A 115,343-nucleotide genomic window follows, 5' to 3' on the forward strand; every position below is an offset into this window, starting at 1 on the left:
GTAGTGTGGGGTCTCCCCATGCGAGAGTAGGGAACTGCCAGGCATCAAACGAGTGAAGAAGCCCCGCACGAAAGTGCGGGGCTTTTTTACGTCTGCGATTTGCCACTTTAAGCTGAAACATTTTCATTTTCTGCATGAAACCTCGACATTACAGGACCACCAGGCTAATGTTGGGCATCCAGATGTCTAAACGTTTATATGGTTATAAGAGGTGAGCAGGCTATGCCAATCAGGGTTCCCGACGAATTACCGGCAGTGAATTTTTTGCGTAACGAAAACGTCTTTGTGATGACCTCGTCACGCGCCAGTGTTCAGGAGATCCGTCCGCTTAAAGTGTTGGTACTGAATCTGATGCCGAAAAAGATCGAAACGGAAAATCAGTTCCTGCGCCTGCTCTCAAATTCACCGTTACAGATCGATATTCAGCTGTTACGCATCGACAGCCGGGAGTCACGTAACACGCCGACTGAGCATCTCAATAACTTCTACTGCAATTTTGAAGATATCCAGCACGACAACTTTGATGGCTTAATCGTGACAGGTGCTCCGCTGGGACTGGTCGACTTTAATGATGTGGCGTATTGGCCACAGATCCAGCGCGTGCTGCACTGGGCCAAAGAGCATGTTACCTCAACGCTGTTTGTCTGTTGGGCAGTGCAGGCGGCGCTTAATATTTTGTATGGCATTCCAAAGCAGACCAGGCATAACAAGCTGTCAGGTGTCTTTGAGCATCAGATATTGCATCCGCATGCCTTACTGACCCGCGGATTTGATGATAATTTCCTGGCGCCGCATTCACGTTATGCTGATTTCCCGACGCAGTTGATTACCGATTATACCGATCTGGAATTATTTGCTGAATCGGAACAAACCGGTGCCTACCTGATGGCGAGTAAAGACAAACGACTGGTGTTTGTTACCGGTCATCCTGAATACGATGCGTTGACCTTATCGGGTGAATATCACCGTGATTATGAAGCCGGCCTTAATCCTGAGGTGCCTTATAACTACTTCCCACAGGATAATCCGGCACTGCCACCGCGTGCCGCCTGGCGTAGCCATGGTAATCTGCTGTTCTCTAACTGGCTTAACTACTACGTCTATCAGATTACACCGTTTGATTTACGCCGCATGAATCCGACTCTTGAATAGCGCCGGGATATCCTCAACTGAACCGTGTTAGCCGCTGGCGACACGGTTTTTTTTGCCTGAAATTGACGGTGAAAATTGTTCCCTTAAAAAATAAAAGTTTAACTACTTTAAAAACAATCGGATGGATAATTTATGTCAATAAAATGGAAATAGTTTTTGATTTAGAAAATTAAATGAATATGCTCTGATCCTGTAGTTCACAAAACAGTCGATCCGGGGATACGCGTTATTCGATCCTCTGAATACAGGAGAGCGCCAGCATGACAGATTCTGTGATCAGCCATACCCTGACCTTCAGCCAGCCCTTTAACCATGCCGAACAGCAGTTGCTGACTGCCGAGGCGATTCTGTTTTTAGATGCGCTGGTTACGCGCTTTGCCTCACAGCGTGACGCGTTACTGACGGCCCGCCAGCTGCGACAGCAACAGTACGATCAGGGTTATCTGCCCGACTTTGATATGGAAACAGCTTCCATTCGCGCTAGTGAGTGGGCAATCCGTTCGATTCCGGAAGATTTGAAGGATCGTCGGGTCGAAATTACCGGTCCGCCGGATCGCAAAATGGTGATTAACGCCCTGAATGCGAATGTAAAAGTGTTTATGGCAGATTTTGAGGACTCGCTGTCACCGGAGTGGAATAAGCTGATGGAGGGGCAGTTGACCCTGCGTGAAGCGGTACAGGGCACCCTGAGCTATACCAGCGATGCCGGCAAAATTTACCAGCTGCGCGCCGATTCAGCCGTGCTGATGTGTCGGGTGCGCGGCCTGCATCTATCGGAAAAGCATGTCAGCTGGCAGGGCAATCCGATTCCCGCCGGGCTGTTTGATTTCGCGCTCTATTTCTTTCACAACGTTCACCCGTTGCTGGCGAAAGGCAGCGGTCCCTATTTCTATCTGCCCAAAACCGAAAGCTGGCAGGAGGTCGCCTGGTGGCGTGAGATCTTCAGCTTCAGTGAGGATCGTTTCGATCTGCCGCGCGGCACCATCAAAGCCACGGTACTGATAGAAACTCTGCCGGCGGTCTTCCAGATGGATGAGATCCTGTGGAATCTGCGCGATCACATCGTTGGCCTTAACTGTGGGCGCTGGGACTACATCTTCAGCTATATCAAAACGCTGAAACAGCATGCGGATCGGGTACTGCCGGATCGCCAGTCCGTCACCATGTCTCAGCCTTTTCTGGACGCCTATTCACGCCTGCTGATCAAAACCTGTCATCGGCGCGGCGCGTTTGCGATGGGCGGCATGTCAGCGCTGATCCCGAGTAAAGATCCGGCGCGTAATGCCTGGGTGCTGCAACGCGTTACGGAAGATAAGCAGCGCGAAGCGAACAACGGTCATGATGGCACCTGGATCGCCCATCCCGGTCTGGCGAACACCGCGATGGCGGTATTTGATGCGGTGCTGGGCAACCGGCTTAACCAGCTATCGGTCACACGGGAAGAGGATGCGCCGATCGACGCGACCACGCTGCTGGCGCCCTGTTCCGGTGAACGCACTGAAGCGGGTATGCGCGCCAATATTCGCGTAGCGCTGCAATACCTTGAAGCCTGGATCAGCGGCAACGGCTGTGTGCCGATTGATGGCCTGATGGAGGATGCCGCCACGGCAGAGATTGCCCGCACCTCAATCTGGCAATGGATACGTCATCAGCAAACCCTGAGCAGTGGTCAGCAGGTCACCGCTGAACTGTTCCTGCGCTGGCTGAACGAAGAACTCCATCTGTTGCAGCAGAGCCTGGGCGAAACCCGGTTCAGTGCCGGTCGCTATGGCGAAGCGGCACAGCTGATGGCGCAAATCACCACCGAACGCGAGCTGGTCTCATTCCTTACTCTGCCGGGCTACCGCCTGATCCCCTGACTCTCGGAGACATTGCCATGACACGTACTCAACAAATTCAGCAACTCGAGCAGCACTGGCAGCACCCGCGCTGGGAAGGCATCACCCGTCCTTACAGTGCGGCAGAGGTGGTAAATTTGCGCGGCTCGGTACAGCCCGCCTGCACTCTGGCCCAGCGCGGTGCGGAAAAACTGTGGGCGCTGCTTAACGGAGACGCGAAGAAGGGTTACATCAATAGTCTGGGCGCGTTAAGCGGTGGGCAGGCATTACAGCAGGCAAAGGCCGGTATAGAGGCGATCTATCTCTCTGGCTGGCAGGTGGCTGCCGATGCCAACGTGGCGGGACAGATGTACCCGGATCAGTCGCTCTATCCGGTTAACTCGGTACCTGAAGTGGTGACGCGCATCAATCAGACCTTTCAGCGCGCCGACCAGATTCAGTGGTCCAGCGGGATTGAAGCGGGTGACAGTCGCTATACCGACTTCTTTCTGCCGATCGTTGCCGATGCCGAAGCGGGATTCGGCGGCGTGCTGAATGCGTTTGAGCTGATGAAAGCGATGATTCAGGCGGGAGCGGCGGCCGTTCACTTTGAAGATCAGCTGGCGGCGGTGAAAAAATGCGGTCATATGGGCGGTAAAGTGCTGGTACCGACGCAGGAAGCGATACAAAAACTGGTGGCTGCCCGGCTGGCGGCCGATGTCATGGGCGTGCCCACGCTGCTGCTGGCGCGTACCGATGCCGATGCAGCCGATTTGATTACCTCAGACTGCGATGAATACGATCGTCCTTTCATCAGTGGCGACCGCACTGCAGAGGGGTTCTTCCGCACCAATGCCGGTATCGAGCAGGCGATCAGCCGCGGTCTGGCTTATGCCCCTTACGCTGACATTCTGTGGTGTGAAACCTCGACGCCCGATCTGGCTATGGCGCAGCGTTTTGCCGATGCCATCCACGCCCGCTATCCCGGTAAATTGCTGGCCTATAACTGTTCGCCATCGTTCAACTGGAAAAAAAATCTCGACGATCGCACCATCGCACAGTTTCAGCAGGCGCTCAGCGAGATGGGCTATCGCTTCCAGTTCATCACGCTGGCCGGGATTCACAGCATGTGGTTCAACATGTTTGACCTGGCTCACGCCTATGCGCAGGGCGAGGGCATGCGCCACTATGTTGAGAAAGTGCAGCAGCCTGAATTTGCCGCGCGCGATCGCGGTTACAGCTTCTCATCGCATCAGCAGGAAGTGGGCACCGGCTATTTTGATCGGGTCACCACCACCATCCAGGGCGGTAAATCGTCGGTGACGGCGCTGACCGGTTCGACTGAAGAGCACCAGTTCTGAGTAAATCCCTGCCAGTCTCCTGCCCGGCTGTTCGCGGGCGGGCTTTTATCGAAGCTGATTATGCCGCCACGCGAATCGCTGATTGCGCACACCATCCTGCAGGGCTTCGACGCACAATATGGCCGCTTTCTCGACATCACGGCCGGAGCCCAGCAGCGCTTTGAACAGGCTGAATGGCAGGCGGTGCAACAGGCCATGAAAGCAAGAATCCATCTCTACGATCATCATGTCGGGCTGGTCGCCGATCAGCTGCGGGTGCTGAACGGTGCAGCCTGCTGGGATAAGGCGTTCTGGCGACGGGTAAAGGGCCAGTATGAAAGCTTATTGCCTGGCTATCCGCGCTATGAAATTGCAGAGAGTTTCTTTAATTCGGTCTACTGCCGGCTGCACGGTCATGCCGATTTGCAGCCAGAACGGCTATTTATCTTCAGTTCTCAATCACCGTCAGCACAGATAAGTCCGTCGCGGCCGCTGGCGCGCGGCTATCAGCCACAGCAGGGCTGGCAGGCGTTGATCGGACAGGTGCTGCGTGATTTACCGTTAACCTTGCCATGGCAGCATCGCGAACGTGATATCGGCTGGATTGTGCGCCACCTGCAGACGCAGTTTCCGCAGCTGGAGCAGGGCTGGCTTGAGGTCAGTTGCGAACTGTTTTATCGCAATAAAACTGCATGGCTGGTGGCGCGTCTGCACCTGCCGGATGCCATCCATCCCTGTCTGTTGCCGATTCAGCGCAGCGCGACGGGCGAACTGTGGATCGATACCTGTCTGACCGATGTGGATGACGCCAGTATTGTGTTTGGTTTCGCCCGCGCGTATTTCATGGTTTATGCGCCGATGCCCGCAGCGCTGGTGGCGTGGCTGCAGCCGATTCTGCCAGGCAAAACGCTGGCCGAACGTTATATGGCGATTGGCTGCCAGAAGCATGGCAAGACCGAAAGTTACCGCGAATACCTGCAGGCGCTGGAACAGAGTGAAGCTGAATTTGAGATCGCACCTGGCATTCGCGGCATGGTGATGCTGGTCTTCACGCTGCCTGGCTTTGATCGGGTGTTTAAAGTGATTAAAGATCGCTTCGCGCCGCAAAAAGAGGTAACGGAGGCCCAGGTGCGCGCCTGCTATCAGCAGGTTAAAGAGCACGATCGCGTCGGACGAATGGCGGATACTCAGGAGTTTGAGCAGTTCGCGCTGCCGCTGGCGCGTATCTCGCCTGAACTGCTGGCCGAACTTAACGCCTGCGCGGCGGAGAAGCTGAAGATTGAAGGCGACCGGCTGATCATTCGGCACCTGTGGCTCGAACGCCGCATGCAGCCGCTTAACCTCTATCTGGCGCAGGCCAGTGCCGAACAACGGCGTCAGGCGATTGAGGAGTATGGCAATGCTATCCGGCAGCTGGCGGCGGCGAATATCTTCCCGGGCGACATGCTGTTTAAAAACTTCGGCATAACCCGCCATGGCCGGGTGGTGTTTTACGACTACGATGAGCTCCGACCGATGCAGGAACTGCACTTCCGTGAGGTGCCGGCCGCGCGCTATGAAGAGGATGAACTCAGCGCCGAACCCTGGTACAGCGTCGGGCCGGACGATGTATTTCCGGAAACCTTCCGTTATGCCCTATGCAGCGACGCTGCCATCGGTGCTTTGCTGCTGGAACTGCATCCGGAGATTTTTGAGGCCCGCTGGTGGCGGGCCCAGCAACAACGCATTGCCGGGGGACACGTGGAAGAGGTGATTGCCTGGCGGCAGGCGCAGCGCTTCTGCGTGCGCTACGCGACGGAGGCAGTCAGCGACCACTGTACGCCAGCGTGACCTGACGCGCTTCACGGATCACCAGCGCACCCAGTTCGGTAATGCGATCGTCGGTCATCCTGGCGATCGGACCGGAGATGGAGAGGGCCGCAAACGGCTCGCCGTGTTCGTCATAGATCGGTGCTGCAACACAGCGCAGTCCAAGCGCATGCTCTTCATCATCAAACGAGAAGCCCGCTTTACGCACCTGCGCCAGATTCTCTTTCAGGCTCTGCGGCGACATCAGGGTCTTCGGCGTGTAGTAATGCAACCCTTTCTGATGCAGCAGCGTCGTGACCTGCTCATCGCTGAGATGGGCCAGAAACGCTTTGCCGGCTCCCGACGCGTGCATGGGCAGCTTGCCGCCAATCGGTGCGGACATGCGCATCAGCTGGGTACACTGCACCTGATCGATGATCACCGCCTGATGATCGCTGAGATCCAGCACCGCCAGATTAACCGTCTCGCCCGAGGCGTCCATCAGGCTGCGCAGTACCGGATGCACCAGCGCCAGCAGATTGCGACTCTGCAAGAAGCTGCTGCCCACCACGAAGGCATGTGCTCCGATAGTCCACAACCCCAGATCGCCCACCTGGCGGACAAACCCCTGCTGCTGCATGGTGCTGAGCAGGCGATGAGTCGTGGAGTTCGGCAAACCTGCCTGCTGTGCCAGTTCGGTCAGCGCCACGCTGCCGTGGGAATCGGCAATCAGCTCCAGCAGTGTCAGGCCGCGGGTCAGGGATTGCACCTGGCCACCCGCGGGTGCGGCAGTGGCGGCAGTGCCGCGAGGTTTTTTGCCGCGCTTAACGGGAACAGGCGTCGCCATGATCAAATCTCCTTAGGAATGTGGAAATCATTTTCGTTTTAATCACGCGCTTTGCAAATGCTGGTTTTCTGGTCAGACCTGTTCATGGCCGACCTGAAAATGTCTCAGCTAAGGTTGCTTTGTTGGTTAACCCGCTTATGACAGAATGACTAACAGCTATTTCAGCCAGCAGATTGACGTGGGTGGGCCATCAGTGAGCAATAAAATCGAAGCGCTACATCAGCAGCTCGCACAACGCATTATGGTGTTGGACGGCGGTATGGGTACCATGATCCAGAGCTATAAGCTGGATGAGCAGGATTTTCGCGGCAGCCGTTTTGCCGACTGGCCCTGCGATCTTCAGGGCAATAACGATCTGCTGGTATTGACTAAACCAGCGGTGATCCGCGAGATCCACGACGCCTATCTGGCTGCCGGTGCCGATATTCTCGAAACCAATACCTTTAACGCCACCACCATTGCGATGGCGGATTACCAGATGGAAGCGTTATCGGCCGAGATCAACTACGAGGCCGCCCGTCTGGCGCGCGTCTGCGCCGATGAATGGACGGCAAAAACGCCGGATCGCCCACGCTACGTCGCGGGCGTGCTGGGGCCGACAAACCGTACCTGCTCGATCTCGCCCGATGTTAACGATCCCGCCTACCGTAACGTCACTTTTAATCAGCTGGTGGACGCCTACCGCGAATCGACCCGTGCGCTGGTGGAAGGCGGCTGTGACATCATCATGATCGAAACGGTGTTCGATACCCTGAATGCCAAAGCGGCGATCTATGCGGTCCAGACCGAGATGGAAGCGCTCGGCGTGACGCTGCCGCTGATGATTTCAGGCACCATCACCGATGCCTCCGGCCGGACACTCTCCGGCCAGACCACCGAGGCCTTTTACAACTCCCTGCGGCACGCTGAACCACTCTCCTTTGGCCTTAACTGCGCCCTCGGACCGGACGAGCTGCGTCAGTATGTGGCGGAGCTGTCGCGCATCGCCGAGGGTTACGTCACTGCGCACCCGAACGCTGGTTTACCCAATGCTTTTGGCGAATACGATCTGGATGCGGAGCTGATGGCGCAGCAGATTGGCGAATGGGCGACTTCGGGTTTTCTGAATATTATCGGTGGCTGTTGCGGGACCACACCGCAGCATATCGCCGCCATGGTGGCGGCCGTTGAGGGCGTTGCTCCGCGTAAGCTGCCGACGATCCCGGTTGCCTGCCGTCTGGCCGGTCTTGAGCCGCTCAACATTACCGCAGAATCGCTGTTTGTTAACGTCGGCGAACGGACCAACGTTACCGGTTCAGCCAAATTCAAACGGCTGATTAAAGAAGAGAAATATAACGAAGCGCTGGAAGTAGCGCTGCAGCAGGTTGAAAGCGGTGCTCAGATCATCGACATCAACATGGATGAAGGAATGCTCGACGCCGAAGCGGCGATGGTGCGCTTCCTGAATCTGATTGCTGGTGAGCCGGATATTGCCCGCGTCCCGATCATGATCGACTCCTCAAAGTGGGAGGTGATTGAAAAAGGGCTGCAGTGCATTCAGGGTAAAGGCATCGTTAACTCCATTTCGATGAAAGAGGGTGAAGCGGCCTTTATTCATCATGCGCGCCAGGTCCGCCGCTACGGTGCGGCGATGGTAGTGATGGCATTTGATGAGGTGGGCCAGGCGGATACCCGCGCCCGTAAGATTGAGATTTGTCGCCGCGCCTATCGCATCCTGACGGAGCAGGTCGGTTTCCCGCCGGAAGATATCATCTTCGACCCCAACATTTTTGCGGTGGCGACCGGCATTGAAGAACATAACAACTACGCGATGGATTTCATCGGCGCCTGTGAGGATATCAAGCGCGAGCTGCCACATGCGATGATCTCCGGTGGCGTCTCCAACGTGTCGTTTTCATTCCGCGGCAACGATCCGGTGCGCGAAGCGATACACGCGGTATTTCTCTACTACGCCATCCGCAAAGGCATGGATATGGGCATCGTCAACGCCGGCCAGCTGGCGATTTATGACGATCTGCCGGCGGAGCTGCGCGATGCGGTAGAAGATGTGATCCTCAATCGCCGTGATGACGGGACCGAGCGGTTGCTGGATCTGGCGGAAAAATATCGTGGCGGCAAAAGTGACGGTGCTCAGGAAAAACAGCTGGCCGAGTGGCGCAGCTGGGACGTGGTGAAGCGGCTGGAATATTCGCTGGTCAAAGGCATCACCGAATTCATTGAGCAGGATACCGAAGAGGCGCGCCAGCAGGTGCCGCGTCCGATAGAGGTGATCGAAGGCCCGCTGATGTCCGGCATGAACGTGGTTGGCGATCTGTTTGGCGAAGGCAAGATGTTCCTGCCGCAGGTGGTGAAATCGGCGCGGGTAATGAAGCAGGCGGTGGCTTATCTGGAGCCCTTTATCGAAGCCAGCAAAGAGGCGGGGCGCAGCAACGGTAAAATCGTGCTGGCCACGGTCAAAGGCGACGTTCACGACATTGGAAAAAACATCGTTGGCGTAGTGCTGCAGTGCAACAACTACGAAATTATTGACCTCGGCGTGATGGTGCCGGGCGAGAAGATCCTGAAAACGGCGCGTGAAGTGAATGCTGACATCATTGGCCTGTCGGGCCTGATTACGCCGTCGCTGGATGAGATGGTCAATATGGCGAAAGAGATGGAGCGTCAGGGCTTCACTCTACCGCTGCTGATCGGCGGCGCGACCACCTCTAAAGCGCATACGGCGGTCAAAATTGAGCAGAACTACAGCGGTCCGACGGTCTACGTGCAGAACGCCTCACGTACCGTAGGCGTGGTCTCTTCACTGCTTTCCGCCACGCTGAAAGAGGATTTTGTGGCGCGGACCCGTAAAGAGTACGAAACCGTGCGTATTCAGCATGCGCGCAAAAAACCGCGCACCCCGCCGGTATCGTTGCAGGTGGCCCGCGACAACGCCACCTCGATTGACTGGCAGAGCTATACGCCGCCGGTGCCGCATCGTCTCGGGGTCAGTCAGGTCGAGGCCAGTATTGAAACGCTGCGCAACTACATTGACTGGACGCCGTTCTTCATGACCTGGTCGCTGGCTGGCAAGTATCCGCGCATCCTGGAAGATGAGGTGGTCGGAGAAGAGGCACAGCGCCTGTTCGCCGATGCGAATGCGATGCTGGACCAGCTAAGCCAGCAGGCACTGTTGAAACCGCGCGGCGTGGTCGGTATTTTTCCGGCTAACCGGGTCGGCGATGACATCGAGATCTATCGCGATGAGCGCCGCAGTGAGTTACTGGTAGTGAGTCATCACTTACGTCAGCAGACCGAAAAAACCGACTTCGCCAACTACTGTCTGGCGGACTTTGTCGCACCTAAATCAAGCGGTAAAGCGGACTATCTCGGTGCCTTCGCGGTGACCGGCGGACTGGAAGAGGATGCGCTGGCGGAGGCGTACGATCGTCAGCATGACGACTACAACAAGATCATGGTGAAAGCGCTGGCTGACCGCCTGGCTGAAGCCTTTGCGGAATATCTGCATGAACGCGTGCGTAAAGTGATCTGGGGATTTGCGCCCAACGAAAACCTGAGTAATGAAGAGCTGATTCGCGAAAATTATCAGGGCATACGGCCAGCGCCAGGCTATCCGGCCTGTCCAGAGCATACTGAGAAAGCGGCGATCTGGACCTTGCTGGATGTGGAAAAGCAGACCGGCATGCAGCTGACCGAATCCTTTGCCATGTGGCCAGGCGCGGCAGTCTCAGGCTGGTATTTCAGCCATCCTGACAGTCGCTACTTCGCTGTGGCGCAGATTCAGCGCGATCAGGTGGAGGATTATGCGGCGCGTAAAGGGATGTCAGTGACCGAGGTCGAGCGCTGGCTGGCACCAAATCTCGGCTACGACGCAGACTAAACAAAAAAGCGGCCTGATGGCCGCCTGAGGTTGTTGCACAGTCTGGCCCGGTCAGCAGTGAAATCGAGCCAGCGCAGGATACACGGTCAGATCGGAAAGGCGCTAAAGCCAGTCCCTGGCCGCTCGGCCCGCACGATACGCACCTCATCCCTGAATTGCGCCCGTAGCCGGGTCAACGCTTTGCATTGTTCAAAAACGCTCCCGGCGTTTTTATCCGGGCAGCGGGACGCTTTCCTCTTCTGACCGCGTTCCCTGCGCATTGAGCTTAGGTGCTGCAGCCAGCTTCACCCTGATTCGGCTTTTCAGCGTCTGAAGCGTTCAGAGGGCCGTCTGAAATGTGTACCGAAGTCAACGCGATGGGAGTATACGCCCGGAGTAAAGCATCGCGGGCCAGGGATGGCCCGCGCTGAGCATGCCATGGATGGCATTTTTTGCGTCTTTACGCAGGGCGTATGCTCCCTGAGCCCGCTTTCTATCAACAGCATGAAGCGGCCCGGAGGCCGCCTCTGTTTAGTTAAAGCGAGCGTCGCGATCCGACGTCAAATCATACAGCTGGTACTTACGGCCCAGCATCTGACCACCGTCACGCGTCAGCGGCACCCAGTTGACCTGCGCCCGACCACGGGTTGGGGTGACGGTGAACAGATCCATCGGAATCGAGATGTAGAACCCTTTGGTGAAGTCACCTTCGCCATACTCTTCAGACGACACGTTGGTTTTAGTGGCATAAACACCCACCATTACGCCGCTGTCAAAGCGCTTCGACACGTCTACCGTCACACCTTTATCTTTCGCCAGATACTGACCGACGCTGGTTTTGACCAACACATCCTGCATAAACCACGGACGCCAGTAGGCGGTCAGGTTGCCGGTTGAGGCTTTGTAACGGGTAAACTGCATCATATTGTCCCAGTCACGCTGCCGGACATAGTTGGCATCAACGCCCACGGCCCAGTTGGCATCGACCGGACGATAGAGCAGCTCGCCGCCCACGCCGCCATACATGGTTTCGAGATAACCGCCATACAGCTGACCATAGAAGCCATTGCCGAGGTGGCCCATATAGTTAGCCTGCAGATCGTTAACGTAGACGTTGTTCTCAACGTAGTCGCGGATATGGGTCCGCACGCGGGGCAGGCTGGAGTCCGCTGGCGCGCCGTTGTAGTTGAACTTGTCATAGTTGTTAGCGAGGTTGCCGAACAGGCTACCGCCCACCAGCAGGTGATCGGTCAGCCAGTAATCGACGTTACCCATCACGCCAACCTGATACATGTAGAAGCTTTCCGGGCCGCCCACTGACTGATTGAGCACCGGTGACAGGCTGTAGTTCAGGCGATCTTTACGGATAAACATTCCCTGCTCAGTCTGACCCGGATCCACCGGATTTTCACGCGTCTGCTGCAGCGGCTGCTCGTGGCCCAGCGGATAGCCCGCCAGCGTATTGTGCAGGCTGGCGACCGGCGTCACGGTGGTGACCTGCGGCATATTGAAGCGGGACTCGGTGACGCTGATGGTATCAATGTCCGCCGGCAGGTGGTTCATGACGATGCGGTTAGCGCGATCGACCCCTTCCTGGGTGTCGCGATATTTGGTCTGCTCGCCCGACACATACAGCGTGTGGCCTTTGGTCTGAATGCGTGGACCGTCGAGTCCGGCATTGTACTTCAGGTCAGTTAGCTGATTACCGACCACGGTCGGCTCCAGCAGCTTCGGCTGAGGCTGCGGGTTATACGCCGGTTTCTCGCTGTCGATGTGCGCCTGATGCAGATCGTTAAAGTTGGTGCGGATGGTCACACCAAACATAAAGGTGTTGCCGCGCTCGTAGCTGGCATTAATATCTGCCCAGTCGGTCACGCGATAGATGGCACCGACGTTAACTTTGCTGCTCTGCGTCAGCCGGCCGGCGAAATCATCCTGATAATCGTTGCCTTCATATTCCATCTTAAGCCGCAGCGGCTGCCACGGTGTCTGATACTCGACGCCGCCAAACAGGGCCGTTGGACCATGGAACATCTGTGAGCCATTGATCGAGCCCGCTTCGCCGACCCGTGGACGCTGACAGTAGCTGTCGCTGTAGGAGCAGAACGGGTTTTTAACCGTGCCGCTGTTGCCGAGATAGCCCCAGCCAAGGCCGAGCGTGAAGTCAAACGGACCCCAGGCTTTGCTGGCGACCAGATATTCGCTGTCGAACAGCCCGGTACCGCCAAGATCGCGGGTACCCAGCGCCACTTCCGGCAGCCAGAAACCTTCCTGCCACAAACGCAGTTTCAGATCGAAGGCTTTATCTTTGTAGCTCTGATTGCCACTGAAGTCTGACACGGCGCTGTAGCGGCGGGTACGTACATCGGTATAGCGAACGGTGGTTTCCAGCCACGGGAACAGCTGCAGCGACGCGGAGTAATAGCGGTACTGATCGTTGTCGCGCGCGTTAAGGCTGAACTCGCCCTCTCTGGCCATGCGCGCCGTCGGCACCTGCATCAGGCCAACACCACCGAAATCGGATTGTGAAGGGCCCACCGGCGCGGGCCAGGTTTCAGCCTGCGCCTGACAGGCTGTCGCCACAGAAACAGCCAACAGGCTGAAGAGATAATGTTTTTTCATCAGTCTGGTATCCGGTGAGTCAGAACGGAAAGGATGCGATTATTCAGATCGTCATAGGCGCCTGGCAGGCTCCATGATGAGAAGCCCAGCCAGATAATGCTGCCCGGTTCCACTTCGACGTGACGGTGGTTCCAGTAAGCAATCGGCACCTGCTGCGTGGCACCTGAGGGGGCGATAACCGTTGCAAAGTTTCGTTCCGCGCCGGAAAGGCGTGCATGATCGGCCAGGTATTCGCGCACTGAGCGGCCCGGTTGCCAGCTGACCTTACCTGCGCCGCTCAGCGCGCCGAGCAGTAACACCGAATCAGACCGGGTTTGCAGATAGAGATCGTAGCTGCCTTCAAGGCGGCGATTGTCGGCCGGATGCAGGCGCACCCAGTCCGGATCGAGCGAGGTGAACTGCCGGCCGGTGACCTTAATCGCGCTTAGCTGGCGGATCACCTCATCAATCGCGGCGGCACGATCGCCACTGCTGTCGGCTCGCCAGGCACGTAGCTGGCCCAGCGTCTGCTGATACTGCTGCTGTGCCACGGCGCTGGCGCCGCGTTCGGCAATGACGCTGCTGCGCCAGTCGATCGATTGCTGAAGGGCGGGCTGGCTGACCAGTTGTGCCAGATCGGGCACCTGGCTCAGTTCTGCCTGTGCTCCATTGTGCGGCGCATGGACCGTAACCTGCGCAGCAGCCTGCGCGCCTGGGGTGCTGAGCAGACTCAATCCGGCCAGCAGGAAAGTGATTTTTTTCATGATTTCGCCGGCTTCAGAATGGTGGTGTCTACGGGGAAGGCGTCAGCCGCCAGCATCTGATGGGCCTGCACCACATCGCCGCTGCTGTTATCGATCCAGAACGTGTTTTCCCACTCGCGGTTGCTGCTGTCGAGGCTCACCTGCTCATGCCAGACGCGACAGGCGATACGGTTGCCCGCCACGGTCAGCACTTCATCGGTGCCGCGCTGGAAGGTGGACCGAACCGTCCCCGCGCGGATGTTGCCCTGCTCGGTCCACTGCACGATGCGGGTCCAGCTGGCACCGTTGCTGAGATGCAGGCTATCCGCCAGCGGATCCTGCTGCAGATTACTCACGCTAATCAGGTTATCGGGTAATCCCAGCGTTTTAACCAGCCGGCCGTGCTGTGTCACCAGCATCGCCTGATCCTGCGTCACCCATTTCTGCTGGCCGGCTTCGTTGTAGCCAAGCACCACGAAGATTCGCGGGCCTTCATTGAGGCGGGCATAGAGGCTGGCGTAGGGTAATGCGTTGACCTGCTGGTCGGTGACGGTGACGTCATCCGGACCGTTAACGGCCAGCATAAGGGTCTGTTCAAGGCCTTTTTGCGTTTGTGTGCAGGCCTGCAGCAGCAGGCAAGCGAGCAGCAGAGGAAGTTGGCGCACTGTGTGTCCCTGATAAGTCATGCCAAAGTAAAAATAACCACACAGGCGTGTGGTTATGTTTAAAGGTCCTATACCCGCAGGGTTCACGTGTCGGTACAGCAAGACTGCGTTGCCCGGCAGATCACTCACCGTGGTCAGCGATCCCGCCGTTGCCCGTTTGCCGCTGTCTGGCACCTGAACACCTGCTGGGTATCCATCAACGAGTGGTGCTCGTCGTGGTCGTGGTTGTTGTACCGGTATTTGCGCCGTCACCACCGCCAGAAGCAGCAATGCCGAGCCCGACTAACGCGCCAAGTGCGCCGATACCTACAGCGGTCGACGTGCCAGCGGAGATTGCTCCCGCCTGCGCGCCAGCTGCGGCACCTGCGTCTTCCGGGGCTGCAAAAGCACTGGAAGAGACAGCAACGAAAATCAGGGCTGCACCGGCAACCATGGTTTTTTTCATAACAACGTTTCCTGCATTGAGTGAATGAAGGATGTCTGATCCGCCACATTCACCGCGCAGATAACTACGCAGCAAAGGCGACGGACAGTCCCATTGCGGGCGCGTTCAGTATAGGGCAACAAAATACCAGAGTTCAGCACCGGAAAAAGCAGGCGATCGGGCGGGGTAAAACGGCGGGATATTAAGTCAGTTTGGTTTTAACACCCTTTTATATCGGAATATTTCCGGTTAATGCCGCATATTTCACTGGTCATAAAACAGATGCAAAGCGTATTGTTCTTTTTTAGTTATATTTGGTACGGAATAAGAATAATCAGAATTTACTCAGGATTGCCTTATTTTAATACCATTAAGAATCAAAGAGTAACTGCTATCATGCACTGATTTCAGGTCCAGTTTTAACTGGATTAAGACGTAGTTAATCACGGCATGTTCAGAATTATCTTAGGTGCTTTTAAGAATTATCCAACCGGAGCGGCGGTAGCGCAGTGAATAAATTGTCCGATCCGGGCAAAAAAAGGGCGGCAATCATGCCGCCCGGATATTTTATCGCCGATTAACGCCAGGATTTATAGCGGTTAATTAAGGCATTGGTGGAACTGTCATGACTGGTAATTTTTTCGTCATTTTCCAGTTCTGGCAAAATACGGTTTGCCAGCTGCTTACCTAATTCCACGCCCCACTGATCGAAGGTGAAGATATTCAGAATCGCGCCCTGGGTGAAGATCTTGTGCTCATACAGGGCAATCAGCGCGCCGAGGCTGTACGGCGTAATTTCACGCAGCAGGATGGAGTTGGTCGGACGATTACCTTCAAAGACCTTGAACGGCACGATGTGGGCGACCGATTCGGCCGATTTACCGGCATCGGTAAACTCTTTCTCGACCACTTCGCGTGATTTACCAAACGCCAGCGCTTCGGTCTGTGCAAAGAAGTTAGACAGCAGTTTTGGATGGTGATCCGCCAGCGCATTGTGGGTGATAGCCGGTGCGATAAAGTCACACGGTACCAGCTTGGTGCCCTGATGGATCAGCTGGTAAAACGCGTGCTGGCCGTTAGTCCCCGGTTCGCCCCAGATGATCGGGCCGGTCTGGTAATCCACCGGATTACCGTCACGATCGACATACTTGCCGTTCGATTCCATATTTCCCTGCTGGAAATAGGCGGCAAAGCGGTGCATGTACTGGTCATACGGCAGAATCGCTTCGGTTTCCGCACCGAAGAAATTGTTATACCAGATGCCAATCAGCGCCAGCAGGACCGGCAGGTTCTGTTCGGCCGGGGTAGAGGCGAAGTGCTGGTCCATCGCATGCGCGCCGCTCAGCAGCTGCTCGAAGTTATCGAAGCCGATAGAGAGAATAATCGACAGGCCAATCGCTGACCACAGCGAGTAGCGACCGCCAACCCAGTCCCAGAATTCGAACATGTTGTTGGTGTCGATACCAAATTCGCCGACCGCTTTGGCGTTGGTCGAGAGTGCCGCAAAGTGTTTCGCTACGTGCTGCTGGTCACCGGCCGTTTTCAGGAACCAGTCACGCGCGCTGTGCGCATTGGTCATGGTTTCCTGGGTGGTGAAGGTTTTTGACGCCACCAGGAACAGAGTGGTTTCCGGGCTGAGGTCTTTCAGCGTTTCAGCGATATGGGTGCCGTCAACGTTGGAGACAAAGTGCATGTTCAGGTGGTTTTTGTAAGGACGCAGCGCTTCGGTCACCATGAAAGGACCCAGGTCAGACCCGCCGATACCGATGTTCACCACGTCGGTGATCGGTTTACCGGTATAGCCTTTCCATTCGCCGCTGATGATGCGCTCTGAAAAGCCCTTCATCTTGTCCAGCACCGCATTGACCTCAGGCATCACATCTTTGCCATCGACCAGAATCGGTGTGTTGCTGCGGTTACGCAGCGCAACGTGCAGCACCGCACGGTCTTCGGTACGGTTAATTTTCTCACCAGAGAACATAGACTTAATCGCGCCGCTTAAATCGGTCTCTTTCGCCAGCGCCTGTAATTTGTCGAGGGTTTCCTGGGTGATGCGGTTTTTGGAGAAATCCACCAGCATCTGATCATCAAAGGTGGCAGAGAATTTGGCAAAACGATCGGCATCCTGGGCAAACAGGTCGGCAATTTCTACCGATTTCATCTGCTCAAAATGCTGTTGCAGCGCTTTCCAGGCTGCGGTTTGTGTCGGATTGATATTTTTCATGGCAACACTCTTGTTGATATTAAGAACCGTCATTCCATCGGGGGCACATCGTACCCGGTTAGCGTTTCAGTATGACCACAGTTGCTACTGAAAGGAAAAATTTTGTCATCCGGCTGCGGGTAAGCCGGGCGCAGTCGCCGGCCTGCCTGCGCCGGATCGCCAGCATTGGCTGGTGCGAATGGCCTGCAGACGGCGACGAGATCGCGCGGCGAAAGTGTGGCGTGAACGCGGCGATAAATCCTTGTGCCGCATCAGAGATTGCTGCACTGGCTGAAGCCATTTAGCACTCTAGTCGCTGTAAGGCAGGTAAATTTGTTTTACGGTGCGCCGCAAAGCAAAAATCTGCCTGCCTCTGAGATTGACAGCAGAGCCAGAAACCGATAAATGTATGCGGCTACTTGCGCACCCGTGCGCAAGCCAGAAGAGGCGCGTCGCCCAGGCAGTGTGTTGGAGGAACCGTATCCGGTGAAGACACATGATGGGGAGCGACGCCGAGGTGGGTCAACACGCGGTGTGTTGCCTGTCGGCTACAGGGGCTGAATCCTCTGGGTTGTCACCAGAAACGTCCACAGTCGGACGTTTCGCAAGGTGGGGCGCTTCTGGGTGACTCGTCTACCCGATCTGGTCTGCCCGTTTCTGCTCTTCCCTTGTGCCTGGCTGAAAGAATGTTTCCCGACCGCATTATCGCCGGCGAGAACAAGATAACCTGACACGAGGTCATACATGTCTCAAACTCTGATTGTGGCAAAATTCGGCGGCACCAGCGTAGCCGATTTTGATGCGATGAACCGCAGCGCCGACGTGGTGCTGAAAGATGCCAGTACGCGTCTGGTGGTGCTATCCGCTTCGGCGGGCATTACCAATCTGCTGGTGGCTCTGGCCGAAGGCCAGCCGCTCACCGAGCGCGCCATCCTGCTGGATGATATCCGCCGTATCCAATATGCCATTATCGATCGCTTACAGCGTCCGGACGTGATCCGCGACGAAATCGATCGGATGATTGACAACATTGCTATGCTGTCTGAAGCCGCCTCGCTGGCGACGTCGCATGCGCTGACTGATGAGCTGGTCAGCCATGGCGAACTGATGTCGTCGCTGCTGTTTGTCGAAATTCTGCGTGAACGCCAGGTGAATGCCGAGTGGTTTGACGTGCGTAAAGTGATGCGCACCGATGACCGTTTTGGCCGTGCCGAGCCGGACGTGAAGTTGCTGGCGGAGCAGGCGATTGCCCAGTTGCAGCCGCGCGTTGAGCAGGCGCTGGTCATCACTCAGGGCTTTATCGGCAGCGAAAGCAAAGGCCGCACCACCACCTTAGGCCGTGGCGGCAGTGATTACACGGCGGCGCTGCTGGGTGAAGCGCTGAAAGCGGCGCGGGTCGATATCTGGACTGACGTGCCGGGCATCTACACCACCGATCCGCGTGTGGTACCGACCGCCAAGCGCATCGACGAAATTACCTTTGAAGAAGCCGCTGAAATGGCGACCTTTGGCGCCAAAGTGCTGCACCCGGCCACACTGCTGCCGGCGGTACGCTGTGATATTCCGGTGTTTGTCGGCTCCAGCAAAGATCCGGCCGCGGGCGGAACGCGTGTCTGTAATGAAACCCGTAATCCACCGCTGTTCCGCGCGCTGGCATTACGTCGCAAGCAGACGCTGCTAACGCTGCACAGCCTTAACATGCTGCATACGCCTGGCTTCCTCGCCGAACTGTTTAATATTCTGGCCCGCCACAATATTTCCGTGGACCTGATTACCACCTCTGAAGTGAGCGTGGCGCTGACGCTCGACACCACCGGTTCTACCTCAACCGGCGACAGCCTGCTGACGCAGGCGCTGCTGACTGAGCTGTCGTCACTGTGTCGGGTCGAAGTAGAAGAAGATCTGGCGTTGGTGGCGATTATTGGCAACCAGTTGTCAAAAGCCTGTGGCGTCGGCAAAGAGGTGTTTGGCGTGCTTGAGCCGTTTAACCTGCGGATGATTTGCTACGGTGCCAGCAGCTATAACCTCTGCTTCCTGGTCCCCGGCACGGACGCGGAAAGCGTGGTCCGTACGCTGCATCACAATCTGTTCGAATAGACGCCAGCGCGTCGATCAGGCCGCGTGCGCGCGGCCTGAAAATCATCCCCATCCCGCTCTGTCCCTCTTCCTGATTTAAGCCTTATTCTACAAGACGTTAGATTCCTTCATTGCCAAATGAAATCCACTTTATTCAGGGATTTCAGTCACTTTCGTTGCGCTGCTGCTGCGCAGTTTTATAATCCCGCCGCTAAATCAATACACACATTTTAGGAAATAATATGAAAAGGTTAGTGGCAGAGGCGCTGGGCACCTTCGTGCTGGTACTGGGCGGTTGCGGGAGTGCGGTATTGTCAGCCGCGTTCCCCGGTCTGGGTATCGGTTTTATGGGCGTGGCGCTGGCATTCGGGCTAAGCGTGCTGGTAATGGCCTGTGCGGTCGGTCCTATCTCCGGTGGCCATTTTAATCCGGCGGTAACGCTGGGCCTGCTGGCGGGCGGGCGCTTTCCTGCTTCAAAGGTGATCCCTTACATTATCGCTCAACTGGCAGGCGGCATTGCGGCAGGCGCGGTGCTGTACCTGATTGCCAGCGGCCAGAGCGACTTTAACGCCGCCGCCAGCGGATTTGCGGCGAACGGCTATGGTGAGCACTCACCCGGTGGCTTTAGCCTGCAGGCTGGCATGATCGCCGAAGGGGTGCTGACGGCGATCTTCCTGATCGTTATCATGGGCGCCACCAGCCCGCGCGCGCCCAAAGGCTTTGCACCAATCGCCATCGGTCTGGCGCTGACGCTGATCCATCTGATCAGCATTCCGGTCACCAACACCTCGGTCAATCCGGCGCGCAGTACCGCCGTCGCGCTGTTCCAGGGCGACTGGGCGCTGTCCCAGCTGTGGATGTTCTGGCTGATGCCGGTCATCGGGGCGATGATTGGTGGTGCGATCTACCGCGGTTTAGGCGAAAAAGCAGCGTAATTTCGTCAACGATCGGCGGATCGGCAGCAGTCGATCCGCATTTTCCGCTCTGACCCCATCTGCGCCTTACGCCGTGATAACGAAATGTTATGATCCCGCCTTCGCCTGCGCAGTCGTTCCTGTCGGGCGTATCTCTATGGCAAACCTGCATAAATCATTACATTCTTATAAGGAAGTCTGGCCATGCTCGCCACCGTCACCCGCCTGTTCCCGCTGTGGGCCGTGCTGTTATCTGTCGCCGCCTATTATTCTCCCGCCACTTTCCTCGGCATCGGTCCGTGGGTGAGTTACCTGCTGATGCTGATCATGTTTGGGATGGGCGTGACCTTAAATATCGGCGATTTTAAACGGGTACTGACCCGGCCTGCGCCGGTGATTGCCGGCACTTTTCTGCACTATCTGGTGATGCCGTTAGCGGCGTGGGGATTAGCGAAACTGTTTCATATGCCGCCGGATCTATCCGCCGGGATGATCCTGGTCGGCAGCGTCGCCAGCGGCACGGCCAGTAACGTAATGATCTATCTGGCTAAGGGCGATGTCGCCCTGTCGGTGACCATTTCGTCGGTATCGGCGCTGGTGGGCGTGTTCGCCACGCCGCTGTTAACGCGTTTGTATGTCGATACCCATATTCAGGTGGATGTGGTTGGCATGCTGCTGAGCATCGTAAAGATCGTGGTGATCCCGATCGGCCTCGGCCTGATCATTCATCACAGCATGAACAGCGTGGTGCGTCGGGTCGAACCCTGGCTGCCGGCATTTTCTATGGTCTGCATTCTGTTGATCATCAGCGCGGTGGTGGCGGGTAGCCAGGGCTTTATCGGATCGGTTGGATTAATGGTGATCGCAGTGGTGATACTGCATAACGCGATTGGCCTGCTGGGCGGTTACTGGGGCGGTAAGCTGTTTGGCTTCGATGAGTCAACCTGCCGGACGCTGGCGCTGGAAGTCGGGATGCAGAACTCCGGTCTGGCGGCAACGCTGGGCAAGCTCTACTTCTCACCGCTGGCGGCATTGCCTGGCGCACTGTTCTCGGTCTGGCACAACCTTTCCGGTTCGTTGCTGGCCGGTTACTGGTCCGGTAAGCCGATCACCAAGGGATCAACGCGGCACGGCGAGTAACACTGCACCGCAATCTGCTTGCGCCGGGCACGTTTCGCCCGGCGCTGTAGGTTACGCCCATTCGCTGTTACTCGTAATCACGCTCATCATCCGGCTGCTCCAGCACGGTATAGGCGACGCTGCAAAACAGCGAGTTCAGACGCTTCATATCGCCCAGCAGACCCAGATGCAGTGAACTGGTCTCTATGCTCTGTACGTTCTGCTGATGCAGGCGATCGACGTGCGCATGAGAATAGCGGCGAATCATCAGGCGGAAGCGATGTTTGGCGCGGCGCAGCCGTTTGGCGCTGGTGACGTCGTGCGACAGAAACACCGACAGACTCATGCGCAGATTGGCGATCAACAGCTCCTGCAGCGCCTCCAGTTCCTTTAATCCCTCAGCGGAGAACGCGCGGCCTGCAGCCAGCGACTTATCCGCGACATCGCCGCTCATCCGCTCAATGATGTCACCGGCCTGCTCCAGGTTAAGCGACATCTCAATAATTTCACCCCAGCGGCGCGAATCTTCCGCCGGCAGATCCTCTTTCGGCATCCGCGCCAGATAGAGCTTGATGGCGGTATAAAGCACGTCAACGTCATCATCGAGCCGCCGCACTGTGCGCTCTTCACGCGGTTCGCCATGCACCACTTTGTTGAACGCTTCCAGCATCTGTTCCAGCACATCACCCATACGTAACGCCTCACGGGCGGCATTGACCAGCGCCAGCGCCGGCGTATCCAGCGCGCTGCGGTCCAGATGTTTCGGCTTCAGATGCAGATCATTTTCCACGTCATCAGAGATCAGCCGGCGGCACAGACGTGCCATCAGATCGGCAAACGGCACCATCGCCACACAGCGGATCAGGTTGTAAAAAACATGGAAAAAGATCACCAGCTCTTCGTCGTTGACCGGCAGCTTATCCAGCCAGTCCGCCACCAGATTAACGAACGGCAGGATCACCACGCAGCCAATCAGCTTAAACAGCAGGCTGCCGAGAGCGACGCGCTTGCCCGCCGCGTTGGCCGCGCTGGCATTGATCATCGCCAGCAAACCGCTACCCAGGTTGGCACCAATGACCAGGCAGAGCGCCACCTTGAATGAGATGACGCCGGTGGCGGTCAGCGTCGCGGTAATCAGCACGGCCGCCAGGCTGGAGTAACTGATGATGGCGAAGACGGCGCCAATCAGCGCATCCAGCATGATGTCGCCGGTCAGGCTGGAGAACAGCACCTGTACCCCGGCGGCCTGGGTAATCGGGCGGGCTGCTTCGACAATCAGCTGCAGCGCCAGCAGAATCAGCCCAAGGCCGATACTGGCCCGGCCGAGCTGACCGGCCCGGGTCTGCTTACGGCTGAGAAAAAACACCACGCCAAAGAAGATGAACAGCGGCGATAGCCAGGAGAGGTCAAAGGTCAGGATACGCGCCATGATGGCGGTCCCGACATCAGCACCCAGAATCACCACCAGCGCCGGCGTCAGGCTGACAAGGTTCTGCGCCACGAAAGAGGTCACCAGCAGCGTGGTGGCATTACTGCTCTGCACCAGCGTCGTCACGCCAATGCCGGCCAGAAACGCCATCGGCTTTTTCTCCACGCTGCGGCTCAGTACCCGCCGCAGATCGGCACCATACACCCGCATAATGCCGGTCCGCACAATATGGGTTCCCCACACCAGCAGGGCGACAGCAGAGAGTAAATTAAGCAGGGTTAACACGTCGCGATGCTCCTCGACCATCAGGCTTTAAGCAGCACAGACTGCCAGCCTGACGGAGAGAGCAATCTGTGAAGGGGATTGCCGGACTTTGCGTAAATTTTTCCTGTGTTTTAAGCCACCTGGCGCAAAGTCGACATCTCTAACTGTAGACCAATCTGCTGTCCGGCGGGGTGTAATTCCGCGGCGGATCGGTTCAGGACATCGACAGAAAGCTCCACTCCCTGCGCCCGGATGCGGTAGCGAATCACGTTGCCCAGCAAGCTGTGACTGAGGATTTCGGCCGGAATGCCGAGCCCTGGCGCGGTGAACTGCATCGACTCGGGGCGAATGGCCACCTGACTGTGGAAAGGCTGGCCGGTTAGCTGCGTTGCCTGTTCGGCGCTCAGCAGGTTGTAGTTGCCAATAAAACCGGCGGCAAACAGATCGACCGGCTGGGTATAGAGCGCTTCGGCGTCGCCATTCTGCACAATTTTGCCGCGGTTCATCAGCACGATGCGATCTGACAGCGTCAGCGCCTCTTCCTGATCGTGGGTAACGAACAGGGTGGTGAGATTCAGCTCGCGCTGGATACGACGGATCTGGTCGCGCAGATGACGACGGATGCGCGCATCCAGCGCCGACAGCGGCTCATCCAGCAGCAACAGGCGCGGGCGGGTGACCAGAGAACGGGCCAGCGCCACCCGTTGACACTGTCCTCCCGACAGCTGATGCGGATAGCGGCGCGCATAGTCGGTGAGTTCGACCAGCTCCAGAACTTCCTGCACCCGCTGACGAATTTGCGTCTCCGGCAGCTTCTGCATCTTCAGGCCAAAGGCGACGTTTTTCTCCACCGTCATATTGGGAAACAGCGCATAGCTCTGAAACACCATGCCAATGGCGCGCTTCTGCGGGGCCAGCGGCACGATATCCTTGTCCTGTATCACGATCTCGCCGCTGTCGACCTCGGTTAAACCGGCCAGACAGCGCAGCAGCGTCGATTTGCCGCAGCCGCTCGGGCCGAGCAGCGTCACAAATTCCCCTTCGGCGGCGCTGAAATTGATCTGTTCGAATATCGTCGTTGGCCCATAGCGCTTATTCAGTTGTCTGACCTCAAGGTAGCTCATACTCAGCCTCGTTCTGGATTCAGGGCATTGGCCAGCCAGGTGACCAGCAGCACCACAAAAAAGTAGGAGATCACCAGCGCGCTGGTGAAGTGACCACTGCCGTTACGCATGTTGTAGAGGTAAACCTGCAGCGTTTCATAGCGGTTGCCGACCAGCAGGTTAGCGAATACAAACTCACCGATCAGAAAAGAGAAAGAGAGCAGGACGGCAACCAGCATCCCTTTACGCAGGTTAGGCAGCACTACCCACAGCGCCGCCTGCCAGGTACTGGCACCGAGTAACTGGGCAGCATCGATCAGCTCTTTCAGGTTGATCGCCTGCATATTGTTGGCCAGCGCGCGGTAAATAAACGGCAGCGCGATGGTGAAGTAGCAGCCGATCAGGATCCACGGCGTACCGGTCAGCATCAGCGGTGACGAGGAGTAGAGCTGCAGCAATCCGACCGAGGACACGACCGGCGGCACGGCGAAGGGCATCAGGATCAGGATGTTCATTACCGCATCCAGCCGTGGATAGTAGTAAGCGATTACAAACATCGCAGGCAGCACCAGTACTAGCGAGAACAGCAGGGCGCCGAAGCAAATCAGCAAAGAATGGCCCAGCGCGGTCAGAAAACGCCCATCGCTCCAGAGCTGGATAAACCATTTCAGGCTGTAGCCCTGCGGCAGAATGGTATTACTCCAGTCAGATGACAGCGCGTACAGCAGCGTCGCCACCAGCGGCAGCGCCAGCAGAATAAACAGTAACCAGACCATCACCCGATGATAGAGATGTTCGGCGCGCGACATGACGGCTCCTTTCATGGTTGTCTGGCGTTGAGGTAGCTACGGCGCACCAGATACTGCTGTATCAGGGTGATCAGCGCCATAATCGCCACCAGCAGCATCGCCAGTGCGCTGCCGGTGTTGGGATCGAGCGAGATATCACCGGACACCAGCGCGGCGATACGGACCGGCACCACGTTAAAGTTGCCGGTGGTCAGGGCATAAATGGTGGCATAGGCCCCGAGCGCATTGGCCAGCAGAATGACAAAAGTCCCCAGCAGCGCCGGAAACAGAATCGGCAGGCCGATATGCCACCAGTAGCGCCAGCGGCTGGCACCCAGCAGGGCGGCGGATTCCTGCCACTCGCGCTTCAGCCCATCAAAAGCGGGATAGAGCAGCAGCACGCCCAGCGGGATCTGAAACCAGGTGTAGACCAGCACCATACCGTTACGTGAAAACAGCCTGAACGCGTCAATGACTCCATAATGACGCAGCAGCAGCGTCAGAAAACCGTTCAGCCCCAGCAGGATCACAAAGGCGAACGCCAGTGGCACGCCGGCAAAGTTGCTGGTCATGTTGGTGAACGAAATCAGGAAGCGCTGCAGGCGACCGCCGCCAAGCTGATGCAGCGAATAGCCGGTCAGCAGCGCAATCAGTAAGCCATACACGCTTGACCAGAAAGAGATATCCAGCGAAAAACGAAATGCCTGCTGATAAAACGGCGAACTCAGAATGTCGACATAGTTGTCCCAGCCCCAGCGCGTGTTCATCTCGCTCCAGAAGCTATTGATAGTGATCCACAGCAGCGGGGCGAGCTGAAAGGCAATCCAGAACAGGGCAAACGGCAGCAGCAGAAACAGCGCTAACACTTTTCCCTTCATGCACGCTGCTCCGCCAGCAGCCCGCGACAGAGCGGCTTATCGTGGGGCACCCCAAGCAGCTCACACAGGGTGCCGCACAGGTCGGTCTGCTGTGGCAGGAGGTCGGGTTGCAGCGAGAAAGCCGCACCGAAAACGAACAGGGGCACCTGAGTCTCTTCCGGCAGAATGCCACCGTGTGAGCGATCGTCGTTCATGCCGTGATCGGCAGTCACTATCACCTGATAGCCTTCGGCCAGCCAGCGCGGCATCCAGAGCGACAGCAGGCCGTCCGCTATCCGCGCCCGATTGCGGTATTGCGGTGACGAGAGGCCGGATTTATGGCCGGCATCGTCAATGTTCATCGGATGAATCAGCAGGAAGTGCGGATCATGGCGCAGCCGCAGGCTTTCGGCATCTTCAAACAGGTGTGAATCGGGATAGCTATCATCAGAGTAGAAATGTCCGTACTGAATCGGCAGCTCCGGCGCATCAGTATGACGATCGCGCGCCGCCACGAACGGCGTCCGGTTATACAGTTCACTGACCCAGTGGTAAGCGGCGGCGGCCGTGGTCAGCCCGGCAGCGCGCGCATAGTGAAATACGCTGCGCTCGCGGCTTAAGCGGTTGACGCCGTTATGAATAATACCGCTTCTGACCGGCGTAACGCCGGTCAGAATGCACTCATAGAGCGGGCGCGACAGCGACGGCAGTTCACAGGTCAGACGGTAATAATGACCGTTGCCCTGTGCACATTCGGCGTGCAGATAGCCCATTGCATGTTGCGCGACCTGATTGCTCAACCCGTCCAGCACCACCAGGATAGTCTTCATTCCGTTCTCCTTGCCGCGATTTACTGCTGCATATTGATGACGACATTTTCCTGCCACAGACGCGGCAGCATTTTCGAGGACTTATCCCAGGCGGCCTGATCGTGGATTGGACGGGCATTTTTGTATTCAGACTGCGGCAGCAGGCGAGCCTGAACATCGGCAGGCAGGGTCAGATGCTCGGCACGGATCGGTCGGGCGTAACCTTTCGCCAGATTGATCTGACCCTGGTCTGAGAAGATATATTCACGCGCCAGTTTGGCGGCATTCGGATGCTTCGCGTATTTGTTGATGATGGTGGTGTAGCCAGAGGTCACGGAGCCGTCAGACGGGATCACCACTTCGTAACGATTTTTATCGATCTGGTCACGATAGTTCAGGCCATTAAAGTCCCACACCACCGCCATTTGTACTTCGCCTTTTTCAATGTTGGCAATCACCGGATCGGTGACGCCCAGCCGGCCCTGTTTAGCCAGGTCAGCAAAGAAGGCCAGCGCCGGTTTCAGGTTCTTCTCATCGCCGCCTAAAGCGTAGTTTGCAGCCAGTACGCCATTGGCCGCCTGAGCAGCCACGCCGACGTCGCCGATAGTAACCACATACTTACCTTTTTTGAGATCGGCCCAGCTATGCGGAATATCTTTAACCTGCTGCTTGTCGATCAGGAAGGCAATGGTGCCGGTATAGGCCAGCGCCCAATTACCGTCTTTGTCTTTGGCCCAGTCGGGGATTTGATCCCAGTGGCTCGGTTTATAAGGCTGAGCAACGCCTTTCGCCACCGCCACCGGGCCGAATGCCGCGCCCACATCACCGATATCGGCGCTGGCGTTCTCTTTCTCAGCGTCAAACTTCGCCAGCTCCTGGGCGGACGACATATCGGTATCACTGTGTTTAAGACCGTATTTGCTGCTGATATCGTTCCAGGTATCTTTCCAGTTGGCCCAGCTGTCCGGCATGCCGACGCTGTTAACCTGACCTTCACTACGCGCGGCTTTTTCCAGCGCGGCAAGGTCGTTATCGGCAGCCTGCGCAACGGGCAGGGCGAGCACTACAGCACTGGCTACTACAGAGGCGATAAACGCTTTCATCTCAGTTGCTCCGGGTGTAAGTTGATGGGCCTGGCTGGTCTAGTCCAGCAAGAACCGAGCCAATGTAGCCCCTGTATATGAACGATTTATGACAAAGCGAGTGCGCGTAGCGGATAGCAGATAGCAAGCCCGCAGCGTCCCACCGCGGCAGGCAGGGTCCGGGACGTTTATCTGAACGGTTACAGTGCGGAATCGCACCAAAATGAGGCTACTGTTGTGGAGTCGATAGCACTCAAAACGGCGGACGTGATCGCCAGCGCGTTGCTGAGCCGCATACAGGCTGGTGAGTTCAGCGGCGGGCGACTGCCTGCGGAACGGGCCCTGAGCGAGGCATTTGGCACCACCCGCATTACCCTGCGTGAAGCGTTAGGCAAGCTGGAGGCGCAGGGAATGATTTACCGTGAACTGCGCCGTGGCTGGTTTATCGCACCGCCACGACTGATCTATAACCCGCTGCATCACAGCCATTTTCATGCCATGGCGACGGAACAGGGGCGTCAGGCGACCACCGAAGTGATCGCGGCTGAACAGGTCGCGGTGCAGGGCGAGATAGCGACAGCGCTGCTGCTGGCGCCGGGATCAACGGTTTACCGCATTCGCCGCCTGCGGCGCATTGACGGACGGGCGGTGCTGTACGTTGAACATTACCTTAATCCGCGTTTTTTCCCCGGCCTGCTGGATGAAGATCTTACCCGTTCACTGACCGATCTCTATGACCAGCGCTACGGTATTCGCTACGGCGGGGCGCGCTTTACCATTCTGCCCGGCCCTTTGCCCGAGATCGCCGCGCCGGCGCTGAACGTCGCGCCTGGCAGTCCGGGCCTGCTGATTACCCGGATTAATCGCGATCGGCAAAAACAGGTGATTGACTGCGACTGTGAATACTGGCGCTACGATGCGCTGTGTGTTGATGTCGAAGCCTGAGGGCCATATTGTGATTCAGGTCACACTCACGCATGATAGCGTCCGCTATTAACTCTCTTCTGAGGCGCTACATGAGTGACAAGAATCCCCTGGCCCGCCACCTTGCGACCGTATTGCAATGGGTGCTGAATCTGGGTCTGCTTAGCCTGGCGATTATCCTTATCGTCTTTCTCGGCAAAGAAACCATTCACCTGGCTAACGTGCTGTTCAGCACCGGTGAACAGGCTTCGTCCTATCTGCTGATAGAGGGAATTGTCATTTATTTCCTCTATTTTGAGTTTATCGCTTTGATTGTGAAGTATTTTCAGTCTGGCTATCACTTCCCGTTACGCTATTTTGTCTATATCGGCATTACCGCAATTATTCGCCTGATTATTGTCGATCATAAAAATCCTTTCGATACCCTCTGCTACTCCGCCGCGATCCTGATTCTGGTGGTGACGCTGTGGCTGGCGAACAGCAACCGCCTCAAACGCGAATAAACCCTCTGCCGTCGGTAACGACGGCAGGTGTTCATGCCGCGACTCTGCGCTAAACTGACGCCCTGAAAATTTTTGGGAGTGGTGCTATGTCGCAAGACGCGCTCAGCTTATTACGTGCGATCAACTGGCTTTCATCGACGCAGGCTACGCTTGCGCCGTCCCTGCTCGACTGGCTGATGGAAGAAGACTCCATGACGCGCCGTTTTGAGCAGCATTGCCAGCAGGTTACCGTAGAGCCGGTACGTGAAGGCTTTATTGATGCCAGCGAGTTGGGAGAGGAAAAAGCCTTTTTACCGGACGACAAACGCTTCTGGCTGCGGGAAGTGCTGCTGTTCGGCGACGGTGAACCCTGGCTGGCGGGTCGCACGCTGGTGCCGGAAAGTACCCTGAATGGTCCTGAGGCGATGTTGCAACAGCTGGGTACGCGCCCGCTGGGACGTTATCTGTTCTCCTCTTCAACCCTGACCCGTGATTTTATCGAACCGGGCAAGGTTGATGCGCTGTGGGGACGCCGCTCGCGTCTGCGACTGTCCGGCAAACCGCTGTTGCTGACGGAACTGTTTTTACCGGCTTCGCCGCTTTATCGCGATCTGGCCTGAGGAAATCTGTGGTGGAAAAGAGTTTACACATCAATAAATGGCAGGCCTACAGCCGCCTGATGCGCATTGATAAGCCGATCGGCACCCTGTTGCTGATGTGGCCCACCCTGTGGGCTTTATGGCTGGCTGATATGGCGATCCCGCCGCTTCCGGTGCTGCTGGTGTTTGTTGCCGGCGTTTTCGTGATGCGTGCAGCCGGCTGTGTCATTAACGACTTTGCTGACCGTAAGGTGGATGGGCATGTTGAGCGGACAAAGCATCGGCCCTTAGCTAGCGGCGCGGTCAGTTCCAGAGAAGCCAAACTGTTATTTGCCGGGCTGGCGTTGGTGGCGTTTGCGCTGGTGCTGACCATGAATCTGATGACGATATTGCTTTCGGTCGTCGGTCTGGCGCTCGCCTGGGTTTATCCGTTTATGAAGCGCTATACCCATCTGCCGCAGGTGGTGCTGGGGGCCGCGTTTGGCTGGGCGATTCCGATGGCCTGGGCGGCAGTTAGTGAGTCCTTACCTCTGGTCTGCTGGCTGGTATTCTGCGCCAACATTTGCTGGACGGTGGCTTATGACACCCAGTACGCGATGGTGGATCGCGACGATGACCTGAAGATTGGCGTTAAGTCGACCGCGATTCTGTTTGGCCGTTTCGACAAGCTGATAATCGGCCTGCTGCAACTGGCAACGCTGCTGCTGATGGCATGGGTTGGCATGTTGCTGCAGCTCAACGTGGCGTTTTACGGGACGCTACTGCTGGCAGCTGGCCTGTTTATTTACCAGCAAACGCTGATCGCCCAGCGTGAACGCCCTGCCTGCTTTAAAGCCTTCCTCAACAACAACTATGTCGGATTGGTGCTGTTCCTCGGTGTGCTGATGAACACCCCGCCGTTTACCCAGCTGTTGTGATCGTGGTGATCGACAGGCCGGGCGGGTTGCAGGCGCGCTAAGTCCCGACGCGATTCAGCGCAACGGTACCTGGCGCGCAGTCAGGCAACGAGTCAGGCAGCAGAGGATCAGGCCACGAGTCAGGCAGGAAAGGATCAGGCAACGAGTCAGGCAGGAAAGGATTAGGCTGCAACATCATTCAGGCACAAAAAAGGCGACCTTTCGGGGTCGCCTTTTTACTGCGCAGGGCATTTAGTCGTGGGCCACGGCGCTTTCGATGGTCATGCGTACATCGCTGGTGACCAGATCGGCCAGAATGTGCCAGGTCGCCAGGGTCTGCGCGACATCCGCATCACCGCTGTCGCTGATATACCCTTCATCACGCAGCGTCAGCACCAGTGAGGTGAAGACGGCTTTATCGAAGAACTCCGGCGCGTTGATACCGTGCAGCACTGACAGACGTTGTGCCAGTGTGCGGCTCTCTTTTTCCAGCGTCCCGCGGTTAATGGCTGGCTTGGCGCTAAGAATAGAGAAGGTGATGGCATAACGCTGAAGCGTTTCTCGCACCCCGGCCGCCAGCAGTTGTAGCGTACGGTAGCGCGCCGCCGTAAAGCGCAGCTGACCAGCCTCAAGCGTAATCAGTCCCTGACGCGCCAGCTCCTGACAGAGTTCGGTCAGCAGTTGCGGCAGCTCATCGGTCTGCCAGCGCAGGAACAGTTCGCTCTTCAGCATCGGGTAGATCAGACTCACCTGGCGCAACAACTCGGCTTCGCTCATGGTCTGATGCTGCTGCACAATAGCGGCAATCAGCGACGGCATCACCAGCATGTGGTGAATGTTGTTGCGATAATAGGTCATCAGCACCGCCTGCTCACGTGGCAGGATGATGATGTCGCCAATGCTGTCTTTCTCGCTCTCAAACTTATTCATGCCCATTGCATGATCCAGCAGCGCCTCTGCCGAGAGATCGGGCACCGTGGCGTTGGCTGAATAAGGCACGTTACGCAGCAGCTGGGTATAGCACTCAAGCTGCTCAATCAGCTGTTCGCGGGTTAGTGAGCGCTGACGTGAGGCGAGCAGCGCGGTGACGCACAGGTTCATGGCGTTGGCCGCGCCCGCTTCATTGATGCGTACCATTAAGCTCGCCGCGATGTCATTCACGGTGGGCGTTAACCAGCTTGGACGCTGCGGTTCGATAGGATCGATCGACTCACGCCATTCCGGCACGCGCTTGTTGAGATAGTTAACCAGCGGCAGTGGTTCGCCAAAGTTAACGTAGCCCTGGCCGAGGTTGCGCAGCTTACGTAAGCCATGCACCATCTGCATGAAGCCCTCTTTCTCTTTCGCCGCGCCGCGTAGCTCTTTGGCGTAAGTACCCACTTCCATGACATGTTCGTAGCCAATGTAAATCGGCACCAGGGTGATCGGGCGATTCCCCCCGCGCAGCATCGCCTGCAGGGTCATGGCTAAGGTGCCGGTTTTCGGATCGAGCAGGCGACCGGTGCGTGAACGTCCCCCTTCGACAAAGTATTCAACCGAGTAACCGCGGGTGAACAGTTCGCCAAGATATTCACGGAACACCGTGGCATACAGCTTGTTGCCTTTGAAGGTACGACGGATAAAGAACGCGCCCAGACGACGGAAAATCGGTCCGGCTGGCCAGAAGTTGAGGTTGATACCGGCGGCAATGTGCGGCGGCACCAGCCCCTGATGATAAAGCACGTAAGAGAGCAGCAGGTAATCCATGTGGCTGCGATGGCACGGCACATAGACGATTTCATGGCCATCCTGCGCCAGCTGACGGACTTTTTCGCCGCCATTAACATTGATGCCCTGATAGAGCCGGCTCCAGAGCCAGCCCATGACGCGGTCGGTGACGCGAATCGCTTCATAAGAGAAGTTTGCCGCGATCTCTTCCATCATCTCAACCGCATTTTGCTGCGCTTTTTCATGGGAGATTTTTTTGCTGCGCGCTTCATCTTCAACCGCTTTTTCAATCGCTTTCGATTGCAGCAGACGATTAAACAGATCCTGACGTGCCGGTAAGCGTGGGCCAACCGCCGCCAGCCGCTGGCGGGCGAAATGAATGCGCGCCACCCGGGCCAGTTTCTGGGCGATTGATTGGTCGGTGCCGTGTTCGGTTGCCATGCGGCGCAGCGAAACGGTCGGCGAGAAACGGACAAAACTGTCGCGTCCATGCCAGATCACCGCAAAGAATTTCTGCACGCCGTTCAGCACCCGCAGGTGCGGTGTATCTTCGCCCTGAACCTCACGACCAGGCGCCCGGCCAAACATCACCGTCACCGGCAGCATCTGGATATCCAGCTTGGGGTTATTGCGATGCAGGTCCAGATAATCGTGAAAAATCTTCACCGATTCGACGCTGGGCACAAAATAGGGGAACACACGCGGGCCATCGTGGATAAAAACGTGGCGCGGCAGCAGCGAACCATCAATCTCCAGCGGAGAAAGCGGGTCGGGCAGATGATGCCGCAGGCACTGCGCGCGTAAAGTCAGTAAGTCAGCCTTCGAATCGTAAGGCAAAACGTACATAATGGGCCGGGTCGGGTCCAGACCATGTTCAGAAACGGGATCGGCCGGAATGGCCTTACTCTTTACCAAAAACGACAGTGGTAAATTCAGTAATTTGTAATAAAGTTTACGCCAACCTGACATAGACAACATGAAGCCTCTTGTTAGCAAAGCGCCGCAAGCATACCAGAAAGCGCAGCGAAGATCTGTGGTGGTGCCATTTGCACGCAGCCCAGACATTGACGTCAATCCGATGAAAGGGTTCCACTTATATGGCAAATAATGCCACGGGTCTTGTAAGAATAGTAAAAGCCGCAGGTTACTCATGGCAGGGCCTGCGTGCCGCCTGGCAACACGAAGCGGCTTTCCGCCAGGAGGCGCTGGCCGCGCTGGTGGCCATTATTGTGGCCTGCTGGCTGGATGTCGATATTGTCTCTCGCATCCTGATGATCGGGGCAGTGGTGCTGGTGGTCATTGTTGAAATCCTCAACAGCGCCATCGAGGCGGTAGTGGATCGTATTGGCCAGGAGCGTCACCCTTTAGCCGGACGGGCAAAGGATATGGGCTCGGCGGCGGTGCTGATCAGCATCTTACTGGCACTGTTTGTCTGGATCGCACTGCTTTGGTCGCATTTGCGATAAGCCTTCCACAACGCGCCAGATGGCGCGTTTTGCCTGAGAATCGGTTTCCATTTCACCAATACCTGTATATACTCACAGCGACTGTATAAACAACCAGGGGGCGGGATGAAAGCATTAACCAGCAGGCAGCAGCAGGTCTATGACCTGATTCGCGACCATATTACTCAAACGGGCATGCCGCCTACGCGTGCAGAAATTGCCGCGCAGCTGGGTTTCCGCTCGCCGAACGCGGCAGAAGAGCATCTGAAGGCACTGGCACGCAAAGGGGTGATTGAGATTGTCTCTGGCGCCTCTCGCGGTATTCGCCTGTTGATGGAAGAAGAAGCATCTGAAGGTCTGCCGCTGATTGGCCGGGTTGCTGCCGGTGAGCCGATCATGGCGCAGGAGCACATCGAAACCCATTACAAAGTGGATCCGGGCCTGTTCAAACCTTCTGCCGATTTTCTGCTGCGCGTCAGTGGAATGTCGATGAAAGATATCGGGATTATGGATGGCGACCTGCTCGCGGTACATAAAACCCAGGACGTACGCAACGGCCAGGTTGTTGTGGCCCGTATTGATGATGAAGTGACGGTTAAACGCTGGAAGAAGCAGGGTGCTATTGTGCATTTGCTGCCTGAAAACAGTGATTTTGAGCCGATCATTGTCGATACGCGCGCCCAGTCGCTGACGGTAGAAGGTCTGGCGGTCGGTGTGGTTCGCAACGGCGAATGGCTCTGAGTCTGACATAACCGCGCATTCGTAGCGTCTGATGCTATTCTGTCTGCCCTAATTTTGTCGCTGCTGCTCCCCTCTCTGCAGCGACACCGAGCACGGAACTGCGAATGCGTTTTTTAACGGCTACCGACAAAAACCTCTGGCGGCTGGCGCTGCCGATGATCCTTTCTAACATCACCGTTCCCTTACTGGGGGTGGTCGATACTGCTGTCATTGGTCACCTCGACAGCCCGGTCTATCTCGGCGGGGTTGCGGTCGGCACGACAGTCACCAGTTTCCTCTTCATGCTGCTGCTGTTCCTTCGGATGAGTACTACCGGCCTGACGGCGCAGGCTTTTGGTGCCGGCGATAAAATGGCGCTGGCACGTGCGCTGACCCAGCCTTTAATTATTGCGCTGCTGGCTGGCGTGCTGTTCATCTGCCTGCGCTCGCCGATTACTACGCTGGCGGCCGATCTGATTGGCGGCGATCCCAAAGTTTTGCAACAGGCGGCACTGTTTATTCAGATCCGCTGGTTAAGTGCGCCCGCCACCCTGGCAAATCTGGTGATCCTTGGCTGGCTGCTGGGCGTGCAGTACGCGCGTGCGCCGGTCATCCTGCTGGTGATCGGCAATCTGGTCAATATTGTGCTCGATCTGTGGCTGGTGATGGGGCTGCACTGGGGAGTGGCAGGCGCGGCAACCGCGACCGCGCTGGCGGAGTATATAACGCTGGTCGTCGGGGCAGTGATGGTCTGGCGGGTATTGAAACTACGTGGCATCACCACCGCAATGCTGAAGCAGAGCTGGCGCGGCGATATTCAGCGGCTACTGCGTCTTAATCGCGACATTATGCTGCGTTCGTTAATGCTGCAGCTCTGTTTTGCCTCGCTGACCGTGCTGGGCGCACGTATCGGTCCGCAGGTGGTGGCGGTGAACGCCGTGCTGCTGATGTTTATCACCTTTACCGCCTATGCGCTGGATGGTTTTGCCTACGCAGTCGAAGCCTTCGCCGGTGAGGCGCATGGCGCGAAAGATGGCAGCAGGCTGCTGCGCGTCTGGCATTCTGCCTGCCGACAGGCGCTGGTGGTGGCTCTGATGTTCTCAGTAATTTATGCGTGTTTCGGCTCGCATATCGTGGCGCTGCTGACCTCGATTGAACAGCTGCAACAGGCGGCCGATCGCTATCTGATATGGCAGGTGATCCTGCCGCTGGCGGGCGTCTGGTGCTATCTGCTGGATGGCATGTTCATCGGTGCAACCCGCGGCCGGGAGATGCGTAACAGCATGATGGTGGCGGCACTTGGTTACTTCCTGACGTTGCTTAGCGTCCCGCTGCTGGGCAACCACGGCTTGTGGCTGGCGGTCACCGTTTTCCTGGCGCTGCGTGGCCTGTCGCTGTGGCTGATCTGGCGTAAACACTGGCAGCAGAACAGCTGGTTTAACGCCTGATAGCTGGCATCTGATGTCCTCCGGCTACAGATTATTCTGTATTGTTCCGGCAAACCTAAAATCTTCTACTACAATTAACCGTAAGCAGCGCAGTGAACCAGCGCTTTATATCGTCATATCGTCATTTTGTTTTCTTTCAAGATAAATGATGTAACCAAAGGATGACATAGAGGTCTGCCATGAATAAAGATCAAGCGAGCGGTAACTGGAAGCAGTTCAAAGGCACAGTAAAAGAGAAATGGGGCAAGCTGACCGACGATGATATGCAGGTTATCGAAGGCAAACGCGATCAGCTGGTCGGAAAAATTCAGGAACGTTACGGCTATGCGAAAGAAGATGCAGAGCGTGAAGTAACGGACTGGGAAGGTCAGAACAAAGATTACCGTTGGTAATCACAAAGATTTACGGATAAAGCTCCTACCCGCCGGTACGCTCATACCGGCAACCGCACAAGGATGTGCACATTACCCGCGTTTTCCCCGCTTTTTACCCTCACTTTGATGATCGTGCTGACAACTTTCATGATGGGTGCAGGCTTCGACTTCGACACAATTCTCACATAATCCATGCGCTTCAATCACGCTATGACGCAGGGCAAACTGTGCCTCACCAGCCAGTGTGGCGATAATCTTCTCTACTCCCTGCGCCTGCTTTTCGGTTACCGCCGCACAGCGATCACACACCAGCATGACCGAGGTGTGTGCCGGTGCCTCGAAATGGTGACACATTACGTAGCTATTATTGGACTCCACCCGGTGGATAAAGCCCTGTTCCAGCAGGAAGTCCAGCGCCCGATAGACCGTAGGGGGCTTGGCCTGGGGTTCGCTAACCCGGAGTTGATCCAGCAGATCATAAGCGCTGATCGATCCTGGCTGCTCAGCCATTAATCGCAACACTTCAGCCCGCTGCGATGTCAGACGCACGCCGCGCTGCAGGCACAGTTTTTCCGCCTGGGTCATTATTTGCTGTGACGTCATGTTTGACATGGAAACTCTCCGCTGGATAAGTGATGTTATTTTATCACACAAATTTTCGCGGCGCAGAGGTTGGTTTTTGCCTGATAAAACAGCAAATTCTGGCCGGTGGTCGATTAAAAACGCTGTGTGAGCATCAGGAGAGGCCGCTATCGGCACCCAATCAGATCCACTCGCCGACCGGTTAAGGTGGCCTTTTCAGCGCTTTTGCTTTGCATCTCACTGAGTTAAGAAGTAATGTTCAGCAAGACTTAAGAAATGTCTGGTATTATTTTATTTATTACCGGGTATTTTGAACAAAAATAAAGTTTTATTGATTGGAAAACATCCAATCCTTTGAATTAAGCGACTGTTTCCTTTGAATTCACAGCAATAACGCGTTAGCCAGGGTTCACAATAGGGCTAACAAACTATTCAGTCGTTGAATGTTTCAACGGCACTTTCTCAGGTGATGGCAGGCAAATGGTGAAAAAATCCGCTCAACGCTCAGCGCTGAAGTACACCGCTGTAGTGAACGCGCTTTTCCTTTCTTCTTCCGCCATGGCGGCGGGGACCTGGTATGATGCACGCAATGACGCCATGGGCGGAACCGGCGTCGCATCTTCTCTTTATGGCTCAGCCGTGCTGGCCAACCCGGCTTTAATGACGCGAGCTAAACCCGACGATAGCGTCAGTATTATTTTCCCTTCAGCCGGTATTCAGGTCACCGACAAAGATCACCTGCTCGACAAAGTGGATGACATCACCGATACCGTTGATCGCTACCGCGAGGTGATCGGCAACCTGACCTTTGCCGATTATCTGCGTGGCTATCCTGAAGTGCGCGCTGCTTCAGGCGATGTCGCTAACCAGTTAAGTGATTTGCGTGGCAACAAAGCGGACGGCAACGCCGGGGTGGCGCTGGCGGTCACTATTCCCAACGAGACGCTACCTTTCGCCTTTATCACCAAAGCCTATGGATCGGCACATGTGCGAGCCAATGTGGTCCAGAGCGATATCGACTATCTGCGCGGCGTAGCTAACGGCACGGTGCTTCCGCGTCCGGGCGATCAGGACAATCTGCGCTCCAGCGCCAACGGCCTGGCGGCGCTGGTCACCGATTATGGCGTCGCACTGGCGCATGAGTTCACCATTGCCGGTCAGCCGGTGTCGGTAGGCGTCACGCCGAAATTGCAAAAAACCTGGCTGTATAACTACACCGCCAGCATTTACAACTACGACAAAAGTGACATCAACAATAGCCAGTATCGCAGCACGGACACCGGCTTTAACGTTGATGCCGGTCTGGCGACCACGTTTGCTGAAAACTGGACGCTGGGCATCACCGGTCAAAACCTGGTATCCCGCGATCTGCAGACCAAAGAGGTCAACGGCTTCCGTGATACTTACCAGATCCGTCCGCTGGTCACCACCGGTCTGGCCTGGGATAAAGGTCCGTTCACCGTGACCGGCGATGTCGACCTGACTGAAACCAAGCGTTTCAAAACGCAGGAAAACAGCCAGTATGCGGCGGTCGGTGCGGAATATCGGGTGCTCGACTGGTTACAGTTACGTGCCGGTTATCGTGCGGATATGCGTTCGAACGATGAAAACGTCGCAACCGCCGGTTTCGGCCTGTCACCGTTTAATAAAGCGGTGCATCTGGATCTGGCTGGCTCGGTCGGGGCGAACAATACCTGGGGCGCGATGATGCAGCTGGGCTTCAATTTCTGATCTTCTTTGATACCGCAGTTCGGGGCGGGCGATGCACTATCGCCCGCCCTTGTGTTATCCTTGCACAGAATTCAATCACCCTCATTTACCGGATTATCTGCGCTTCATGACCGATACTGTTTCTTCGCAACGTTTCTCGATTGCCCCGATGCTCGACTGGACCGATCGCCACTGCCGCTATTTTCATCGCCAGCTGACCGGCGATACGCTGCTCTACACCGAAATGGTGACTACCGGCGCGATTATTCATGGTAAGGGCGATTACCTGGCCTATAGCGAGGATGAACATCCGGTCGCCTTACAGCTGGGCGGCAGCGATCCCGCTGCGCTGGCGCACTGCGCCCGACTGGCAGAGCAGCGCGGTTACGATGAAGTGAACCTGAACGTCGGCTGTCCCTCTGACCGGGTGCAGAATGGCCGCTTCGGGGCCTGCCTGATGGCAGAAGCCGATCTGGTTGCTGACGGCATCAAAGCGATGCGTGATGTGGTGTCGATTCCGGTGACGGTGAAAACGCGCATCGGGATTGATGAACAGGACAGCTATCAGTTTCTGACCGATTTTGTCGGGACAGTGGCCGAGCGCGGTGGATGCGAGACGTTTATCATTCATGCGCGTAAAGCCTGGCTATCAGGTCTCAGCCCGAAAGAGAACCGCGAAATTCCGCCGCTCGATTATCCACGGGTTTATCAGCTGAAGCGGGACTTCCCGCACCTGACGCTGGCGATTAACGGCGGTGTGAAAACGCTGGAAGAGGCGCAAACCCACCTGCAGCATCTTGATGGCGTCATGATGGGGCGTGAAGCCTATCAAAATCCCGGCATTCTGGCACAGGTGGACCAGCAACTGTTTGGTCGTCAGCATCCGGCGGCTGATCCGGTGGCGGTGGTCCGCGCCATGTACCCCTATATTGAAGCCGAACTGGCGAAGGGCACTTATCTGGGCCATGTGACACGTCATATGCTCGGTCTGTTCCAGGGGATTCCGGGTGCACGCCAGTGGCGACGCTACCTGAGTGAAAATGCCCACAAACCAGGCGCGGATGTGCGCGTACTGGAAGCTGCACTGGCACTGGTGGCGGACAAAATCCCGCAGGAAGCCTGATCGACCTGCGCCCAGGAGACCAGCCCGCAATGGCTGGTTTTTTTTGCGCCATTTTTTGGTTATTTTGACTGCTTGCAGGATAGCCACACCGGGCTGTTGTCAGGTAAAACAAGCAGTTAAACATTGGCACGTTTCTTGTAAAGATTGACACAATGAGTCTCAATAAGGAGCGCTAACGTGGAAATTTTATTTGTATTGGGGTTTTTCCTGATGCTGTTGCTGACCGGTGTTTCATTGCTCGGCGTACTGGCTGCGCTGGTGGTCGCCACGCTGGTAATGTTCGTCGGTGGACTGTTTGCACTTGTTATCAAAGTGTTGCCGTGGCTGGTGCTGGCAGTGGTCGCGGTCTGGCTGCATCGCGCCTTTTTCGGCGATCGCAACACGCGAGAATGGCGTAAGCTAAAGCGTAAGATCAACAACTTAGACCGAAAAGGCTGGCGTTAAATGCGGAGATGATCACAGTGTGACGTTTTGCTTAGACGATATCTGCAATTAAACATATTTTTTACTTATGTTTTCTGGCAGGATAGTCGTCGTTGAGTCGAAACGAATTCATCGCCGCTGTCCCTACACCAGCGCGAACGAAAATAAAAAAAGAGAAGGGCTTCCTGCGGGAAGCCCTTTTTGTATGCCAGACGGCGTTGCCGATGGTCAGGGAATCAGCAGGCTCGACCCCTGAGTAGCGCGGCTTTCCAGCATCTGATGCGCTTTGCCCGCCTCCTTCAATTCAAACTTCTGCTGTTCCGGCACGTCCACTTTGATCGCGCCGCTGGCCAGCAGCGAAAAGAGTTCGGCACTGGCGGTTTCCAGCTCCTGACGGTTAGTGATGTAACCGAACAGCGACGGGCGGGTAACAAACAGTGAGCCTTTTTTATTCAGAATGCCCAGATCAACCCCGGTCACCGGGCCGGAAGCGTTGCCGAAACTGACCATCAGACCGTGACGACGCAGCGAGTCCAGCGATGCTTCCCAGGTATCTTTACCGACCGAGTCATACACTACGCCAACCTTTTTCCCCTGGGTAAGCTCGCTGACGCGTGCGGCGATATCCTCTTCGCGATAGTTAATTGTTGCCCAGGCACCGGCATTCTTCGCCAGCGTCGCCTTTTCAGCCGAACCGACGGTACCAATCAGGTGCGCGCCCAACGCTTTTGCCCACTGGCAGGCAATCAGCCCGACACCGCCGGCGGCGGCATGAAACAGGAAGGTCTCATCCGCTTTGATTTTATAGGTCTGGCGCAGCAGATACTGAGTGGTCAGCCCTTTCAGAAAACTGGCTGCCGCCAGCTCAAAGCCGATCGCGTCGGGCAGGTGCATCAGCCGATCTTCTGCTACGTTGTGCGCTTCGCTGTAGGCGCCGAGGGCTGCCTGACAATAGACCACCCGATCGCCAGGCTTAAACAGCGTCACGTCACGGCCGACGCGGGTAACGACGCCCGCCGCCTCGGTACCGAGACCGGACGGGAAGGCTGCCACCGGATAGAGCCCGCTGCGCAGATAGGTATCGATGTAGTTAATGCCGATGGCGCGATTTTCTACCTGCACCTCATTACCGGCAGGATCGGCAAGTTCAAAATCAGCCCACTGTAAAACGTCCGGACCGCCGTGCGCGTTGAACTGAATACGCTTTGCCATTCTGACTCCTGTGATTGTTTCATCATGAGGGTGAGGCGCGCACCCCAACTGAGGTATACTTGCGCGTCCCCACAGAACATCGGTAATGCATTCACTATGGCAGGAAATAAACCCACCAACAAATCGAACGAAACGCAGGATCGCCAGCTGGAAGGCGTGAAAATGCCCCCGCATTCGCTGGAAGCGGAGCAATCGGTGCTCGGTGGGTTAATGCTGGATAACGAGCGCTGGGACAACGTCTCCGAGCGCGTGGTCGCCAATGATTTCTTCAACCGCTCGCATCGGCTGATTTTTTCCGAGATGCAGCGGCTGCTGGAAAACAGCAAGCCAATCGACCTGATCACTCTCTCTGAATCGCTGGAAACCCGCGGCGAGCTGGAGATGGCTGGCGGCTTTGCTTACCTTGCTGAACTGGCGAAAAATACCCCCAGCGCGGCTAACATCGGCGCTTATGCAGACATCGTGCGTGAACGTGCGGTAGTGCGTGAGATGATTTCGGTCGCCAACCAGATTGCCGATGCTGGCTACGATCCGCAGGGCCGCAACAGCGAAGAGCTGCTGGATTTCGCCGAATCCAACGTTTTCAAAATTGCCGAAGCGCGTGCCAGTAAGGATGCTGGCCCGAAAAATATTGAGCAGATCCTTGAGGCGACCGTCTCACGTATCGAATCGCTTTATCAGACGCCGCACGATGGCGTCACCGGCGTGGATACCGGCTATCAGGATCTGAACAAGAAGACCGCGGGCCTGCAGCGCTCTGACCTGATTATCGTCGCCGCGCGTCCCTCAATGGGTAAAACCACCTTCGCGATGAACCTGTGCGAAAACGCCGCGATGCTGCAGGACAAACCGGTGCTGATTTTCAGCCTCGAAATGCCCAGCGAACAGATCATGATGCGTATGCTGGCTTCGCTGTCGCGGGTCGATCAGACCCGTATTCGTACTGGCCAGCTGGATGATGAGGACTGGGCGCGTATCTCCGGCACCATGGGCATCCTGCTGGAGAAGAAGAACATGTACATTGATGACTCTTCTGGCCTGACGCCGACCGAAGTGCGCTCGCGCGCCCGCCGCATCTACCGTGAAAACGGTGGCTTAAGCATGATTATGATCGACTACCTGCAGCTGATGCGCGTGCCTTCCCTGTCGGATAACCGTACGCTGGAGATCGCCGAGATCTCGCGCTCACTGAAAGCGTTAGCCAAAGAGCTGAATGTGCCGGTGGTGGCGCTGTCGCAGCTTAACCGCTCGCTGGAGCAGCGTGCCGATAAGCGGCCGGTGAACTCGGATCTGCGTGAATCGGGCTCGATCGAGCAGGATGCGGATTTGATCATGTTTATCTATCGCGATGAGGTTTACCACGAAAACAGCGATCTTAAAGGGATCGCCGAGATCATCCTCGGTAAACAGCGTAACGGTCCCATCGGCACGGTGCGTCTGACCTTTAACGGACAGTGGTCGCGTTTCGATAACTACGCGGGTCCGCAATACGACGACGAATAATCCCTTCTTTGTGCTGTCATGCACGATCTGTGCATGACAGCCCCCGTCATCAGAAAATAGTGTTGGACAACCCCGCCGATTATCGGGTTATCTGTAACAAAGCGATGCCAATAACGCTGTGGAAACGGAATGACTCACGTAGACGATTACGACCTTAAAATCCTGACTTTATTACAATCTAATGGCCGCCTGACCAATCAGGAGTTGAGCGATTTAGTCGGCCTGTCGGCGTCACAATGCTCACGCCGCCGGATCAACCTGGAGCAGGCCAACCTTATCCTTGGCTACCACGCCCGGCTGTCACCGGATGCGATTGGGCTGGGTATGGTCGGGCTGATCGAGGTGCGGTTAATTAATCATACTGCCGAATATGTCGACAGTTTTCATCGGATGGTGGAGCAGGAAGAGGCGATTGTCGACGCCTACAAAACCACCGGTGATGCCGATTATCTGTTAAAAGTGGCGGTGGCCGATCTCAATTCGCTCAGCGCCTTAATCAGCCAGCTGGTCGCCGGCCACCAGAGCGTTTCTCATGTAAAAACCTCGGTGGTGCTGGGACGTCTGAAAGAGAACGGGCTGATGATGATTCCAGAACACAAGACGCGCTAAAAAGGTGCGTCCTGTGCCGTTTTGGTGCATCACTGCGGTAAATAATGCAAGTAATACGCACCAGAACAAACATTTGTGCATGAATTAACGGTTTTTTCGAAGTTTTTTGCACAAAACCCTGCAATAAAGCGCCTTAGATATCAATGGGATAATCGCTGGCACCCTACCGGTGGCCGTCATCGGCTGCCGGTATGGTGCGTTTTTTGCATCTGAACCGCATCATTTGCACTGAGATAACTCCATGGATAACGTTGCAGAACCCGCCCGCATTCCCCATTCCCGCATTGAAGATGCACTGGCGATTGTGCTTGGCACCCTGATGGTTTCGTTCGGCGTCATTATGTTGAAACAGGCGGGCGCGCTGACCGGCAGTACGGCGGGCATCGCTTTTCTGATCAGCTACCTGTCGCCGTTATCCTTCGGCAGCGCCTTCTTTCTGATCAATATTCCGTTCTACTGGCTGGCGGTAAAACGCATGGGCTGGGAATTTACCCTGAAAACCTTTTGTGCCGTTGGGCTGGTGTCATTGTTTACCCATCTGCATCCGCTGTTTGTCCATTTTTCCGCCCTCGATCCGTTCTATGCGACATTGTTCGGTAACGTCATCATGGGAATCGGGTTTATAGTGTTGTTTCGTCATAAAGCCAGCCTGGGCGGCATCAATATCCTGGCGCTGTGGCTACAGGATCGCTTTGGCATTCGCGCCGGCAAGCTGCAAATGGCGGTGGATACCTGCGTGGTGCTGGCCTCCCTGTTTGTGGTGAGCGTACCGATTTTGCTCGCCTCGATTGGCGGCGCGGTTATTCTTAATCTGATTATCGCGATGAACCACCGTCCAGGACGCTACCTGGTTTAATGACACTCTGTTACCCGAAGACCACTCATGGAGACCTACACCGTGTTTCAAAACGTTGATGCCTATGCTGGCGACCCGATTCTGTCGTTGATGGAAGCGTTTAAACAAGACCCACGCGAACACAAAGTTAACCTCAGTATCGGGCTTTACTATGACGAGCAGAGCATCATCCCGCAGCTGAAAGCGGTTGCGACTGCTGAACAGCAGCTGCACGCTGAGCCACAGCAGGCGTCGCTCTATCTGCCAATGGAAGGGCTGAACAGCTACCGCAGCGCGATTGCGCCTCTGCTGTTTGGTGCCGACCATCCGATGCTGCAGGCGGGCCGGATTGCCTCTATTCAGACGCTGGGCGGCTCTGGCGCGTTGAAAGTCGGTGCGGATTTCCTTAAACGTTATTTTCCGCAGTCAGCGGTCTGGGTCAGCGATCCGACCTGGGAAAACCACGTGGCGATTTTCAACGGTGCCGGTTTCGAGGTGAACACCTATCCGTGGTATGACGCAGAGACCCACGGCGTGCGGTTCGATGCATTTATCAGCGCGCTGAAAACCCTGCCGCAGCAGAGCATCGTTCTGCTGCATCCGTGCTGCCATAACCCGACCGGTGCCGACCTGACCGATGCGCAGTGGGACCAGACCGTTGAGGTGCTGAAGGCGCAGCAGCTGATTCCGTTCCTCGACATTGCCTATCAGGGCTTCGGTGCGGGCATGCGGCAGGATGCGTATGCACTGCGCGCCGTGGCCGCAGCGGGCCTGCCAGCGCTGGTCAGCAACTCCTTCTCGAAAATCTTCTCACTGTATGGTGAGCGTGTCGGCGGTCTGTCTATCGTCTGCGACAGCGCAGAGGAAGCCGGCCGGGTGCTGGGTCAGTTAAAAGCGACCGTACGCCGCAACTACTCCAGCCCACCGAATTTTGGTGCGCAGGTGGTGGCACGGGTGTTGAATGATGATGCTCTGAAAGCGAGCTGGCTGGCAGAAGTAGAAGCGATGCGCTTACGCATCCTGGAGATGCGTCAGTCGCTGGTCGATGTGCTGAACACCGCACTGCCAGGTAAAAACTTTGACTACCTGCTGAAGCAGCGCGGTATGTTCAGCTATACCGGCCTGAGCGCACAGCAGGTTGATCGCCTGCGCAATGAGTTCGGCATCTATCTGGTCGGCAGCGGCCGGATGTGTATCGCCGGCCTGAACAGCAGAAATGTGCATCAGGTTGCGGAAGCATTTGCTGCCGTAATGTAATCGCCGTTCCGCTGTGTAAAAACCGCCGGCCCAGCCCGGCGGTTTTTTATTTGCCCGCAGGGTTTACCTTTCGCCGACATGCTGCACACTTAAACGGGAGACCGTTTCAGGAAAAAGCTATGTGGCATCAACAAATTCTGACGCTTAGCGCGAAACCACGCGGATTTCATCTGATCACTGATGAGATCGTCGATGCGCTTTCCGCCCTGCGTAACATCAACACCGGCCTGTTGCATCTGCTGTTGCAGCACACCTCGGCTTCGTTAACCTTAAACGAGAATTGCGACCCGACGGTGCGCAGCGACATGGAACAGCACTTTATGCGGCACGTTCCGGAAGATGCGCCTTATCAGCACGACTACGAAGGGCGTGACGATATGCCAGCGCACATTAAATCATCGACCTTAGGGGTATCATTGTTACTGCCGGTTCAGCGCGGACGTCTGGTGCTGGGCACCTGGCAGGGGATCTGGCTGGGCGAACACCGCATTGATGGCGGTGCGCGGCGAATTGTCGCCACTTTACAAGGGGAAGCGTAATGACGAATTCAGACTTACTGACCTATTGCATGAGCAAGCCGGGCGCGGAACAGAGCGTCCATAGTGACTGGAAAGCCACTCAGATTAAAAGCAACGGCGTACTGTTTGCCATGGTGCATGAGGTGAAAGGTCGTCCCGCGGTTTCACTGAAATCGACCCCGGCGCTGGCGGAATTACTGCGCGAAGAGCATAACGACATTTTTCCAAGCCAGCATCTGAACAAATCTCACTGGAGCACTCTGTATCTTGATGGCTCACTGAAAGATTCGCAGATCTACTATCTGGTTGATGCGTCTTTTGATCAGATTGCGACCGTCAAATAGGCGGCAATAAAAAACCCTCTCCCGGCTGGAAGAGGGTGATAAGGTGCAGCGATTACGCGGCGGACTGATTGCGCAATGTGTTGATATCGATAACGAAACGGTATTTCACATCACTCTTCAGCATACGTTCGTAGGCTTCATTGATCTGATCCATCGCAATCAGTTCGATATCTGAGGTGATGCCGTGCTCACCACAGAAATCGAGCATCTCCTGCGTTTCGGCAATGCCGCCAATCAGTGAACCGGCGATGCTGCGACGCTTGAAGATCAGGTTAAATACCTGCGGCGCAGGGTGATCGTGCTCCGGTGCACCGACCAGCGTCATGTTGCCATCGCGCTTCAGCAGGGTAATGAACGGGTTGAGATCGTGTTGTGCCGCCACGGTATTCAGAATGAAGTCGAAGCTGTTGGCGTGCTGTGCCATCTGCTCCGGATCTTTCGAAATCACCACTTCATCTGCGCCCAGGCGTTTACCGTCTTCAATTTTAGACGGCGAGGTGGTGAACAGCACCACATGCGCGCCCATCGCATGAGCAATTTTGACGCCCATATGGCCGAGACCGCCCAATCCGACGATGCCTACTTTTTTGCCGGGACCGACATTCCAGTGACGCAGCGGTGAGTAAGTGGTGATACCGGCACACAGCAGCGGCGCAACGCCAGCCAGTTCCAGGTTTTCAGGGATGCGCAGCACAAAGCTCTCATCCACCACCATCGCCGTTGAGTAACCGCCATAGGTAATGGCGCCGGTTTCGCGATCTTCACCGTTATAGGTGCCAACAAAGCCATTTTCACAATACTGCTCTAAACCTTCCTGACAGCTTGGACAGCTGCGGCAGGAGTCGACCATACAGCCGACGCCGACCAGGTCGCCCACCTTATACTTCTGAGTCTGTGGACCCACAGCAGTAACGCGACCCACGATTTCATGGCCAGGCACCACCGGGAAAATGGTGTTCTTCCACTCATTACGTGCCTGATGCAGGTCTGAGTGGCAGACGCCACAGAACAGGACCTCAAGCTGTACGTCATGAGCGCGAAGCTCACGCGGCTGATAATCGAACGGTGCCAGTTTGGATTTAGCATCCTGAGCAGCATACGCATGCGTAATATTCATGGTGTCTCCAGTTTCGATGTGTCGTGCGTGTTTTTCGGTGAAGTGCGGCAGCAGTGTGCTGCAGCGAAAACAGGGCGACGCGCAGGGCGTGCCAAAGAGGAACCGCTTAAGGATAGTCAGCGTAGCGAAAAGCGTATATGCCTATAGGTGTCTGAATCTTGCCTGATCCTGCATTTCTCTGGCTGAATGGGCAGCCGGTAAAAAAAAGGCCCGCACGAGGCGGGCCTGACAGATTACTTGTTCAGCAACGGTTTGAGGAAGCGTGCGGTGTGTGATTTTTCACACTCCGCCACGGTTTCTGGCGTGCCGGCCACCAGAATTTCACCGCCGCCGCTGCCGCCTTCCGGACCGAGATCGACAATCCAGTCGGCAGTTTTGATCACGTCGAGATTGTGCTCAATCACCACGATGGTATTGCCCTGATCGCGCAGCTGATGCAGCACTTCCAGCAGCTGCTGGATATCGGCAAAGTGCAGGCCGGTAGTGGGCTCATCAAGGATATAGAGCGTCTGACCGGTGCCGCGCTTCGACAGCTCACGCGCCAGCTTAACGCGCTGCGCTTCACCGCCGGAAAGAGTAGTAGCGGACTGGCCGAGACGGATGTAAGAGAGACCCACATCGATCAGCGTCTGCAACTTACGCGCCAGCGCCGGCACCACATCGAAGAACTCCCGCGCTTCCTCAATGGTCATTTCCAGCACTTCGTGGATGCTCTTGCCCTTGTACTTCACTTCCAGCGTTTCGCGGTTATAGCGTTTGCCTTTGCACTGATCGCACGGCACATAAATGTCCGGTAAAAAGTGCATTTCGACTTTCAGTACGCCATCGCCCTGACAGGCTTCACAGCGTCCACCACGCACGTTGAAACTGAAGCGGCCCGGATTGTATCCACGCGAGCGCGCTTCCGGCACGCCAGCAAACAGTTCACGTACCGGCGTGAAGATGCCGGTGTAGGTTGCCGGGTTAGAGCGCGGTGTCCGGCCAATCGGGCTCTGGTCGATGTCGATGACCTTATCGAAATGCTCGAGGCCGGTGACCTCGCGATAGGCCGCCGGTTCCGCGATGGTCGCGCCGTTGAGCGCGCGCTGGGCAATCGGGAACAGCGTATCGTTGATCAGCGTCGATTTACCTGAACCCGATACGCCGGTGATGCAGGTAAACAGCCCGACCGGCAGCGTCAGCGTCACGTCCTTGAGGTTGTTGCCGCGTGCGCCCGTCACCTTCAGCACTTTGGCCGGATCGCCTTTAACCCGCTGCGGCGGCACGGAAATTTCACGCTTGCCGCTAAGGAACTGGCCGGTCAGTGACGCTTCCTGCGCCATGATCTCATCCACGGTGCCTTCTGCCACGACCTGGCCGCCATGCACGCCCGCGCCGGGACCGATATCGATCACGTGGTCAGCCGCCCGAATCGCATCTTCATCGTGCTCAACCACAATCACCGTATTGCCGAGATCGCGCAGGTGAATCAGGGTGCCGAGCAGGCGCTCGTTATCGCGCTGATGCAGGCCGATAGAGGGCTCATCCAGCACGTACATCACGCCCACCAGGCCCGCGCCGATCTGGCTGGCCAGACGGATACGCTGTGCTTCACCGCCGGAAAGGGTTTCAGCCGAACGAGACATCGACAGGTAGTTCAGGCCGACGTTCACCAGGAAGCTCAGGCGATCGCTGATCTCTTTCAGCACTTTTTCCGCGATTTGGGCGCGCTGGCCGCTGAGCTTCAGGTTTTCAAAGAACGACATCGCATGACCGATACTCATCTCCGAGATGGTCGGCAGCGTGGTGTTTTCCACGAAGACATGGCGCGCTTCACGACGCAGACGCGTCCCATCGCAGGTGGCACAGGCCCGGTTACTGATAAATTTCGCCAGCTCTTCGCGCACCGCTGACGATTCGGTCTCTTTGTAACGGCGTTCCATGTTGTTCAGCACGCCTTCAAACGGATGGCGACGCACGGAGGTGTCACCCCGATCGTTGATGTACTTGAACTCAATGGTCTCTTTACCGGAACCGTACAGAATCACTTTCTGCACGTTATCCGGCAGGCTGCCGAACGACGCTTCGATATCAAAATCGAGATGTTCCGCCAGTGAGCGCAGCATCTGGAAATAGTAGAAGTTACGGCGATCCCAGCCGCGGATTGCACCGCCCGCCAGCGAGAGCTCCGGGTTCTGGACTACCCGATCCGGGTCGAAATATTGCTGCACGCCCAGCCCATCACAGGTCGGACAGGCACCCGCAGGGTTGTTAAACGAGAACAGGCGCGGTTCCAGCTCGCTCATGCTGTAGCCACAAATCGGGCAGGCAAAGTTGGCAGAGAACAGCAGCTCTTCAGCCGCGCTGTCATCCATATCCGCCACGATCGCCGTGCCGCCAGAGAGATCCAGCGTGGTTTCAAACGATTCGGCCAGCCGGGTTGCCAGATCGGCACGCACTTTAAAGCGATCAATCACTACTTCAATGGTGTGCTTCTTCTGCAGTTCAAGCTTTGGCGGATCGGAGAGATCGCATACTTCGCCGTCGATACGCGCACGAATGTAGCCCTGCGTCGCCAGGTTTTCCAGCGTTTTGGTGTGCTCGCCTTTACGATCCTTCACCACCGGAGCCAGCAGCATCAAGCGGCGGCCTTCCGGCTGAGAGAGCACCTGATCAACCATCTGGCTGACGGTCTGCGCCGCCAGCGGCACATCGTGATCCGGACAGCGCGGCTCACCGACGCGGGCAAACAGCAGACGCAGATAGTCGTGGATCTCGGTGATGGTACCGACCGTAGATCGCGGGTTATGTGAGGTTGATTTCTGCTCAATGGAAATGGCGGGCGACAAACCTTCGATATGATCGACGTCCGGTTTTTCCATCAGCGAAAGAAACTGGCGCGCATACGCAGAGAGCGACTCCACATAGCGGCGCTGACCTTCCGCATACAGCGTATCAAACGCCAGTGAGGATTTACCGGAGCCAGACAGGCCGGTCACCACAATGAGTTTGTCGCGTGGGATGGTCAGGTTGATGTTTTTCAAATTATGGGTGCGGGCACCACGAACTTCGATCTTATCCATTCACCTTTCCCGGATTAGCAGCACTCACCGCGCCTTGCCGACACGGCCAGAATAAACGCATCATTATGGCACAAAAAATAGACTGAATAAATATCCAGTACTCTTTGCCTTTTGGCGGCGGATGATTAAAATTGGAACCCCGCTCTAAAGTGGGAAACAGTCAGCAGGACGTGTTAGAATTGATAGATTAGACTGTATGCATTAACTCATCGGGAGACAGCAACATGGCCAGTCGTGGCGTTAACAAAGTGATTCTTGTCGGGAATCTGGGTCAGGATCCGGAAGTACGTTATATGCCAAATGGTGGCGCTGTTGCCAACATTACGCTGGCTACGTCGGAAAGCTGGCGCGACAAGCAGACCGGTGAAAACAAAGAGATCACTGAGTGGCACCGTGTGGTGCTGTTTGGCAAACTGGCTGAAGTCGCGGGTGAATACCTGAAAAAAGGGTCTCAGGTCTATATCGAAGGCCAGCTGCGCACTCGTAAATGGCAGGATCAGGGTGGCCAGGAGCGTTACACCACCGAAGTGGTGGTTAACGTCGGCGGCACCATGCAGATGCTGGGCGGCCGTCAGCAGGGCGGTAACGCCGGTGCATCAGCAGGCGGCGCGCAGGGCGGCGGTAACAACAACGGTTGGGGCCAGCCACAGCAGCCGCAGGGCAGCAATAATCAGTTCAGCGGCGGCGCGCAGTCCCGTCCGCAGCAGCAGCCTCAGAGCGCACCTGCCAGCAACAACAACGAACCGCCAATGGATTTTGACGACGATATCCCGTTCTGATCCGCCTGACAGCGCGACATTGATAGCAAACAGGCCCGGTATACCGGGCCTTTTTATTACCTTTAATAGCGGCTGCACAAACAGATCAGGCGAGGGACGCCCATTCGGTCAGGATTGCGTCACAGCTCAGCACGCGCGGCACGTTGCCGGGTATCAGCAGCGACGACCACACCTCATTATGCTGACCTATCAGCTGTTCTGCGCTCACCCAGCGGCGATCGGCGGTGGTATGCGCATCTGCCGCCACGGTGATGCGATAGCCGGCGCTGGCACCAACTTTAATGGTGGTATCCAGGCAGTAGTCTGTGGCACAGCCGCAAATCACAAATTCCTTCACCGCCAGCGTCTGAAGCAACGCAGCCAGACCAGTCTGCCAGAAGCTGTCGCAGGCCGTTTTAGTGATAAAATGCGCGCCGGCAGGCTGGTGGATCTCGGGCAACAGCGCAAAAGCATGACTGCCTTCAGGCAGGCTTTCCTCGGTATGCTGGATAAACACCGTGACATCGGCCCGCTCAGTCAGACGATTTATCTGCGCCACCCGCCCCTGCCAGTCAAAACGCGGCGTAGCGAATACGCCATTTTGCATATCTATAACCAACACCACTCGCTGTGCCATGCTTGATCCTATCGCGACGGAAAAAAGCAGTGTTGCCTGGCACCAGGCGGATGAATAGCAATATTTTGCATTTTATCGTCCATCACAGGCATGCTGAACTGCCTGTCGGTTAAATGAGGAGAGTGAAGTGGAGGGCGTTCCGGCTATTTTTCCCTGCGAGACAGATCGCGCGCAGTTTCAGCAGCTGTCTGAGTTACCCGGTGTGGAACTGTATCAGGCTCACATCTCTCGCTACGCCTTTGAACCGCATACGCATGAAGCCTTTGGTATCGGCACTATTGAAGCTGGCGCGCAGCGCTTTCGCTATCGCGGCACCCAATACACCGCACCCAAAGATTCGCTGGTGATGATGAATCCGGATGAACTGCATACCGGGGAATCCGCCTGTGCCGAAGGCTGGCGTTATCAGATGATCTATATCCAGCCACAGTTAATGGATGAGCTGACCGGCGATCGCGGCTGGTGGTTTAATGAGGCACTGCTGACTGATTCCCGTCTGGCCCAGCCGCTGTCGCGCACCCTGGCGGCACTGTGGCAGGCGGACTCGGTGCTGGCACGTCAGGGATTGCTGTCGGAACTGTTATTGCAGATTCGGCCACTGGCGCGGATGGCGTCGTCCGCCCGGCTTCAGCCAGCGCATCGCTTCGATAAGGTACGTGATTACCTGCGGGAAAACCTGGCGCAACCGGTGCGCCTTGAGGAGCTGGCGGCGCTGGCAGCATTATCGCCCTGGCACTTTTTACGTGCTTTTCGCCAGCATTATCATGTGACGCCGCATCAGATGCTGATGGCCTTTCGGCTGTATGATGCTAAACAGCGGCTGGCGCAGGGGGAGAGTGCAGCCAGCGTGGCGGCTGCGGTGGGGCTGACCGATCAGGCTCACCTGACCCGCGCCTTCGCCAACCGGTACGGTATTACTCCGGTCCGCTATCAGAAACAGGTGCGCCAGGCCTGAAAATCGCAATCTGCTACAAGCCTTTCCCGCCTCATTTCGCCACACTGCGCCAGACAAACGATAAAGGGAAAAATTATGCTCGCTGGCGTACTGTTTGCTGTGACCGCAGGTCTGATGTGGGGACTGATCTTTGTTGGCCCGTTGCTGGTGCCGGACTATCCCGGGGCGTTGCAATCAGCTGGCCGCTACGTTGCCTTTGGCCTGATTGCGCTGCCGCTGGCGTGGCACGACCGCCGTCGATTGCAGCGGCTGGTTGTGGCTGACTGGCGGGAAGCGGTAAAGCTTTCGCTGGTGGGCAACCTTCTTTACTACGCCTTTCTCGCCAATGCCATTCAGCGCACCGGCGCGCCGGTCTCGACCATGATAATCGGTACGCTGCCGGTGGTGATCGCTGTCACCGCGAACCTCTGTTACGGTCATCTTGAAGGGCGACTGCCGTGGCGGCGACTGTTTCCTGCCTTAATACTGATGGCGGCCGGGCTGGTGTGCGTGAATGCTGCCGAGTTGCAGGCTCATGGCAGCACGCTGGACCTCGGCCGGTATCTCACCGGGATTGTGCTGGCGATGCTGGCCGTGGTGTGCTGGACCTGGTATCCATTGCGTAACGCGCGCTGGCTGCGCACGCACCCTGAACACCGGCCTTCTACCTGGGCTACGGCGCAGGGGCTGGTCACGCTGCCGATGGCGCTGGTGCTGTATGCGCTGGTCAGCGCTCAGCTCGCCTGGCAGCAGCCTGACTTCACGCTGCCGTTTGGGCCTCATCCTCGGGTCTTCATTCCGCTAATGCTGGCGATTGGTCTGCTCTGCTCCTGGCTGGGGACGCTGTGCTGGAATGCCGCCAGCCAGCGTTTACCCACTGTATTGATGGGGCCATTGATCGTTTTTGAAATCCTCTTTGGCCTTTTGTGGACTTTTCTCTGGCATCAAAGCTGGCCGCCGCTGCTGACCGTGGCCGGCATTATTTTTCTGATGGCTGGCGTGCTGTGGGCGATGCGGATAAAACCGCAACCGCTGGTGGTGGCGATCAACGAGTAACGCTGCCAGTGGATAATCTTTGTTCTGTCGCGCGGTCAGCCGTCCGCGCGGCTTTTTAAGATTAAGTCGCATTCCGATTTGAACGATTTTGCACCCATATTCGCTACGTAATCGATTTCATACCTCACATCCGGCCGGACAGGCCGCTTCATCTTCACGCCATTGACGACAAGCCCAGGCTAAAAAACAGCCAGCACAGGTCAGAATCAGATCCTTTTTGATGTGTAACGCCCGGGCAGTGGTTGAAATTCATCCATTAATGAGACGAATTTCGGCCAGATAATGGCGATTAAGTGATTAACGACCTGCTGCTATTGCCTTCCGGACCTGAAGAACGGCGACTAAAAACCACTATTAACTTCATTCATTGATAAAAGAGTAAGAGAATTCCGCCGCTGCGTTTTTATTTAAAGATTAACGTCCGGCATCATTGATGCGCACTAAGGATGCAAAATGAGTAGGTACATAACGTTAGTGATAAGCAGTAATAAACTATTTATCCTGGATTAATCCTGGAGAAAGTTTTGCCGAATGACACTACTCGCGAATTAAAGCGTAACCGCAAAAATGGGGATTAGATCCATCATTAACTTAAAGGCGCGTAGGTTATTTTAAAAGCGATGTTTAAGCCGGCTTAACGGAAAGAATGCAATTCAGTTCCGATGATTAGCCGAGCTTAACGAAGAAACACGAGACCCCAATCCCGCCGAAACGGGATTGGGAGAGGGGAAAGGTGCGTAGAATGCGAGACTTTTGCTGTTGTGAATCAATTTTACCGCAAAAAAAGAAGCTTAGCCGTGAAGCCATTCATTAGTTATAAATGGAGCGGAAAAGGGTGCCGCAATTGTCCTGTTAAATGATCTTCATCTCTTCTGGTAAGAACAAATCTCAGCGTTAAGTCTAAAAAGCGCGGTAGCATTGGGTTTAGCGATTCTCTGTGCCGGACGGATAATGATATACGCTGCGACTGATATCTAATAAACGACAGCTGCGACGGGTGCCGATGTCGAAGGTGCTCTGCAGGAAGTCGACCGCCTGACGTTTTTCATTCGTAGTAAAGAAGTTCTTCAGAACGCTTTGCAGCATCTCCTTATCAGAGTTCAGGGTTTGCAGTTCACGGGTAAGGTTCTGCAGTTTTTCCTCCAGCTCTTTGATTTTCCTGCCTTCTTCGGAAGACAGCCCAGAAAACTTCTTCTTCCAGCTGTAGAAAGTTGCTTCAGAGATACCCAGCTCTTCGCAAATCTCTCTGACTTTAACGCCCGATTCAGAAGCTTTAATGGCATTTGTGATTTGATCTTCGCTGTATCGTGACTTTCTCATAAATGCTCTTACCTTTCTTATCGATTAATGGATGAGAATGACTTTAATAATTCCTGGCACTGTAAGTTTCTATTAATGCAGTATTAAAGTGTGCGTATTGAATTGCGAAGGTTAAATTAAGATATTTAGAATAAATATCATCATGGGATAAATCTTATTTTATTCCGATCCGAGGGGCGCGCCTTCCTGGAGGCGGTTTTTTGTTATAAATTCATCGCATCCCAAATACGAAAAAATTCTACGTACGTTGGATATTTAGCATAACCGACTTGATTAATTTAGCGGTTATGACTCATGAAGATTGCACTATTTTCAGGCTGAAATCGTTTCCAACCGAACCGATTCGCGCCAAATATAATAAGAATTGTCCTGAATTTATTCTCCGGATCATGATGTGATTCTCAATTTTCGGACCAGCTTGGTTTGAAGTCTTACATTTTCGCCAGGCCCACTGAGCGCTTATTAATTCGTTACAGGGATGTTGTACCGAAGCGGTTGTAGTTGAGTAATACTAAGGAAGAGTCGATGAAATTGAGCGTAATGTCTAATGCCGCCTGGATGATGTCTGAGAAGATCATCTCCGTGTTTGGCGTCATATTTGTGACTTCTTACGTGGCGAAATCCTTTGGCCCAACGGTGTTTGGCCAGATGGCGTTTTCAACCTCACTATTTGCGATGGTGCAAACCGTTGCAATCTTTGGCACCGAAACCATTCTGTTTAAGCGTGTCAGTAAAAATGCGTCGAAAGGCTTACGCCTGATGACCATCGCGCGTACCTTGCGCATGGTGCTTTTACTGCTCACCTCGGTGCCAGTCTTAATCTGGGTCTGGTACAACATGCAGGAAAATTTCCTGGCATTTGCACTGGCCTCATTTGTTGCCTCGGTTTTTGTCACCCAGGATACGTTCAGCGTTTACAACAATGCGCGTCTTGCCTCGCGTCTGAATACCATCGCCAATGCGGTCGGCATGCTGCTGAGTTTCGCTATCAGCTTTACCATCGCCTGGCTGCGGCTGAATCCGCTGTGGCTGACGCTGTCGATTGTGGCGGTGACGCTGGTGCCTTACCTGATCAAGCGGCACAACTTTTATCAGGAACACCAGGATCAGATGCCGCCGCGTGAAAAGCGGACTGCCTATCTGCGTTACCTGATGTATGCCGGTCTGCCGCTGGCGATCTCCAGCATCTTTATTTCTGTCCAGGTCAAAGCGGCGCAGATGTTCCTGGCGGGCACCGCCCCGGCGCGCGACCTCGGCCTGTTTGCCGCGGCTAATACCATTTCTGCCTCGTGGATTTTTATCCCGGTGGCGCTGATTACCTCCTGCTTCACTGAAATCTTCAGAGAGCGTGGCGAGGTGGCCATCAAGCTGGCGGCCCGGCTCAATGGTTACGTTATGGGTGTTTCATTGCTGATGCTGCTGGTCATCTCGTTATTCGGCGAGCAGATCATTATCGCGTTGTATGGTCCGGAATTTACACAGTCAGGAAGTCTCATAACGTTGCTGTCGATAGCGACCAGCTTTTCGGCAATGGGGACAGTAGCTTATCGCTACATGGTTAAGGAGGGAGGGTTTAACTATCTGCTGAAGAAAATCATTTGTCTGATGGTCATCAGTTTGCCGCTCTCATGGTGGTTGATTCAGGGCCACGGCATCATGGGAGCCGCGTGGAGCGTTTTCCTTTCAGAGCTTTTGTCCCTGACCGTCATGAATTACTTCTTTAAAAACGGCGTCATTCAAAAGATTCAAGTTTCCTCACTCAACTACAAAACCTACAAATGAGGTCCGATATGCTCAAGTTGAAAGAAGAACTCAGAAGAAGTGTGCAGTACTTTATTAAGAAGATGCCCTGGGCGTACCAGGACCGCATCTACTACTTCCACAAGTTCAGAAAGCTGCCCAATCTGCGTCAGCCAAAAGTGTTCAACGAAAAGGTGTTGTACCGTAAATTTGTCTATGGCGATTACCAGAACTATGGCCGCCTGTCGGACAAATATTCGGTGCGTGAATTTATTGCCGAAAAAATCGGTAATGAATATCTGATTCCGCTGGTACACGAAACCACTGACCCGACCACGCTGAACAGCTTACCGTGCTGGAAAGGGACGGTGATTAAGCCGAACCACGCCTCCAACATGGTGGAGATTCTGCTGGAAGAGCCAGACGCGCTGCGCAAACAGCAGATTATTCACGACTGCTACCGCTGGCTGAAGACCGACTTCGCTAACGAAGCACGTGAGATCCACTATCGCTACATCAAGCCGCGCATCCTGGTGGAGAAATACATCGGTGATGGCAAAAGCGCGCCGATTGATTACAAGTTCCACATGTTCAACAAGCGTGATGGCAAGTTCGAATATGTGCTGCAGGTGATCTACAACCGCTGCCAGCCGCTGCTGTCGATGAACTTCTACGTGAATAACCTCAACGAGGCGTTTCACAAGATTCGCGATACCGGCCTGGATGTCTCGCCGATTCTGCCGTCACTGCAACATGCGCTCGATCTGAGCAAAAAGCTGGCCAGTGATTTCGATTACGTGCGGGTCGATTGGTATATCCATGAAGAACAGATCTATTTCGGTGAACTCACTTTCACGCCGGGTGCAGGCCTGGTGACCGGATTGGATCGGGGTTTAAACCAGATGATGGGAGATATGTGGATTCAGGACCGCCGCGGAACGCAGAGACCGGGCGTCACAGTGCAGGATGTTAATATCCCTGCCATGTTGAAGAAAGTTTAAGCACACACAGCAATGTAAAAAACCCCGCCTGGCGGGGTTTTTTATTGGCAAAAATCAGGCTATCGACGCGACAGTCTCAGCGTATCACTCGATCAGGGCATCGGCCATTCAGCAGGCGCCTGACTCATCACGTCGATAAAGGCGTGCTTAGAGATTTCCATGAAGTTGTGCACGTTTTCCATGCTCAGGGTAATTCCCATCAGACCGGTAACGAACCAGCAGGTCATGCCTAAACCAATCCCGCCACACATGAATGCCATCACATGATGACTATCCTGACGCAATTTGGTTTTCAGGGTGCTGGCGAAAAACATCATTACTGCGCTCAACAATTCCCAACGCATAACAAGCAGACTGGTGGTTAACGTAGCCATCGGCCGGACCTCAATATCAGTTAGTATTCCTGACAATTTGCGGACATCACCGGCGGCGGAAAAGCGTGTCAGGAAGTGCTTTAGCGCCGTCAACCCAGGTTCATAGTGTGACTTGGGTCACATTATATCATCCGATTTGAAATTTTGAACAAAATTTGACACTGGTATGGCAGGAAATTGTTGCAGATATGAACAGCGGGAAGGGCAAATCAGAGAGGCGATCAGGCACGCCCGAAGACGGGCGTCCTGACAGTTAACGGACCGGGCAGCACTCGCCGGTGGTGCGCTGGGTAAAGCTGGCCATGCTGTCATTGCAGCCGAAGCTCAGCAGGCGAGGGCGCTGAATCGCCTGACGGCGCATGGTGTGACGGTAGGCGGTAGGGGTTTGCGAGAACTGGCGGCGAAACACCCGCGAGAAGGTCTGCTGCGAGTCATAGCCGTACTGCATCGCGATATCAAACACCGGGCGCTGGGTCTGAGACAGCGCTTCGGCTGCCAGCGTCAGGCGGCGTTCACGGATATAGCCGCCAAGCGTCTGTTTGGTGACGGTACGGAACATCCGCTGCAGGTGCCATTTCGAATAACCCGATTTTGCTGCCACTTCATCAATGGACAAACTTTTGTCCAGATTCTGGTCAATCCAGTGCGTCAGGGAATGAATGATCTCTTCTTGCATCATGGCCTCATCCTTCTGGTGCTTAATAAGCGGTAATGGGAGTTTAGTCGTTTTGATGGGAAGCGAGTATAATTCCTCAAGTTAACTTGAGGTAAAGAGCCAGATGAAAAAAGATCGCAACTACCCCAAACCGGTATTAACGCCGGGCGAAGTGGCGCGCCGCAGCGGCGTCGCGGTGTCAGCGCTGCACTTCTATGAAACCAAAGGGTTGATATTCAGTACCCGTAACGGCGGTAATCAGCGGCGTTACAGCCGTGATGTGCTGCGACGCGTGGCTATCATCAAAATTGCGCAACGCATCGGTATTCCGCTGGCGACCGTCAGCGACAGCCTTGAGCATATTCCGGCCAATAAGCGGATGTCGGCCCCGGAGTGGGACGCCCTGACTCAGCACTGGCGCGAAGAGCTGGATAAGCGCATCGAAACCCTGACCCGGTTGCGCAACGACCTTGATGGCTGTATCGGCTGCGGCTGTCTGTCGATGCGCGATTGTCCGCTGCGCAATCCGGGCGATCGGCTGGGTCAGCAAGGGTCAGGAGCGGTGCTGCTCGACCCGGAACAGGACGGTAACCATCCGGACGCGGAGTGACGTCTATACTGGTGGGAGGTCAACACACAGGGAATCATGATGATCACCGTTCACCATCTCGAGCAATCACGTTCACATCGGGTGCTATGGCTGCTGGAAGAGCTGGAAGTGCCGTATCAGATCAAACGTTATCAACGCGAGCCAACCATGCTGGCGCCCGAGGCGCTGAAAAAAGTGCATCCGCTGGGAAAATCACCGGTGATTACCGATGAAAACCGGGTGGTGGCGGAATCCGGGGCGATTCTCGAGTATCTGGAACAGAAATATGATCACGAATTCCGGCTGAAGCTGAGTGATGAAGAGTCGCTGTTGCAGTCGCGCTACTGGCTGCACTACGCCGAGGGTTCGCTGATGCCGCTGCTGGTGATGAAGCTGATCTTCGGACAGATGGGGAAAGCGCCGGTGCCCTGGCTGCTGCGCCCGGTTGGCGCGGCGTTTGGCAAAGGGGTGCAGAAGGCCTGGCTCGATAAACAGCTGCAACCGCATATGAAAATGATTGAGCAGCATCTGGCGGCTAATCCGTGGTTCGCGGGTCAGCGCTTCAGTATCGCCGACATTCAGATGAGCTTCCCGCTGCTGGCCCTGGCGCAACGTGTCGGGATGGAGCAGATGCCGGCCAGTCAGAAATGGCTGCAAACCGTTCAGCAGCGTGCTGCCTGGCAGCGGGCTATCGATCAGGGCGGCGAACTCTCTCTGCTAGGTTAATCCTCTCTCTGCTGGCGCACCGTTTTTTTTCGTGCGGCGCTGCCAGCCGTTCAGCGTTTAAAAATGTCTGTAACTTCAACGCCTCAGCCGATGCGGTCAGCCGCTGCCTGGCCGAAAACGGCGCTCACCACCTGATCTTTATGCTGATTAATGTCCTTCCGCCAGTTGAAAATGTGCCGGTAAACGCCGGATAATCGTTTGCCTTTTTATCTGGCGGTCCTTTGACTGCCAACTATCTGCGGCAAGGTAAACGTTTGCCTGGTGGAATTACTCCATCAGTGCAGCCGGATTACCCGCTTATTTCAGGGACAGCGACGGTCGCAGAGCGATCCACACTACAAAAAATCTTTGAGGCTCAACTATGTCAATTGAATCACGCCCGGCCAGTGGAAAACTGGACGCCTGGTTCGCGATCTCGGCGCGCGGCAGCAGCGTGCGTCAGGAAATTCTGGCCGGACTGACTACCTTTCTGGCGATGGTCTATTCGGTCATTGTGGTACCGGGCATGCTCGGTAAAGCCGGTTTCCCGCCAACCGCGGTATTTGTCGCCACCTGCCTGGTAGCCAGTTTCGGCTCCATCCTGATGGGGCTGTGGGCCAATCTGCCGATGGCGATTGGCTGCGCCATTTCGCTGACCGCCTTTACCGCCTTTAGCCTGGTGCTGGGCCAGCACATCAGCGTACCGGTCGCGCTCGGTGCGGTATTCCTGATGGGGTTGCTGTTTACCCTGATCTCGGTGACCGGCATTCGGGCGTGGATCCTGCGCAACCTGCCAATGGGCGTGGCGCATGGCACCGGCGTCGGAATTGGATTGTTCCTGCTGCTGATCGCGGCGGATGGCGTCGGTCTGGTGGTAAAAAACCCGGCACCGGGTTTGCCGGTTGCGCTGGGTCAGTTTGCTACTTTCCCGGTGATCATGACGCTGCTGGGACTGGCGGCGATTTTTGGCCTGGAAAAACGGCGGGTACCGGGCGGCATTCTGATGACGATTATCGCCATTTCGCTGCTCGGGCTGATCTTCGATCCGGCGGTGAGCTACAAAGGATTGTTTGCTCTGCCGAGCCTGCGTGACGCCAGCGGTCAGTCGCTGGTGTTCAGCCTCGACATCATGGGCGCGTTGCAGCCGGTGGTGCTGCCGAGCGTGCTGGCACTGGTAATGACCGCAGTATTTGACGCCACCGGCACCATTCGCGCGGTGGCGGGGCAGGCCAATCTGCTGGATAAGCAGGGCCAGATTATCAATGGCGGTCGCGCCCTGACGACCGATTCGGTCAGCAGCCTGTTTGCGGGCCTGGTCGGCGCGTCACCTGCGGCGGTGTATATCGAGTCAGCGGCCGGTACTGCGGCGGGCGGAAAAACCGGCCTGACCGCCATCGTGGTCGGCCTGCTGTTTATGGTGATCCTGTTTATGTCACCGCTGGCCTGGCTGGTACCGGCTTACGCTACCGCACCCGCGCTGATGTATGTCGGTCTGCTGATGCTGAGTAACGTGGCGAAAATCGACTTTAATGACTTCGTCGATGCGATGTCCGGCCTGTTGACCGCGGTGATTATCGTGCTGACCTGCAACATCGTCACCGGCATCATGATCGGCTTTGCCTCGCTGGTGGTCGGCCGCGTTTTTGCGGGTGAATGGCGCAAGCTGAACCTCGGGACGGTGCTGATCGCCGTAGCGCTGGTGGCGTTTTACGCCGGCGGCTGGGCGATCTGACTGATCAACCGGGCGCGCAGCGGTGCGTCCGGAATTTTTCACTTTTTTCCCGCCAGCCGCACGCGTAGCTGACCCTTCAGGCTTCGGTTTGTTTTACACTTTAGCGCTCAACAATGATTGAAAGATAACGACGCGCCTAAGGAAAGCATGGAAATCTTTTTTACTATTCTCATCATGACGCTGGTGGTGTCGCTCTCTGGCGTCGCTGCCCGTATTTTGCCCTTTCAGATCCCGCTGCCGCTGGTGCAGATCGCCGCTGGCGCACTGCTGGCCTGGCCCACTTTTGGTCTGCATGTAGATTTTGACCCGGAACTGTTTCTGGTGCTGTTTATCCCGCCGCTGCTGTTTGCTGACGGCTGGAAAACGCCAATCAGCGAGTTCCTGCATCATGGTCGCGAGATTATTGGCTTAGCGCTGGCGCTGGTATTGATTACCGTGGTCGGCATTGGCTATCTGATCTACTGGATGGTGCCCGGCATTCCGCTGATCCCGGCCTTTGCGCTGGCGGCGGTGCTGTCTCCGACCGATGCCGTGGCGCTCTCCGGGATTGTCGGCGAAGGGCGTATCCCGAAGAAAATCATGTCGATTGTGCAGGGCGAAGCCCTGATGAACGACGCGTCAGGTCTGGTGTCGCTGAAATTCGCCGTCGCCGTCGCGATGGGCACCATGGTATTTACCTGGGGCGGTGCCAGCGTCGAATTCCTGAAAGTGGCGATTGGTGGTCTGATCGCCGGTGTGGCGGTCTGCTGGCTGTACGGTAAATCGCTGCGCATACTCAGCCGCTGGAGCGGTGACGATCCGGCCACCCAGACCGTGCTGCTGCTGCTGCTGCCGTTCGCCTCTTACCTGATTGCGGAACACCTCGGCGTATCGGGTATCCTGGCGGCCGTCGCGGCGGGGATGACCATCACCCGTTCCGGCATTATCCGTCAGGCACCGCTGGCGATGCGTTTGCGCGCCAATAGCGTCTGGCAGATGCTGGAGTTCGTGTTCAACGGCATGGTGTTCCTGATGCTGGGCCTGCAGCTGCCGGACATTCTGCAAACCTCGGTGGATCAGGCTAATGCCGATCCAAACGTTGAGCTGTGGATGCTGTTCGCCGATATCGGGCTGGTCTATCTGGCGCTGATGCTGGTGCGTTTTGGCTGGCTGTTTATCATGCAGCGCTTCAGCAAACGTCTGCTGAAGAAGAAGCCGCTGGAGTTCTCCAACTACTCGCTGCGTGAACTGCTGATCGCTTCCTTTGCCGGCGTCCGCGGGGCGATTACCCTCGCTGGTGTGCTGTCGATTCCGCTGTTCCTCAGCAACGGTGATCCGTTCCCGGCGCGTTATGAGCTGGTGTTTATCGCCACCGGGGTGATCCTGTTCTCGCTGCTGGTCGGAGTGGTGATCCTGCCGATTCTGCTGCGCGGTATTGATACCATTGATAAAGGTGCGCATCGTCGTGAGCTGCAAAATGCCCGCGCAGTAATGGCCAGCGTGGCGATTGAGAGCCTGCATAAGATGGAAGCGCGACTGGAAAAAGAGTCGGACCAGAACATCGATCCCGAACTGCTGAAAGAGGTGAGTCTGCGGGTGATCGGCAACTTACGCCGCCGCGCTGAAGGGAAAAATGACCTTGAGCACGCGCTGTTCGCTGAGAACCTGGAGCGCCGCTTCCGCCTGACCGGCCTGCGTGCCGAACGGGCCGAGGTCTACCATCTGCGCGCGACCCAGCAGATCTCCAATGAGACGATGCAGAAACTGCTGCACGATCTCGACCTGCTTGAAGCATTACTGATCGAAAAAGAAGAGTAAGCCTCTGCCGGCACGCTGCACCGCCAGTGCAGCGTGCCGCCGGTTCAGACCGACAGGCGCGGTGCCTGGTCTGGCCAGTGTTCGCGGCAGCAGGCGATCCACGCCTGAGCGCTGCGCGACAGATAGTTACCTTCACGCCAGATCAAACCCAGACTCCACTTCAGCTCCGATTCCAGCGGTAGCCACAGCAACGACTGTTTATCCAGCCGCTGACAGATTGGCTCCGGCAGAATCGCCAGCCCCATTTCCGCCTGCACCATCGCCGCCAGAAAATCCCACTGGCCGCTGCGTACCGCTACCGTTGGCGTCAGGTTCTGTCGCTGGAACGCCTGCATCAACTGCCGGTTCAGTGAAAACTCCTCATTAAAAATCAGCAGCGGATGCTGCGCCAGTTCGGCCAGCCCAATCTGGCTGCGACTCAGCCACTCCGGCCGGCGCGGCAGCAGCACGCACAGCGGGTGATGCATCAGCGGTAGGGTATTCAGCGGCAGCTCCGCATCAACCGGCAGCGCCGTCAGAGCAATATCAAGGCTGCCGGCCAGCACCGCCTGCTGCACGGTCAGGCCGCCGAACTCAGAAATTTTCAGCTTCACGCCAGGATAACGACGGCGAAAGGCGGAGATCGATCCGGCAATCTGCATACCGACCATCGGCGGAATGCCGAGCCGCAGTTCTCCGGTCTTCAGCTGGTTAATATCGCCGATCTCCGCCTCAAGTTGATGGAATTCCTGCAGAATCGCCACGCCACGCTGATAGACCGCCTGGCCGCTGTCGGTCAGGTGCAGGCGACGGCCATCACGCAGGATCAGGGTACAGCCCAGTTCTTCCTCCAGCTGGCGTAACATCTTGCTGATGGTCGGCTGGGTGACGAACAGTTTTTGCGCCGCGCGGGTGAAACTCTGCTGGCGTACCACTTCGGTAAAGTAACGCAGGGCACGAACGTCCATAACTATTCCTTTTCGGCATGATTCCAATAATATTAATTCATTTTTTTCACCTTCTGTCGGCGATTTATACTGTCCTCCTGAATTTAATCGGGGAGAAAAGGCGATGGCATTCGCAATCAGTTCACGCAGACCCAGCCGGCTGCAATGGCTCAGCCTGCCGCTCCAGCTGGGGTTATATATCGGCGTCTTTGTCGCCTGCGAGCAACTGGTCAACTGGCTGCACCTGCCGCTGCCCGCCAATATTGTCGGCATGGTGCTGATGCTGGTGCTCATCGTCACCCGGATAGTGCCGCTGAGCTGGGTTAAAGCGGGCTCCCGCTGGTTACTGGCCGAGATGCTGCTGTTCTTTATTCCGGCGGTGGTGGCGGTGGTGAACTACGGCGACCTGCTGCGGGTGGACGGCTGGCGCATCTGCGTGGTGATTGGCGTCAGTACGATGCTGGTGCTGGCCTCGACGGCGCTGGTGGTTGATCGACTCTACCGCTATGAAATCGCGCGCGCTGCGCGTAAGCAGGCCGGCGATGCGTGATCTGATAATCAGCCTGTTGTGCGTGGTGGTGACGCTGCTGGTCTACGCACTGAATAAACGGCTTTATCGCCGCTGGCGCACGCTGCTGCTGATGCCGCTGGTCATGACGCCGGTGGTGCTGGTGGCGCTGCTGCTGCTGACTCACATCAGCTGGCAGGACTACATTGCCGAAAATCACTGGTTACTCTGGCTGCTGGGTCCGGCGACGCTGGCGTTTGCGGTGCCGGTGTATGAGAACGTGGCAATCATCAAACGCCACTGGCTGTCGCTCAGCGCTGGGGTGCTCACCGCCACGGTGGTCGCGGTGTGCAGCTCAGTATGGCTGGCGCGTCTGTTAACGCTGCCGGAGTCGATTCAGCGCAGCCTGGCGGTGCGCTCCATTACCACGCCGTTTGCGCTGGCGGCGGCCGGGCCGATTGGTGGCCAGCCAGATCTGGTGGCGCTGTTCGTGGTGATCACCGGCGTGTTTGGCATGGCGGTCGGCGATGTGCTGTTTCTGCGGATCGCGATTAAGCAGGGCGTGGCAAAAGGGGCAGGATTAGGTGCCGCCTCGCACGGTGCCGGTACGGCACGCGCCTATCAGATGGGCCCACAGGAGGGTGTGGTGGCCAGCCTGGTGATGATGCTGTCCGGCGTTGTTACCGTGGTACTGGCCCCGCTGATTGGCCACCTGATGTGGGCGATACCGGCGTAACCGGCGCGTCGTGCTGCCAGCCGTGGCGCGACACCGGACCGGTGACACGTATTTTTACGTAAAGCTTGCTAAATAATGTTGTCTCCGCGTTTCAGACTGTTAACCTTGCGGCCGAATTAATTGTCCTTCACGGAGTGGAATCATGTTTAAGCAACTTGTTACCGGGAGCGCACTTGGCCTCGTTTTACTGAGCGGTGCCGCTCAGGCAATCGAAGGCAGTGTTGACGTCAGCGAGCACAACACCAACCTGAATGTGGGTCTCGGCACCACAACCCCTGGCCTGTTTCTGAAAGGCAACTGGCTGCGCAGCGACCATGACGGCAGCACCTACGGTGCCGGTCTGGGTTACAACGTTGACTTCGGACCTCTGCGTCTGGCGCCGACCGCAAAAGCGATCTTCACCCATCCTGAAGATGGAAAAGATGGATTTGCGGTGGCGCTGGGTGGCGCAGCGCAATACAACTTCAACAGCATGTGGGGTCTGTATGGCGAATATTATTACGCGCCAGAATCCTTCACCGATCAGCTCGACAGCTACCAGGAAGCGGGCGGTGGCCTGAGCTTCACCCCGATTTCACTGCTTAACCTGCGCGTCGGTTATCAGTACATCGAGCTGAACAACAAAGATGGCCGTAAAGATAACGTGCTGGTCGACGGTCCGTACGTCGGCGCATCGCTGCGCTTCTGATTCTGCCGATCCAGAAAAAAGGGCGGTACCCTGTGGGGTGCCGCCCTTTTTTTATCTCGCGCTTAGCTGAAAACTAATGCGCTCTGCCCTGGTCGATGCCGGAGCCGGTCTGCGAACGGATAAACTGCATCCGGAAGCGTGAACGCTCCTCCGCGCCCTGCTGCGAATGATCGGTAACCGAGAACAGCCAGGTGCCGATAAACGCAATCGCCATGGAGAACAGCGCCGGATACTCGTACGGATAGATTGGCTTAGCATGACCCAGCACCTGTACCCAGACCGTCGGGCCGAGGATCATCAGCACCACGGCGGTAATCAGCCCCAGCCAGCCACCGACCATCGCGCCGCGCGTGGTCAGCTTTGACCAGTACATCGACAGCAGAATGATCGGGAAGTTACAGCTGGCGGCAATCGAGAAGGCCAGTCCGACCATGAATGCGATGTTCTGCTTCTCAAACAGAATGCCCAGCGCAATCGCCACCACACCTAATACCAGCACGGTGATTTTAGAGACCCGCAGCTCATCACGTTCGCTTGCCTGACCTTTACGGTAGACGCTGGCGTAGAGGTCATGCGAGACCGCCGAGGCACCGGCCAGCGTTAAGCCCGCTACCACCGCCAGAATGGTGGCAAAGGCCACCGCCGAAATAAAGCCGAGGAAGGTACTGCCACCCACCGCGTTAGCCAGATGTACCGCTGCCATATTGGTGCCGCCAATCAGCGCGCCGCTGGCATCTTTAAAGGCCGGATTCGCGCCAACCAGCAAGATCGCACCGAAGCCGATAATAAAGGTCAGGAAGTAGAAGTAGCCCATAAAGCCGGTGGCCCAGAACACGCTTTTACGCGCCTCTTTGGCATCGGCCACGGTAAAGAAGCGCATCAGAATATGCGGCAGACCAGCGGTACCAAACATCAATCCCAGCCCGAGTGACAGTGCCGAAATCGGATCTTTTACCAGCCCGCCCGGTTGCATAATCGCGATCCCTTTCGGGTGGACCGCCATCGCTTCGGTAAACAGCGTGTTGAAGCTAAAGCCGGTGGTCTTCATGACCATCACCGCCATAAAGGTGGCACCAAACAGCAGCAGCACTGCCTTGATAATCTGTACCCAGGTGGTGGCGAGCATGCCGCCAAACAGCACATACATCACCATCAGAATGCCGACCAGCACCACCGCTACGTGATAGTTGAGGCCAAACAGCAGCTGAATCAGTTTACCGGCACCGACCATCTGGGCAATCAGATAGAGCGCCACCACCACCAGTGAGCCGCAGGCGGAGAGGGTACGGATCGGTTTCTGCTTCAGCCGATACGAGGCGACGTCGGCGAAGGTGTAGCGGCCCAGATTACGCAGCCGTTCGGCGATCAGGAACAGAATCATCGGCCAGCCGACTAAAAAGCCGAGCGAGTAGATCAGCCCGTCATAACCGGAGGTGTAAACCAGCGCCGAGATGCCAAGGAACGAGGCGGCAGACATAAAGTCGCCCGCCATCGCCAGCCCATTCTGGAAGCCGGTAATATTGCCGCCAGCGGTGTAGTAGTCGCTGCGCGAACGGGTGCGCTTAGACGCCCAGTAGGTAATGCCCAGCGTGGCCCCGACGAAAATCACAAACATGACGATCGCCTGATAGTTAACCGCCTGACGCTGCACTGCGCCGGTAATCGCATCGGCGGCCAGCGCCGAAAACGGCAGCAGCGCCGCCAGCATCCATAAGCAGAGACGTATCATGATTTCACCTCGCTCAGGATCGCTTTGGTCAGCCGGTCAAACTCGCCGTTGGCACGCCAGACGTAAATGCCGGTCAGCACAAACGACATCACGATCAGTCCGACACCGATGGGAATACCGCGGGTGACGTTGGTTCCCGGATGCAGCGGTGTGCCGAGCCAGCCTGGCGCAAAGGCGATCAGCAGGATAAAACCGACATACAGCACCAGCATAATCAGCGACAGCAGCGTGGCGAACGCCTGGCGCTTACGGACTAATTCATGAAAGCGGGGATTACGTTCAATCTGTTGGTAGATTGCATCCTGTTTCGAAAGGGCGTCATTCATCACATTTTCTCCAGAGGTCTTGCAGGCGTAAACCTCACGCCAGGGCGCGGGTTCGGCTGGTAATTTTATTTGTGACTACAGAAACATACTGCGTAGGGCGGGCATGGCGGGAAATGATCTTCCCGCCGGATAAGGTGCGCTTAAGGCATTTTGATCGACTGTTTCTCCTCAAGCAGTTTTTCCACTACGCCAGGATCGGCGAGGGTGGAGGTATCGCCGAGATTGCTGGTATCGCCGGTGGCGATTTTGCGCAGAATACGACGCATGATCTTGCCGGAGCGGGTTTTCGGCAGCGAGTCGGTCCAGTGCAGCACATCCGGGGTGGCAATCGGGCCGATCTCTTTACGTACCCAGTTACGCACTTCGGTATAGAGTTCGGGCGACGGCTCCTCACCGTGGTTCAGGGTGATGTAAGCATAAATCGCCTGGCCCTTGATGCTGTGCGGAATGCCGACCACTGCGGCTTCAGCAATTTTCGGATGTGACACCAGCGCCGACTCAATCTCGGCGGTGCCAAGACGGTGGCCGGAGACGTTGAGCACGTCATCCACACGGCCGGTGATCCAGTAATAGCCATCCTCATCACGACGCGCACCGTCGCCGCTGAAGTAGACATTTTTAAAGGTAGAGAAGTAGGTCTGCTCAAAGCGATCGTGGTCGCCATACAGCGTACGGGCCTGACCCGGCCAGGATTCGGTGATCACCAGATTGCCTTCACAGGCGCCTTGCTGCGGCTGGCCTTCATTATCCACCAGCGCCGGTTGTACCCCGAAGAACGGTTTAGTGGCCGATCCCGCTTTGAGTTCGGTCGCACCCGGCAGCGGGGTGATCATGAAGCCGCCGGTTTCAGTCTGCCACCAGGTATCGACGATTGGGCAGCGGCTGTTGCCGATTTTCTTGTAGTACCACTCCCAGGCTTCCGGGTTAATCGGTTCACCGACTGACCCCATGATGCGCAGGCTGCTACGGTCGGTTCCCTGGATCGCTTTATCACCTTCAGCCATCAGGGCGCGGATCGCGGTAGGGGCGGTATAGAGCAGCGTCACCTTATGTTTATCCACCACTTCCGCCATGCGGCTCGGCGTTGGCCAGTTCGGCACCCCTTCAAACATCAGGGTAGTCGCGCCACAGGCCAGCGGACCGTATAGCAGGTAGCTGTGGCCGGTGATCCAGCCGACGTCGGCGGTACACCAGTAGACGTCGTCCTGATGGTAATCGAAGACAAATTTAAAAGTGGTCGCCGCGTAGACCAGATAACCGCCGGTGGTGTGCAACACCCCTTTCGGCTTACCGGTCGAGCCGGAGGTATAAAGGATAAAGAGCGGATCTTCCGCTCCGACTTCGGCCGGAGAATGGTTGGTGCTGGCATTCAGCATCAGCTCATGCCACCAGCGGTCGCGACCTTCGATCCAGCCGATATCGTTGCCGGTACGCTGGAACACCACCACGTTTTTCACGCTGGTGACGTTAGGATTTTTTAACGCATCATCGACATTTTTCTTCAGCGGGATGCTGCGTCCGGCACGGACACCTTCATCGGCGGTAATCACCAGCGAAGCGCTGGAATCGACGATCCTGCCGGCCACGGCTTCCGGCGAAAAACCACCAAAAATTACCGAATGGACGGCACCGATACGCGCACAGGCCAGCATCGCCACGGCGGCTTCCGGCACCATCGGCATATAGATCGCCACCACATCGCCTTTCTTCACCTTGAGCAATTCCAGCACGTTGGCGAAGCGACAGACTTCAGCATGCAGCTGGCGGAAGGTCAGGGTTTTGCTCTCACTGGCGTCGTCGCCTTCCCAGATAATCGCCGGGTGGTCGCCGCGGGTCTGCAAATGCCGGTCAAGGCAGTTTGCCGCCAGATTGAGCGTGCCATCTTCGTACCAGCGAATGTCAATGTTGCCCGGCGCAAACGAGCAGTTTTTCACTTTGCTGTAGGGCTTGATCCAGTCGAGGATTTTGCCCTGTTCGCCCCAGAACGTATCCGGATCAGCGACAGATTGCTGATACATCGTCTGATACTGTTCAGCGGTGATCAGCGTGTTTGCTGCAATATTCTCTGGAACGGGATGTTTATGTATTTGGCTCATGGCGGATCTCCTTGAAGTTGTTAATGATATGTCAATCAATGGTTAATTGAAGCCCGCGCTGAGGCTTTGTTTCTTTTTTGCGCCGTAGATCACGCCCTCAACACCGCGCGCGATAAAGGGCTGATGAAGCGGCAATTGGTGATAAGTCCCTGCTGGCAATAAGGAATAAAGGTGTAACTTTTTGTGTTCAGGCGTGTTTAAAAAGCGAGCAAACGCGTCGGGTGAGTTTTTGCGCAATTCTGCATAGCTATGCGTTAATTCATCGAACTAATACTTTTCATAACAGCAGGTTAGGGATTTACGGCTGGCGCAGCATTTTATGCTACTTAGATGGTGAACTTTTAAACGAAGACGCCAAGGGTTGCATTTACCACAGCGAAAATGGTACTTATCTCGCCCCTGTTCTGCAGGTATCAACTCAGACCGCGTCTGAAAATGGGTATGGGAATCATCAGATTTTCGTGCGAGGCGCTGTCTCCAAACACCCTCTAATTTACCGGGCTTTTTGCTCACTTCCCTGTGTGTATTGTCTTCTGCACCTTCGCAGTAGAGAGAAACGGGTTTTGACTGAGGAAATTACGCGTTATGAAAGGTTTTAAAATCAGCCTGGCCTGGCAGATTCTGATAGCCCTGGTGCTTGGCATCGTTGTGGGTGCCGTGCTGCATAATCAGCCAGACAATCGTGAATGGTTAGTCACCAATATTCTCAGCCCGGCGGGCGACATCTTTATCCACCTGATTAAGATGATTGTGGTACCGATCGTGATCTCATCACTGATCGTCGGGATTGCCGGCGTCGGCGATGCCAAAAAGTTGGGACGCATCGGCGTCAAAACGATTCTCTACTTTGAAGTGATCACCACCCTTGCCATTGTGGTCGGGATTACCCTGGCCAACGTATTTCAACCCGGCACCGGCATCGATATGTCAACGCTGGCAACGGTGGACATCTCTAAATATGAAGCCACCACGGCGGAAGTGCAGGGCGGTCCGCACAGCCTGGTCGCCACCATTCTGTCGCTGATCCCGCAGAACATTTTCGCCTCGATGGTGAAAGGTGACATGCTGCCGATTATCTTCTTCTCGGTGCTGTTTGGCTTAGGCCTGTCATCTCTGCCGTCAGAACAGCGCGATCCGTTGGTGAATCTGTTCCGTGGCATCTCTGAAACCATGTTCAAAGTGACGCACATGATCATGCGCTATGCGCCGGTCGGTGTGTTCGCCCTGATTGCCGTCACCATCGCTAACTTCGGCTTCGCCTCGCTGTGGCCGCTGGCTAAGCTGGTGCTGCTGGTCTATGCGGCGATTCTGTTCTTCGCCTTTGTGGTGCTGGGTGGCGTTGCGCGCTTCTGTAAGCTGCGTATCACCACGCTGATGCGTATCCTCAAAGATGAGCTGATTCTCTCTTACTCCACCTCCAGCTCAGAGACGGTATTGCCACGCATCATGCAGAAGATGGAAGCCTACGGCGCGCCGAAAGCAATCACCAGCTTCGTGGTGCCGACCGGTTATTCGTTTAACCTTGATGGCTCAACCCTGTATCAGAGTATCGCCGCCATCTTTATCGCCCAGCTGTATGGCATCGATCTGTCGCTGAGCGACGAGATTATCCTGGTGCTGACGCTGATGGTGACCTCGAAAGGCATTGCTGGCGTGCCAGGCGTCTCCTTCGTGGTGCTGCTGGCGACGCTGGGCAGCGTCGGTATTCCGCTGGAAGGGCTGGCATTCATCGCCGGAGTTGACCGTATAATGGACATGGCGCGTACTGCCCTGAACGTCATTGGTAACGCTCTGGCGGTGCTGGTCATCGCCCGCTGGGAAAACCAGTTCGACGCCGAACAGGCGAAAGAGTATGAACTGCAACTGCGCACTCAGACCGCGAGTTAATCGCACTGCTTAATAAAAAAGGCTCAACGAAAGTTGGGCCTTTTTTGTTTCCGGCAAATGACTGTGACCGGTTCAACCGCACACCTTACCTGACACCTGACACCTGACACCTGACCTTGTCTCTTTTCAAAAGCGACACAAAAGTCCGCGGGAAGAGCAGGTTCACCCGAAGAGTAAAGCGTCCCACGCCAGGGAAGGCGTGGGCCGAGCGTCAGGGATGACGAATGCGTCTTTACGATCGGGTGAATCTTCTCTGCCCCTGCATCCGGCGTGAAGCACGCGCGTTCCTGGCACGATCGGCTGAATCTTCTCTGCCCCTGCACCTTGCATGAAGCACACGCGTCCTGGCACGATCGGGTGAATCTTCTCTGCCCCTGCACCCGGCGTGAAGCACGCACGCTTCTGGCTCACACCTTCAGGGTCAGATGCATCACTAAATCCCATCACCCAACCTGAAGCGAACACCCGCCAGCCAGAATCCCCGCTTTATTTGATCCCTCTTCGCATCCATGCAAAAAAGATCTCACCGATGAATTAATCATTCGTTATGATGAGTCATATATTGAATAATTTATTCCTATGCGGAGCCTGTTATGAAAATTGACCTCAGCCAGATGATCACCGAAGGCCGTAATCCTGCCAGTCAGAACATCGACGAGCTATCGACCGAAGCGATGTTGCGCGTCATTAATGACGAGGATAAGAAGGTGGCGCTGGCGGTTGAAGCGATTGTCCCGCAGATAGCCGAAGCGGTTGATGCTATCAGCGCTGCGTTTCAGGCCGGTGGACGCCTGATCTATTGCGGTGCAGGAACGTCCGGGCGACTGGGTATTCTGGATGCCAGCGAGTGTCCGCCCACCTTTGGTACGCCGCGGGAACAGGTGGTAGGACTGATCGCCGGTGGCCATCGGGCGATTCTACAGGCGGTGGAAAATGCCGAAGATAACCGGGCACAGGGCGCGCAGGATCTGCGGGATATCAACTTCAGCCGCGAGGATGTGCTGGTCGGCATCGCAGCCAGCGGCCGCACGCCTTACGTCCTTGGCGCGCTGGAGTATGCCGGTCAGCTCGGTGCTACCACCGTCGCCCTGACCTGTAACCCCGGCAGTCCGATGTCTCAGGCCGCAGCGATTGCCCTGACGCCGGTCGTGGGGCCAGAAGTGGTCACCGGCTCGTCACGCATGAAAGCGGGTACCGCCCAGAAGCTGGTGCTTAACATGCTGACCACCGGGGCGATGATCCGCAGCGGTAAAGTCTACGGCAACCTGATGGTGGATGTTGAAGCGACCAATCAGAAGCTGGTCCAGCGCCAGGTGAACATCGTCAGGCAGGCTACCGATTGCGATGACGCCACCGCCAGTGCCGCACTGAGCGCCTGCGGCGGCCACTGCAAAACGGCCATCCTGATGGTGCTGGCCGGACTGACCGCTGATGAAGCGCAGACGCTACTCGCACAACATCAGGGCTTTATTCGTCAGGCGCTGCAGGCAGCGGGAGCACGCTGATGGCGAAAATTACCGACGCACTATTACGCGACATTCTGCAGGCGGTCGGCGGGGGGCAAAATATCGCCAACTGCGGCAACTGCATGACGCGGCTGCGGCTGACGCTCAATCAGCCCGAACGGGTTGATCTCACCCGGCTGAAAAGCCTGCCGGGCGTGCTGGGAGTGATCGACAGTGATGCCCAGTTGCAGATTGTGCTCGGCCCCGGCAAAGCGCAGACCGCAGCAGAGGGGATGCAGTCCTTACTGGCACAGGGTGAAGCACCGGCGCTCAGCGAGCTGGCCGCGCAGCACAAGCAACAGATGAAGGCAAAACAGACCAGCGGCCTGCATCAGTTTCTGTCGCGCTTCGCCACTATATTTACCCCACTCATTCCCGGCTTTATCGGCGCAGGCTTACTGCTGGGATTTGCCACTCTGCTTGAACAGAGCCTGCACCTGAATGCGCCGGGCGAGCATGCGCCCTGGCTGCTGCACAGCGTGGCGTACATGAAGGTGTTCGGCAAAGGACTGTTCACCTTCCTCAGCATCCTGATCGGCTATAACGCCCAGAAAGCCTTTGGCGGCAGCGGGGTGAATGGCGCGATCATCGCCTCACTGTTTGTTCTCGGCTACGTCCCGACCGCCACGGTCGGCTACTACAGCGGGATGGAAAGCTTTTTCGGCCTGACTATCGACCCGCGCGGCAATATTATCGGCGTGCTGCTGGCGGCCATTATCGGGGCGTGGATTGAAAAGCAGATCCGCAAAATCATCCCGGATAATCTGGATATGATCCTCACCTCGATGTTTACCCTGCTGATCACCGGTGCGATTACTTACCTGCTGATCATGCCGCTGGGTGGCGAACTGTTTAAAGGCATGTCCTGGTTGTTCATCCACCTGAATAACAACCCCTTTGGCTGTGCGCTGCTGGCCGGACTGTTCCTGATCGCGGTGATGTTTGGCATTCATCAGGGCTTTATTCCGGTCTACTTCGCGCTGATGGAAACCCAGGGCTTCAACTCACTGTTTCCGATTCTGGCGATGGCCGGTGCAGGCCAGGTTGGCGCTTCGCTGGCGCTGTGGTGTAAGGCAGAAAAAGGGGCGCTGCTGCGGGCGCAAATCAAAGGTGCGATTGTGCCGGGGCTGCTCGGGGTGGGCGAACCGCTGATTTACGGCGTCACGCTGCCGCGACTCAAGCCGTTTATCACCGCCTGTGGCGGCGGGGCGCTGGGCGGTTTCTTTATCGGCCTGGTGGCGTGGCTGGGCTTACCGATCGGCATGAATACCGTGTTTGGCCCGTCGGGACTGGTGACGCTGCCGCTAATGACCTCCAGCCAGGGCATTTTTGCTGGCATGGCGGTCTATCTGGCCGGACTGATGGTGGCCTGGGTCGGCGGCTTTTTCCTCACCTGGTGGTTTGGCACCCGCAATGTCGATCTCAGCTGACGCCAGCGTAATGCAGCCATTCTCCAGTGGCGCTAACGAATGACATGACGGAAAAATGTGAAAGCCGCTGCAAAGCGGCTTTTTTATTGCCACTAATTTAACGGAAACGCTAAAGAGAGTAGGAAAGCATGCCGAAAACATAAAAAAAGGTAATCGTTATTTATTTGCCCAACGCTTCCACGCTGACAACATCACCCCAGCGTGCAGGATAATGGGTCTTCAAGGACTTTTGAGATGCGTAATAACCAGCCCGTTTCCCAGCGTGAATATCTGTTCGACGATCACGCGACCCTGATGTCGACTACCGATCTCAACAGTTACATCACCTATGCTAACGATGCGTTTATTGAGGCGAGCGGCTTCTCTACCGAAGAGATCAACGGCCAGCCACACAATATGGTGCGTCACCCGGATATGCCGGCAGAAGCCTTTGCCGATATGTGGGCCACGCTGAAACAGGGCGAACCCTGGACAGCACTGGTGAAAAACCGCCGTAAAAATGGCGATCATTACTGGGTACGCGCCAATGCCATACCGGTGGTGCGCGACGGGAAGGTGCAGGGCTATATGTCGGTGCGCACCAAACCGGGCGCGGAAGAAGTACGTCAGGCGGAGGCGCTGTATCAGGATTTTCAGGCAGGGCGCACGAAAGGACGACGCTTTTATAAAGGCCTGGTGGTGCGCAGCGGCTGGCGGCGACCTGCTTCTATCCTGAAAACGCTGCCGCTTCGCTGGCGTATCCGCAGCACCCTGTTGACCTTACTGCCGCTGTCGGTGGCGGGCGTCTGGGCCGCAGGCGTCACGCCGGCGGCACTGGGCGGCTTCACGGTGGGGATGACGGCACTGCTGACGCTGGCCAGCCTGTGGCTGGAGCAGCAGATCTCACGGCCTATCGAGCGGATGTGCAAACAGGCGCTGAGCGTGGCGACCGGTGCCAGCCATAAAGTTGATCAGATGGATCGGGTTGATGAAGTCGGCGTCACGCTGCGCGCCATCGGCCAGCTCGGGTTAATGTTCCGCTGGCTGGTGGATGATGTCAGCGGACAGGCGATAAACGTACTCAGCGCCAGCGACGCCATCGCCCGCAGTAACAACGAGCTGAGTCGCCGCACCGAGCAGGCGGCCGCTAACGTACAGCAAACCGCCGCCACCATGAATGAGATGACCGCGACGGTGAAAAGCAACACCGAAACCGCCCATGAAGTGAATACCCTGTCGTCAGATACCAGCAGCGCGGCGATGAAAGGCGGCGACGTAATGAAAGAGATGATGGAGATGATGGGCGAAATTGCTGACAGTTCAAAGCGCATCGCCAACATCACCAGCGTGATCGACGGTATTGCTTTCCAGACCAATATTCTGGCGCTTAACGCGGCGGTTGAAGCAGCGCGGGCGGGCGAGCAGGGCAAGGGGTTTGCAGTGGTGGCAGGTGAAGTCCGCAGCCTGGCGCAGCGTAGCGCCAAAGCCGCCAGTGAGATTAAAATGCTGGTAGAGACCAGCGCCAGCCGGGTCAGTTCCGGCAATCAGCACGCCAGCGCAGCGGGCCGCACCATGCAGGATATCGTCTCGCAGGTGCAGAACGTCACCACGCTGATTGCACAGATCAGTGCGGCCACCGCTGAACAGGCTACGGCGCTGAGCGAAGTCAGTAGCGCGGTAGAAGATCTGGATGACATCACCCACCAGAACGCTGCCCGGGTAGCCGAAAGCGCCGAAGCATCCGGCCGCATGACGCATCAGGCCAACCGCCTGGTGGAAGCGATCAGCGTATTTCGCTAAGAGGCCAGCGCCTGGCTGCTGTCGCGTCCGGCACGCAGCGCGCCAGGTGACTGACCGACAATGCGCTTAAAGGCGCGACTAAAAGCCGCAATTGAGCCGTAGCCGAGATGAAAGGCGACGGCTTCCACCGCCTCACCGTTATTCACAATGCGCTGCACCGCCAGCCGCATCCGCAGCTCGGTCAGATAACGCAGCGGCGTCATGCCGGTGGCGTTAAGAAAGCGCTCGGCAAATACCGAACGTGAGCAGCCCGCCACGCGGGCCAGCCGCGCCACCGTCCAGTTCTCGCCCGGTTCGCGGTGCATGGCGGCAATTGCCTGACTGAGCCGCGGATCGCGCATCGCCTGTACCAGTCCGCTGCTTTTACCGCAGCCATTCTCCACCCAGCCACGCACAATCAGCGCCGCTACCACATCCGCCAGACGCGAAAGGATGCCAGCGAAGCCCGCCTGCCGGGTACGCGACTCGCGTTCCATCGCCTCCAGAATCGGCCGGATCTCCGGGTACTGCGACAGCAGGGTACTCACCAGCATCACATCCGGCATGGTATTAATCAGCGGCTGCATGCCGCCGAGTTCAAACGCCATACAGGCGCTGAACAACAGCACGCTGTGTTCGTCGTCACAGGCATCGGCCGGGGCGGTGATGGCGCAGACGCTGTCGCAGATCGGTTTGCTCGCCATATTGGCGACACACTGACACTCCACCTCTTCGCTGGAGATCAGGCTGTGCGGTTTGCCATGCGGCACTAACAGCGCATCGCCACTGTTAAGCTGAAACACCTCGCCTGAGGCGCTGCGCACCTGCAACGTGCCGCGTCCGACAAAGTGAAACTGTGCCCGTCCTGGCGCGTTATCAAAGCGCAATCCGAACGGGGCGCTGACGGCGATGCGCTGATAGTTAACCCCATACAGCCGCATTCCCATCAGCAGTTCACTGGTCAGGTCTTCATAATGGCTCATACGATTCCAGACGAATTATCAGAAATGACGGTGTAAGCATCATAGATCGTCTTGCGGCTGCCCACTATCATCACACTTACTTTTTTTTGCATCCGGAGAAGCAGCATGAGTCTGACAACCGAAGTGGCTGATGAGGTTTCCTCGCCCGCCCGTCCCGCGTGGGGCGCGGTATTTGCAATGGCGTTTGGCGTATTCAGCCTGATCACCGCCGAATTTTTACCGGTCAGTTTACTGACGCCGATGGCTCAGAGTCTTGGCGTCTCCGAAGGTCAGGCGGGTCAGACCGTAACCATTACTGCACTGGTCGCGCTGTTTACCAGCCTGATCACCGCCAGCATCACCCGACGGATTGACCGCCGCATCGTGATGCTGGTGTTTTCGCTGCTGCTGATTGCTTCAGCGCTGATGGTGGCGCTGGCGGGGAACCTGACGACCATCCTGCTGGCGCGCGTGCTGCTGGGCATGGCGATTGGTGGCTTCTGGACGCTGTCGACCGCGATTACCATGCGGCTGGTGCCGGCCGATCAGGTGCCGCGCGCGCTCTCCATCGTCTTTAGCGGTATCTCGCTGGCGACCATTATCGCCACGCCGCTCGGCAGTTATCTCGGTGGGCTGGTCGGCTGGCGCAACATCTTTATGCTGACCGCCGGACTGGGGGCCGTGGCGCTGTTGTGGCAATTTTTCACCCTGCCCGCGATGCCGGCAGAGAATAAGGCGCGTAGCGGCGGGGTGCTGGATCTGCTGCGGATCGGCGTGATGCGCTGGGGCATGCTGGCCGTCATCATGATGTTTACCGGCCACTTCGCCTTCTTTACCTATCTGCGCCCGTTCCTTGAAGGCGTTGCTCAGCTGAATCTCAATCAGCTATCGCTGGCGCTGCTGGCGTTTGGTGTAGCGAACTTTTTCGGGACTTCGCTGGCTGGCTACCTGGTGACCCGCAGCGTATCGCTGACCCTCAGTGGCATGGCGCTGCTGATGAGCCTCACCGCGCTGCTGCTGGTGAGCTTCGGCGACGTCAGCTGGCTGGTTGGCGTGGGCGTGGCGGTATGGGGCATGGCGTTTGGTTCGATGCCAACCGGCTGGTCAACCTGGATTTCGCGCGCGGTACCGGATGATGCCGAATCAGGCGGGGGTTTACTGGTGGCGACTATCCAGCTGGCGATCACCGTCGGTGCCGCAGCGGGGGGCTGGATGTTTGACCTGCGCGGTGCGGGTGGCGTATTCCTCGCCAGCGGGGTACTGATGCTGCTGGCGGCGCTGACTATCTTCAGCCGGGTGCGACATCACGGTTAATCGATCAAAGGCAGCCATTTGTGCTGCCTTTTTTATTGACTGTGGATTATTAACCTTTTGAGCAATAACTGTGCGAAATGTGCTTTTCATCATCAGTTTTATTGAAAGAGATAAGCAAAAGTCTCCGCTTTTTACTGATCAAGATTCGGCCTAGTATATCTATCAACAAGGCAACACGCCTTACCTGATAAAACTTAATCGAGGAATTGACCATGAAATCTATCAAAACTTTTGCAGCAGTTATCGCGCTTTCTGTTCTGCCATTCGCCAGCTTTGCCCAGTCTGTGACCGCTGTCGACTCTACGCTGGACGGCGCTGAAGCGAAAATCGCTGCTCAGGCGCAGGAACACGGTGCTTCATATAAAATCACCGAAGCCTACACCAACAACGGCGTTCACATGACCGCTGAGCTGCTGAAATAAGCTGCGCATTCTCCGCTTGTGCTGACAGGACGCCCCCGGGCGTCCTGGCGGCGTTGGTTGCTGACCAATAATAATCCTGTCACTTTCCCACCGAAATAATTATTATTCTCAAAAACATTCTCATCTGATCGCGGGTCAGATGCTTTCTGGTTGCAATGTCGGGCTTTCTTTTCACCGTGTCTGCGGTGGATTTACTATGGAGAAGTTATGAAAGCGATAATCAATACGCGCTGGGCGCTGCGTCCTCTGATGCTGGCGACAGCACTGTTTTCTGCGTCAGGCTTACTGGCGGTGCAGGCAGATGAACTCAACCAGCCGATCGGCAAAGGCGTGTACGAACTGGCCTTCAGCCCGAAAGATAACGCGGTTTTTGTCGCCACGTCACAGAACAGCAACGGAAACGGTGGCACGGTTTTCCGTCTCGATCCCACCACGCTGGCGGTGCAGCAGTCGATTAACAGTGACCTGAAAGCGTTTGGCGCAGCGATCAACCCGCAGACTAACGTGCTTTACGTCGGCAATACCGTTGAGGGTTCACTGACCGCCATTGACGCCAGCAGCGGCAAAGTGCTCAACAGCCTGCTACTCGATGGCCGCAAGCGCAGTGAAACGGTACGTCCGCTGCAGCCGCGTCAGGTGGCAGTCGATGTGAAAACCAATCGCGTTTATGTTACCGGTCTGGGACCGCAGAGCGTGGTCTGGGTGGTGGATGGCAGCACGCTGCAACTGATCAGTACCGTGCCGAATACCGGCAAAATGGCGACCGGGCTGGCGGTAGATTCAGCGGCGCAGAAAGTTTACGTCACCAATGGCGACGGTGAGCTGGTTACCCTCAACGCCCGCACTAATGCGATTGAGAAGAAGCAGAAGATCGACGGCGATAAAGAGCACTTTTTCCTCAACATTGCGCTGGATACGCGCGGTCAGCGTGCCTTCCTCAGCGATTCGAAGCAGGCTCAGGTGCTGGTGGTCGATTTGCGCACTCAGCAGGTGATCCAGCGAATTGACGTGCCGGAATCACTGGCGGTGCTGTTCAATCAGGATCGCAATGAGCTGTATGTTACTCACCGTAAAGCGGGCGAAGTCAGCATCATTGACGCCAGCAACTACCGCGTGAAACGGAGCGTGAAAACCCCAGGTCTGCCGAACAGCCTCGCTTTGTCCGCCGACGGTAATACGCTCTATGTCAGCGTCAAGCAACCGGGTTCGCGTAAAGCGCCGCCAAAAGATCCCGACAGCGTCATGCGTATTGCCTTGTAAAAGGTGATTGCCACTTACCGGCGCGGGGGCGTACTTTCACCTCCAGCCTCTGTAAATAATAAAGCCACTCATCAGAGTGGCTTTATTATTTTCAAAGCCGGTTTGCGGTCTGGGAGATCCTTTTGCCCTGGTCGCTCGCGAGACACTTGTCTTTATAGCTTATTCGCTATAAGGATGTTGCGATGTGGGATGTGAATACAACCAGATGTGAATACAACTAATAGATTTGATGAGTGGTTTAAGACTCAGACCGAGGAACTGAAGAGGGTATGCTTGCAGCGAGGGTTATCCTGTCTGAGTATGGGCCGCAGTTAGGGAGGCCGTTTGCTGATACCGTAGACGACTCTGATTTTCCGAATATGAAAGAACTAAGAGTGCAGCATCAAGGCAAACCGATACGAACCTTCTTTGCTTTTGACCCTTCTCGCCGCGGCATTGTGTTGTGTGCAGGCGATAAAACCGGGGTTAAGGAAAATAAATTCTATAAAGACATGATCAAACTGGCAGATGCTGAATTCTGTAAGTACCTGAATGGAGCGGATAATGGCTAATTTAAAAGAGCTGATGGCAAAACAAAGCTCGGAAAGTCGCGAGCGCATTGCCGAAAAAGTTGATGCAATGCGGCAGGTTGTCGCGCTAAACATGTTGCGGGAAGAACTCAACCTTTCACAGACAGAGATGGCACACGCAATGGGGGTGAAACAGCCAACTATCGCCAGAATGGAACAGGCTGATAACGATCCCCGCCTTTCTACGCTGAAGCGTTATGTTACCGCTCTGGGAGGCGAGATAAGTATCGATGTCAAATTGCCGACAGGCAAAAGAATAGCGTTTGATCTGTGATTAAAAAAAAGAAGCCACATTATTGCGGCTTCTCTCTTTCCAGCCCGTTATACCTCTTCTGACGCTTCGCGCATCATCTCATCGTGCGGGATATCATCCAGAATCTGCTCAAAGCTGCGCAGACGTTTGTAGATCGACATCAGTTCAACCAGCGTTGACCATGAAGCGATCAGGTACTGGAATGAACCACGTACCTGGTCAAATACGTTTGTAATCTGGTTCAGCAGGCCCAGCGTGATGGTGCCGGCCACAATCGACGGAAACAGCAGGAACAGGCCAAACACATTATCCACCTGCAGATAGAGAATGCGGGTGATGTTGAAGTAGAGATAGTGAAAGTAGAGACGGAAGTAGTTGAACCGTACCCGACCGAACAGCTCCTGCACCGTCTGTGGCCGGGCGCGGTCAGCATTATCCTCGCCATACACCAGCTCTTTACGGTAAGCCGCTTCCACCCGCTGATTACGAAACTCCAGGCCGGGTAATTTAATGCCGACTATCGCCAGTAAACCGGTGCCGAATACCGACCACAGCACGGCGGCAATCACCAGCGCATACGGAATATTGCCAAGGAACGGCACATCTTTGACATGGTGCGACAGCGCCACCAGCACCGGCAAAAAGGCCACTAAAGTCATGATCGCCTGAATAAAACTGACGCCCCAGTCTTCCAGCGTAGAGGCAAACCGCATGGTGTCTTCCTGCACACGCTGCGCGGCGCCTTCGACATGACGCAGTCGCTGCCAGTTATGCATATAGTAGTTGTTCATGGCGGTACGCCAGCGGAAAACCCAGTGGCTGATAAAGAACGAATTGAGCACGCCAATCACTACCGCGATCAACGCAATGCCGAGAAAAGCACGCACTTCGTGATAAAACTCAACGATCTGCACCGATCCTGCTTTCGTCAGCGCCTTCTGAATTAAGTCGTAAAACGGACCATACCAGGCGTTGACCGCCACGCCGACCTGCACACCAAACCAGGTGACAAAAATAATCAGCGCCGATCCCCAGACTGACCAGCGCTGCCACGGATGATTGTCAATCAGCCGCCAGGCGAGGGCAAAAACGGCCACCATTATCCAGTAGTAGAGATAAAACCACAGCTGGCTGGCGGCAATAAACCGCGCGGCACTGGTGGGTAATGGCTGTTTCATCGCTGCGTCGAGGGTGGGCCACATGCCGGGCAGATGCGCGGCAAAGCCAAACCAGGCAAAAATCGCTAATAAGCTCCAGAGGGCCGCTGAGCTGAAAAACAGCGCTGGCCGCGGGAAAAAAGACTTAAACATAGGCACTCCGCTGTTGTGTGTTGCCTGTTATAACGTTTTGCCTGCCTGATGTCTGTAGTCTGTTGTTTCTGCTGATGACAGCCGGGGTGGATGTTAATGAAATTGTGCGGTTTTGTTTCCGGGAACTAAATCTTTATCGACAGTGGTGTTACACTAGCGCGCATTGTTACCGGTAACAATGAAGCTGTAACCCTTAATCCGCTAATAAAAATCATAACAACGCAACCATTTACCCTTTCATACCGCCGACTGGCGGGAATGAGGCAATGTCATGTCAGAACAAAAAAAGGGTCATTCACGCAGGGATTTTTTGCTGAAGACTATCACCCTGGCGCCAGCAATGGCGGTAGGCAGTACGGCGATGGGCGCACTGTCGCTGCCGCTGGCGGCACAGGCGGCTGAGACCCCGGCCGCGCCCCAGCAGGCGCGTGACTACCAGCCCGCCTGGTTCACCGCCGAAGAGTTCGCGTTTATCTCCGCCGCGGTTGCACGCCTGATCCCGCGCGATGAGCGCGGCCCTGGCGCGCTGGAAGCCGGCGTGCCGGAGTTCATTGATCGCCAGATGAATACCCCATATGCCACCGGCTCTAACTGGTATATGCAGGGACCGTTTAATCCCGACCTGCCAAAAGAGCTGGGCTATCAGCTGCCGCTGGTGCCGCAGCAGATTTACCGCCTGGGCATTGCCGATGCCGATGGCTACAGCAAACAGCAGCATGGCAAGGTGTTTGCGCAGCTGAGCGGCGAGCAGCAGGATGCTTTACTGCAGGCGATGGAGAGTGGCAACGCTGAATTCAGCCAGTTGCCGGCCAAAACCTTCTTTGCGTTTCTGCTGCAAAACACCCGCGAAGGCTTCTTCAGCGATCCTATCCACGGCGGTAATCAGGGAATGGTGGGCTGGAAGCTGATCAACTTCCCTGGCGCACGCGCCGACTTTATGGACTGGGTAGAGCGCGGCGAACGTTATCCGTTCCCGTCAGTGTCGATTCGCGGGGAGAGAGCGTAAGCATGGCAAACGAAATGAAAAAAGTGGATGCGGTGATCGTCGGTTTCGGCTGGGCAGGCGCGATCATGGCGAAAGAGTTGACCGAAGCGGGTCTCAACGTGCTGGCGCTGGAACGCGGACCGCATCGCGATACCTATCCTGACGGCTCTTACCCGCAGTCAATTGATGAGCTGACCTACAACGTCCGCAAAAAACTGTTCCAGGATCTCTCTAAAAGCACCGTCACCATTCGTCATGATGCTTCGCAGACCGCGGTACCTTATCGCCAGCTGGCCGCGTTTCTGCCGGGCACCGGCACCGGCGGCGCGGGTCTGCACTGGTCTGGCGTCCATTTCCGCGTCGATCCGATTGAACTGCGGATGCGCAGCCATTACGAAGAGCGTTACGGCAAGAACTTCATTCCGCAGGGCATGACGATTCAGGACTTTGGCGTCAGCTATGACGAACTGGAGCCGTTCTTCGACAAGGCGGAAAAGGTGTTTGGTACCTCAGGCAGCGCCTGGAGCATCAAAGGTCAGGTGGTGGGGAAAGACAAGGGCGGTAACCCGTTTGCGCCCGATCGTTCAGATAACTTCCCGCTGCCCGCGCAGAAGCGCACTTATTCAGCGCAGCTGTTCGCCCAGGCAGCAGAGTCGGTGGGCTATCACCCTTACGATCTGCCGTCCGCTAACACCTCCGGCCCGTACACTAATCCCTACGGCGCACAGATGGGCCCGTGCAACTTCTGCGGTTTCTGCAGTGGTTATGCCTGCTACATGTACTCCAAGGCGTCGCCAAACGTCAATATTCTGCCTGCGCTGCGTCAGGAACCGAAGTTTGAGCTGCGCAACAACGCCTACGTGCTGCGGGTTAACCTCAGCGATGACAAAAAGCGCGCCACCGGCGTGACCTATGTTGATGGTCAGGGCCGCGAGCAGATTCAGCCTGCAGATCTGGTGATTCTCTCCGCCTTCCAGTTCCACAACGTGCACCTGATGCTGCTGTCGGGCATTGGCAAACCTTACAACCCGATCACCAACGAAGGCACCGTCGGCCGTAACTTCGCCTATCAGAACCTCTCGACGCTGAAGGCGCTGTTCGACAAAAACACCACCACCAACCCATTTATCGGTGCGGGTGGCGCGGGCGTCGGGATTGATGATTTCAATGCCGATAACTTCGATCACGGTCCGCACGGCTTTGTCGGGGGATCGCCATTCTGGGTTAACCAGGCGGGCACCAAACCGATCTCTGGCCTGCCGGTGCCGGCGGGTACGCCAAACTGGGGCAGCCAGTGGAAAGCCGCAGTGGCCGACACCTATACCCATCACCTGTCGATGGATGCCCACGGTGCGCACCAGTCCTATCGCGCTAACTACCTTGATCTCGATCCGAACTACAAAGATGCCTACGGCCAGCCTCTGCTGCGTATGACCTTTGACTGGCAGGAGAACGACATCAAAATGGCGCAGTTCATGGTCGGCAAGATGCATAAAATCGCCGAAGCCATGAACCCGAAAATGATCATTGGCGGCGCGAAAAAGCCGGGCAGCCATTTCGATTCGACCGTTTATCAGACCACCCACATCAGTGGTGGGGCGATCATGGGCGACGATCCGAAAACCAGCGCGGTAAACCGCTATCTGCAGAGCTGGGATGTGCCGAATGTGTTTGTGCCAGGCGCTTCCGCCTTCCCGCAGGGACTGGGCTACAACCCGACCGGCATGGTGGCGGCGCTGACGTACTGGTCAGCTAAAGCGATTCGTGAGCAGTACCTGAAGAACCCAGGTCCACTGGTGCAGGCATAAGGAACATGGCGATGAAAAATGGCATTCTGGCCCTGATTTTGGGCACCCTGACCTTCGCCGCGCTGGCGGACGACAACCGTGACGAGCTGGTGAAACGGGGCGAGTATCTGGCGCGGGCCGGTGACTGTGTTGCCTGTCACACCGCGAAAGACGGCGCGGCGTTTGCTGGCGGCCTGCCGATGGCTACGCCGATTGGCACCATCTATTCCACCAACATCACGCCCGATCCGGCAACCGGCATTGGCGACTACAGCTACGACGACTTCCAGAAGGCGGTTCGTCATGGCGTGGCGAAAAATGGCGATACGCTCTATCCGGCGATGCCGTTTCCCTCTTACGCGGTGGTCAGCGATGAGGACATGAAGGCGCTTTATGCTTACTTCATGCACGGCGTGGCGGCGGTGAAGCAACCGAATAAAGAGAGCGACATTCCGTGGCCGCTGTCGATGCGCTGGCCGCTGGCGATCTGGCGTACGGTGTTTGCTCCTGAGGTTAAGGCGTTCCAGCCTGCCGCACAGGAAGATCCGGTGCTGGCGCGCGGCCGCTACCTGGTGGAAGGTCTGGGCCACTGTGGCGCCTGCCACACGCCGCGCAGCGTCACCATGCAGGAGAAGGCGCTGACCAACCAGGAAGGCAGTGACTATCTGGCTGGCAGCAGCGCGCCGATTGATGGCTGGACCGCCAGCAACCTGCGCGGCGATAACCGCGATGGGCTGGGCCGCTGGAGTGAAGACGATCTGCGACAGTTCCTGCGCTATGGCCGCAACGATCAGACCGCCGCATTTGGTGGCATGACCGAGGTGGTTGAGCACAGTCTGCAGCATCTGAGCGACGCCGATATCACCGCCATTGCGCGTTATCTGAAGTCGCTCGGCGCGAAAGATCCGCATCAGACGGTGTTCAGCGTCGATGACGCCACCGCCAAAGCGTTGTGGAAAGGTGACGACAGTGCGACCGGCGCAGCCACCTATGTTGACAGCTGTGCCGCCTGCCATAAAACCGACGGCAGTGGCTATCAGCGCTTCTTCCCGGCGCTGCGTGGCAACCCGGTGGTGCAGGCCGATGATCCGACCTCGCTGATCCATATCGTGCTGGTGGGCGGACAGTTGCCTGGCGTACAGGGCGCGCCGTCGACCATCACCATGCCGGCGTTTGGCTGGCGTCTGAACGATCAGCAGGTTGCCGATGTGGTCAACTTCGTGCGTAACAGCTGGGGCAACAAGGCGTCTGAACCGGTCAGCGCGAAGCAGGTCGCTGCGCTGCGTAAAGATGAGAAAGATCGGCTGGGCAGCGCCGATATCCGGGTGCTGGAAGGTCAGTAATCTGTCATAAAGCGGGCCGGTCCCCTGGCGGTGCCGGCCGCTTCTTTTCTGCTAAATATTCTCCAGATCGATGCCGCGGGTTTTCGGCCCGTAAAAGCCCACCGACAGCATCACGATCACCATGCTCAGGACGATAAAGGCGATCACGCCTGGCGTACCGGCGTACTGCAAAATTACCCCGATCAGAATACTGCTGAATACCGTAGAGAGACGGCTGAACGAATAGCAGAAGCCCACGGCGCGGGCGCGAATATGGGTCGGGAAAATCTCGGTCTGATAGGCGTGATAGCTGAAGGTCAGCCAGGCGTTAGACCAGGTGATCAGGAAACCACAGGCGATCAACAACAGCGGATTGGTCTGGAAGGCGAACAGCGTACCGAACACCACGGTCATCAGCGACGACAGAACGATCTGCCATTTATTCTCCAGCTTATCCGCGTAGCGGCTACAGATCAGCGAACCAAGCGGGTAGGCCAGGGTGATAAAAAAGGCATACAGCAAACTGTGGGTCACCGTGGTGCCGCTGCCCGACAGCAGCGCAGGCAGCCAGTTACCGAAACCAAAAAAGCCGATCGCCTGGAAGAAGTTCATTACCACCAGCATCAGGGTGCGCTGGCGCCAGGCCGGTGACCAGATCTCCCGGAAACTGCCCCGTTTTGGCAACTGTGCAGCGGCGTCATCGGGGGGAAAGGGTGCGCCAGGCGTCAGGCCGCAGCGTTGTTCCATGGTGGATAACACCTGATGTGCCTGCTGATGACGGCCCTGCTGCGCCAGCCAGCGCGCCGATTCGGGCAGGTTCTTACGGATAAACCAGATCACCAGCGAACAGACGGCACCGGCGATTACCACCCAGCGCCAGCCTTCAAGGTTCAGCAGCGTTTGTGGCACCAGCCACCACGACATCAGGGCCACGCTGGGCACCGACAGAAACTGCACAAAAAAGGAGAAGGCGAACGCCCGGCTGCGGAGGTGGCTGGGAACCCACTCCGACAGATAGGTATCGATAGTCACCAGTTCGACCCCGAGGCCAATACCGACCAGCAGGCGAAACAGGATAATCATCTCCGCGCTCTGCTGAAACGCCATCAGCAGTGAAAACAGGCCGTACCACAGCAGCGCGCACATAAAGGTCAGACGGCGGCCAAACCGGTCGGCATAAGGGGCCAGCAGGCTGGCACCAATAAACAGACCAAGAAAGGTGGCGGAAGCAAACGCCGCCTGATCGGAAAACCCGAACACGCCAGCGCCGCCGGTGTGAAACAGTCCGGCCGCCAGCAGGCCGGAGCTGATATAGCCGGTTTCAAACAGATCGTAGAGTTCGAAAAAGCCGCCCAGCGCCAGCAGCGTGATAAACCGCCATAATCCGGCGGAGGAGGGCAGCGCATCAATGCGGCCGGCTAAGCTGGAACGGGCAGCCGCTGCGGTGGCAATCGGCGTAATCCCGGTGGTACAGGTGGTTGTCATGTCAGGCTAAACCTCGGGCAGTGTTTGCAGGTGTCGCAGGGCTGATGCTTATTAAAATAGTTAACCCTTAGCACGCGAAGAAATAGCAGAATAATCAATTCGCCTGCGGTTGCCGAGAGGGATGATGGTGAGTTTTTAGCAACGTACGTTGCACTTTTCGCCGTCCGTGGCGTTGTGCCTTACGGCAGATGCGGCCAGACGCCCGGACCGATCGGCAGTCCCAGCCAGTACCACACCACCAGCAGCGCTATCCAGCTGATAAAAAACACCAGCGGGTAGGGAAAGATCAACACGTAATAGGTGCCGAGCTGCGCATCTTTCTGGTATCGCTGCAAAAAGGCGAGAAACAGCGGCAGGAACGGCGACATCGGCGCCAGCGGCAGCACCGCTGAATCAGCAATACGGAAAATCATCTGCGCAAAGGCGGGATGAAAGCCGAGCAGCATAAACATCGGCACAAACACCGGGGCCAGAATTGACCAGATCGCCGAGCCGCTGGCGATAAACATACAGAGAAACGCCGACAGGAACATCAGTCCGAGAAACGCCGGCGCGCCGCTGATACCCGCGCTTTCCAGCACATCTGTCAGGCCAATCGCCATAAACTTGCCCATGTTGCTCCAGTTAAAGAACGCCACGAACTGCGACAGCGGAAACACCATCACGATAAAGCCCGCCATCCCTTTCATCGGATCAACCAGCAGCTGCGGAATATCGTCCGGGCGGCGGATCTGGCGGGTGACCACGCCGTAGGCAATCGCCACCACAAAGAAGAACAGGATGATGATCGGTACGATACCCTGAATAAACGGCGAGGGAATGATGGCCCCGCTGGTGGGATTACGCAGCGGGGCATTCTCCGGCACCACCAGCAGTGCCATCAGGGCGATAAACAGCAGCGCAGCAATCCCGGCGGCCCGCAGGCCACGGTTCTCCAGCGGCGTGAGCGGGGCCAGCCTTTCACCGTTGCCCTGCCACTGTGGCAGGCGCGGCTCGACAAATTTATCGGTCAGCAGCGCCCCGACAAAGGTCAGGACAATCACCGAGGTCGCCATAAAAAACCAGTTATCGATGACGCTGACGTGCACCGTATCGCTGACCGCTTTGGCCGCTTCGGTACTGATGCCGGAGAGCAGCACGTCAGTGGTGACGATCAGCAGATTGGCAGTAAAACCCGACGCCACCCCAGCAATCGCCGCCAGCAGTCCCGCTACCGGGTGACGGCCGACTGCCAGGAAGATCAGCGCACCGAGCGGCGGCATCACCACCAGCGCCGCATCCGACGAGATATGGCTGAAGAAGGCAATAAACAGCACCATGTAACTGGCGTAGCGACGGCTGACGCGCGACGCCATCTTCACCATCAGCGACTGCAACAGGCCGACTTTTTCCGACAGACCTGCCCCAATCACCAGCGCCAGAATCGATCCCAGCGGAGTAAAGCTGCTGAAGTTCTTGATGATATTCGGCAGGATCCACTGAATACCGGCGACGCTCAGCAGGTTATTTACCCGCACCATTTCGCCGTTGCTGGGATTTTTTACCGCCAGATCCAGCGCACTGATAATGGCGGTGGCCACCATCAGCACCACAATCAAATAGACAAACAGTAAAAACGGATTGGGGACTTTATTTCCCACCCGCTCAACCCAGCTAAAAAGTCGTCCAGGGCTGCGGTTCTCTGATGTTGCTTCCATAGTTTCTGGTCTCGTCTTGTGTCCCGTCATCCACGGCAGCGCGCGCGATACCGGACGTTGAGTAAGGCGTCCGGCAATACATTCACCTGCGGCACGGCGGAATCAGAGAAGGTGTTTGCAATAATATTTTTTATAGCGGTCCGCGCCGGTGACGCGGCCGTTGGCTCATTCGGCCAGTTTTGTTGGTGTGATCCCGGCAGGGATCGGGCAGTGATAAGGTTGTGTGGCGCGGACCCGGTTGAACTCGGCCTGACAGCGGGCCAGCGCCGCCGGATCCTGCAACAGCGTGACGACGGTGGCGGCCATCACTTTGCCCGCCAGCAGCATCCCCTTGTGCCCAATGCTGGTGCGACCCTGCGCCACCAGCTGCCAGGTATGCAGCGGCGTACCGAAGGTGAAGCAGGGCGCAAAGCACTGTGCGGTCGGTGTCACCCAGCTGACATCCCCGACATCAGTCGAGCCATACAGCAGTTCACGGGTCACTGCATAGGGCGCTACCTGATCCATAAACAGCTTGTCACCCAGTTGCTCAACCCAGGCCTGGCCTGCTTCTCCGCCGGTACGGGCTGCGTTGAGCCGCGCATTGCGCAGATCGTCAGCGGTCAGGGTGGCGCGTATCTCTGCTGCGAACGCCCGCTCCTCGTCGCGGTAAGCGGGCAGACCAAACTGATGCAAATAACGCTCCATCACCGCTTCCAGCGCGCGATTAGGCACATAGTCGGAGCAGGCTTTATCAAAACGCACCGTCAGAGTGGTGTCGGTCATCAGCGCGGCCCCGCGGGCGACATTGATTACCCGCTGATAGATATCCTGCGCCTGCTGCAGTTCCGGCGCGCGGATCAGGTAGAGCACTTCCGCGTCGGCCTGCACCACGTTCGGCGAGACGCCGCCGCTGTTGGTGACCGCATAGTGCAGCCGCGCTTCCTGCACGATGTGCTCACGCAGAAAGTTGGCGCCGGTGTTCATCAGGGTGACCGCATCCAGCGCGCTGCGACCGAGGTGCGGTGAGTTAGCAGCGTGCGCCGCCACCCCTTTGAAGCTGAACGCCGCCTGGATATTGGCGAGGGTGCGCAGGTTAAACATCCCGCTGAAGCCTTCGGGATGCCAGGTCACCGCAGCATCGACATCATCAAACAGCCCTTCACGCACCATAAAGGTTTTGCCGGAGCCGCCTTCTTCGCCGGGACAGCCGTAAAACCGTACCGTTCCGCCAGTGGCATGCTGCTGCATCCAGGCTTTTACCGCGCTGGCCGCCGCCACGCCAGCGGTGCCGAGCAGGTTATGGCCGCAGCCGTGGCCGTTGCCGTTGGCCTCCAGCGGTTGCGGTCGGGCACATCCGGCCTGCTGGCTCAGACCCGCCAGCGCATCAAACTCCCCGAGGATGGCGATCACCGGTTTACCGCTGCCGAAGCTGGCGATAAAGGCGGTATCAAGGCCGCCGACGCCGCGCGCCACGGTGAAGCCCTCATCTGCCAGCGCATCGGCCAGCAGGGCGGACGAGCGGGTTTCGGCAAAGCGGGTTTCCGGTGTGTCCCAGATGGCATCGCTGAGGGCGCTGAAGCGTGCCTGATGGCGGTCGATATAATCAGCAATGAAGGCTTCCATCATCGGCCACCGCCAAACTGCGCCTGATTCAGCGCCAGGGTTGCCAGCAGGGTGATCGCCACGGGCATCAACTGCTCATCAAAGTCGAACTTCGCGTTGTGGTGTCCCGCCGCCAGATCGCAGCCGAAAATGGCGTACGAGGCCTGACCGCCGTGCTGCTTGACCCGCTCCATCATGTAGGTGGCATCTTCCGAACCGGCCGCCTGGGCTTTGCGATCGACCACCGAATCGAAAATCCCGAGCGCATCTGCCTGCTGGTGGATGAAGTCCACCCACGGCTGGGTCGGCGTGGAGCTGCGGGCAGCCCCCATCAGCTGCACCTGATGTTCAACGCCATACATCGCCGCCGCGCCGGCAATGACCCGCAGCGCCTGCTGGTAAATGTCATCGTTAACCTGATTGGTAATGCCGCGGGTTTCGACTTTCAGCAGCGCACAGTCAGGTACCACGTTACGACCGGTACCGGCCTGCAATACGCCAACGTTAACCCTGGCCACCCCGCCGCTGTGCTGGGTAAGACCGTGCAGCGCCAGCGTGGCCTGGGCCGCCGCCAGCAGGGCATTGCGACCCTCTTCCGGGCGGCCACCGGCATGCGCGCCGACGCCGGTAAAATTGACGTCGAGCTTGGTGGTGGCGAGGAAGCTGTCGCTGCCGCACACCAGTTCACCCGCCGGCACGCCGGTGCCGAGGTGAATGGCAGTAAACAGATCCACATCATCCACCACGCCTGCCGTCACCATCGCTTTGGCGCCGCGCACACCCTCTTCGGCCGGCTGGAAAATTAATTTAATCGTGCCGCTCAGCTGATCTTTCATCGCCATTAATACCGACGCCAGGCCGAGGCCGATGGTGGTGTGACCGTCATGACCGCAGGCGTGCATCATGCCGGGATTGCAGGAGGCGAAGCCTTCACGCTGTGGCAGGTGATCTGCGGCCTGGCTCTCGTTGAGATCGAGTGCGTCCATATCTACCCGAAAGCCGATAACCGGACCGGGACGGCCGGTATCCAGCGTCGCCACGATGCCGCAAAATCCGCCGGAGAAGTGGCTAATCCACTGCGGTAAAGCCCCCTGTTGCAGCGCCCGGGTTTCCTGCTGCTTCAGCACGTCTTCGCTGGGTAAGCCCATGCGCGCGTCGGCATCGATCACCTCACGGCCCAGTTGCAGTTGATAACCCAGCTTGTGCAGTTCGTCGGCCACCCGGGTGGCGGTGCGGAACTCGACCCAGCCAGATTCGGCATAATGGTGGAACTCCCGTCGCCAGCTTTTTAACTGCGCCAGCCGGGCACTGATATGGTCGGAAAGAGTATTCATCGGCACGATCCTTACTGTTGGTTTTTTACGCACTGTCTCGAATCTACACAATGGTAATAACCGGCATAAGATGCGAATATCTTGTGACTGATAAACAACGGTTATCACAAAATCTATGTCTGCCAACCTCAAGCTTCACCAGCTGCGCGCCTTTGTCGATGTGGCGCGTCAGGGCAGTATCCGCGCGGCGAGCCGTCTTTCCGGGCTTTCTCAGCCAGCATTAACCAAAGCGATCCAGGAGCTGGAGCGTGAACTTGGCGCGCGGCTGTTTATCCGCCGTCAGCAGGGCGTGGTCTTAACCGATATCGGTGATAACTTTTTTCGTCATGCCAGTCTGGTACTGGCCGAGCTGCGGGTGGCGCAGGAGGATATTCAGCAGCGGCTGGGGCTGGGTGGCGGTCAGGTGAACATTGGCGTTGGCGGCAGCGTGGCACGCACCATCATGCCGCAGGTGATTAACCAGTTTCATCGCGAATACCCGCTGGTGAAGGTGCGCATCGTTGAAGGGCAACTGGTGTCGATGGTGCATGAACTGCGGCAGGGCGCGCTCGATTTCACCATCAATACTTACGATCAAAGCCACCTCGATCAGGAGCTGATGTATGAGCGAATGATGGAGCGTGAGTACAAAGTGGTGGTGCGTAAGGGTCATCCGCTGGAAAAAGCCCGGTCGCTGGCGGCGTTGCAGCAGGCTGACTGGACCATGCCGACGCCCAAAGGCAGTTACTACCGCCTGCTGCACGATCTGTTCGACGAACGCGGCATGGCACCGAAAATCGTGGTGACCTGCGAGACCTTTATGGCCTGTACCAGCCTGGTGGCGCAAAGCGATTTCATCAGTATTTTATCGGTGGATGTGATCGACGATCCGATTCTCGGCCGGTCACTGGTGGCACTGACGCTGGATGAGCCGCTGCCCAAAGCGATCTTCTATCTGATTCAGCGTAAGGACACCGCGCTGACCCCGATGAGCAGTTATATGGCGCAGTTATTTCGCCGTTATTGCCAGCGCTGACCGGCAGCGTTCTTTCATCGTCTACACTTGGTGTATTCGCGTAAACGTGAGTTCAACCCACAATCGGAGGTGACGATGCAAGTCTGTCCATATCTGTTTCTCTATGGTCGCTGTGAAGAGGCAATTGAGTTTTACCTGCAGGCCACAGGCGGGAAACTGCTGGAGAAAATGACCTTTGGCGACATGCCAGAGCAGGGCGAGCAGGTAGGCGATCAATCTGCGCCGCCACAGCCGCCGGAAAAAATCATGCACGCACATCTGCGCATCGGTCAGGGAGAATTGATGCTGAGCGACGGAAACACGCAGAAGCCGCCTGCGTCCGATCATGCCGGTTACGCGGTCAGCCTCGCCACTACTGACGCGGAACAGGGTAAAGCCTGGTTTGAGAAACTGTCAGTGGGCGGTAACGTGACGACCCCGTGGCAGGAGACGTTCTGGTCGAATGGCTTTGCGATGTTTATCGATAAGTTCGGCATTCCATGGCGCATCAACGTGGTGAAACCGCAGGAATAATGGTGTGGTTTAGCCGATCGGCGCCGGCAACAGCGGCGCCGTTTTCAGCTCACAGTCACAACGGCCAGCTTTGCAGCCAGCCGCGTGCTCATCAGAAGTTGTAACCCGCCACCAGGTAGTAACCCCAGCCGGTCGATTTCACTTCAAACGGACCGTTGCCGAAGTTCAGCTCCTGCCCATCCGCCCACTGACCGCCATTGTGGAAGTAACGCGCCACGGCAGAGAAGTGCCAGTGATCGTAACCCAGTGACAGAATGTGGCTGGAGGCGATGGAGTTGCTGGTGCGCGACGACCCGCCTTTCTCGTTGAGATCGGAGCCCCAGTCAAAGTTGGTGAAGCCCACATAGCCAAGATTACCGCCCCACAGCGTGGTGATCGGCACGAAATATTTCACCTTGAAGCGATAGCCATCCCAGCTGTTTTCATTCGCGGCGCCGTAGTTTTCCCACTGGTATTTGGCATAGACGTTCAGTGACAGGCCGACATCGCTGTGGGTATCGATATCGGTACCCAGGCCCATATACCAGGTGTTCTGGCGGTTATCGCTGTTGCGGCCCATGTCGTAGATGTAATTGTTGGCGAAGTACCACTCTTTGAACGGACCAAACGCCAGACTGGTGCCGGTCAGTTTGTCGATTGAGAAGCGCGGTTCAATCTCCATAAACATCGGGGAACCGTGGTCAAAAATCCCGTTGGCGTTGCTGTTACCTACGCCGAAGAAGTTGGTCAGATCGAGATAACCGTAAAAATCGAACCAGTCTTTTTTGGCAAACGCTTCATATTCCAGATAAACGTCGTTGTTGAACTGTGGTCCAAAGCGCGTGTGGTAGCTGCCCACCACGTTTACGCTCTGATGCCACCAGTCGGACAGGTATTGCGGATCGCTATCAGCGGCTTGCGCAACACCTGTCCAGGAACATGCCAGCACGGCACCTGCTATCAACGTTTTGAATTTCATTATCATTAACCACATGCTTTTGACCGCTGCACAGCAGGCGCAGTCAGAGAGAAGTCGATCCCTGGGTGGGGAGTGAGTTAGTCAGGACAAAACAGCCGGTTTTCAGCTCGCGTAGCGTGCCTGCAACACAGCGATAGAAAATAGATTTTGCTCACGTTTGTCAAAAAGTGTTGCATTACAATTCAGTGAAAATGTGACGTGCTTCACAATAATGGCGATGATCGAACGGAACCAGGCAACCGTTTACGTTGTCTGGTTCGTGATCAAATGGGCGGGATCAGGGAAAAGTGACGCGGACCTGCAAACCACAAATAGCACCCTGTGGCGTCAGACAATTGGAGAGGGCGACCTGAATCTGATGCTTCTGCGCGACGCTGCGCACAATCGATAAGCCGAGGCCGCTGCCCTGCGCTTTAACGTCAGGCGAACGGGTGAAACGGTCAAAGGCGCGTTCAATAAATGCCTCCGGCATTCCCGGTCCGTTATCGACGATATCGACCACCGTCCGGCCCGCGACCCGATGCAGCAGAACATCCACCAGGCTCCCCTCCGGGGTGTGCAACATGGCGTTACCAATCAGGTTATCAAACAGGCTGCGCAGCTCAGATCGGCTGGCCTGCAGACGATACTGGGTCGAGCCATTAAAGCCGATATCGATGCCGCGTTTATCCGCTACTACCATTAGCTGCTCGATGCTCTCTTTCAGCAGATCTTCCAGTTCAATCTGCTCAATGCTGGCGACCACGCTTTGATCTTCCTGACGAGACACATTCAGCAACTGGGTCACCAGATGGCGGGTGCGCGTCACGCCTGCTTCGAGCTGACTGAACTGCCGGCTGGCCTCGCCAGGCTGAATATGCTGCCGCAGGTTCTCCAGCTGCAACGTGACAGCGGTGACCGGCGTACGCAGTTCGTGGGCGGCATCTTCCAGGAACTGCCGCTGGGATGACCAGGCTTCACGCAGCTTGTTCAGCAACGAGTTATACGCGGCGACCAGCGGCAGGATCTCATCCGGCAGCCCTTCGGGTGAGACATTGTGCGGATGATGCGTCTCCTGCGCTGCAATCTGCCGCGAGGCGACCTGCAGATCGCGAGTGATCTTGCGGACCACCAGCCAGATCACCAGCAGCGACAGCGGCATCATCAGGATCAACGGAATGATCGCCGACAGCGCCCGTTTTACCATCAGCGCTTTCATGTAGCTGAGGTTGTGCATCACCTGAATAGTCTTGATCTCACTGCCAGGCTGGCCCGGACGGGTGTAGATACGCCACTCACAGTCATCACAGTGTCCTACGTCGACATCACGATAACCGCGCTGAGTTTGCAGCGGCGCGTGCAGTTCCGGCCACGAGCTGGCGCGCAGTCGGCCCTGGCTATCCCACAGCTGAACCACAAAGGCGCTTTTCGCTTTGTCAGGCGTAATCATCGGTGACAGCGCCGGCATCTGTTTGTTGGTAGACCAGGCATCAGCGATTTTTGACAGCTGATCGTCCTTCATGGTGCCTACCATGTCGCCGTAGCAGCTGAAGAAATACCAGGTGACGCCGCCGATCATCAGCAGATGAATAATCAGCAGCGTACTGAGTAATTTATTGCGCAATGAGCGCATAAAGGGGAACGATTTCATATCGCCGGCACCCGCCAGCCCAGCCCGCGGACGTTACGAATCGCGTCGTTATCCAGTTTGCGCCGCATCCCGTGGATCAGCACATCGACCGCGTTGCTGCTCACTTCGTCGCCCCAGCCGTAAATGCGATTCTCCAGCTGCTCGCGAGAAAGAATGGCACCCGGACGCTCCAGCAAAGCATACAGCAGGGCGTATTCACGTGCGGTCAGCTGCTCGCGCTGGCCCTTATAGAGCACTTCGCGCGTCATCATATCCAGCTGTACGTCGCCACTGCCGAGAAGCGAGTCGGCCGCACCGTGGCGACGTCGGGTAATCGCCCGCATCCGGGCCAGCACTTCCTGTAAATCGAACGGTTTAAGCAGGTAATCGTCAGCACCGCTGTCGAGCCCCTGCACCCGCTGCGCCACAGTATCGCGCGCCGTCAGAATCAGTACCGGCGTGGAATCGCCGCGCCCGCGCGCCCGGCGCAGCACCTGCAATCCATCATCACGCGGCAAGCCGAGATCCAGCAACACGCAGCTGTAGCCGCCTTCGCTCCAGGCGTTATGGGCATAAACGCCATCGCGTACCCAATCCACCGACCAGCCCGCGCCCTCTAAAGCCTGCTGCAGGTTCGCGCCGATCATTTCATCATCTTCAACCAATAACACGCGCATGGCTGATCTCCTCTGGAAAGATGGGAGCAGTTTAAGCCCGGATAGTTAGCACAGAATTATCCGCCGTCATACTTCGCGCCACAGCGGCGTTGGCTGCATTTACTCACCTCAGTCACTGACTGATGTCAGCTCCTGGGGATTCGCGCATTTGCCGCCTTGCTGTAGCACGAATTATTTTGGCGGAAACCGTCTTCATACTTCGCGCCACAGCGGCGTTGGCTGCACTTTTTCGCCCTGGTCACTTCCGCCGTCATACTTCGTACTACAGCCGCGTTGGCTGCACTTTTTCGCCCTGGTCACTTCCGCCGTCATACTTCGTACTACAGCCGCGTTGGCTGCATTTACTCACCTCAGTCACTTCCGCCTTCGTACTTCGCGCTACAGCAGCGTGGCTGCATTGGTCGGCTTGCTGCAACGTGAATTACTCTGGCGTTATTTAACACAAATTTGCCTGACGGACCCGGGCGTGACTTAACGCAAATTATTTAAATTCTGGCCGCTATGGCTTAACGAATAATAGTTAAATCGACGCTGGCGTGATTTAACACAAATTATTTTACCGGAGGGCCGGTGTTACTTAACGCTTATTATTCAGGCGGGTTGCTGTTGTTACCTGGCGGATAAACGCTAGCCGCAGGCCCGAATCTGGCGGTTGCTAATTCTGCGCTAATTTTCTGCTAATTAAGGGATAAATTTAACCGGGTAAAGTGGGTTCACTGCACATCAGCGTAAACCAGGAGGAACCCATGAATCAGCGCGAGTTTATTCGCAGTTTGCTGGAATGGATAGAGAACAATCTAGGACACGATCTGCATCTGGATGAGGTGGCGCGCCGCTCTGGCTATTCCCGCTGGCACCTGCAACGGCTGTTTCGCCAGCATACCGGATTTTCACTGGCTGAATATATTCGCCAGCGGCGATTAACTGAATCTGCGCTGACGTTGCTGAGCAGCAATGAAGCGATATTGCAGGTCGCCATGAACTACGGGTTCGATACCCAGCAAGCCTATACCCGCACCTTCAAAAACTATTTTATGGTGACGCCAGGCCAGTTGCGCCGCCAGCGGCGGGTGGAGCCGGATCGGTTACTGTTTCCACTGGCCATGGCCAGTTGAGGCCCGCGATGACCTTCCCGCCAGGTGAAAAGCGCGGGAAGGTCGATGCGCGTCGCGCCGCTGTCTGATTTCCCCCTTCTTTTTTGCCGATCCGTCGCCGTAAGCTGCCCCGAACATGCTAGTTTGATGCCAGAATCCTCAGGCTATCGGAGCGGTAACGCATGGAAAACAGTGCCAATTTAACCGCCATGCTGGTGTTTGCGCGGGTGGTGGAACTCCAGAGTTTCAGTGAGGCGGCGCGAGCACTCGGCTGGTCCAAATCCCATGTCAGCCGGGAAATTGCCCGACTGGAGCTGCGGCTGGGCATCCGGCTGTTGCAGCGCACCACCCGGCGGCTGGCACTGACCGAACTCGGCCAGGCTTACTATCCCTACTGCGTACGCATGCTGGCGGAAGTGCAGCGGGCCGATGCGTTTGTTCAGCAGCTGCATCAGCAACCGGCCGGTAATGTGCGGCTGCAGGCCCCGGTGACTTACGGCTGTCAGTGTGTGGTGCCGGTGCTTAATCGCTTTCTGCGTCGTCACCTGCATATCAACGTTGATCTGGATCTGACCGATCGTAATCGCGATACGCTGGACGATCAGATCGATGTGGCGATCGTCATTCGATCCCGGCCCCCGCAGCAGGGCAATTTCCGCGTGCTAAGCGATATTGAGTGGGGCCTGTATGCGGCACCGGGTTATCTGGCGCAGCGGCCTGCCATCGAACATCCTGAGATGTTGCCGCGCCACGATCTGCTGCTGTTTCACGGGCCGGCACACACCGCCGCGCTGCCGTTCCGGCGTGACAAGCAGCGGCTGGCGCTGGATGTCCGCAGCCGTTTTCGCGCCAACAACAGCATGGCGCTGCTGAACGCGGCGCTGGCGGGCAGCGGCATCGCCTATCTGCCTTCCTATATGGCGCAGGAGGCGGTGAGCCGGGGTGATATTCAGCAGCTGCTGCCGGAATGGCAGATGGATCGGCTTCAGAGCTATCTGCTGCTGCGTGAGACGCTGCAACCCGCTTCGCCGGTCAGTTTATTATGCGATACGCTGATCGCGGCGCTGGCCAGCGCCTGATTGTTGCAATACAGCAACAATCAGCGCCACAAAGTAACTATCGCGCTACCACTGTTGTTATCTGACGCGCCTGGTTAGCCTGTATCCCTGATTAATGACGGGATATCTTTATGCAACAGTCAGCAGAAAACGCAGAATTTCAGCACTGGAAGCGCAACTTATGGGTCTGTGTGCTGGGCTCTTTCAGCACCATTGTGGCCATGACGCTGCTGCTGCCGTTTTTACCGCTCTATGTTCAGCAACTTGGCGTGCAGCAGCCAGCCGCCATCGCGCGCTGGTCGGGGCTGGCCTACGGTGCCACCTTCTTTAGTGCGGCGTTGACCGCGCCGCTGTGGGGCAGGCTGGCTGACCGCTATGGCCGTAAGCTGATGCTGATCCGCGCCAGTCTCGGTATGGCCATCGCCATGTCGCTGATCGGTATGGCAACTGCGCCCTGGCAGCTGGTGGCGCTGCGTCTGCTGGCGGGCCTGCTGGGCGGTTACGCCTCCGGCTCGACCATCCTGGTGGCGGCGCAAACCCCCAAAGGGCAGACCGGCTGGGCGCTGGGTGTATTGTCCTCCGGTATTATGGCCGGCAACGTGGTCGGGCCGCTGCTGGGCGGCGTGCTGCCGCCGCTGATCGGTATACGTCAGACCTTCTGGTTAACCGGCGCGGTTATTTTTCTCGCCTTCCTGGCGACCACCTTTCTGCTGAAAGAGCAGCCGCGTGCTGCTGCCTCGCCCGGTGAAAATCCAGCCTCAGCACCCGCGACACCGCCGGTGAACCAGCGACTGGTGCGGCTGATGTGGCTGTCAGGCATGCTGCTGATCTTCGCCAGTATGTCGATTGAACCGATTATCACCCTCTACGTCGGCGAGTTTGTGCAGGGCAACCATCAGATTACGCTGATCGCCGGACTGGCGATGTCGGCTGCCGCGCTGGGAACGGTGATCGCCGCACCGCGTCTCGGACGGCTGGCGGACCGCATTGGTCACTGGCGGGTGCTGACGGCAGGTTTATTGCTGAGTGCGCTGCTGCTGATCCCGCAGGCGTTTATTACCGCCGCCTGGCAACTGGTGCTGCTGCGTTTTCTGATGGGGATGGCGCTGGGTGGGCTGCTGCCGTGCATTACCGCCATTATCCGGCATAGCGTACCGGGTTCGCAGGTCGGTCGGATGCTGGGCTATTCGACGTCGGCCCAGTATATCGGCCAGGTAACGGGCCCGCTGTTCGGCGGCCTGGTCGGGGGAACGTTTGGCATGAGGCCGGTATTTCTGGCGACCAGCGCGGTAATGCTGCTGTGCGGATGGCTCAACTGGCGCGCGATGAAAAAGTAGCACGATCAAAAAAGGCGGACCGAAGTCCGCCTGATGTCAGTCCCTGAGGACGGGGTTATTTCTGATCTGGCAGGGCGTAGGCGATCACATAATCGCCCAGTTTGGTGCCAAACGAACCGTGACCACCGGCTGCGATGACAACGTACTGCTTGCCATTCACTTCATAGGTCATTGGCGTTGCCTGGCCACCGGCTGGCAGACGGGCTTGCCATAACAGCTCACCGGTATCGGTGCTGAAAGCACGCAGGTAGTTGTCAGCGGTCGCTCCGATAAAGAACACTTTACCGGCGGTGGTGATAGGACCACCCAGCATTGGCATACCCATTTTGAACGGCAGTGGCACTGGCGCACTGTCACGTACCGTACCAATACGCTGTTTCCACACCACGTCGTTGGTCTTCAGATCCACCGCCGAGATGTAACCCCACGCTGGCTGTTTACACGGCAGACCAAACGGTGACAGGAACGGATTCAGCTCAACACCGTACGGTACGCCGTACTGCGGCTGAATACCGGTTTCAGTACCTGAACCACCCTCAGCGCCTTTCGGCGGTTCGATCGGGTTGCCTGGACCGCGTGGTACCAGCTTCGAGACAAACGGCAGCGCCATCGGGTTAGCAATCGCGATCTGACGATGTGGATCGACAGCGATGCCGCCCCATTCGAACATACCGAGGTTACCCGGGAATACCAGCGTACCCTGCTCAGACGGCGGCGTGAACGGACCTTCATAGCGCAGGCGCTTGAAGATCACGCGGCACACCAGCTGGTCATACATCGTCGCGCCCCACATGTCCTTGTCCGTCAGATTCTGTTTCGGACGGAAGGTCAGCTCAGAGTAAGGCTGGGTAGCAGAGACGTGGTCACCTTTCGCCGCACCCTGTGGGACTGGCGTTTCAGGTGCCGGGACAACCGGTTTGCCGGTACGACGATCCAGCACAAAGATGTTACCGGTTTTCGCCGGCGCATAAATCACCGGTACGGTATTGCCATCTTTGTCGGTGATATCAGCCAGTGTCGGCTGCGACGGCAGGTCCATATCCCACAGGTCGTGGTGAACGGTCTGATAAGCCCATACCAGCTTGCCGGTAGTGGCGTTCAGCGCCAGCACGCTGCTGGCATAACGTTCCTGTTCTGGCGTGCGGTTACCGCCCCAGATATCCGGCGTAGTGACGCCCATCGGCAGATAGACCGTATCCAGTTTCGGATCGTAGACCGCCGGTGCCCATGAGTTCGGGGAATTCATGGTGAAGGTGTGCTCATCGGCCGGAATCGCGTTCGGATCTTTCGCGCCCGGATCGAACACCCACAGCAGTTTACCGGTATTCACATCAAAGCCACGGATCACGCCTGACGGCTCGCGGGTTGAGTAGTTATCGGTAACGGCGCCCGCCATCACGATGGTGGTGTTAGTAATCACCGGCGGTGACGTCGGCTCATACTGACCTGGAGTGGTCACCGGCTGTTTGTGCTGCAGATCCAGCTCGCCGTTAACGCCGAAAGACGGGCAACGTTCGCCGGTTTCCGCATCAAGAGCAAACAGACGACCATCGTTGACCGGCAGGTAGATGCGGCGTGAGCACAGCGCAGGCTGGCTGTTAGCTGCATCGGCGGCGGCCGGAACTTCATGATAAGAGACACCGCGACAGGTAACGTGCTGGAACGTCGGGTTGACCTTCATGCCTGGATCAAATTTCCACTTCTGCTTGCCGGTGGCCGCGTCCAGTGCAAACAGGATCTGGTGTGGCGAACAGAGGTAGAGCGTGTCGCGGATCTTAATCGGCGTCACTTCATCGGTGATTTCACCTGGATCGTTAGCGGTTTTTAAGTCGCCGGTCTGGAACTGCCAGGCGACCTGCAGCTCTTTAACGTTCTGGTGATTAATCTGTTTGAGCGGAGAGAAACGGGTCCCTTGCTGATCGCGAGCATAAGCTGGCCAGTCACCGTCCGGAATGTTGCTCAGCGGCTGGGCCTGCGGTGCGTTGTCAGCGGTTTCTGGCAGCGTACCGTTGATGACCTGCGGATCGTTAAACACCGCGTAAGCCAGCACGATAGCACTGGCAACCAGCGCCACGGCCATTGCACCCAGTGGGCCTTTGCCAACGTTGTGCAGGCTGCGCCAGACAAACGGCAGCACCAGCCAGACGCCAAAGATCACCAGTACATCGGTACGCGGTGCCAGTGCCCAGAAGTCAGTACCGACTTCCCAGACACCCCATGCCAGCGTAGCCAGCAGCAGCAGGGCGTAAACTACCAGCGCGGCGCTGTTACGACGCCACAGCAGGAAAGCGGTGATCAGCATCGCTGCACCGCCGACGATGTAATACCAGGAACCACCAATGGCGGCTAACCAAATACCGCCAATCAGCATAAACGCGCCCGTCAGCACTGCGAACAGCACCGTCAGGAAACGAATTACGCCAAAAGATGAGGAGTTTTTCCCCATAATATCGACCTCGTTTCGTTGCCATAAAACACACGAAAACAACCAGATAGGTTGTTCTCAGTTATCAAGTACAAATGATGAAGGGTGTTCTTAAATCACTCTTCCACTAAGTCAGACGATCCCTTTGTGTTAAATGTTATAGCAAAATTAGATCAAGTTTTGATTTTTTTAGCTCAAAGCGCTTCACAAATGAAGTAATACGACATTTTATGAGGGTTTATGAGACGTTAAGCGCACCGCCATGTGCCCTTAACGCCGGAAGGCAGGATTTGTGAATCAGCAGCTAATAAGTTCGCCATCCGAGCGTTGTTGTTGCCAGCCGCTGATATTTATCTCAGCAAATTGTTCCGCAGTTAAACAAGGCGACTGGCTTCGTACGATCACTTCGGCACCTTTGGCCCGAAACGGAGCCATAAAATAAGGGAAGGTGAATTTTTGATAATTGTCGTTGAAGAACGGTTCGCTTAAAACAATACCGGAAAATGGGAACGATTCCATTAATCGCCAGTCGGCGCCGGGTGGGGCAAAGTCATACAGCCAGAAACTAAATTTCTCTGCTAATTCAAGCAATGCCGCGCCATGCCTGACTAAACTGGGATAATTAATTCCGACCCGTACCCGCGCATCCTGTAAATGCAAATAGGCATCCGGCACTGCAATCATTCCCTGTAATCGAATATCCTCAACCGGAATAACCATTAATGCTGCTTCAGTGGCAATTTGATTGTGCAGTGAAATAATGTTGTGACTATTAAGTATATTGCTGCTGTCCTGGTGGTGTTGAAGATAGGGAACGCTATAGCATATGCCAGCGACGTGTCGCTCAACATGATGGATAGGTTCAGTAACATAGGGGTTATATAAACTGTTTTTCATTTATCTCTATGAAATGCAATATAAAAGGTGTCGTTGATAATTATTGATATAAAACGTCGCACTTTTCTGAATGCGTGAATAAATATAGATCAACTGCATATTCTAAATCACCCCCTTTATCCGCCGAAAAAGTAAATAAATCCGCGATGAAAGAGAAAATTATTCCTTTGGCATCTGATGATTACCTGGAATATATTCATCAGTCAGGACCAATAGGCGGGTAATTATCCGGCCCGTATCCGCCGACTGCTGCCAGGCTGAACCCTTTGGCCGCACCGGCGGCGTCGACCGGCACCGCCAGTTTCCGCATCCTGAAGCCCATCGCGCAGTCAGGCCAGGTTGACGGCACTCTCAACACCGCGCAACGACGCGGGAATCATCACTTTAAATGGAACAGAACATGGGATTTATGGCACCTGCAGCAGAAGAGTCGCTGTGGCGACACCGGACGTTTGTCGCGTTCTGGCTGGCCCGCACCTGCTCGTCGTTTGGATTTCAGATGTTTTCAGTGGCGATCAGCTGGCAGATTTACGCCCTGACCAACAGTGCGCTGGCGTTAGGCATGATCGGATTGATGCAGTTTATGCCCTCGGTGCTACTGGCATTACCTGCCGGACACCTGGCCGATCAGTACGATCGACGTCGCATCGTGCTGTTCGGCCAGCTGGTCGAGTTTGCCGCCCTGCTGGCGCTGGTGGTGCTGACGCTGTTCCATTCAGTCGATAAAACCGCCCTGTGGGGACTGGTGTTTATGATCGCCGTCGCCAAAGCGCTGGAGTGGCCCGCCATGTCCTCGATGCTGCCGTCGCTGGTGCCGCCCGGCATTCTGGCGCGCGCTATGGCGATGAATTCAGTCGGCGGACAGGCGGCGGTAATTGTCGGACCGACCCTTGGCGGCCTGCTCTACGTGGCAGGCCCGGAAGTGGTGTATGGCGTCTCCGGGCTGTTCTACTTTATCTCGCTAACGCTGGTCAGCCTGCTGCGCTATCAGCGTCCCAGTCAGCCACGGCTGCCGATGAACATGAAGAACCTGTTTGCAGGTATTCACTTCATCCGTGAGCGCAAAGATGTGCTGGGGGTGATCTCGCTTGACCTGTTTGCGGTGCTGCTGGGCGGAGCCACCGCGCTGCTGCCGATCTTTGCTAAAGATATTCTGCATACCGGCCCGTGGGGATTAGGCATGCTGCGCGGTGCGCCCTCTGTGGGTGCGCTGCTGGTGGGTATCTGGCTGAGTCGTCACAAGCTGGATAAGCATGTCGGGATGATTATGTTCGGGTCGGTGGCCGGGTTTGGTGTCGCTACGCTGGTGTTCGCGCTCTCCAGCCAGCTGTGGCTGTCGCTGCTGGCGCTGGCCGCGCTGGGTGGGTTTGATATGGTCAGCATGGTGATCCGCGGTGCGCTGGTGCAGCTCGATACGCCCGATGCGATGCGCGGGCGGGTCAATGCGGTTAACGCCATTTTCATCAACACTTCTAATCAACTGGGTGAATTTGAGTCGGGGCTGCTGGCGGCCTGGCTGGGTGCAGTACCGGCGGTGGCGATTGGTGGTATCGGTACGCTGGTGGTGGTGGCGCTGTGGATGAAACTGTTCCCGCATTTACGCCGGCGTCAGAAACTGGAGAATGAGGTCGATCCGGTTTAATAACCGGCGTTGGGATTAGGTGAGGGGATTTGTGCGGCAGTGGACCATGACGCAGGCTCAGGAAACATACGCCTTGCGCAAAGATGCAAAAAAACGCCATCCCTGGCAGGCTCAGCGCGGGCGATTACGCACCTCATCCCTGAAGTGCGCCCGTAGCCGGGCCAACGCGTTGCGTTGTTCAAAAACGCTCCCGGCGTTTTTGTCCCCGGCCCGCGCTGCTTTGCTGCAGGCGTATGTTCCCCTCGCTTTAGTTTGTTTGTGTCCAGAGCCTATCTGCGGCCCTTGAGAGTCCTGTAATAAGGCAGGAAAATCTGGAGGTAAGATGATCTTCGTAAGCGAAGTGGTAACTGGCCCGAAGGCCAGTTCAGGAAGCGACCAGTCATACTGCCATTCAAATCCCTGGGCCAGAGGGGGAAGCTGACCCGCAGGTGGGGCCATCAGGCCCCGGTTTTTCCCAGGTTGGCGTCAAATGTTAGCCAGCTTTCACGCATATCCACTACGCTGCGGGTTTTGCGGGCCTCATCGATTTTTATGGCGGTGAGGCCCGCTTCCAGCGCGTCCACCACTGAAACTTTCAGCGGTGTTCCCTGTTTAATGTGTTTCACGATCTCTTCCGCCATCAGCGCGTCAGCGCCGTAGTGGCCATCGTACGCATTGCCGCTGTAGGCGGTATCGACCTCTTTCTCGCCGCTGCGCGCATTGTGAACGCGGAAGTAGTTACGGACGAAATCGCCCTCAGCCATGCCGTCAGTGCCGATCACGCAGAAGCGACGGAACTCATCCGGCACGTTAAGGTTGGCGTGAAAGGCAAGGGTGGCGCCACCGGCATACTCAATCAGCGCGGTCTGGTAATCGACAATGTCGGCATCGCTGTTGAATACTGCGTCGGTACTGGACCAGCCGCTGGGCTTAATGTGATAGACCTCTGAGTCGGCGGTCACCGCGCCCTGTGGCGCATGGGCTGGCGTGAAGGATTTGCGGCCGCCAAAGCTGGCGACCCGCACCGGGCGCTGCTGCATTAAGCCCTGATAGAGGTCGATGTCGTGGCAGCACTTTTCCAGAATATAAGGGCCGGCATATTTTTCCAGCCGCCGCCAGTCGCGCTGGAAGAAGGCACCGTGATAAGGCTTGATATGTTCTGTGGCTTCAATTGAGGTGATCTCGCCCAGCCGACCGGCGTCACGCGCCGCCAGCAGATCGTGATAGAGCGGTGAATAGCGCAGTACCAGACCGACCAGAATGCGCGCCTCGCCATACTGACGCACCAGCTTCGCCATCTCCATGGTCTGCTGTTCGTTGATCACCACCGGTTTTTCAGTAAACACGGTGTAGCCCGCAGCCAGCGCCTGGCCGACATGCTCAAGATGCAAAAAGTTGGGCGAGCCGACCAGCACCACATCCATCCCGCCGTGCTGCAGCAGGGCTTCAATCGAATCGAACGACTGGCCGGGATCGATAGCAAAACTGTGCAGATTGGGCAGTCCGGCGGGGGCCGGATCGTAATAACCTACCACGGAGAAGGCGTCGTCGGCGTTGTTGAACTCTTTGATAACGTGGGACAGACGAAAGCCGAGACCGATAATGCCTACTTTCATGTTAAACCCCTGATCCTGAAATCGGATAACGCAGAACCCGCCCAAAGCCAGGCGTGGCTGTTGATAATCTGACCATCAACTTATTACGATGGAAAAACTAATGTCAATATCGGCCTGCATGTTTTGCGAAGGTGTTTTTTGTTATCTTTATGTAAAACAAAGAAAAACAGGCTATCTTTAATTACCATATTTATTTGTTATTGCGATTTAAGTTTTTTTCCCCTATCGTTCGCTGATTATGGCGACAACTCTGAATCTGTGGAGGCGGGAGGAAGCGCGTGCACTCACACTATCTCCTTGGCATTGATGGCGGCGGCACCCAGTGCCGTGCGCGGTTAACCGACCTTCACGGTACGGTGCTGGCGGAAGCCACTGGCGGACCCGCCAACGTCTGGTCGCAGTATGAGGCGGCGCTGAGCTGCGTCACGCAGCTGATCGATCAGGTATTTTTACAGGCCGGCTTAGCGCCACAGGCGCTGGCGCAGACCTCGCTGGTGGCCGGATTAGCCGGTGCCAACGTCGCGTCGGTGCAGGCGCGCCTGTCTGACTGGCAACCGGCCTGTGCCGCGTTGCAGGTGGTCAGCGATGTGGAAATCGCCTGCGCAGGTGCGCACGCGGGCCAGCCTGGTGCGGTATTTATCATCGGCACCGGCAGTCAGGGCGCGGCCTGGGATGGCGAGCGCTTTACCCTGCTGGGCGGCTGGGGCTTTGCGCTTTCCGATCAGGGATCGGGCGCTGAGCTGGGCCGCCGGGCGCTGCGTCTGGCGCTGCTGGCCCATGAAGCGATGGTCGAACACAGCCCTCTGACGCATCAGCTTATGGCGCAGTTTGATCACAGCCCGGAAACCATGCTGCTGTGGACCCGCACCGCCGCGCCTGCTGACTGGGCGCGCGTGGTGCCGCAGGTGTTTGCTGCGGCCGACGCCGGTGACGGCCATGCGCAGACGCTGCTGCAACAGACCGCGGCTGATATTGGCATGATGGTGCGTCGTCTGACCGCGCTGAGCAGTGGACGCGTGGCGCTGATGGGCGGACTGGCCGTGCCGATTTACCGCTGGCTGGCAGCCGATATTCAGACCCGGCTGGTCACGCCGCTGGGTGACGCGCTGAGCGGGGCACTTACGCTCGCCCGGACGCAGACTAGCGGTGTGCCGGAGCCCCGCCCGATCCCTTTATCCCGTCACTGACCTGAAGCCTGTTGCCCAGCGTCAGTGCGTCAACCTGAGGAATTTATGACCGCTCCCAACGTGACCGCGCGTATTCTGCGGTTGATTGTTGAAAACGCGCCGATTAGCCAGTCCGATTTGAAAGTACGCAGCGGACTGAGCATGTCGACGGTTTCGCAAGCGACCAATCGGCTGCTGGCACAAGAAATTGTGCAGGAGCTGGGACTGCGTCGCGTGTCGATGGGGCGGCCAAAAACTCTGCTCGGACTCAATCCCGATCGCGCCAGCGTGATCGGCATCCAGCTCAACGCTGAACGCAACCTGATCGTCATGACCGATCTCAGTGGCAACCTGCTGGGTGAACAGCAGATGCCGCCGGGCACCATGACGCCACGCCAGCTTGGCGATGCGCTGGCGAAATTCCTGCGCGGCGTGGAAGAGAAGCGGGTCGGAGCTATCGGGCTGGCATTATCGGGGCTGGTGGATGCCGAAAATGGCTACTGCATCCGCTCGAAGGTGCTCGACTGGGATAACGTTCCGATTGCCCGCCAGCTGGAGGAACGCTTCTCGCTGCCGGTGTTTATCGAAAATGATGCCAACGCGATGGCGATGGCGGCGCTGGTGTTTGGCCAGCTTGGTACCGCGCAGTCGGCGGTGATTGCCACCTACGGTAAAGGGATCGGCGCCGGGATTATCCTCAATCGCCAGCTCTATCGCGGTCGCCACGGCAAAGCGGGTGAGATTGGCAACGGGCTGGTCGGTGATGGCTCGCTGCGCCTGCTGGAAGATGTCGCTTCTTCGCGTGCTATTTTGCAGCGGGTGGCGGAAGGCGAACCGATAACGCTGACCTTACAGGCGCTGGATCAACGTCCGACGCCTGAGGTGCTGGCGGCGCTGGAAGAGGCGGGCCGTGAACTGGGTATCTCGCTGGCCAACCTGTCGGTGGCCTACGATCCGGACGTGGTCTATCTGGCGATGGAGCCACATATGGCGTCACGCATTCTGCTTGATCACATTACCCAGAGCTTCCAGGCTTACCGGCTGAAACTGACGCCGCACATGACGCCGTTGCAGTTTCTGACCGAATCAAACCGGATGTGGGCACTCGGTGCAGCGGGCTTTGCGGTTAACCGTCTGCTCGACCTGCTGGCTGCCCAGGCAGATGAAGAGCCGGTCACCTGAGTTCTCCTGCCAGCAAAACGGGCGCCGAAGCGCCCGCTGACCTTACCCTCCGCGCCTTAACGCAGGCGTAATCCCTGCTGATCAAACAGCAGGCAGTGCGCGGCGGAAATCCCCAGTTCGACCTGCGCCCCCAGTTCACGCTGATGCGCCTCACGCTCTTCCACCACCAGCATCTGCTCCCGGCCAATATCGAGATAGAGATAGTTAGTGTGGCCGAGCATTTCGCCAAACGACAGCTCACCCTGAAAACGCAGCGCCTCCGGCGTCTGGGCGGCGGACTGGAAGTGTTCCGGGCGGATGCCGAGCGTCACTGTCTGTCCCTCGTGGCACGGGGCGGCAATTTTCAGCACCAGGCCATCAATCTTCAGCTCCGGCAGCCGCAGCTGCACTTCACCTTCACCGACCGCGGCGATCTCCGCCTGCAGAAAATTCATCTTCGGCGAGCCGATAAAACCGGCAACAAACAGGTTATCCGGATCGTGATACAGCGTCAGTGGCGCGCCAACCTGCTCAATCCGGCCCTGCCGCAGCACCACAATCCGGTCCGCCAGCGTCATCGCTTCCAGCTGATCGTGGGTCACATAGATCATGGTATTACCCAGCGAGGCGTGCAGGCGGGCAATCTCAATCCGCATCTGCAGGCGCAGCTCGGCATCAAGGTTAGAGAGCGGTTCATCGAACAGGAAGATGCGCGGATGACGGATAATTGCCCGGCCAATCGCCACGCGCTGGCGCTGCCCGCCGGACAGCGCGCGCGGCAGCCGGTCAAGCAGTTCGGTCAGATGCAGGCGGGCGGCCGTCTGCTCGATCGCCTGGGCGATCTCCGCCTTCGACTTCTTCATCACCTCCAGCGGATAGGCGAGGTTACCGCGCACCGTCATGTTGGGGTAGAGCGCATAGGACTGAAACACCATGGCAATGCCGCGCTCGGTGGCGGGCTGCCGGGTCATGTCCTGCTCCTCAATCAGCAACTGTCCGCTGCTGATCTCCTCCAGCCCGGCGATCATCCGCAGCAGCGTCGATTTGCCGCAGCCGGATGGCCCGACAAATACCACGAATTCCCCGCTGTTAATCGTCAGATCGATGCCATGAATCACGTTAACGTGCTCGTAAGACTTCTTCACATTCTGCAAGCGCAGGCTGGTCATCGGACTACCTCACTCAGAGTAACTGGCCCATGTAAATGGCGTTGCTGCGCAGGATTGGGCTGAATCCCATGCGCTGATAAAAGGCGCAGACCTGCTCGTTTTGCAGGCTGACGCCAAGGTGAACGCCGCTGACGCCCGCTGCCCGCAGCGCCGCCAGTTGGTGCTCAATCATTTTGCGGCCCCAGCCCCCTTTTTGCGCCGCCGGGAGCAGGTTGATATGCAGATGAGCCGGCCAGCGGCTCACCAGCGCCTCAGCCGCAGCGTCAGGATGGCGAATGGCGTCGAGTATCTTGTCGTCAAGCGGCGCGTCGGCGCTGCGTTGCTGATATTTCTGCTGTAACTGTGGCCACCATTGCGCGGCTAACTGCGCTTCAAAGGCGCGGGTATCCGGTGCGGCCACCACATAGCCCAGCACTTCACCCTCGATCTCCAGCACAAAAGCAAAATCCGGTGCGAAACGCGCATAGGGCACGGCAAACCGCTGGCCGGGATAGTCAGGATCAGAGTAGAGCGCACGCGCATCCCCGCCGGCATCCGCCGTTTCCAGGCAGATGCGGTAGAGCGCCGGATAGTCCGCCGGGGTCGCCGGACGAATGACACCTTGATTCGCCATGGTGATTTCTCGTGAGTGGATGAAGGGGACCGTCACTGACGCGGTCCGCCGATGAAAAGTTACGTTAATGAAAGTGGACTTAGTTTTCAAGATAGAATAATTACCTTATCGCACTAACGCCGGCGGTTCAGCAATCTTTACCGGTTTCTCGCTTCACAACTGTGATCGCCAACACGCCCGGCGCACGGCGCTTGTCTCTCTCCTGACCCGCGGGAAAAACGGCAAACTGTGAGCGTGATAGGATTTTCATATGTTTTATCAGAGAGTTATTTTGCGACAATCGCGCTGGCAGATCGTGCTACGGAAGCGCTGGTTCAGGCTGTGCTGCCGCGGCAACCGGCCATCTGTCCAGCGGAGTCTGCTGTTTTTACCGCCAGGTCGCTGTTTATTTGCGCGTGCTCACAGCGTTGTAATTTCACCGGCGGGCTGTTTGACTTTATTTTTTTATTAAAGTAAGTATGGGTGAGCGCGTTTTCTATGCGGCTTCAGTCTGCGGGATGCAGGCGGTGAGATGAAGGGATGCCGATCCTGGTCTGGAGAAGGTGATCATAATGTCTGTTTCCTCAGTTGGTTCGTTCCGGGTTCGCAGTCTGGGTCGGCTTTTGGCGGCAGGCTTGCTGGCGGGCAGCGTTGCCCACGCCGCGCAGGCTGCCGTTACCCTGAATGAGTGGGATATCTATAACTATCCACAGCAGACCGCGGCGGTGGATGAGGGTATCAAAGAGTTTACGCAGCAGAATCCGGGCATCGTGATTAATCGCTCGGTTCACTCGTTTGAAGATACGCGTATTCCGCTCAAGCTGGCACTGACCGCGGGCGACGGTCCGCAGATCGCCCAGGTGAATCAGGGCGGTGGCGATATGGGATCGCTGGTAAAAGATAAGCTGCTGCTACCGCTTGATAGCTACGCCAGCGCTGATGGCTGGACCACGCGCTTCCCTGACTCGGTCCTCAAGCGTAACCGCTGGTCAGACAGCGGTGAGTTCGGCAGCGGCAAACTGTACGGCGTTGCCAGCCTCGGCGAGATGGTCGGGCTTTACTACAACAAGGCCCTGCTGGATAAAGCGGGCATTGCGGTACCCAAAACGCTGGCCGAGCTGGAGAGCGCCATGGCGAAGCTGAAGCAGCAGGGCACCGCACCGATGATGCTCGGCCTGCTGGATGGCAACATGGGCCAGCAACTGCTCAGCACGCTGTGGCAGGCGCAGATAGAAAGTCATGACCGCAAGACGCTGGATAATCTGATCTACGACGTCGGCGGCAGCTTTAAAGATGACAAACTGGTTAAGGCCGCCAGCATGATGAAGAGCTGGACCGATAAAGGCTACTTCTTCCCTGGCTTCCAGGGCATCGGTCATGATGATGCCGCCACGCTGTTCCAGAACAATCAGGCGGCGTTCCTGGTGAGCGGTACCTGGTATCTCGGCCAGTTTAAAGATAATAAAGATATCCATTTTGCCGCGATGCCTGCCGGTGAGGGGGTGAAACAACCGCTGATGGTCGGCGGCACCGATCTGGCCTTCTCGGTGACCAGCACCGCGAAGAGCAAAGAGCAGCAGGATGCGGCGGCGAAGTTCATCAACTATATGGTGTCAGATGCGATGGCTGACCGCTGGCTGAAGGTCGGCTTCCTGCCGGCCAGCACCAACAAAGCGGCGAAAATGCCGACGGACAATCCGCTGCTGGCCGAAGCCTGGCAGGTGTGGCTGACGCTCAATGACTATGACGGTTTAGGCCACTACGTAGACTGGGCAACGCCGACCATGAATGCCGAACTGAATCAGAACGTCCAGTTGCTGCTGGCCGGCCGTCAGACTGCCGATCAGATGGTCGCCAATTTCGACAACAACTATCAGCGTTACCTGAAAACCCTGAAACATTAAGCCGGTGGCCCGGCGCATCGCCGGGCCTGAGCGTCGTTCTGAGCCACGAGTACGGTTATGTTGAATTTAAGCGGTTGGCGTAATTTTCTCTATGTTCTGCCGGCGGTGCTGGTGTATGCGGTATTTCTGCTGTTGCCGCTGCTGGCCTCGCTCGGTATCAGCTTTACCGAATGGGACGGCACCTCACTGCCGGTATTCAGCGGCGTCAGCAACTATCTGCGGATGTTCAGCGATCCGGTGTTCTGGATCGCGCTGGGCAATAACGCCATCCTGATGCTGTTCTATACCCTGCTGCCGATTAGCATTGGCCTGCTGCTGTGCAGCTTTTTGTATGACACGCGCAACAACAGCGAACGCAGCGTGCTGCGCATTCTCTTCTTTCTGCCCTATATCATGCCGATGGCGGTGCTGGGCGTGGTGTGGCGCTGGTTATATAACCCGGCGTTTGGCCCGATCGACCAACTGCTGCGTGCCATTGGCTTACCGCAGCTGGCGATGTCATGGCTGGGCGATTTTACCTGGGCACTGCCGGCTGTCGGCTTAGTCGCCACCTGGTACTTCTTCGGCTTCTGTCTGGTGCTGTTTATGGCGGG

Annotated in this window: 97 protein-coding genes, 1 pseudogene and 1 riboswitch (1 of these 99 running past the window's edge); of the genes and pseudogenes, 59 read left to right on the forward strand and 39 right to left on the reverse strand. The window is 56.7% G+C overall.

Annotation, left to right across the window (positions count from 1 at the left end; genetic code table 11):
* The first annotated feature begins 222 nt into the window (after positions 1 to 222).
* The 4 genes from metA to aceK all read left to right on the forward strand — a co-directional run bounded on the left by metA (position 223) and on the right by aceK (position 6,139).
* Positions 223 to 1,152 (forward strand): homoserine O-acetyltransferase MetA, encoded by a 930-nt coding sequence (metA, locus tag FHW04_RS05895; protein ID WP_031375546.1) that lies wholly within the window; start codon positions 223 to 225, stop codon positions 1,150 to 1,152.
* Positions 1,153 to 1,412: 260 nt separating this feature from the next.
* A complete protein-coding gene (aceB, locus tag FHW04_RS05900; RefSeq protein ID WP_089561266.1) occupies positions 1,413 to 3,011 on the forward strand; it encodes a malate synthase A in 1,599 nt (532 codons plus the stop codon).
* A gap of 17 nt (positions 3,012 to 3,028) precedes the next feature.
* On the forward strand, positions 3,029 to 4,330 hold the full coding sequence (gene aceA / locus FHW04_RS05905; protein WP_031375545.1) for an isocitrate lyase: 1,302 nt from the start codon (positions 3,029 to 3,031) through the stop codon (positions 4,328 to 4,330).
* Between the two features lie 60 nt (positions 4,331 to 4,390).
* The gene (aceK, locus tag FHW04_RS05910; RefSeq protein WP_089561267.1) at positions 4,391 to 6,139 is read left to right on the forward strand and encodes a bifunctional isocitrate dehydrogenase kinase/phosphatase; all 1,749 of its coding nucleotides are present in this window, start codon (positions 4,391 to 4,393) and stop codon (positions 6,137 to 6,139) included.
* On the opposite strand, the gene iclR is transcribed toward aceK, so the two are convergent.
* Positions 6,114 to 6,944 carry a glyoxylate bypass operon transcriptional repressor IclR gene (iclR, locus tag FHW04_RS05915; protein WP_069729427.1) on the reverse strand — a complete coding sequence of 277 codons (831 nt, stop codon included), beginning with the start codon at positions 6,942 to 6,944 and terminating at the stop codon, positions 6,114 to 6,116. The two genes, aceK and iclR, sit on opposite strands and share 26 nt — an antisense overlap.
* A 193-nt stretch (positions 6,945 to 7,137) precedes the next feature.
* On the opposite strand from iclR, the gene metH reads away from it, so the two are divergent.
* Entirely contained in the window at positions 7,138 to 10,821 is a 3,684-nt protein-coding gene (gene metH / locus FHW04_RS05920; RefSeq protein ID WP_139807892.1) for a methionine synthase, read from the forward strand.
* Between the two features lie 510 nt (positions 10,822 to 11,331).
* Here the strand turns inward: metH and FHW04_RS05925 are convergent.
* From FHW04_RS05925 to pgi, 5 genes are all read right to left on the reverse strand, one after another.
* The gene (locus tag FHW04_RS05925) at positions 11,332 to 13,422 is read right to left on the reverse strand and encodes a YjbH domain-containing protein (protein ID WP_089561269.1); all 2,091 of its coding nucleotides are present in this window, start codon (positions 13,420 to 13,422) and stop codon (positions 11,332 to 11,334) included.
* Positions 13,422 to 14,165, reverse strand: a complete 744-nt coding sequence (locus tag FHW04_RS05930; RefSeq protein ID WP_031375540.1) for a capsule biosynthesis GfcC family protein — start codon at positions 14,163 to 14,165, stop codon at positions 13,422 to 13,424. Before FHW04_RS05930 ends, FHW04_RS05925 begins: the two co-directional genes overlap by 1 nt.
* The gene (locus FHW04_RS05935) at positions 14,162 to 14,809 is read right to left on the reverse strand and encodes a YjbF family lipoprotein (protein ID WP_031375539.1); all 648 of its coding nucleotides are present in this window, start codon (positions 14,807 to 14,809) and stop codon (positions 14,162 to 14,164) included. Before FHW04_RS05935 ends, FHW04_RS05930 begins: the two co-directional genes overlap by 4 nt.
* 196 nt (positions 14,810 to 15,005) lie before the next feature.
* Entirely contained in the window at positions 15,006 to 15,254 is a 249-nt protein-coding gene (gene yjbE, locus FHW04_RS05940; RefSeq protein WP_031375538.1) for an exopolysaccharide production protein YjbE, read from the reverse strand.
* A 556-nt stretch (positions 15,255 to 15,810) separates the two neighbouring features.
* The gene (gene pgi / locus FHW04_RS05945) at positions 15,811 to 17,457 is read right to left on the reverse strand and encodes a glucose-6-phosphate isomerase (protein WP_089561271.1); all 1,647 of its coding nucleotides are present in this window, start codon (positions 17,455 to 17,457) and stop codon (positions 15,811 to 15,813) included.
* Between the two features lie 413 nt (positions 17,458 to 17,870).
* Positions 17,871 to 18,064, forward strand: a riboswitch (Lysine riboswitch).
* Between the two features lie 116 nt (positions 18,065 to 18,180).
* Between pgi and lysC the strand changes: the two genes are divergently transcribed.
* The 3 genes from lysC (at position 18,181) to panS (ending at position 21,566) form a co-directional block, all read left to right on the forward strand.
* Entirely contained in the window at positions 18,181 to 19,533 is a 1,353-nt protein-coding gene (gene lysC / locus FHW04_RS05950; RefSeq protein ID WP_031375536.1) for a lysine-sensitive aspartokinase 3, read from the forward strand.
* A gap of 221 nt (positions 19,534 to 19,754) precedes the next feature.
* Positions 19,755 to 20,447 (forward strand): aquaporin Z, encoded by a 693-nt coding sequence (gene aqpZ, locus FHW04_RS05955; protein WP_089561272.1) that lies wholly within the window; start codon positions 19,755 to 19,757, stop codon positions 20,445 to 20,447.
* A 183-nt stretch (positions 20,448 to 20,630) separates the two neighbouring features.
* The gene (gene panS, locus FHW04_RS05960; protein WP_089561273.1) at positions 20,631 to 21,566 is read left to right on the forward strand and encodes a ketopantoate/pantoate/pantothenate transporter PanS; all 936 of its coding nucleotides are present in this window, start codon (positions 20,631 to 20,633) and stop codon (positions 21,564 to 21,566) included.
* Between the two features lie 67 nt (positions 21,567 to 21,633).
* Here the strand turns inward: panS and FHW04_RS05965 are convergent, their stop codons facing one another.
* The 6 genes from FHW04_RS05965 to FHW04_RS05990 all read right to left on the reverse strand — a co-directional run bounded on the left by FHW04_RS05965 (position 21,634) and on the right by FHW04_RS05990 (position 27,898).
* Complete coding sequence (locus FHW04_RS05965; protein WP_046289211.1) at positions 21,634 to 23,259, reverse strand: Na/Pi cotransporter family protein; 1,626 nt, start codon at positions 23,257 to 23,259, stop codon at positions 21,634 to 21,636.
* A gap of 110 nt (positions 23,260 to 23,369) precedes the next feature.
* Entirely contained in the window at positions 23,370 to 24,362 is a 993-nt protein-coding gene (locus FHW04_RS05970) for an ABC transporter ATP-binding protein (protein ID WP_069729431.1), read from the reverse strand.
* Positions 24,363 to 24,364: 2 nt separating this feature from the next.
* Positions 24,365 to 25,150, reverse strand: a complete 786-nt coding sequence (locus FHW04_RS05975) for an ABC transporter permease (RefSeq protein ID WP_031375532.1) — start codon at positions 25,148 to 25,150, stop codon at positions 24,365 to 24,367.
* A gap of 11 nt (positions 25,151 to 25,161) precedes the next feature.
* Positions 25,162 to 26,007: an ABC transporter permease gene (locus FHW04_RS05980; protein ID WP_031375531.1), complete on the reverse strand. Its 846-nt coding sequence runs from the start codon at positions 26,005 to 26,007 to the stop codon at positions 25,162 to 25,164.
* A complete protein-coding gene (locus FHW04_RS05985; RefSeq protein WP_031375530.1) occupies positions 26,004 to 26,816 on the reverse strand; it encodes an alkaline phosphatase family protein in 813 nt (270 codons plus the stop codon). The genes FHW04_RS05980 and FHW04_RS05985 overlap by 4 nt, the downstream gene beginning before the upstream one ends.
* Before the next feature lie 20 nt (positions 26,817 to 26,836).
* A complete protein-coding gene (locus FHW04_RS05990; RefSeq protein WP_031375529.1) occupies positions 26,837 to 27,898 on the reverse strand; it encodes an ABC transporter substrate-binding protein in 1,062 nt (353 codons plus the stop codon).
* Positions 27,899 to 28,114: 216 nt separating this feature from the next.
* Here FHW04_RS05990 and FHW04_RS05995 point away from each other — a divergent pair, with 216 nt between their 5' ends.
* The 4 genes from FHW04_RS05995 (at position 28,115) to ubiA (ending at position 30,799) form a co-directional block, all read left to right on the forward strand.
* Positions 28,115 to 28,822: a UTRA domain-containing protein gene (locus FHW04_RS05995; RefSeq protein WP_094106250.1), complete on the forward strand. Its 708-nt coding sequence runs from the start codon at positions 28,115 to 28,117 to the stop codon at positions 28,820 to 28,822.
* A gap of 71 nt (positions 28,823 to 28,893) precedes the next feature.
* Positions 28,894 to 29,304 (forward strand): phosphate-starvation-inducible protein PsiE, encoded by a 411-nt coding sequence (psiE, locus tag FHW04_RS06000; protein WP_031375527.1) that lies wholly within the window; start codon positions 28,894 to 28,896, stop codon positions 29,302 to 29,304.
* A gap of 86 nt (positions 29,305 to 29,390) precedes the next feature.
* Complete coding sequence (gene ubiC / locus FHW04_RS06005; RefSeq protein WP_089561274.1) at positions 29,391 to 29,903, forward strand: chorismate lyase; 513 nt, start codon at positions 29,391 to 29,393, stop codon at positions 29,901 to 29,903.
* Between the two features lie 11 nt (positions 29,904 to 29,914).
* Positions 29,915 to 30,799 carry a 4-hydroxybenzoate octaprenyltransferase gene (ubiA, locus tag FHW04_RS06010; RefSeq protein ID WP_089561275.1) on the forward strand — a complete coding sequence of 295 codons (885 nt, stop codon included), beginning with the start codon at positions 29,915 to 29,917 and terminating at the stop codon, positions 30,797 to 30,799.
* 231 nt (positions 30,800 to 31,030) lie between these two features.
* Here ubiA and plsB read toward each other — a convergent pair whose 3' ends face one another.
* On the reverse strand, positions 31,031 to 33,454 hold the full coding sequence (gene plsB / locus FHW04_RS06015; RefSeq protein WP_031375525.1) for a glycerol-3-phosphate 1-O-acyltransferase PlsB: 2,424 nt from the start codon (positions 33,452 to 33,454) through the stop codon (positions 31,031 to 31,033).
* Between the two features lie 128 nt (positions 33,455 to 33,582).
* Between plsB and FHW04_RS06020 the strand changes: the two genes are divergently transcribed.
* The 4 genes from FHW04_RS06020 to FHW04_RS06035 all read left to right on the forward strand — a co-directional run bounded on the left by FHW04_RS06020 (position 33,583) and on the right by FHW04_RS06035 (position 36,490).
* A complete protein-coding gene (locus FHW04_RS06020) occupies positions 33,583 to 33,951 on the forward strand; it encodes a diacylglycerol kinase (RefSeq protein WP_031375524.1) in 369 nt (122 codons plus the stop codon).
* 105 nt (positions 33,952 to 34,056) lie between these two features.
* On the forward strand, positions 34,057 to 34,671 hold the full coding sequence (gene lexA / locus FHW04_RS06025) for a transcriptional repressor LexA (RefSeq protein WP_031375523.1): 615 nt from the start codon (positions 34,057 to 34,059) through the stop codon (positions 34,669 to 34,671).
* Positions 34,672 to 34,775: 104 nt separating this feature from the next.
* A complete protein-coding gene (gene dinF / locus FHW04_RS06030) occupies positions 34,776 to 36,098 on the forward strand; it encodes an MATE family efflux transporter DinF (protein WP_089561276.1) in 1,323 nt (440 codons plus the stop codon).
* Positions 36,099 to 36,277: 179 nt separating this feature from the next.
* Positions 36,278 to 36,490 carry a CsbD family protein gene (locus tag FHW04_RS06035; RefSeq protein ID WP_031375521.1) on the forward strand — a complete coding sequence of 71 codons (213 nt, stop codon included), beginning with the start codon at positions 36,278 to 36,280 and terminating at the stop codon, positions 36,488 to 36,490.
* A 72-nt stretch (positions 36,491 to 36,562) separates the two neighbouring features.
* Here FHW04_RS06035 and zur read toward each other — a convergent pair whose 3' ends face one another.
* Positions 36,563 to 37,084: a zinc uptake transcriptional repressor Zur gene (gene zur / locus FHW04_RS06040; protein ID WP_072051006.1), complete on the reverse strand. Its 522-nt coding sequence runs from the start codon at positions 37,082 to 37,084 to the stop codon at positions 36,563 to 36,565.
* A 450-nt stretch (positions 37,085 to 37,534) separates the two neighbouring features.
* Here zur and FHW04_RS06045 point away from each other — a divergent pair, with 450 nt between their 5' ends.
* The 3 genes from FHW04_RS06045 (at position 37,535) to pspG (ending at position 40,331) form a co-directional block, all read left to right on the forward strand.
* The gene (locus tag FHW04_RS06045; RefSeq protein ID WP_089561277.1) at positions 37,535 to 38,785 is read left to right on the forward strand and encodes a conjugal transfer protein TraF; all 1,251 of its coding nucleotides are present in this window, start codon (positions 37,535 to 37,537) and stop codon (positions 38,783 to 38,785) included.
* Between the two features lie 106 nt (positions 38,786 to 38,891).
* Positions 38,892 to 39,887, forward strand: coding sequence for a tRNA dihydrouridine(20/20a) synthase DusA (dusA, locus tag FHW04_RS06050; protein WP_031375519.1), 996 nt, complete (start codon positions 38,892 to 38,894; stop codon positions 39,885 to 39,887).
* 177 nt (positions 39,888 to 40,064) lie between these two features.
* Entirely contained in the window at positions 40,065 to 40,331 is a 267-nt protein-coding gene (pspG, locus tag FHW04_RS06055) for an envelope stress response protein PspG (protein WP_069729440.1), read from the forward strand.
* Positions 40,332 to 40,538: 207 nt separating this feature from the next.
* Here pspG and FHW04_RS06060 read toward each other — a convergent pair whose 3' ends face one another.
* Entirely contained in the window at positions 40,539 to 41,522 is a 984-nt protein-coding gene (locus FHW04_RS06060; protein WP_031375517.1) for a quinone oxidoreductase, read from the reverse strand.
* 96 nt (positions 41,523 to 41,618) lie between these two features.
* Here FHW04_RS06060 and dnaB point away from each other — a divergent pair, with 96 nt between their 5' ends.
* The 6 genes from dnaB to FHW04_RS06090 all read left to right on the forward strand — a co-directional run bounded on the left by dnaB (position 41,619) and on the right by FHW04_RS06090 (position 46,588).
* Positions 41,619 to 43,025, forward strand: a complete 1,407-nt coding sequence (gene dnaB, locus FHW04_RS06065) for a replicative DNA helicase (protein ID WP_031375516.1) — start codon at positions 41,619 to 41,621, stop codon at positions 43,023 to 43,025.
* A gap of 129 nt (positions 43,026 to 43,154) precedes the next feature.
* Positions 43,155 to 43,634: an Lrp/AsnC family transcriptional regulator gene (locus FHW04_RS06070; RefSeq protein WP_031375515.1), complete on the forward strand. Its 480-nt coding sequence runs from the start codon at positions 43,155 to 43,157 to the stop codon at positions 43,632 to 43,634.
* A gap of 241 nt (positions 43,635 to 43,875) precedes the next feature.
* The gene (locus FHW04_RS06075) at positions 43,876 to 44,490 is read left to right on the forward strand and encodes a YitT family protein (RefSeq protein WP_046288554.1); all 615 of its coding nucleotides are present in this window, start codon (positions 43,876 to 43,878) and stop codon (positions 44,488 to 44,490) included.
* A gap of 42 nt (positions 44,491 to 44,532) precedes the next feature.
* Positions 44,533 to 45,726, forward strand: coding sequence for an aromatic amino acid transaminase (locus FHW04_RS06080; RefSeq protein ID WP_089561327.1), 1,194 nt, complete (start codon positions 44,533 to 44,535; stop codon positions 45,724 to 45,726).
* A gap of 119 nt (positions 45,727 to 45,845) precedes the next feature.
* The gene (locus FHW04_RS06085) at positions 45,846 to 46,265 is read left to right on the forward strand and encodes a secondary thiamine-phosphate synthase enzyme YjbQ (RefSeq protein ID WP_031375514.1); all 420 of its coding nucleotides are present in this window, start codon (positions 45,846 to 45,848) and stop codon (positions 46,263 to 46,265) included.
* A complete protein-coding gene (locus FHW04_RS06090) occupies positions 46,265 to 46,588 on the forward strand; it encodes an MmcQ/YjbR family DNA-binding protein (RefSeq protein ID WP_089561278.1) in 324 nt (107 codons plus the stop codon). Before FHW04_RS06085 ends, FHW04_RS06090 begins: the two co-directional genes overlap by 1 nt.
* A 52-nt stretch (positions 46,589 to 46,640) precedes the next feature.
* Here the strand turns inward: FHW04_RS06090 and FHW04_RS06095 are convergent, their stop codons facing one another.
* Both FHW04_RS06095 and uvrA read right to left on the reverse strand, forming a co-directional pair.
* A complete protein-coding gene (locus FHW04_RS06095) occupies positions 46,641 to 47,705 on the reverse strand; it encodes an NAD(P)-dependent alcohol dehydrogenase (protein ID WP_031375512.1) in 1,065 nt (354 codons plus the stop codon).
* A 233-nt stretch (positions 47,706 to 47,938) separates the two neighbouring features.
* Positions 47,939 to 50,767 carry an excinuclease ABC subunit UvrA gene (gene uvrA / locus FHW04_RS06100; protein ID WP_089561279.1) on the reverse strand — a complete coding sequence of 943 codons (2,829 nt, stop codon included), beginning with the start codon at positions 50,765 to 50,767 and terminating at the stop codon, positions 47,939 to 47,941.
* Positions 50,768 to 50,991: 224 nt separating this feature from the next.
* On the opposite strand from uvrA, the gene ssb1 reads away from it, so the two are divergent.
* Positions 50,992 to 51,546 carry a single-stranded DNA-binding protein SSB1 gene (gene ssb1, locus FHW04_RS06105; protein ID WP_031375511.1) on the forward strand — a complete coding sequence of 185 codons (555 nt, stop codon included), beginning with the start codon at positions 50,992 to 50,994 and terminating at the stop codon, positions 51,544 to 51,546.
* Between the two features lie 85 nt (positions 51,547 to 51,631).
* Here ssb1 and FHW04_RS06110 read toward each other — a convergent pair whose 3' ends face one another.
* Entirely contained in the window at positions 51,632 to 52,162 is a 531-nt protein-coding gene (locus FHW04_RS06110; protein ID WP_031375510.1) for an isochorismatase family protein, read from the reverse strand.
* 127 nt (positions 52,163 to 52,289) lie between these two features.
* Here FHW04_RS06110 and FHW04_RS06115 point away from each other — a divergent pair, with 127 nt between their 5' ends.
* Together FHW04_RS06115 and FHW04_RS06120 are read left to right on the forward strand one after the other, a co-directional pair.
* Positions 52,290 to 53,117 carry an AraC family transcriptional regulator gene (locus FHW04_RS06115; RefSeq protein ID WP_031375509.1) on the forward strand — a complete coding sequence of 276 codons (828 nt, stop codon included), beginning with the start codon at positions 52,290 to 52,292 and terminating at the stop codon, positions 53,115 to 53,117.
* Between the two features lie 75 nt (positions 53,118 to 53,192).
* Positions 53,193 to 54,152 carry a DMT family transporter gene (locus FHW04_RS06120; protein ID WP_069729446.1) on the forward strand — a complete coding sequence of 320 codons (960 nt, stop codon included), beginning with the start codon at positions 53,193 to 53,195 and terminating at the stop codon, positions 54,150 to 54,152.
* Between the two features lie 924 nt (positions 54,153 to 55,076).
* Here the strand turns inward: FHW04_RS06120 and FHW04_RS06125 are convergent.
* Positions 55,077 to 55,472: a transposase gene (locus FHW04_RS06125; protein WP_031375507.1), complete on the reverse strand. Its 396-nt coding sequence runs from the start codon at positions 55,470 to 55,472 to the stop codon at positions 55,077 to 55,079.
* Positions 55,473 to 55,997: 525 nt separating this feature from the next.
* Between FHW04_RS06125 and FHW04_RS06130 the strand changes: the two genes are divergently transcribed.
* Together FHW04_RS06130 and FHW04_RS06135 are read left to right on the forward strand one after the other, a co-directional pair.
* The gene (locus tag FHW04_RS06130; RefSeq protein WP_031375506.1) at positions 55,998 to 57,254 is read left to right on the forward strand and encodes an oligosaccharide flippase family protein; all 1,257 of its coding nucleotides are present in this window, start codon (positions 55,998 to 56,000) and stop codon (positions 57,252 to 57,254) included.
* An 8-nt stretch (positions 57,255 to 57,262) separates the two neighbouring features.
* Positions 57,263 to 58,213, forward strand: a complete 951-nt coding sequence (locus FHW04_RS06135) for an ATP-grasp fold amidoligase family protein (protein ID WP_031375505.1) — start codon at positions 57,263 to 57,265, stop codon at positions 58,211 to 58,213.
* 92 nt (positions 58,214 to 58,305) lie between these two features.
* Here the strand turns inward: FHW04_RS06135 and FHW04_RS06140 are convergent, their stop codons facing one another.
* Together FHW04_RS06140 and soxS are read right to left on the reverse strand one after the other, a co-directional pair.
* Positions 58,306 to 58,587 (reverse strand): YjcB family protein, encoded by a 282-nt coding sequence (locus FHW04_RS06140; RefSeq protein WP_046288557.1) that lies wholly within the window; start codon positions 58,585 to 58,587, stop codon positions 58,306 to 58,308.
* A gap of 253 nt (positions 58,588 to 58,840) precedes the next feature.
* Positions 58,841 to 59,266 (reverse strand): superoxide response transcriptional regulator SoxS, encoded by a 426-nt coding sequence (gene soxS / locus FHW04_RS06145; protein ID WP_031375503.1) that lies wholly within the window; start codon positions 59,264 to 59,266, stop codon positions 58,841 to 58,843.
* 100 nt (positions 59,267 to 59,366) lie between these two features.
* Here soxS and soxR point away from each other — a divergent pair, with 100 nt between their 5' ends.
* The 4 genes from soxR (at position 59,367) to FHW04_RS06165 (ending at position 64,065) form a co-directional block, all read left to right on the forward strand.
* Positions 59,367 to 59,852 carry a redox-sensitive transcriptional activator SoxR gene (soxR, locus tag FHW04_RS06150; RefSeq protein WP_031375502.1) on the forward strand — a complete coding sequence of 162 codons (486 nt, stop codon included), beginning with the start codon at positions 59,367 to 59,369 and terminating at the stop codon, positions 59,850 to 59,852.
* Positions 59,853 to 59,891: 39 nt separating this feature from the next.
* A complete protein-coding gene (locus tag FHW04_RS06155) occupies positions 59,892 to 60,557 on the forward strand; it encodes a glutathione S-transferase family protein (RefSeq protein WP_089561280.1) in 666 nt (221 codons plus the stop codon).
* Positions 60,558 to 60,918: 361 nt separating this feature from the next.
* Complete coding sequence (locus tag FHW04_RS06160; RefSeq protein ID WP_069729447.1) at positions 60,919 to 62,268, forward strand: NCS2 family permease; 1,350 nt, start codon at positions 60,919 to 60,921, stop codon at positions 62,266 to 62,268.
* A 147-nt stretch (positions 62,269 to 62,415) separates the two neighbouring features.
* Positions 62,416 to 64,065: a Na+/H+ antiporter gene (locus FHW04_RS06165; RefSeq protein WP_089561281.1), complete on the forward strand. Its 1,650-nt coding sequence runs from the start codon at positions 62,416 to 62,418 to the stop codon at positions 64,063 to 64,065.
* Positions 64,066 to 64,109: 44 nt separating this feature from the next.
* Here the strand turns inward: FHW04_RS06165 and FHW04_RS06170 are convergent, their stop codons facing one another.
* A complete protein-coding gene (locus FHW04_RS06170) occupies positions 64,110 to 65,012 on the reverse strand; it encodes a LysR family transcriptional regulator (RefSeq protein ID WP_031375499.1) in 903 nt (300 codons plus the stop codon).
* 103 nt (positions 65,013 to 65,115) lie between these two features.
* Here FHW04_RS06170 and FHW04_RS06175 point away from each other — a divergent pair, with 103 nt between their 5' ends.
* The 3 genes from FHW04_RS06175 to FHW04_RS06185 all read left to right on the forward strand — a co-directional run bounded on the left by FHW04_RS06175 (position 65,116) and on the right by FHW04_RS06185 (position 66,923).
* On the forward strand, positions 65,116 to 65,541 hold the full coding sequence (locus FHW04_RS06175; protein WP_031375498.1) for a CidA/LrgA family protein: 426 nt from the start codon (positions 65,116 to 65,118) through the stop codon (positions 65,539 to 65,541).
* The gene (locus tag FHW04_RS06180) at positions 65,534 to 66,235 is read left to right on the forward strand and encodes an LrgB family protein (RefSeq protein ID WP_031375497.1); all 702 of its coding nucleotides are present in this window, start codon (positions 65,534 to 65,536) and stop codon (positions 66,233 to 66,235) included. Before FHW04_RS06175 ends, FHW04_RS06180 begins: the two co-directional genes overlap by 8 nt.
* Before the next feature lie 142 nt (positions 66,236 to 66,377).
* Complete coding sequence (locus FHW04_RS06185; protein WP_031375496.1) at positions 66,378 to 66,923, forward strand: YfaZ family outer membrane protein; 546 nt, start codon at positions 66,378 to 66,380, stop codon at positions 66,921 to 66,923.
* Positions 66,924 to 66,996: 73 nt separating this feature from the next.
* Here FHW04_RS06185 and actP read toward each other — a convergent pair whose 3' ends face one another.
* The 3 genes from actP to acs all read right to left on the reverse strand — a co-directional run bounded on the left by actP (position 66,997) and on the right by acs (position 71,074).
* Positions 66,997 to 68,652, reverse strand: coding sequence for a cation/acetate symporter ActP (actP, locus tag FHW04_RS06190; protein WP_031375495.1), 1,656 nt, complete (start codon positions 68,650 to 68,652; stop codon positions 66,997 to 66,999).
* A complete protein-coding gene (locus FHW04_RS06195; protein ID WP_069729448.1) occupies positions 68,649 to 68,978 on the reverse strand; it encodes a DUF485 domain-containing protein in 330 nt (109 codons plus the stop codon). The genes actP and FHW04_RS06195 overlap by 4 nt, the downstream gene beginning before the upstream one ends.
* A 140-nt stretch (positions 68,979 to 69,118) precedes the next feature.
* Complete coding sequence (gene acs, locus FHW04_RS06200) at positions 69,119 to 71,074, reverse strand: acetate--CoA ligase (protein WP_031375493.1); 1,956 nt, start codon at positions 71,072 to 71,074, stop codon at positions 69,119 to 69,121.
* Positions 71,075 to 71,659: 585 nt separating this feature from the next.
* Here acs and gltP point away from each other — a divergent pair.
* The 4 genes from gltP to FHW04_RS06220 all read left to right on the forward strand — a co-directional run bounded on the left by gltP (position 71,660) and on the right by FHW04_RS06220 (position 77,675).
* The gene (gene gltP, locus FHW04_RS06205; RefSeq protein ID WP_031375492.1) at positions 71,660 to 72,961 is read left to right on the forward strand and encodes a glutamate/aspartate:proton symporter GltP; all 1,302 of its coding nucleotides are present in this window, start codon (positions 71,660 to 71,662) and stop codon (positions 72,959 to 72,961) included.
* A gap of 593 nt (positions 72,962 to 73,554) precedes the next feature.
* Entirely contained in the window at positions 73,555 to 74,466 is a 912-nt protein-coding gene (gene murQ, locus FHW04_RS06210) for an N-acetylmuramic acid 6-phosphate etherase (RefSeq protein WP_031375491.1), read from the forward strand.
* A complete protein-coding gene (murP, locus tag FHW04_RS06215; protein ID WP_069728762.1) occupies positions 74,466 to 75,896 on the forward strand; it encodes a PTS N-acetylmuramic acid transporter subunit IIBC in 1,431 nt (476 codons plus the stop codon). Before murQ ends, murP begins: the two co-directional genes overlap by 1 nt.
* 234 nt (positions 75,897 to 76,130) lie before the next feature.
* Entirely contained in the window at positions 76,131 to 77,675 is a 1,545-nt protein-coding gene (locus tag FHW04_RS06220) for a methyl-accepting chemotaxis protein (RefSeq protein ID WP_031375489.1), read from the forward strand.
* Here the strand turns inward: FHW04_RS06220 and FHW04_RS06225 are convergent.
* Positions 77,672 to 78,637: an AraC family transcriptional regulator gene (locus FHW04_RS06225; RefSeq protein ID WP_069728763.1), complete on the reverse strand. Its 966-nt coding sequence runs from the start codon at positions 78,635 to 78,637 to the stop codon at positions 77,672 to 77,674. The genes FHW04_RS06220 and FHW04_RS06225 overlap by 4 nt on opposite strands.
* A 105-nt stretch (positions 78,638 to 78,742) precedes the next feature.
* Between FHW04_RS06225 and FHW04_RS06230 the strand changes: the two genes are divergently transcribed.
* The 5 genes and pseudogenes from FHW04_RS06230 to FHW04_RS06250 all read left to right on the forward strand — a co-directional run bounded on the left by FHW04_RS06230 (position 78,743) and on the right by FHW04_RS06250 (position 82,455).
* Entirely contained in the window at positions 78,743 to 79,930 is a 1,188-nt protein-coding gene (locus tag FHW04_RS06230; RefSeq protein ID WP_031375487.1) for an MFS transporter, read from the forward strand.
* A 212-nt stretch (positions 79,931 to 80,142) separates the two neighbouring features.
* On the forward strand, positions 80,143 to 80,352 hold the full coding sequence (locus FHW04_RS06235) for a DUF1471 domain-containing protein (RefSeq protein WP_031375486.1): 210 nt from the start codon (positions 80,143 to 80,145) through the stop codon (positions 80,350 to 80,352).
* 207 nt (positions 80,353 to 80,559) lie between these two features.
* The gene (locus FHW04_RS06240) at positions 80,560 to 81,612 is read left to right on the forward strand and encodes a YncE family protein (protein ID WP_069728765.1); all 1,053 of its coding nucleotides are present in this window, start codon (positions 80,560 to 80,562) and stop codon (positions 81,610 to 81,612) included.
* A gap of 195 nt (positions 81,613 to 81,807) precedes the next feature.
* Positions 81,808 to 82,163 (forward strand): annotated as a pseudogene (locus FHW04_RS06245) (type II toxin-antitoxin system RelE/ParE family toxin).
* Positions 82,156 to 82,455, forward strand: coding sequence for a helix-turn-helix domain-containing protein (locus tag FHW04_RS06250; protein ID WP_089561283.1), 300 nt, complete (start codon positions 82,156 to 82,158; stop codon positions 82,453 to 82,455). Before FHW04_RS06245 ends, FHW04_RS06250 begins: the two are co-directional and overlap by 8 nt.
* A 47-nt stretch (positions 82,456 to 82,502) precedes the next feature.
* On the opposite strand, the gene sbmA is transcribed toward FHW04_RS06250, so the two are convergent.
* A complete protein-coding gene (sbmA, locus tag FHW04_RS06255; RefSeq protein ID WP_031375483.1) occupies positions 82,503 to 83,744 on the reverse strand; it encodes a peptide antibiotic transporter SbmA in 1,242 nt (413 codons plus the stop codon).
* Between the two features lie 271 nt (positions 83,745 to 84,015).
* Between sbmA and FHW04_RS06260 the strand changes: the two genes are divergently transcribed.
* From FHW04_RS06260 to FHW04_RS06270, 3 genes are read left to right on the forward strand one after another with little or no spacing between them, the layout of a single operon-like run.
* Positions 84,016 to 84,750 carry a gluconate 2-dehydrogenase subunit 3 family protein gene (locus tag FHW04_RS06260; protein WP_069728767.1) on the forward strand — a complete coding sequence of 245 codons (735 nt, stop codon included), beginning with the start codon at positions 84,016 to 84,018 and terminating at the stop codon, positions 84,748 to 84,750.
* 2 nt (positions 84,751 to 84,752) lie between these two features.
* The gene (locus tag FHW04_RS06265; protein ID WP_031377437.1) at positions 84,753 to 86,537 is read left to right on the forward strand and encodes a GMC family oxidoreductase; all 1,785 of its coding nucleotides are present in this window, start codon (positions 84,753 to 84,755) and stop codon (positions 86,535 to 86,537) included.
* An 11-nt stretch (positions 86,538 to 86,548) separates the two neighbouring features.
* On the forward strand, positions 86,549 to 87,859 hold the full coding sequence (locus FHW04_RS06270) for a c-type cytochrome (protein WP_031377436.1): 1,311 nt from the start codon (positions 86,549 to 86,551) through the stop codon (positions 87,857 to 87,859).
* Positions 87,860 to 87,910: 51 nt separating this feature from the next.
* Here FHW04_RS06270 and FHW04_RS06275 read toward each other — a convergent pair whose 3' ends face one another.
* The 4 genes from FHW04_RS06275 to FHW04_RS06290 all read right to left on the reverse strand — a co-directional run bounded on the left by FHW04_RS06275 (position 87,911) and on the right by FHW04_RS06290 (position 93,938).
* Complete coding sequence (locus tag FHW04_RS06275; protein ID WP_031377435.1) at positions 87,911 to 89,323, reverse strand: MFS transporter; 1,413 nt, start codon at positions 89,321 to 89,323, stop codon at positions 87,911 to 87,913.
* Between the two features lie 179 nt (positions 89,324 to 89,502).
* Positions 89,503 to 91,020 carry a p-aminobenzoyl-glutamate transporter gene (gene abgT, locus FHW04_RS06280; RefSeq protein WP_089561285.1) on the reverse strand — a complete coding sequence of 506 codons (1,518 nt, stop codon included), beginning with the start codon at positions 91,018 to 91,020 and terminating at the stop codon, positions 89,503 to 89,505.
* A gap of 165 nt (positions 91,021 to 91,185) precedes the next feature.
* Positions 91,186 to 92,628, reverse strand: a complete 1,443-nt coding sequence (locus FHW04_RS06285) for a M20 family metallopeptidase (protein WP_089561286.1) — start codon at positions 92,626 to 92,628, stop codon at positions 91,186 to 91,188.
* Positions 92,625 to 93,938 carry an amidohydrolase gene (locus tag FHW04_RS06290; RefSeq protein ID WP_179420075.1) on the reverse strand — a complete coding sequence of 438 codons (1,314 nt, stop codon included), beginning with the start codon at positions 93,936 to 93,938 and terminating at the stop codon, positions 92,625 to 92,627. The genes FHW04_RS06285 and FHW04_RS06290 overlap by 4 nt, the downstream gene beginning before the upstream one ends.
* 115 nt (positions 93,939 to 94,053) lie before the next feature.
* On the opposite strand from FHW04_RS06290, the gene FHW04_RS06295 reads away from it, so the two are divergent.
* Together FHW04_RS06295 and yjdN are read left to right on the forward strand one after the other, a co-directional pair.
* Complete coding sequence (locus FHW04_RS06295) at positions 94,054 to 94,953, forward strand: LysR family transcriptional regulator (protein ID WP_089561287.1); 900 nt, start codon at positions 94,054 to 94,056, stop codon at positions 94,951 to 94,953.
* 75 nt (positions 94,954 to 95,028) lie between these two features.
* A complete protein-coding gene (gene yjdN, locus FHW04_RS06300) occupies positions 95,029 to 95,466 on the forward strand; it encodes a VOC family metalloprotein YjdN (protein WP_031377762.1) in 438 nt (145 codons plus the stop codon).
* Positions 95,467 to 95,557: 91 nt separating this feature from the next.
* Here yjdN and FHW04_RS06305 read toward each other — a convergent pair whose 3' ends face one another.
* From FHW04_RS06305 to FHW04_RS06315, 3 genes are all read right to left on the reverse strand, one after another.
* Positions 95,558 to 96,424, reverse strand: coding sequence for a nucleoside-specific channel-forming protein Tsx (locus FHW04_RS06305; protein WP_031377761.1), 867 nt, complete (start codon positions 96,422 to 96,424; stop codon positions 95,558 to 95,560).
* 277 nt (positions 96,425 to 96,701) lie between these two features.
* Complete coding sequence (locus tag FHW04_RS06310; RefSeq protein WP_069728772.1) at positions 96,702 to 98,054, reverse strand: sensor histidine kinase; 1,353 nt, start codon at positions 98,052 to 98,054, stop codon at positions 96,702 to 96,704.
* Entirely contained in the window at positions 98,051 to 98,710 is a 660-nt protein-coding gene (locus FHW04_RS06315) for a response regulator (RefSeq protein WP_046288562.1), read from the reverse strand. The genes FHW04_RS06310 and FHW04_RS06315 overlap by 4 nt, the downstream gene beginning before the upstream one ends.
* Positions 98,711 to 99,456: 746 nt before the next feature.
* Here FHW04_RS06315 and FHW04_RS06320 point away from each other — a divergent pair.
* The 3 genes from FHW04_RS06320 to FHW04_RS06330 all read left to right on the forward strand — a co-directional run bounded on the left by FHW04_RS06320 (position 99,457) and on the right by FHW04_RS06330 (position 102,199).
* A complete protein-coding gene (locus FHW04_RS06320; protein WP_031377916.1) occupies positions 99,457 to 99,825 on the forward strand; it encodes a helix-turn-helix domain-containing protein in 369 nt (122 codons plus the stop codon).
* Between the two features lie 161 nt (positions 99,826 to 99,986).
* Positions 99,987 to 100,883: a LysR family transcriptional regulator gene (locus tag FHW04_RS06325; RefSeq protein WP_069728773.1), complete on the forward strand. Its 897-nt coding sequence runs from the start codon at positions 99,987 to 99,989 to the stop codon at positions 100,881 to 100,883.
* Between the two features lie 110 nt (positions 100,884 to 100,993).
* Positions 100,994 to 102,199, forward strand: a complete 1,206-nt coding sequence (locus FHW04_RS06330; RefSeq protein ID WP_031377914.1) for an MFS transporter — start codon at positions 100,994 to 100,996, stop codon at positions 102,197 to 102,199.
* A gap of 55 nt (positions 102,200 to 102,254) precedes the next feature.
* Here the strand turns inward: FHW04_RS06330 and FHW04_RS06335 are convergent, their stop codons facing one another.
* Complete coding sequence (locus tag FHW04_RS06335; protein ID WP_046288563.1) at positions 102,255 to 104,645, reverse strand: glucose/quinate/shikimate family membrane-bound PQQ-dependent dehydrogenase; 2,391 nt, start codon at positions 104,643 to 104,645, stop codon at positions 102,255 to 102,257.
* Positions 104,646 to 104,921: 276 nt separating this feature from the next.
* Positions 104,922 to 105,521 (reverse strand): hypothetical protein, encoded by a 600-nt coding sequence (locus FHW04_RS06340; RefSeq protein WP_069728821.1) that lies wholly within the window; start codon positions 105,519 to 105,521, stop codon positions 104,922 to 104,924.
* Between the two features lie 400 nt (positions 105,522 to 105,921).
* Between FHW04_RS06340 and FHW04_RS06345 the strand changes: the two genes are divergently transcribed.
* The gene (locus FHW04_RS06345; protein WP_031377912.1) at positions 105,922 to 107,163 is read left to right on the forward strand and encodes an MFS transporter; all 1,242 of its coding nucleotides are present in this window, start codon (positions 105,922 to 105,924) and stop codon (positions 107,161 to 107,163) included.
* A 437-nt stretch (positions 107,164 to 107,600) separates the two neighbouring features.
* Here FHW04_RS06345 and FHW04_RS06350 read toward each other — a convergent pair whose 3' ends face one another.
* Positions 107,601 to 108,758 (reverse strand): Gfo/Idh/MocA family protein, encoded by a 1,158-nt coding sequence (locus FHW04_RS06350; protein WP_046288564.1) that lies wholly within the window; start codon positions 108,756 to 108,758, stop codon positions 107,601 to 107,603.
* A gap of 278 nt (positions 108,759 to 109,036) precedes the next feature.
* Here FHW04_RS06350 and FHW04_RS06355 point away from each other — a divergent pair, with 278 nt between their 5' ends.
* Together FHW04_RS06355 and FHW04_RS06360 are read left to right on the forward strand one after the other, a co-directional pair.
* A complete protein-coding gene (locus FHW04_RS06355; protein WP_089561290.1) occupies positions 109,037 to 109,945 on the forward strand; it encodes a BadF/BadG/BcrA/BcrD ATPase family protein in 909 nt (302 codons plus the stop codon).
* Positions 109,946 to 109,990: 45 nt separating this feature from the next.
* Positions 109,991 to 111,106: an ROK family transcriptional regulator gene (locus FHW04_RS06360; protein ID WP_089561291.1), complete on the forward strand. Its 1,116-nt coding sequence runs from the start codon at positions 109,991 to 109,993 to the stop codon at positions 111,104 to 111,106.
* A gap of 56 nt (positions 111,107 to 111,162) precedes the next feature.
* Here FHW04_RS06360 and FHW04_RS06365 read toward each other — a convergent pair whose 3' ends face one another.
* Together FHW04_RS06365 and FHW04_RS06370 are read right to left on the reverse strand one after the other, a co-directional pair.
* Positions 111,163 to 112,254: an ABC transporter ATP-binding protein gene (locus tag FHW04_RS06365; protein ID WP_031377784.1), complete on the reverse strand. Its 1,092-nt coding sequence runs from the start codon at positions 112,252 to 112,254 to the stop codon at positions 111,163 to 111,165.
* A gap of 13 nt (positions 112,255 to 112,267) precedes the next feature.
* Complete coding sequence (locus FHW04_RS06370; protein ID WP_031377783.1) at positions 112,268 to 112,867, reverse strand: GNAT family N-acetyltransferase; 600 nt, start codon at positions 112,865 to 112,867, stop codon at positions 112,268 to 112,270.
* Between the two features lie 551 nt (positions 112,868 to 113,418).
* On the opposite strand from FHW04_RS06370, the gene FHW04_RS06375 reads away from it, so the two are divergent.
* Both FHW04_RS06375 and FHW04_RS06380 read left to right on the forward strand, forming a co-directional pair.
* A complete protein-coding gene (locus tag FHW04_RS06375) occupies positions 113,419 to 114,750 on the forward strand; it encodes an extracellular solute-binding protein (protein ID WP_046288566.1) in 1,332 nt (443 codons plus the stop codon).
* A 57-nt stretch (positions 114,751 to 114,807) separates the two neighbouring features.
* Positions 114,808 to 115,343: the 5' portion of a carbohydrate ABC transporter permease gene (locus tag FHW04_RS06380; protein ID WP_031377781.1), read on the forward strand. 337 nt of this gene lie beyond the right edge of the window; only the first 536 of its 873 coding nucleotides appear in the window; the start codon lies at positions 114,808 to 114,810; its stop codon lies off the right edge, out of view.

Origin of the sequence: Pantoea sp. AN62, assembly GCF_050432985.1 — a bacterium.
In the GTDB taxonomy this organism is placed as follows: domain Bacteria; phylum Pseudomonadota; class Gammaproteobacteria; order Enterobacterales; family Enterobacteriaceae; genus Pantoea; species Pantoea brenneri.

Bases quoted from the DNA above. Each gene is read 5' to 3' on its own strand.
- metA (WP_031375546.1), top strand. From the start codon at position 223: ATGCCAATCAGGGTTCCCGACGAATTACCGGCAGTGAATTTTTTGCGT.
- aceB (WP_089561266.1), top strand. From the start codon at position 1,413: ATGACAGATTCTGTGATCAGCCATACCCTGACCTTCAGCCAGCCCTTT.
- aceA (WP_031375545.1), top strand. From the start codon at position 3,029: ATGACACGTACTCAACAAATTCAGCAACTCGAGCAGCACTGGCAGCAC.
- aceK (WP_089561267.1), top strand. From the start codon at position 4,391: ATGCCGCCACGCGAATCGCTGATTGCGCACACCATCCTGCAGGGCTTC.
- iclR (WP_069729427.1), bottom strand. From the start codon at position 6,944: ATGGCGACGCCTGTTCCCGTTAAGCGCGGCAAAAAACCTCGCGGCACT.
- FHW04_RS05925 (WP_089561269.1), bottom strand. From the start codon at position 13,422: ATGAAAAAACATTATCTCTTCAGCCTGTTGGCTGTTTCTGTGGCGACA.
- FHW04_RS05930 (WP_031375540.1), bottom strand. From the start codon at position 14,165: ATGAAAAAAATCACTTTCCTGCTGGCCGGATTGAGTCTGCTCAGCACC.
- yjbE (WP_031375538.1), bottom strand. From the start codon at position 15,254: ATGAAAAAAACCATGGTTGCCGGTGCAGCCCTGATTTTCGTTGCTGTC.
- pgi (WP_089561271.1), bottom strand. From the start codon at position 17,457: ATGAAAAATATCAATCCGACACAAACCGCAGCCTGGAAAGCGCTGCAA.
- lysC (WP_031375536.1), top strand. From the start codon at position 18,181: ATGTCTCAAACTCTGATTGTGGCAAAATTCGGCGGCACCAGCGTAGCC.
- aqpZ (WP_089561272.1), top strand. From the start codon at position 19,755: ATGAAAAGGTTAGTGGCAGAGGCGCTGGGCACCTTCGTGCTGGTACTG.
- panS (WP_089561273.1), top strand. From the start codon at position 20,631: ATGCTCGCCACCGTCACCCGCCTGTTCCCGCTGTGGGCCGTGCTGTTA.
- FHW04_RS05970 (WP_069729431.1), bottom strand. From the start codon at position 24,362: ATGAGCTACCTTGAGGTCAGACAACTGAATAAGCGCTATGGGCCAACG.
- FHW04_RS05975 (WP_031375532.1), bottom strand. From the start codon at position 25,150: ATGTCGCGCGCCGAACATCTCTATCATCGGGTGATGGTCTGGTTACTG.
- FHW04_RS05980 (WP_031375531.1), bottom strand. From the start codon at position 26,007: ATGAAGGGAAAAGTGTTAGCGCTGTTTCTGCTGCTGCCGTTTGCCCTG.
- FHW04_RS05985 (WP_031375530.1), bottom strand. From the start codon at position 26,816: ATGAAGACTATCCTGGTGGTGCTGGACGGGTTGAGCAATCAGGTCGCG.
- FHW04_RS05990 (WP_031375529.1), bottom strand. From the start codon at position 27,898: ATGAAAGCGTTTATCGCCTCTGTAGTAGCCAGTGCTGTAGTGCTCGCC.
- psiE (WP_031375527.1), top strand. From the start codon at position 28,894: ATGAGTGACAAGAATCCCCTGGCCCGCCACCTTGCGACCGTATTGCAA.
- ubiC (WP_089561274.1), top strand. From the start codon at position 29,391: ATGTCGCAAGACGCGCTCAGCTTATTACGTGCGATCAACTGGCTTTCA.
- plsB (WP_031375525.1), bottom strand. From the start codon at position 33,454: ATGTCAGGTTGGCGTAAACTTTATTACAAATTACTGAATTTACCACTG.
- FHW04_RS06020 (WP_031375524.1), top strand. From the start codon at position 33,583: ATGGCAAATAATGCCACGGGTCTTGTAAGAATAGTAAAAGCCGCAGGT.
- lexA (WP_031375523.1), top strand. From the start codon at position 34,057: ATGAAAGCATTAACCAGCAGGCAGCAGCAGGTCTATGACCTGATTCGC.
- dinF (WP_089561276.1), top strand. From the start codon at position 34,776: ATGCGTTTTTTAACGGCTACCGACAAAAACCTCTGGCGGCTGGCGCTG.
- FHW04_RS06035 (WP_031375521.1), top strand. From the start codon at position 36,278: ATGAATAAAGATCAAGCGAGCGGTAACTGGAAGCAGTTCAAAGGCACA.
- zur (WP_072051006.1), bottom strand. From the start codon at position 37,084: ATGTCAAACATGACGTCACAGCAAATAATGACCCAGGCGGAAAAACTG.
- FHW04_RS06045 (WP_089561277.1), top strand. From the start codon at position 37,535: ATGGTGAAAAAATCCGCTCAACGCTCAGCGCTGAAGTACACCGCTGTA.
- dusA (WP_031375519.1), top strand. From the start codon at position 38,892: ATGACCGATACTGTTTCTTCGCAACGTTTCTCGATTGCCCCGATGCTC.
- FHW04_RS06060 (WP_031375517.1), bottom strand. From the start codon at position 41,522: ATGGCAAAGCGTATTCAGTTCAACGCGCACGGCGGTCCGGACGTTTTA.
- dnaB (WP_031375516.1), top strand. From the start codon at position 41,619: ATGGCAGGAAATAAACCCACCAACAAATCGAACGAAACGCAGGATCGC.
- FHW04_RS06070 (WP_031375515.1), top strand. From the start codon at position 43,155: ATGACTCACGTAGACGATTACGACCTTAAAATCCTGACTTTATTACAA.
- FHW04_RS06075 (WP_046288554.1), top strand. From the start codon at position 43,876: ATGGATAACGTTGCAGAACCCGCCCGCATTCCCCATTCCCGCATTGAA.
- FHW04_RS06085 (WP_031375514.1), top strand. From the start codon at position 45,846: ATGTGGCATCAACAAATTCTGACGCTTAGCGCGAAACCACGCGGATTT.
- FHW04_RS06090 (WP_089561278.1), top strand. From the start codon at position 46,265: ATGACGAATTCAGACTTACTGACCTATTGCATGAGCAAGCCGGGCGCG.
- FHW04_RS06095 (WP_031375512.1), bottom strand. From the start codon at position 47,705: ATGAATATTACGCATGCGTATGCTGCTCAGGATGCTAAATCCAAACTG.
- uvrA (WP_089561279.1), bottom strand. From the start codon at position 50,767: ATGGATAAGATCGAAGTTCGTGGTGCCCGCACCCATAATTTGAAAAAC.
- ssb1 (WP_031375511.1), top strand. From the start codon at position 50,992: ATGGCCAGTCGTGGCGTTAACAAAGTGATTCTTGTCGGGAATCTGGGT.
- FHW04_RS06110 (WP_031375510.1), bottom strand. From the start codon at position 52,162: ATGGCACAGCGAGTGGTGTTGGTTATAGATATGCAAAATGGCGTATTC.
- FHW04_RS06120 (WP_069729446.1), top strand. From the start codon at position 53,193: ATGCTCGCTGGCGTACTGTTTGCTGTGACCGCAGGTCTGATGTGGGGA.
- FHW04_RS06125 (WP_031375507.1), bottom strand. From the start codon at position 55,472: ATGAGAAAGTCACGATACAGCGAAGATCAAATCACAAATGCCATTAAA.
- FHW04_RS06130 (WP_031375506.1), top strand. From the start codon at position 55,998: ATGAAATTGAGCGTAATGTCTAATGCCGCCTGGATGATGTCTGAGAAG.
- FHW04_RS06135 (WP_031375505.1), top strand. From the start codon at position 57,263: ATGCTCAAGTTGAAAGAAGAACTCAGAAGAAGTGTGCAGTACTTTATT.
- FHW04_RS06140 (WP_046288557.1), bottom strand. From the start codon at position 58,587: ATGGCTACGTTAACCACCAGTCTGCTTGTTATGCGTTGGGAATTGTTG.
- soxS (WP_031375503.1), bottom strand. From the start codon at position 59,266: ATGATGCAAGAAGAGATCATTCATTCCCTGACGCACTGGATTGACCAG.
- soxR (WP_031375502.1), top strand. From the start codon at position 59,367: ATGAAAAAAGATCGCAACTACCCCAAACCGGTATTAACGCCGGGCGAA.
- FHW04_RS06155 (WP_089561280.1), top strand. From the start codon at position 59,892: ATGATCACCGTTCACCATCTCGAGCAATCACGTTCACATCGGGTGCTA.
- FHW04_RS06160 (WP_069729447.1), top strand. From the start codon at position 60,919: ATGTCAATTGAATCACGCCCGGCCAGTGGAAAACTGGACGCCTGGTTC.
- FHW04_RS06165 (WP_089561281.1), top strand. From the start codon at position 62,416: ATGGAAATCTTTTTTACTATTCTCATCATGACGCTGGTGGTGTCGCTC.
- FHW04_RS06170 (WP_031375499.1), bottom strand. From the start codon at position 65,012: ATGGACGTTCGTGCCCTGCGTTACTTTACCGAAGTGGTACGCCAGCAG.
- FHW04_RS06175 (WP_031375498.1), top strand. From the start codon at position 65,116: ATGGCATTCGCAATCAGTTCACGCAGACCCAGCCGGCTGCAATGGCTC.
- FHW04_RS06180 (WP_031375497.1), top strand. From the start codon at position 65,534: ATGCGTGATCTGATAATCAGCCTGTTGTGCGTGGTGGTGACGCTGCTG.
- FHW04_RS06185 (WP_031375496.1), top strand. From the start codon at position 66,378: ATGTTTAAGCAACTTGTTACCGGGAGCGCACTTGGCCTCGTTTTACTG.
- actP (WP_031375495.1), bottom strand. From the start codon at position 68,652: ATGATACGTCTCTGCTTATGGATGCTGGCGGCGCTGCTGCCGTTTTCG.
- FHW04_RS06195 (WP_069729448.1), bottom strand. From the start codon at position 68,978: ATGAATGACGCCCTTTCGAAACAGGATGCAATCTACCAACAGATTGAA.
- acs (WP_031375493.1), bottom strand. From the start codon at position 71,074: ATGAGCCAAATACATAAACATCCCGTTCCAGAGAATATTGCAGCAAAC.
- gltP (WP_031375492.1), top strand. From the start codon at position 71,660: ATGAAAGGTTTTAAAATCAGCCTGGCCTGGCAGATTCTGATAGCCCTG.
- murQ (WP_031375491.1), top strand. From the start codon at position 73,555: ATGAAAATTGACCTCAGCCAGATGATCACCGAAGGCCGTAATCCTGCC.
- murP (WP_069728762.1), top strand. From the start codon at position 74,466: ATGGCGAAAATTACCGACGCACTATTACGCGACATTCTGCAGGCGGTC.
- FHW04_RS06220 (WP_031375489.1), top strand. From the start codon at position 76,131: ATGCGTAATAACCAGCCCGTTTCCCAGCGTGAATATCTGTTCGACGAT.
- FHW04_RS06225 (WP_069728763.1), bottom strand. From the start codon at position 78,637: ATGAGCCATTATGAAGACCTGACCAGTGAACTGCTGATGGGAATGCGG.
- FHW04_RS06230 (WP_031375487.1), top strand. From the start codon at position 78,743: ATGAGTCTGACAACCGAAGTGGCTGATGAGGTTTCCTCGCCCGCCCGT.
- FHW04_RS06235 (WP_031375486.1), top strand. From the start codon at position 80,143: ATGAAATCTATCAAAACTTTTGCAGCAGTTATCGCGCTTTCTGTTCTG.
- FHW04_RS06240 (WP_069728765.1), top strand. From the start codon at position 80,560: ATGAAAGCGATAATCAATACGCGCTGGGCGCTGCGTCCTCTGATGCTG.
- FHW04_RS06250 (WP_089561283.1), top strand. From the start codon at position 82,156: ATGGCTAATTTAAAAGAGCTGATGGCAAAACAAAGCTCGGAAAGTCGC.
- sbmA (WP_031375483.1), bottom strand. From the start codon at position 83,744: ATGTTTAAGTCTTTTTTCCCGCGGCCAGCGCTGTTTTTCAGCTCAGCG.
- FHW04_RS06260 (WP_069728767.1), top strand. From the start codon at position 84,016: ATGTCAGAACAAAAAAAGGGTCATTCACGCAGGGATTTTTTGCTGAAG.
- FHW04_RS06265 (WP_031377437.1), top strand. From the start codon at position 84,753: ATGGCAAACGAAATGAAAAAAGTGGATGCGGTGATCGTCGGTTTCGGC.
- FHW04_RS06270 (WP_031377436.1), top strand. From the start codon at position 86,549: ATGAAAAATGGCATTCTGGCCCTGATTTTGGGCACCCTGACCTTCGCC.
- FHW04_RS06275 (WP_031377435.1), bottom strand. From the start codon at position 89,323: ATGACAACCACCTGTACCACCGGGATTACGCCGATTGCCACCGCAGCG.
- abgT (WP_089561285.1), bottom strand. From the start codon at position 91,020: ATGGAAGCAACATCAGAGAACCGCAGCCCTGGACGACTTTTTAGCTGG.
- FHW04_RS06285 (WP_089561286.1), bottom strand. From the start codon at position 92,628: ATGATGGAAGCCTTCATTGCTGATTATATCGACCGCCATCAGGCACGC.
- FHW04_RS06290 (WP_179420075.1), bottom strand. From the start codon at position 93,938: ATGAATACTCTTTCCGACCATATCAGTGCCCGGCTGGCGCAGTTAAAA.
- FHW04_RS06295 (WP_089561287.1), top strand. From the start codon at position 94,054: ATGTCTGCCAACCTCAAGCTTCACCAGCTGCGCGCCTTTGTCGATGTG.
- yjdN (WP_031377762.1), top strand. From the start codon at position 95,029: ATGCAAGTCTGTCCATATCTGTTTCTCTATGGTCGCTGTGAAGAGGCA.
- FHW04_RS06305 (WP_031377761.1), bottom strand. From the start codon at position 96,424: ATGAAATTCAAAACGTTGATAGCAGGTGCCGTGCTGGCATGTTCCTGG.
- FHW04_RS06310 (WP_069728772.1), bottom strand. From the start codon at position 98,054: ATGAAATCGTTCCCCTTTATGCGCTCATTGCGCAATAAATTACTCAGT.
- FHW04_RS06315 (WP_046288562.1), bottom strand. From the start codon at position 98,710: ATGCGCGTGTTATTGGTTGAAGATGATGAAATGATCGGCGCGAACCTG.
- FHW04_RS06320 (WP_031377916.1), top strand. From the start codon at position 99,457: ATGAATCAGCGCGAGTTTATTCGCAGTTTGCTGGAATGGATAGAGAAC.
- FHW04_RS06325 (WP_069728773.1), top strand. From the start codon at position 99,987: ATGGAAAACAGTGCCAATTTAACCGCCATGCTGGTGTTTGCGCGGGTG.
- FHW04_RS06330 (WP_031377914.1), top strand. From the start codon at position 100,994: ATGCAACAGTCAGCAGAAAACGCAGAATTTCAGCACTGGAAGCGCAAC.
- FHW04_RS06335 (WP_046288563.1), bottom strand. From the start codon at position 104,645: ATGGGGAAAAACTCCTCATCTTTTGGCGTAATTCGTTTCCTGACGGTG.
- FHW04_RS06340 (WP_069728821.1), bottom strand. From the start codon at position 105,521: ATGAAAAACAGTTTATATAACCCCTATGTTACTGAACCTATCCATCAT.
- FHW04_RS06345 (WP_031377912.1), top strand. From the start codon at position 105,922: ATGGGATTTATGGCACCTGCAGCAGAAGAGTCGCTGTGGCGACACCGG.
- FHW04_RS06350 (WP_046288564.1), bottom strand. From the start codon at position 108,758: ATGAAAGTAGGCATTATCGGTCTCGGCTTTCGTCTGTCCCACGTTATC.
- FHW04_RS06360 (WP_089561291.1), top strand. From the start codon at position 109,991: ATGACCGCTCCCAACGTGACCGCGCGTATTCTGCGGTTGATTGTTGAA.
- FHW04_RS06365 (WP_031377784.1), bottom strand. From the start codon at position 112,254: ATGACCAGCCTGCGCTTGCAGAATGTGAAGAAGTCTTACGAGCACGTT.
- FHW04_RS06370 (WP_031377783.1), bottom strand. From the start codon at position 112,867: ATGGCGAATCAAGGTGTCATTCGTCCGGCGACCCCGGCGGACTATCCG.
- FHW04_RS06375 (WP_046288566.1), top strand. From the start codon at position 113,419: ATGTCTGTTTCCTCAGTTGGTTCGTTCCGGGTTCGCAGTCTGGGTCGG.